Here is a 115,343-nt window from a genome sequence, read left to right as displayed (position 1 = left end):
CAACAGGAATAAATCCTTCAGTGTCTTTGAATTGCTTATTGTATAGATCAACTATTTCAGCAAAAGCTCACATTAATGGATAGAACTTATTTTGAGCTGTTTGAATAACAATTTTGTTATCAAACTGACCAGGAGGCGTGACAGGTTTATTAGTGCTAGGCGTGCCAGACATTTTACCGCAAGACGATAAAACAAATCCAAGCGAACCTAAAATTGCCATCGAACTGACAAAAATTTTGGTTTTACTTTTCATTTTTATATTTTTAATTTTAACTTTTCTCTTATTGGTTGAATTTTAGGATTAAAATCCTACCATTTTAATTTTCTATAAAAAAATAAAAAAATGGATATTCATAACAAAGAAAATTATAATTTTTTTGTTTAGATTTAATCATAATGCAAAATTATCAAAAATTAAAAAAGTTAGCCACAATTAGACTCGTTGTATCATTACTTGTTTATATTAGTTTTTTTACTGGAATATTAATGACAGTATTTGGCGTTATTTATTTCTTGGAATGAAAAGAAAAACAAGAACAAGCCATAAAAATATTAGCACACAACTTATTAGATCCAGGTGTTATGATCTTGTTTTTGTTTATAGGTTTATTGGTGTATTACATTTATTTAGTTAAATGCAAAATTAAAAAACTAATTGAAGAGGATAATAAATTATCGAATGAACAAAAAAATAACCTGTATTTTACAAGTGGTTTTATTCATTTGCCTTATCTAATTAATGATATTAATTTCTTTAATGTGGTTAGTTCATACAAATAAAATTGATATAAGTTTTTCTAATTATTTTTAGTCAAAAAGAAATTAAATAATTTTTATAAATATTCATAAATATTAAATAAATAGTGTATAATATTTATGTATAGCTCGTTGAAGGGTTGTATTATATAAATTCATTAATAACAAATAAATCAATCTATCTTAAGTCATTAGAACTCATGTCTAATGACTTTTTTTATTTTTCTAACTAATTTTTAGTATTTCTATTAAATAATTAATATATTAAGTTATTTAGTATAACTTTTTAAAAATCAAATTTTTATAAATTTATTTGACTTTTTAAAAAGTTGTTGTATAATATTTATGTATAGCTCGTTGAAGGGTTGTATTATATAAATTCATTAATAACAAATAAATCAATCTATCTTAAGTCATTAGAACTCATATCTAATGACTTTTTTATTATCTATTTTAAAAAACAACACATAGGAAGATTTACCTATGTGTTGTTTTTAGTTAGTTAAAGAATTTAATTCTCTTTAATTGTAATTAAATCCTAAATGTTTTATGATAATAAAAAAACGTAATATTAGATAAAACTAATATTACGTTAAATGAATTTATGTATATAAATTATTGAATACTTTTAATCGAGAAGTATAGTTTAAAACTATTCAATAATGGAGCGGGTGATGGGAATCGAACCCACATTAACAGCTTGGAAGGCTGCAGTTCTACCATTGAACTACACCCGCTTAATGGTGCCCAAAGCCGGACTTGAACCGGCACGGTATCGCTACCCCAGGATTTTAAGTCCTGTACGTCTACCATTCCGTCACTTGGGCAAAACTGGTGACCCACCCGGGGATCGAACCCGGGACCCTTTGATTAAAAGTCAAATGCTCTACCGCTGAGCTAGTGAGTCATAAATTGGCTGGAATGGATGGGATCGAACCATCGCATGATAGAGTCAAAGTCTATTGCCTTTCCGCTTGGCTACATTCCAATTATGGTGGGCAGGGACGGATTCGAACCGCCGAAACCAAAAGGTGTCTGATTTACAGTCAGAAGCGTTTAGCCACTTCGCTACCTACCCATTAATACCCATAAAATTATAACATAATAATATAAAAATTTAAAGTTATATTTTATAGATTTTTATTTTTCTATTTCTTTTTAAGAAACTTAAAGAACTATCTTTTTAATAGTAATTTTATAAGGATGTTCAATACCTCTAACTTCAGCAGATTCACCTTCTTTTTTATCCATGATCGCTTTAGCTACAGGAGATTCATGTGAAATTTTATTGTTAGCAGGATCACTTTCAATAGGTCCTACAATTTCATAAGTATATTCACATTCATCAGAACTATCATAAATCGTAACTTTAGCCCCTACAATTACTTTCTTTTCTTTAGTATCTGATTCCTTAATTATTTCGTGATAATTTAAGATATCTTGAATTTCTTTAATTCTTGTTTCAATCTCGCTTTGACTAGCCTTAGCAGCATCATAGTCAGCATTTTCTGATAAGTCACCTTGTTCGCGAGCTTCTTGAATTAAACGAATAATTTCAGGACGTTTAACATCTACTAGATGTCTTAATTCTGCTTGAATTTTAGCTAAACCTTCTAGAGTTAATAGGTGTTTTGGAGTTTTTGACATAATTTATTTTAAGTTATTAAATTTATTATTTTGTATTAGTTGTTAGTTTAATTAGCCGAAGTTTTTTTCATATGCTCATAGAATTGCTTTTCACGTTCAGCCATATTAGCGCCCGTAGATAAAGCTTTTCAATCTTTAGAGGCGTCATATTTTATTTCTGGTTTTACCGAATCATAAAATTCAGTTGCTGCTTTTTCAATATTACTAGTGTTAGAGTTATTAAAAGGTACTGTTGATTGTGAACTTGCTTGAAAAGTTGTTTTAGCTTCTTCGTTTGTTTTATAACTCTTTTTTTTTAAAGCTTTGTTTTTGTTGTCGTTTGATTTAACAATAAGCTTAATAATAATTTTAAGAATTACATAAACAATCGATGTAATAATTAAAGAAGAACCAAAAGCCATTGTAAATGGAATTACATAACCTAATAAAGAAACCTTAAAAGTTTGGTTTGCAATCCCAAATATATCTTTGTTAGTATATAAGAAAGGAATAAAATTACCAATTTTTCCTAAGATACTATCTGAATCAGGGAGCATAGTCGCATATTGTTTATACGATTCTGCTCCTCATTCGTAGCCTTTATCAACATTAAATCAATTTAAAGCATCTTCTGAAAAAAAATTATTGTAAATAGTTACGGGATTGTATTTGTCTTTAAATCAAAAAAAAGCAAAAAACGCTCATAAAGAAACTAATAGCAGAACCATGAATAGGAAGAAAAAACCTAAAACTGCTAACGCTTTTTTCGTTCCTGATGATTTTTTATAGCTCATAACTTAATATCTCGATAATTAGATTATATAATTATTTATCTAAAGATAAAACCTTTTAAGGCTTATTTTTTGTATTCTTATGATCTGAAATAGGCGAATAATCTCAAGATATCAATAAATAATGAGAACAATCTAATAAATAGCATGTACGCATTATAAATGATAAAGTTTTGAATTAATCCTTCATTTCCAGATAACTGAATCATTTCCGCGGTATTCTTAGTAATGAATGATGACACAACCAGACTTATAACTGATATTACTAAGCTAACAATCGAAATTATTAAAAAGATTCAATCAAATTTAAAAGCATTAAATCCAAATATGTATACAATGTTGATACCAAGAATAAATATAATGTTGATAATTAACATTGCAAACAACAATTTAGCTAAACTAAAACCAACTTTATTGCTCATATAGTACCCTAAAATAGATGTACTAATATAAACAACGCTAACTATTAATAAAGGAACTATGAATGTACTTAATTTTATATTCTCATCAATCCCTAAACTATTAGCAGCATCTACTGAAGATAATAGACCACCTAATCCATAGCTTAAAAATAATCAAACTAATACAAAAAAGGTGATAATTCTAGTTTTTGAACGATTAATATCAACAAAAAAAGATGAAAAAATTACGATCAAAAATCCAACAGATAAACTAATACTAGAACTTATAAATAATGCATTAGTGCTTTGAATAGATTTAGATCATACATTTTTATAGATAATTGTTATTACTAAAGCAAAGATAAATGATGCTAAAAAAACTATTCCAGCATATATGTGTGATTTTAAAAAAGCTTTTTTTGCTAATTTATTTTGAGTTTGTAAAATTGTTTTTACATAATTTTGAGCAGCGATCATATCAAATATATCAATTTATTCCAATTTATTAAATTTTAATATTTCACTTAACTACTAGTATTCTAAAATGTAGTTAATTGGTTTGGTTTTATCTAGTTTATCGATCCCACCAAGATTTTTTAATCTAATTAAAAAACTATAACCAACCACTTCTGATTGTGATAGTTTAACTAATTTAGAGATTGCTTCAACCGTTCCAGCTGTTGCTAATAAATCATCAACAATCATTACGCGAGAATTCGGTTTAATTGCATCTTGATGAATTTCTACAACGTTATTCTTTCCATATTCAAGATCATAAGAAGCGCTAAAACGTTGTCTTGGTAATTTGTTTTCTTTACGAACTAGAACAAAAGGTAGTTTTAATTTATTAGCTAATGGAACACCAAATAAAAATCCTCTAGACTCTGGTGAAGCTATTATATCTGCTTTAGCTTCTTTAACAACTTCAGCCATAGCTTCAATAACTTGATCAAATAAGATTGGATCTAATAAAACTGGAGTTATATCATAAAACAAAACACCTTTTTTAGGAAAGTCTTGAACTGTAAGAATAGTTTTTTTTAGTTGAGTTATTAATTTATCGTTCATAATTAAATTAAAAGATTAGTTTTCTTTATTTTCGTGATAAACAACTTTGTTAGAGCGTTTAAAGAAATTGATATCTTCCACTAGTTGTTCATCTATTTGATCCAAGTTTTTATCTTCCTTCTTAGTTTTTAATGAAATCTTAGATCAGTAAATAGAATTTGTATTTGATTTTTTGATCATCAATAAACCAATTAATGGATTTAGTAAGAATACTGCGTTGATGTTAATCAATAAAATATTAATTAAACTGAATAAACCTAAATTTAAAAGATTATTGTTGTATTTTTCAGTTATACCAGAACCTTCACCGCCGTAATTAAATGCATAGAAGATAAAGTAAGCAGCTGTAGCAACGATTGTTGAGTAAATATATAAATCCATTGTTGCTACTGTTGTATTGTTAACAATTTTTTTAACTGATTTAGGTTTGTAAATTTCTTTAAGATTGAAATAAGTGTATAAGTTCGTTGTTACAAAAACGAAATTTGATAAAGAATAGATATAACTAAATAAGCTTATCAATAAAAATAAATAACCAAAGTCATTGCTTATTAAACTCTTAGATAAGAATAACATTCCCAGGATTACTGAAAAATTAACAAGACTATTGAAAAGATAACCAATTAAAACAATTCATTGATATCTTAATAAGAAATATACTAAACCAATAAGACTAGTAGCACCTAAGCTTATTAAAATTGTATTTAATGAACCGTATAAGTTATCGCTATTAATAAAGAATGTTCTGTTATTAAAGTTATATAAAGCAACGATTCCAAGAATTATTACATTAATAAATAAGATTAAAGCAAATAATGATTTAACATTCATTATTTGATATTTGTAATCCTTACTAAAGGTTTTATCAATTTGTTCATCAATAGAAACTACAAGATCGTTTAGTTTCATTGCGTCTTTTGATAAGTTACCTGAAATTGAATTTAGGTTTTGATAAGTCTTTTTGTATAAGTAAATCTTAGGATTAAAGTTATTAATCGAGTTAAAGATCTTAACTAATAAAACAGTTAAACCGTAATTAAAGAAAAAGCCAATTAAACTAGAAACAATTAATAAAATTCCGATCGATTGCGATTCATAATTTGATATGAATGTCATAAACAATCCAATCACTAATAAGATTAGATGTAAATCGACCGCTTTTAAGAAGGTTTTGTTGTGAGTGGATTTTCACGATTCAAGCAATGAAAACTTATTACTTACATTGCGTTTAAAATTCAGATTGATAAACGCTTGTAATAAGAAATTAAAGATAATTACTCCAATTAAACCAGTAATACTAAACAGATCTACAAAACCATTGAATTTTGAATAGATAAAGAATGTTAGAATGCTTGATAATGCCAAACCAAAAATTCCAAAGAAACCTTGAACTTTGAAAAGAATAATCATCATTAAACCGATAATTAACAAGATAATTCCAACACCTAAGAATCCTGATTGATATTGACTAAAGTTCTCAAATGTTTTGTTGATTAATGGTTCGTTAATTGTCGAATCATTAGTTACAACGATAAAATCAGTATTTGGTGATGTTTGTTTAATTAGAGTTTCTAAACTATTTGCTTGGTTAAAATCGATATCAGAATAACTACTACCAATATTTAAACGTTGATTTAATCTTAAAACAGCGTCACCATTATTATTTAAAGTAATGTTAGTAGGGAAAAGATCAGTTAATAATTTTGATTGCGAACCATCAACATTAGTAGTTCTTAGTTCGTATAAGATAAATTGAGAAAACAACCCACTAAAATCAGTTGCTGTTGAACTTCTTGGATTTCTTGACCCTTGAGGTGTAGTGATTTCTTCTGGTTTTTTCTCTGCATTTTCAGTTGCAGCTTGATAAGCTTTGGGTTCTGCGTAAATATAATACAGATCATTTAACTTAATATCATTAGCATTTCTAAACGGCGCAACTAAATTCTTTGTACTAGCAGAAGGTTCATAACCACCAGTTGAATGCAAGAAATTTCATAATGCTTGTTCAGAGTCATTTAATGAGAATCATTTATTAGAGTTTTGAACAACATCAAAGATGCTTCTAACATAGTTCAAAGCGCCAACTTTATCATTTCATAAAACTAGGTTACGATTACCTAAAACATCTTTAGTATCATTTGATACGAATAAACGATGTCTTAAGGTTTCAACACTACCTTGACCATTAGATTCAAAATAGTCAGAGTTTTTAGGTATTAAATTATTAAAGTATTCTAAAACTTGTTTATTATCATCAGAATTTGAAGTAAATTTAGTGTTATTTTTTAATTTAACTTCAAAAGTTATACCCGAATTAGCACTAGCTGCGCTTGGGCGAATAACTTTAAGCGAATCCCTGATAAGATCGTCATTATCCAATAATACATAACCATCAGTAGTTTCAAGCGTTAGATTGTATTGATTATCTAATGTGGTTTGAATATTTCTTTTTAATCTTTCATTAAAAATACGATCACGTTCGCTTGGTTTTTTATCAAATATTTTATTAACAGAAACAACTAAAGCTGGTAATGTTTGGTTTGAGTTTAATCAAGAACTATTGATATTAGTTCCTTCTGGCAACTTAATATTATTACTAAAATTAACGTTAATTTCAGAAAAACCCAAGGCATGTAGTCTTTGGCTGTAATCATTAGCCAAATCAATTCAAGATTGATCACTAATTAATTTAGTGTTATCTTGATTGCGATCCTTAGAAAAATCGAAGGTTTCGTTTGCAGAAACGATATTGTTTTGACTCTCACTAACCTTTTTCTCATAAGGAGAAAAGAAAATGGTTGTTTTTATATCACCGTTATAAAAACGACCCTTAGGCGTAATCTTAGAAGCCTCAATACTTCCAAAAGTAATACCAATTACAGATAAAGCTAATAAAATAAAAATTATAAAGCTTTTTAATAGATAGTCAAAACTTAGTTTCATAACTCGTAAATTATAACATTTTCATTTTTTTAACTAGGCAATCAAACAATGCCTCAGCGTGAGTAATTTTAGAAGAAAATTCTGGATGATATTGACAACCAATAAAGAAAGGGTGATCCTTAATTTCAATCGTTTCCACAAGATTTTTCTCTTGATAAACCCCCGAAATAACAAAGTTATTATCATTAAATTTATCTAGATAATCATTGTTAAATTCATATCGATGACGATGCCGTCTTTTCAATTTATCCGATTGATAAATTGATTTAATTAGAGTATTATCTTGAAAACTTACTTCATAATCACCTAATCTTAAGCTACCTCCGATATTATCGTTGTTTTGTTCCATTAATTTAAATATTGGATATTGAGTATTTGAATCAAATTCTCTAGAATTAGCATTTTCAAGACCAAGAACATTTCTTGCGTATTCAACACATGCTAATTGCATGCCTAGACAGATTCCTAAAAAAGGAATTTTATTAATTCTTGCAGCCTGAATAAATTTAATTTTCCCTTCAACACCGCGATTACCAAACCCACCAGCAACAACTACTCCATCATATTGTTTAATCTTAGCTGTAACCTCATCAAGGTTGGAATCATCAAATTTAGAAGATTCAATTCATTCGATATCAAGTTTTACATTATTGTGATAGCCAGCTAAATTAATCGACTCAATTAATGAAGCATAAGCATCTTGAAACTTAGTGTATTTACCAATGATAGCTAACTTCTTAGTAAGATTATTTTTATTATTAATCTTATCAACTAGATCATTTCATGCATCTAGTTGTTGGTTTAAATTGATTTGGATTTGCAATTTGCTAGCAATCTTTTCGTGGATTTTTTGATTATATAAGTAATGAGGTAAGAAATAGACATTATCAAGATCGATTGAACTAAAGATATGATCAACATCTAAATAAGTGGAATTAGCGATCTTATTTTTAATAGTTTGATCAAAAGCAGTTTTAGATCGAACAACTAAAAAATCTGGGTTAATACCAAGATTGTTTAATTCTTTTAGTGAATGTTGTAATGGTTTTGTTTTAGATTCGCTATTAGATAAACTGATAATCGGCACAACATGGATAAAAGCAGTTGTTTGTTTATCATTTTCACGGATAATTTGTTTAATCGCCTCAATAAAAGGTAATGACTCAAGATCACCAACTGTACCACCGATTTCACAGAAAACTAAATCATATTCTCCGTTATTAGAAGCATCATAAATGCGTTTTTTAATTTCATTGGTTACATGTGGAATTAATTGAACTGTTTTGCCTAAATATTCACCTTTACGTTCTTTGTTAATTACGCTAAAATAAACTTTACCAGATGTCACTGAAGATTTTTCACTTAAATTTTGTACTAAAAATCTTTCATAATAACCTAGATCTAAATCAGTTTCAGCTCCATCAGATGTAACAAACACTTCACCATGTTCATATGGAGACATTGTGCCTGAATCAACATTTAAATAAGGGTCAAGTTTCAAAACATTAATCTTGTAATTTTGATGTTTAAAAATACTAGCAATCGATGCTATGATTAATCCTTTACCAACAGAAGAATAAACTCCTCCAGAAACAAATATATATTTAGTTTTTCTCATAATCTAATAGTTTTTATAATAACTTCCAATTGAATGACATATCTTTTAATGTAATTTCATCCATAATGAAATTTAAATGTTTCATATTCTGGACATATATCCCAAGATCAGCAAAGAAAGTATTGTTTTTCTTATCTTTGGTGATACTTAATGAAAAAATCTTAGCGTTGTTATTAATAATTACCATTAAAATGTCATTAATAACATTACCACTTCAAGCGCCATGAACTTTAACATAACTTCTAAACAACCTTGGTTTGGACTCTAATTTTTCATCATTCCAATTTAGCGCTATGATTTTTTCATTATTAAGCTTTTTAATATTCTTACAATTTGGAGAGTGAACATTAAGAATATTTTTTTGAATCAAACCAGCCGAAGGAATATAAGGCAAGATCGAACAACACTTACTAATTTTAATACTAGCAAAATCAATCCCAGGAATCTCTTTAAAATAAGAGTTTTGGAATAATCATTTAGGTCGGTTGATTTTTAGTTGCTTTAAAGTCTTTTTTCAATTATAGTTTTTAGAAAAAAACTCATACTGTTCGTTATTCTTGAAATTAATCTTACTTACATATTTAATATATTCACTAAGATCATTAAATCCAAGAATTTGTACTCTCTTAACAATATCAGACGATGAAATTACATTCTTTTTCAAAATTTTTCTTAGCTTAGCCAAGAACTGTGCTTCAGTCTCTTCATAACTATTAATTTGTTCGATAATTGCTATGATTTCTTTTTTAATTGCAGGGTTCTTGATAGATTTTAATCAGCTTTCACTAATCTTAACTTCGCTGCTATATTCAAAACTAACAACATCCCCATCATCAAGTTTCTTATCAAATGAAATAATGTCGTTTGAACAAGTGATTTTATCTAAAAAAATAAATTCTTCAGGATTAACACGATAAGCTAACTCAAGCGCGGTAATTGATGATGGCAACGAATAACTTTTATTATTGTTAGATACCAAAACATCAATTAAAGATCCTTTAGTTAAATCTTTTATTAAACTCAAGTCTTGTGCTTTTTTCTCATTAAAAATATCCACTTGAAAACGATTTAAAACTTCTGTTTTGTATTCATCAGTTTGACTGATATCTTGATTAAGTTTATAAGCTCAATGTGATGCTAACCCTAAGTGCGAGTTGCGATCCATGCTTTTAGTTCTTATCTGAACTTCGATTTGAGCACCATCAACTAATACAGTTGTATGAATCGATTGGTATAAATTATTTTTAGGAGCACATATGTAGTCCTTAAATAATCCTGGAACATATTTATAGTTAAGATGAACTAATCCTAGTACATGGTAAGCTTCAAATTCATTTTCAACAATAACTCTTAACGCATAAATGTCATGAATATTCTTAATATTATGCCGATAATTAAGTTTTTGATAAGTTGAATAAACACTTTTGATTCTTGAAGTAAGCTCATAAGATAGATGGCTACCATCTAATATTTTTCTGATTTGTTGTTCAAAGTTTTTTCATTTAGTTTCATTAATTAATTTATGAACATTGATTAATGATAAAGTGTTATCAAAAGCTGTTGGGTTAATTATCTGAAATGTTAGATCTAGTAATTGGGTTTTAATTCAATACATACCCAATCTTCCAGCAATCTGAGCGTAAGTATCAAATGTTTCTTGAGCAATAATTTTTTGGCGATCAGGTCGTAAAAAATTAATCGTTGATAAGTTATGAAACCGATCAGCTATCTTAATAATAATTGGACGGATATCTTTTGAAATTGAACTAAATACACGGATTGTGTAATCTAATTCATTTTTATGAGGATTAAAACTTCCTGCGCTTTCACGGTTTCTTTTAGCTTCAGAGGAAATTTTAGTAACAACCCTAACTAGTTCTAAAACATCATTATTAAACGTTGATGAAATCAACCGTTTATCTACAGGTGTATCTTCTAATAAGTCATGCAGCAAACCAGCGATAATTGTATTATCATCCATTTTTCATTCTGCTAACTTAATGGCAGTTTCAAGCGGATGGATAATATATGGTTCACCACTTTTGCGCTTCTGTTCGCCGTGTCAAAATTTCGCGAATTCAAAAGCAGCAATAAATTTTTTAATACTGCTTTCAGAATAGTTATTCTTTACTAAGATTTCTTTAAAATCTTCAAGACGAACGTTGACTGATTGAAAATCCATTACAATATAATATTTTACTTATTTTTGATTGATAAATAAAGTTCATTTAAGAATTGTTCATTAATCGCTTCTGATGGTGAATTGTTCATCAAATCAAACCCCTGGTTGTTCTTAGGGAAAGCAATAATATCACGAATTGATTTCGACTTAGTTAAGATCATAAGAATACGATCAGAACCTAAACCAATTCCACAGTGTTGGGGAGCGCCATATTGATAAGCATCTAATAAGAAACCAAATTTATCATAAGCTTCATCTTTAGATAATCCTAATGATTCCATAACTTCTTCTTGAAGTTTTGGATTGGTAATACGAATCGCACCACTACCTAGTTCAAAACCATTTAGTACTAAGTCATAAGAAGAAGCTCTTGCATTCTTCTTATCTTCATTGAAAGTATCAATACAAGAAGGATCTGGTGATGTAAATAGGTTATGAGCTGAAACGTATTTGTTTTCTTTTTCATCTCATTCATATAATGGTCAATCAACAATTCATAAGAACTTGTATTCATCTTCATTTGCTAATTGATAGATCTCATTTAATTGCGTTCTAACAGCACCAAGGGATTTGTTGATCACTTCAAGACTATCATCCCCGACAAAGAAGATCGTTCCTTTTTTGTTGTTTAATCCTAGGTTAGTTAGATCTTGTTGGTCAATAAAGCGTTTAATTGAACCATCGATGATTTCGTTATTTTCATAACTAAATCAACTTAATGCTTTAGCATGGTTGTCCTTAGCGTATTTTTCTAGAACTTTGTGTTCTTTAGATGATACTAAGATATCATCTAGAACAATTGCTTTTAATAAGTTTTTATTCGCAAAGTTCTTGAAAACTTCAAACCTGTGTTCTTTAAATGTTTTAGATACATCAGTCAATTCACACCCAAATCTTAGGTCTGGTTTATCAGTCCCATAAAGATTCATTGCGTCATCAAACTTCATACGTATAAAGTTTGGTTCAATCTTAATGTTCATTAACTTATCAAAAACATGAACAAACATCTTTTCAATTAAAGCAAAGAATTCTTCTTTGCTCATAAATGAAACTTCCATATCGATTTGAACATGTTCAGGTTGACGATCTTTTCTTAAGTCTTCATCTCTAAAACATCTTGAGATTTGAAAATAACGTTCAAACCCACTGATCATTAATAGTTGTTTATAGATCTGTGCTGATTGTGGTAGAGCATAGAACATATTAGGACCACATCTAGAAGGCACAACATAGTCTCTAGCACCTTCAGGGGTTGTTTTAGATAAGATTGGCGTTTCAATCTCAGTAAAGTTCATTGAAGCTAAGAAGTTACGTACGATTAAAAAGAAATCTGAACGTAGTTTCATATTTCTTTGTAACACTGGTCTTCTTAGATCTAGATAACGATATTTTAATCTAACTTCTTCTAAAGCATCAGTTTCATCTTCAATAATAAACGGAGGTGTTTTAGATTTAGAAATAATTGTTAATTTATCAATTAACACTTCACGATCACCTAGTTCTAGATTCTTGTTAGGATCTTTTTTTAGTTGAAGTAGTCCTTCAACTAAAACTAGATCTTCACGTGATAAACTAGCGTACTCATTTTTCTTATCTAATAACTGGATTAATCCTGATTTATCAGCAATTTCAATAAAATTGAAATTCCCTAGCTTACGGATATTTTTAACTCAACCAACAATCATTGTTGGTTGGTTAAGTAAATCATTGTTTTTTAATTCAATAATCGGTTTACGGTTAGTAAAATCTAATGGTTGCATACTACTTAATAAAGTCCTCTAGTTTAATTGTTTGTTGTTCTTGGTTATCTAGGTTTTTAATCGTAACGGTATTTTTTTGCCATTCATTATAACCCAATATAATCAGATGAGAGTACTTAGCTCTTAGGGCGTATTTAATTGCTTTGTCTAACTTTTTTAATCTCGGATTAAAAAAGACATTTAATTGTTTATCTCTTAGTTGTTCGGTTAATTTTATTGTATCTATTAATTTATCCTCTTCAAGGTTGATTACTAAATATATGTCTTTTTTTGCTTGAAGGAATAAATTATTTTTAATTTCTTCATCTAAGTAACAGATAAACCGTTCAATACTTAAAGCAAATCCGATTGCTTGATGATCTTTATTGGTTAGTTCTTTAACTAGGGTTTGATAACACCCACCAGCTAATAAAGTACTTTGGGATTTATCTTGGTTATCAAGAATAAATTCGAACACCACTTCAGAATAATAATCCAACCCTCTTACTAGTTGTTTATTAACAACATATTTGATATTTAATTGATCTAATTGATTTAAGAAGTTCTTAAAGTATTGTTGTTCTTCTTGCGAGATGAATTGTTCTATACCTGGTGCGTTCTTAACAAAGTCTTTGGTGGATTCTAACTTATCATCTAGAATTCTTAACACACCATATGATCCCAATCTTGATTGGGATAATTCTGTTAGTTGATCGTAATATTGTTTAAAGTATTCATTTAAATGATCAACTCATTTTTGTCTTGAATCAAAGTTTCCGATTCAATTAATGTTTAAAACACATTTAAGATTAAAAGTATTAAGGATTTTATTTGCAAACAGAATTGTTTGCAAATAATCACTAGAATCTAAATCACCTACTAGTTCAATACCAAACTGATGGAATTCGCGCATTCGTCCTTTTTGAGGGCGTTCATAACGAAACATTGGTTCTAGATAAAAAAGCTTTAGTGGTAACGCTTTTTTATCTAGCAACTTGTGTTCATTAATTGCTCTCATAACACTTGCAGTACCTTCAGGACGTAAGGCTAGTAAGCGTTGAGATAAATCATTGAATTGGTAAAGTTCTTTTTTAACGATATCAGAATGTTCTAGGTTGCGATTAAATAACTCCGCATGTTCAAACACAGGAGTTTTAATTCTTTCATAAGCATATTGGTTAGCTATTTCTATGATTTTATTAGTGATAGCACTAAATAAAATCATATCTTCATCAAACCAATCAATAGTACCTCTAACAGCTTTTGTTTCCTTAGTGTTCATTTATTAATATTAATACTTATTATCTTATCTAGATATGGTTAGTAAACTAACCAGACCTTGGTTTGTAATATTATAAAAAAAAGAAGTAAATATAAATTTACTTCTCTTATTTTTGTTGGGTTGTGGTAGTTGGTATAAGAATGAGATGAATTTAGTTAGGGGTTATGTTTGTTTGGTTTGATTGTTTAGTGGATTAGAAATTGTTTTGATTTGGTTGGATTAATTTAGGTTAGGTATGGTTAGTAATTAAGGTGTTTTTTGTTAGTCAATTTTATGTTGATTATTTTAGGTTGTGTTTTTAAGGAATTTTTTATTAAAAAAAGTTAAATTTACCGCTTATTTTTGATATTTTGTTAGTTATAGATTGATTAAATTTTATTGCTTTTTTACCACTTAAATCGACTAGTTTATTTTATTTAAAAACAACATTAATTTAGTAATAAAAAAAGAATAACTGAATCATATTTTTAAGATCAATTATCCCTTTAATAAAAGTGTAGTTTTTGTTATATACTAATCTTTTATTTAATCTAAAAAACTATTAACAAAACATTTTATTAAGTAAATTCTCTTTCACAAGATTTAGTTTGCTTTCTTTTTGTTTTAATAAGTTTATTAAATTATCAATCTTCGAGAAAATGTCAGATATTTTTTCTCTTTCTTTTTCCTCTGTTGGTAATTTTACTTCAATCTCAGCCATTACATAATTCGATAATTGCGGACGGGTACCTTGTATTACATGATTAGGTGTAACTTTGTTTAAGACTTCAGAAATCATTCAATCTGGTTTCATAGTTTTCTTTAATAAAACTCCACAAACGTCAGTGCAATAAAATTTCCCTTGTCTGTATCTTACTGTTCCGGCGTAACCAACAGTGGTTCAAGTAATAGCATCTTGATATAAGAATTCTTTATAAAAACCAAATAAACCATTATTTAGAGTTTTTGATGAGTAAACAGGGTAAGGATTCAAACCACTGCAAACTTGAGATACTTGCTTTTCGTTAAGGACATAACCCTGAGTTATCTTGAATATATTGTTAATAACAAATATTTTTCAATCTTTATCAAACCCATTAAATCTTATATCAGGTTTGTTTTGATTAGTTTTAGGAAACATATTACTTAATAATGCTTCCTTGCAATTCTCTAATTTAGATATTTTAGACTTAGTTGATTCAAGGAGATTTTCAAATGAAAAGAAAAGATTACCAATCTTTTTCATTTCATCATCAGATGTTAGTGAAACAGTTACACCCTTAACTATATCTAGATTTATGTACGGCTGAACTCCAACTAAAACAAGTTTGTTTCAATAATTTGATTGATGAATTCATTTAAGTTCTCAAAAAATAAAATCTCTTAATGTATTCGATTTAAATCCTATATTATAAAACGCTTCCGAAGTTGCGCAATCCATGTTCATAATCACCACTTCCCCATACGAAAAAGTTGTGACCAAACTAATAGTTCCTTTAGGGTAAAATTTAGCAACATTACAGTCTAATGCTAGTTGCGTTATTTTCTTTTCAGTTTTATTAATAAAGCAACCATTGTTATTGATATCAGAAATTTTTAAAAACGGAATTCTACCACCGTAATACGATTTATTGCTAATTAATGGCGTTCTACCTAATCCTAAGTAGCTTACCAACTCTTTTAATTGACTACTTTTTCACCCCTCATCAAATCCTTTAAATCTTATCTCTGGAATGTTTTTATTCTTATTCATCTTCATCGATTTAAATAATTACGATAAGTATATTAAAGACAAAAAAATATAGCTAGTCTTGACCATGAAAAAATACCTCCAAAAAGTTTGTTATTCGGGGTACCTTCATACTCTCTTTTTTTTAACACATAATTGTATTTAGATATAAAAACTGACATCCAAAAACTTTCGTTTTTTAGAGGTCAGACACAATTAACAATACATTTTATTAATTAATGATTCTTTTATAAAACCTAGTTTGGCGTGTTTTTGTTTCAATAATTCGATTAACTTATCTAATTTAAGAAATAATTCACCAATTTTTACTTGTTCTTTTACATCAGGAACTTGTATATCTATTTCTCCATATTCATTAAAATAAATATGTCGAATAACTCCACCTGATATTAATGAACTAAAGTTTAATATAGATAAACGAGCAAATAGAAAGCTTGCATCAAATTTATTTTTAGGAATTAACCCACCTAATGTACTTGTAAAATAAGTATAAGGTTGCATTAATCTAACACGACCAGGATCGCCGTCTTTTACTATTGAAATATAACTCTTATTTATAAAAGAATCATTTGTATAACCTATTTTTTTACTAGAATCAAATAATTCATATTTACCAAATGATTTTGCATCCGAAATGATTAATTTTGATACTTTATAATCAACGATATTTTTTATCTTGCTAATGATCCATCCTTCACTAAACCCTTTAAATCTTATCGCTGGCTTATCATGACGAGATTTAGGAAACATATTATTTAATAATGTCTCCTTTATAAGATTTAGTTTGTTTTCTTTTTGTTTCAATAATTCGAATAACTTATCTAATTTAACGAATAACTCACCAATTTTAACTTGTTCTTTTACATCAGGAACTTGTATATCTATTTCTCCGTATTCATTAAAATAAAGATGATGAATAACTCCACCTGACATGAATGAGCTAAAGTTTAATATAGATAAACGAGCAAATAGAAAGCTTGCATCAAATTTATTTTTAGGAATTAACCCACCTAATGTACTTGTAAAATAAGTATAAGGTTGCATTAATCTAACACGACCACATTCACTACCGTCTTTTACTATTGAAATATAACTATTTTTTATAAAAGAATAATTTGTATAACCTATTTTTTTAGTAGTATCAAATAATTCATATTTACCAAATAATTTTGCATTCGAAATGAGTAATTTTGATACTCTATAATCAACGAGCTTTTTTATCTTGCTGATGTTCCACCCCTCACTAAATCCCTTAAATCTTATCTGTGGAATATTTTTGTTTTTATTCATCTTTATTATTCTAAATAATTACGATAAGTATATTAAAGACAAAAAAATATTGCTAGTCCTAACGATATAAAATAACCCCTATTTTTAATAGGGGTTATAGTTAAGTATTGTTTATAGTTAGGCATTAGTTATTAACTCAAGAATATCACTAATTAATCTTTCTGGTCTTATCAGCTTGATAAAAAGAAGTATTGTTTACTTGTCTTGTTTGGTTATTAAACCCTTGGTTAGACCTTGGAGGATTGTTTCTAAAACCATGAGCTGTTGTGTGATTCATTCTACTTGCTTGACTAAAAGCTTGTTGGTTGTTAGGTGGGTAGTATCCTCTAGTTGGATTTTGTCTTTGGTTAAAGAATTGAGGATTATTAAAATGATTGTAATTACTAGGTCTTTGGAATGGTTGATTAATAATTCTTTGATTATTATTAATCATTCTTGTTTGGTTATTACCAATATTTAAATGATCGTTAGGTTTATTAAATTTACCTGTCAATCTATTACGATCTGTTTGTGGGTTGTATAACTTAGTTTCAATCTTTTGGTAAATGATATTAACCGAATCATTTAATTTGTCGATCTTGTTGTTTGCGTTAGTAAATAATTGCAATGATACCTTCTTGGTTTTCAAGATTTGCATAATAATCAAGAAGATAAATGCTAATAACAAGATCACGCTTACAATTATTGATAAAACAATTGTAGGCACTAAATAAACTGGACTAGCTTTTAAATTATTGTATTCAAAACTAGGGAACTCTAGATTTTTTAAGATCTGATCAGTTTTATAATAATTACCATCAAAATAAGGGAATTCAAAACTGATAACAAATTTATTATCATTAATTACATTAGTTACAACTCTTGGTGCCCAATTAATTTTTCCTGGTTGGTAATCGTACAATTTGTTAATAATAAAATCATTATTAACAATATCATAAGCATTCATCGTGTTTAGTTTTTGTTCAACTAAATATGATGCAGGTTTAAAATTAACTGTTCCTCATAGACTAGAACCTTTAGAATCAGGCTTATTGTCAAATACTGGAACCCCATTGTTAAAGAAGTCTGCCTTAATGTATTTTTGATTAGCTTGATCTAGATAAATTAAATCTGATTCAATTAAATTATCAAGATCTCTAAAAAGATAAAAAGCATTATCGTTTAATACAAGAATCAAAAAAGCTAAACCACTTTTAGTGGTTCTGTAGATTTCAGAATAGTTAATTAACAATACTTCATCGTTGGTTATACTTATATTCGTATTAATTTGATTAACTCAGGTTGTAGATGTGGTTGGATTATAAAAACTAATTCATCATATAGCTTTGTATAATATGATATTAGTAATGTAATCAAATCCTGACATAGACGTTTCATCGTCTAATAGGTTATATATGCTATCTGTATGTAAAGTATATGTATCTCCAGAAAAGATAAAACCAATAATTTGCGATCTTAAGATTAAGATCCCAATAAGATTAGGATAACCATTAATTTTATTATCAGATTGATCTTCTTGAACTGAATAGTGATAAGCGTATTGACTTAATGTGTTAGCTTGATCAGGTTTATTTAAAACATTAGTATATAGTTTGATGCTATAACTAGCTGAAAAAAATTCGTTAACTGTACTAAAGTTGTTGGTTATTTCAACTACTTTAGATTGCGAAATAGCACCACTAATAAAGATATTAGAGTAATTGGTATTAGTACTACTATAGTATGTAGAACTAATAATGTGACTAAACTTATGGTTAGTCTCATTGATCTTAATAATTGGAGCAGGGATTAAACCTAAATGTAAAGAATAGATTGAAGTTTGGTTTTGATTTTCTGGATTATTCTGATCAATTAATTTTTGTTTAATAACATTGATTCCCGTAATAAAATAAGCAGGGGTATATAACTTAATATTGTTAACTACAAACTGAGTAGTTTTGGTATGTTCAGAATTATTATAATTACCTAAACTTCAGTTTAGATTGGTAGTAGCAAATAATCGTGGATATATATTAATTAAGTTTTTATTATTATCTAGAACATTATCATCTGTTTTATTTACATCAAATAAATAGAACCACAAACTAACAATATCATTGCTACCAAATACTGCTAAACGATTATTGATAAATGCTAATCTACTAATTGAGTTGTAGTAATAATAAGAGATATTATTAAGAATTGAACTATTCGTAGGTCTATCTAATAAACCTAACGCATAGTTTTTATTGTTAATAATTTCATCATTGGTCGGATTTTTAGATAATTTTGGTTCAAAACCTACTTTAATAAATAAACTAGCTAAATCCCTTGAAAAACGATAAGGGTTTAGTTGAAACTTCTTGATGATCTTTAAAGAGTTATTTTCATCTTTTAGTTCTAAAACATAAGCAGGCGAACTAATACTTATTGTTGATAAGTTATTACCTGTGATATTAACTATTGGATTTTTAATTAACAAATAGTAATAATCTGGTTTGAGATTATTAGCTACAAAATCCACTGTTTGATAATTAATAAAATCTTTTCCGTAGTTATAGCTATAATAAACATTCCCAAAAACATCCAGTTTTTTAACACCTGTTTGAGTTAATGCAAAATAATCATTCTTACTATTTTGCACATAAGTATTATTAGTTGTTTTTAGATCGTCATATGAATTATTCTGTTCAACTAAAGCGGTTTTGTTGTTTAAATTAGTTGCTTGTATTTGATTATTATTTTGGTTATTACTAATAAAGATTTTAGTTAAACCTAAGCTAATGAAGATAACAAAAAAGATACTAACTAAAATCTTAATTAGGTTACTTTTATTTAGTTTAGTAAATCTTTTTGATAACTGCTTCATTAATAATTTATATTATTCATTTATGACCATTTTAGTATTTTGTTTATATTCACGCATTTTAGCAAAATTAACACGTGAATTAGTGCTATTATCTTGTTTTATTTTATCTTTTTGCTTATTAATTATATTATTGTCTATTTTTTTAGTTTTACCATTTAACATTTTAAATTGTTGCTTATGTTCATCATCGGCTTTTTCTTTAGCTGATAAGCGTTTAAAATGTCTAGAAGAATGAATCAACGACTTAAATACAGAACCAATCGATAAAACTAAACCATCCATTTTTAAAGTATTAGTTTTAAATGATTTTAGCAATGATCTACGTTCTTTAATTAAAGATAAACCAACTATAGTCATTGAAACCATTCCAATAATCAATATTAATAGTGGAATAAATATTCCCATATATAAATAAACCTGATCAATTCCCAGGAATCCGTTAAAATTACCAAAGCTATTATCACTATTTAAGTAATCTGATTTATTAGGAATAATTTCGTATTGTTTAGTTATATCACTATAAACATAAGGAACTAATTTAAATTTAGATTGTTCATAATCTAAATCCACCACCTTTAATTTAAGTTTGTATTCTTTATCTTTATTTGACGGAAAGTATTCATAAACATTTTTAATCAAATCATTTTTTAAGATTACTTCATCGTTTTTTATATCAAACAAATCTGCTAGATTTGTTTGACTTAAATTAATACTTCTAGTCGAAATAAACTCACCACTACCTAAGAATTTAACTCTTTGGGCTATTGGATTAATTATTCCGTTATTTTGAATATTGTTAGCACTTAAAGAGTAGATATTATAAGAATAATCTTCGTTTTGTAAATATAATGCATCTGAACTATTAAATTGCAATAAGCCATTAGATTTTTTTATTGATCTTGAATTGAAGTTAACGTTCTTATTTTTTTGATCACTAAAACTAGAATAATAAAATTTCGGATTAGTAGCGGTTGTTGAATCAGGAGCAAATAAGCTAAATAAATAATTTTCGTTAGAATTAACTACTTTAATTCCTCTAAAATCCTTGAAGTTAAAGATAGGTGTAAAATTTAACGGTCCATTTATGTCGTAATCAATAAAATCTTGATTTGATAAACGATATAAAAAATTAAATTTACTTGGTTTAATTGATATTGCAGAAGGTCCATCAATTTCTAAAATATATGGACCAACTTGAACTGCATAACTATTATCATCAAGGATAATTAATCCTCCAACATCATTTTCATTAAACCCATGACGAACAGTTAAATTATGCAATGTTCCTTCAACTGATTTATTATCTGATGCAATATTTAAAGCGTCTATATTGGGTTGAGCTGTTTCAGTTGTTCAAGGGGCTATTAATCTAAAACCATATGAGTTTTGATTAAGATAATAAGTTCTATCAACATTCGATTCATCAATCTTATTATCAAGTTTAGCTAGATCAGATAAATTAAAAAAGAATCCAGCTAATACTTTAGGTCCAACAGAATTTTTTTGAGCATTATTAGCACTTAACGGAATAGAACTTAATGAATTTAATGTTGCTAATTTATTAGGTTCATAGTTTTGTTTGTTTAAAACTACTTCATTAGAATTATCATCAGCGCTTAATCCTGTGGTAACACTTCCGAATAAGAAGATATAATTCTTATTATTGTTTAAACCAGGTTTAACTCCTGCTACTGCTATTCTAGGCACTAATGTATAGTTTTTATTTTGACCTAATAAAACTCTTTGTGTATCTGGATTAACAGCAGTTAATGAACTTAGTAAATAAGCATAAGGATAACCTGTAACAATAGGTCTTTCAGAGTAATTATTATAAAATCTTGCTCTAAAAACTCCTATTGATAAATATTTAGAAGCCTCTTTACGATCTTTTTGATCATCATTAATTCAGTTACCATTCCCTCCAAATATGAATACATCATTTTTGTATTCATATAAGTTAGCTAAATTGGTAATATATTGTAATCAAGGTAATGATATAAAGTTAGAATTAGCACTAAATCAAGAAGGATGATCTTCTTTTTTGAATGATCCATTAACTCCATAGATGGTTGGTGTATTAGATTTTCAACTAGATGGATAATTATCGATTAAAGCGCTAGGTGGAATATTCACATAATCAATAATACCGATTGGATTACTAATATGATTTAAATCTTCTTTTATTTTTAAAATTGTTCCTTGAAGTGTTACATCTGTTGATAATTCTTGAAAGCTAAATAACTGACTTTTAACATCATTATTTAGTATTTGTTCACTTACAAGCAAAACATAATAAATTGATTGATCTTCTTTTGATTGAATAGCTTCTGCCACAATCTTTCTATAAATACTATTAATAAAAAGATTATCTTGACGTCTTAGTACTAATTTATCACCACTATATACTAAATTGTTTTTGCTATCTGTTAGTGCTATTCTATTAAAATCATTTAAATTGAATTTTCATTTTAAGTAACCAAAACTATCAATTCGTTCTAATCCACCATCAAAACTAAGTGCTAATAAACCACCATCACTAGTAGGTGATGATGAAAAATTAGCATTAGCATTTCATCTAATTTTACTTAAAGAGTTATTTTTAATTATCTGATTAGTTTGGTTATCTTCTACTAGACTAGCTGATTGTTTTACTAGGTTAGTGTTTCTTGGATTGCAATTAAACAACTCAAGAAACACTAAACTAATAGCAGTTATTAGTAAGATAATAAAAAGGATAAAATATTTTTTAAATCGTTTTTTAAACATTATCTTTAAATTACTAATAATCTATTATTATTGTTTAGTTTTAAGCTTTATTAATATTTAATAAAGCTTATATGCGGTTTTATATCAAAATAATAGGTATTCTTATTTTATCAATTTAAATGTTGTTTTGATATTGAACTATCTATATTTTAATAAAACAACCCCTCTTATAATAGGTAAGATTACCTTATTTGGAGGGGGTTTTATTTAATAAATAATTAACTTATTTATTTTTTAGGAGCAGCAGGTTTAGGAGCAGAAGGTTTAGCTGGTCCTGATGGTTTAGCTGGTCCTGCTGGCTTAGCTGGAGCAGCGCCCGCTGGTTTTGGAGCAGCAGGTTTTTCACCTGGTTTAGCTGGAGTTTTAGCGGCACCTAAAGCAGCAGGTTTTTTCTTAACATTAGCAGTTTGTGAAATAATCTTCTTGTAAACTGAACCAACAGCTGAAGTCAATGTATCAACTTTTTTGAATGTTGTTTTGAACCCTTTGTCTTGTAATTTTCTTTGAGCTCTCATCGGAATACCGATTGATAAACCTAAGATAATCATAATAGCAAGGATACCTAATGTACTACCAATAGCAGTAGGTAATACTCAAGAAGGTAAAGATGCAAAGTTGTTATAAGAGAAAGATACGTAACCCTTGTTCTTTAATTTAGCATCGTAATATTTACCATCTAGGTATTGAATTTGAACTTTGATAGGTAATTTTTGGTTAGTTAAATCACCATCTGGATCAACTATTACTCTGTAGTTGGTACCAGCATTAGCTGGAGTAAAGTTCACTAAACTGTTTAAGAAACTTTCGTTAGTAACAAAGTCTTTAGCAACACTATTCGTAAATCCGTTTTCAATTAGATATTGAGCAGGTTTAAATTCGATTGTCCCTCAGAAATCAGAAGTATATGTAGAACCAGATCCAGAGAAAGCAATTTCTTCTAGGTTAGAGTTGAAGCTTTGACTCTTAACAAAATCACTTGGAGACCCTTGGCTACTTGAATATAAAGAAACATTACCTGAACTATCAACTGTATATAATGAATCTTTTAATAAAGGTAAAACTAAATTAATTTGTTTTTGAGCAACTAAACTTGTAGGACTAAATGAACTTGATAAATCAGGATTGCTAGATTCAGGAAGTTTTAATGTATAGATACTCGATTTTTTACCTTCATCAGTAAATAGGAAGTATCATAATTCTTCTCCAGGAATAATACTTTTAATATTCTTTATTGAAGAGAATGCATCAATTGGGTTTGTAGATATAATTTGGTGATTATTTCCAAAAGGGATACTTGCACTAGAAGTCTTAGCTAACCCAATTTGAGCTCTTAAATATGTAACAGCAGCAACAGATTCTAAACCATTAGCATCTGGTCTATTTAAGTTTACAAAACTTGTAGCTTTAAGACCAGCATCTAAATTATTTCTAATACCATCATATCCTAAAATTGATTGATCATACTCGTAGTTATTGTCTGAATAACCATTTTTGAAAATTGTTCTATCACTAGAAGAACTATCTTTTATATAAGGTATCTTAGAAAGGCTTCTTGCATCATCTTCATTTAAGAAGCCACCTAGCATTCTAAACTTCAGAGTTTTATCTCTAAGTCCATTAGTTTCTGTTCCAACTTTAGCAGCACTTATAAAATCGTAATCGCCAACATTTACTAATTTATAAGTTCCATTTCAGTGACTTGTATCACCTCTTGTCTGTTGATAGTTTTGGTAACCAAAAACATATAGGTATGGTTGAAAGTTACCATCAGGCTTTTTCTCATTATTATATGAAGCTCTTAAAATAACACTAGAACCTGTTGATGTGAATGATACACCACCCGTCGATCCACTTATAAATGCGCTAGCATTACTTTTAGCAATTTCATCACTAATACCTAATCTATAATCAGAATATATTCTTCCTTCAATAACATTAGGATTAGATCAGTTAGTTTCATCAATTTTATTATCAGAAATTGGTTTTTCATCTATACCAAAACTTCTATATGTTTTTAAAGTATTAGTATTTTCAAACATTCCATTATCTGTAGATGATGCTTCAGAATCACTAATTTTTACAAGATTTAAATCATTTAGATCTGTAAGTTTCGTAGGGAATGAATAATATCAAAGCGATGGTAATTTACTTGAACCAAAAATGTAAATACTGTCACCTATAAAAGATAATGAATTAACGGAATTTAAATAAAGTCTCGAAAAAACATTAACAGTATCTTCTTTTAATGCAACATTAGGAGCCTCAGGGAAATTAAAATTCCAATAGTTATCAGCAGAAAAATTACTGGCTCTAGTAATTTGTTTATTTTCTTCATCACCAGTTCATTGAGGATAAACAAATTTCTCATCTAATTGAAATGAAGTTTTAATATTCTTTTTGACATTATCTTCAGAATCTTTTTTTCCAGTTGCAGAACTAGGGGTAGTAGGTTTTGTTGAACTAGCAACTCCATTACCAAAATCAAACATTCCGTCAGATTGACTAGAACCACTAACTCTACCTACAGGAGTAGGTAGTGTAACTACATTTACATCATTAGGAAGAATATCTCTTTGGATGTATAAGTTATATCAATCAGAAGATAGATTTTTAGGTAATAACGGAGCATCTAAAATGAAATCATTAACAATTTCACCTTCTGTATCTTTTTTGAAAGTAAATTTAGTTCCGTCATCAACAATTCTTATTACATGAGCAGGGTTATCAACGCCACCAATAGCTAATTTTGACATATCAGATTTAGAACCTAATCTAGTATTATTTCTTGTATCTGAACCTGTTCCAACTCTTTTTACATGAATATTAACATTTTCATTCACTAAAAGAGCATAATAAACTCTATTTTGTTTTCCGTCAAATCTATTTTTGCTGGTTGTATAATCAGCTACAATTTGTTTTACTTCATATCCAGAAAAGTCATCAGATAAATCTAAACCATACATAGGCTTAGTAAAGCTATCTAATTTAACAATAGATATTTTAGATGATGTTATAAAATTGTCATTATCATCTTTTAGAACAGAATTAAATAAAGAGTCGTTATTACCTATTTGATTAAGATTGATGCTGTTAGCATCAACAGTTCTAGCTTGATTAACTAATTGTGTGTTATTTTGATTACTAACTTCTTTATTAATTGCAAAGCTAACTGATCCAAGAATACCAATTCCAACCAATCCGCTTATTAAAGAATAACTTTTAAGTTTTTTCGATATATTCATATTTTTATTTCACCTATTTTATATTATTTAGCTGGAGCTTTTGGTTTTGGAGCAGCAGGTTTAGCAGGACCAGTTGGTTTAGCAGGACCTGCAGGTTTAGCTGCAGGAGCAGCAGGTTTAGCGCCTGAAGCAGCAGGTTTAGCAGCAGGTTTTTTAGCAGATTGTAACATTTGAGGTGATTTCTTAATGTTACTAACTGAAGTTCTGTTAATAATTTGTTTAAATACACTACCAACAGCAGTTGTAAGGATATCAACTTTCTTATTAGAAATAGCAAATCCTTGTTTAAGCATCTTACGGTTTTGAGACATCGGAATACCAACACCTAAACCTAAAGCTAAAGCTAAAGCAATAATTATAATAGGAATAGAAATCGCAACAGGTAAGATGTAACCAGGTAAAGCATTGAACCCTGTAAATTCTCGATCAGAAACAAACACTGAGTTAGCTTGAGGCACAGGAACATATTCACCATCAACTAAAACTTGAGGTAATAATTTAATGAAATCGTTAGTAGCTTTTGATCTATCAACAACTAATAATCTTAATTTGATATCTTTATTATCGGCAGGAGGAGTATAAGAGTAAATTGAATTGATATATTTACTATTAAGTACTTCACTTCCATCAGAATCTTTTACGATAATATCGTTAATTTTATTTTCAAAGAATGATGAAGGAATATTGTCTTTAGAGATAAAATTACCTTGACCAATTACTTCATTTCTGTTGTTTAAAGGATTTTTTATAGTATCAGCACTTAGAGATAAAGCATTAGTAGTAGAACTCTTACGAGATACAGAGTTTAGCGACTTACTTCCTTCTAATTGAACGTAATAACTATCTAAGGCACTAACTTCAACAGCAGCTGTAATACTTCTATCAAAAGAAATTTTAGAAACATTAAAACTTGTATCACCTTCAGGTCTTATACTATATCCAGCTTTAGTTCAGTTTGAAATAACAGCTTTAGAAGAAGTTGTTGTTAAACCTTTAAAGTCTTTTCATGTATATCCTTGACTACTAGGAGTGAATTTAGATTTTTTAACATAAATCGATCCATTATATCAAGTGTCTGCAGCAGATGTATTATAAGCGCTATTTAATTTTGATTGATCTCCATTTTGATCATTTGTTGTACTACCAAAGTCAGATTTATTTAAGTGATAGAAATTAATGTTAGCGTTATTTTTGTAATTAGCTTTAATTTCTGGTCATGTTGTAATTGTTGCGCCAACTTGGTAATAATAAGTTAAACTTTGATCAGTACTAGAATATGTATAAACCACATTACCAATACTTCTACGATCAAAACCTCTTGCAGTCGTTAATGCATTTAATATATTTCTTGGGTTTCTATTTTCTCCGCCATTTGCTAATTGGTTTTGAGTATTGTAATTGAAGCTATTAATGTTGTCAGAAACAAATCATGTACTATCTTTTCATGAACCTAAACTTCATTGACGACCATCAAGCATAGCATAAGTAAATACAACTTTATTTTGTTCGTCGAATTGATCAGGTAATGCATTTAATGCATCCAATTTTAAAGCTGTAGAAAATAACGATTCAACTTGTTTTGTATTACCGCCAGCAGGCTTACTTAATAATGATGCCGAACTTGTCGAATTATAATCATAAAGATTTGATCATCTTTTAGGAATGGTTTCGTTAGAAACCGTTGTTGTTTTATCTGTTCTTGTCGCATCTTCAATAACTGAAGGAGTGTGTCATTTAGTATCTAATATTGTTCCACCATTGGTACCTCAAGTAATAGTAGAACCTATGAATATATTTCCGCCCGCAGATTTAGGAGAACTTACACCGCCAACAGCTAATCTAGGAACATAATGGTAACCTAAATCTTGACCTAATCCAGCAACACCAGGAACAAATTGAGCTAAATTAGCTTTTTGAATTGAAATCGAAGAAAGTAAAATTGCGTAAGGATAACCTACCGTTTTTGATGTACCTGGAGCTTCTGTGGAACTTGATCCAAATTTCGTTCTAAAAACACCAATACTCAAAGCTGATTCATTATTAACTCAAGTACCATTACCACCAAACAAATAAACCGTGTTATTTTTAGCGTAAAGACCACCTAAATTTGTTATATATTGCATCCATGGCATAACAAAGTTTTTTTGTTCGTCAAATCATTCTGGATGTTCGTTTGGAGAGAACGAACTATCAACTAATGGTGTATCTTTTTGAGTTTCAAGGCGTTTAGGATAGTATTTAGCGTTGAAATATCCTCTATCAGCTTCATAAGAAGGATTTGCTTGATTGTAAAATTTAACAACATTAGTATATTTATTGTTTTCTGTAGTTTTTTTTCAATTAGAAGGATAGTTATCAACCATGTCTTTAGGTTTAATGAAAGACATGTTTTCTACTAGAAACGGAGTGCTTTTGTTAAATAAATTTTCGTTAACTTTTACGATTACACCTTGAAGTTTTTTGTCGCTATTAATACTAGAATAACTTTTACCTTCATTAATAGATTCGATACTTTCAGAAGATTCCTTTAACTGTTTAGGTTTAGGTATACTATTACCTGTTTCATAATCTATAACCGTCTCAGCCATTCCGTTTGAACCAGTAGCTGTTCCTTCACCATCAACCAATTTAACTGATGATCTAGCACCCGGAACTCCTCCGCCAGTTGAAGCTACTGCGGCTGGAGCCGGCGCTGCACCACCTCCTGCACCTTCTGCAGTTTCAGAATCTTCTTCACCACCAGCACTAACAGGAGTATCTGGAACATAGTAATTCTCAAAAGTGTGATCTTTAGTTTCTTGTTGTTGAGCAACTGCTACATCTGGAATTAATAATAAATAGAAAGCATTAGGATCTTGTTGATCTTGAATAGCTTCTACTACAGTTTTAGAACTTAAATCAGATACTTGGAAAGGTACAGTTCCTGTAAACTGTTTAAACTCGTTATTAGCATCGTAATAACCAACTTTTTCACCTAAATCGCTGCTTGCTGGATCAAATGTTCAAACAACGTTACCGTATAAATCGATACGGCTAATAGATTTTTTGCCAGTTAAAACTAAAGCACCAGGGTTGGTACCTTCAATAGAAGCAGATGTAAAGTTAGAGTTTCTTCATCTGCGAGCTGTGTCTAAAAGATTAGACTGGTTTTCTTGAGCCGATTCACCTTCGTGCTTAACTAGTTTAGCATCACTTGGTTTAGCGCTATTAATAGCCGCTAAACCAAAGCTACCTAAACCGATTAAAGCAAAGGGAGTAAGTGTGGCCGATAATTTTAAAATAGATTTTTTCACGATTTCAATTTCTATTATTTATTAACAAATAGTTTTTTTTAATATTGACTATTCTTATACTATTTTATAAGAAAATAAAAATATTAATAAATTTTTTAACTGTTTCTTATTTAAATTAAATCTAAATAAGAAACTAAAAGATTAAATATTTAAACTTTATCTTGGTCCGTTTTGAGGATTAAAACCAGGTCTTGGACCCATTTGGTTTGGTATTTGACCAGGGAAGCCAGGTCTTGGACCCATTTGATTAGGCATTTGACCAGGGAAACCAGGTCTTGGACCCATTTGGTTAGGCATTTGTCCTGGTTGTCCAGGGAAACCAGGTCTTGGACCCATTTGATTAGGCATTTGTCCTGGTTGTCCAGGGAAGCCAGGTCTTGGACCCATTTGGTTAGGCATTTGTCCTGGTTGTCCAGGGAAACCAGGTCTTGGACCCATTTGATTTGGCATTTGTCCTGGTTGTCCAGGGAAGCCAGGTCTTGGACCCATTTGATTATTAGCAAAGCCCATATTTGGATTATTACCTTGAGCTTGCATATTAGGATTCATCATACCTGGATTAGGTTGACCCATTCCCATATTAGGTTGATTAATTACTCCAGGTTGAGCACTTGCTTGTAAAGCTAAATTCTCTTGATTTGGTTGAGCTTGATCAGTTTCTTGAACTTCTTCAGTAGTCTGTGCTTGATTTTGTTGTTCAATCATACCTAGTGATTCCACCATTTTTTGGTGTTCTTCACGTTCTTGAAGCATCATTCTTTCTTTTTTCTTAGCAATCGGAATTCCAATTCCAAGACCTAAGATTAAAGAAACTGCAATTAATCCAGCCCCTGAACCAACTACTGGGTAAAATCAAGCTTCTGAAGTAATATTTTTAGGACCAACAGAATTATCTTCACCATCGTGAAGCACTAATTTATGTGAATGCTGTTGTTTGTTTTGATTACTTGCACCAAAACCACTACCAAGAGCAATTGCTCCTGGTAATACAAAGCTAAGTCCGATTAATTTGGATTTTAACTTTTTAAGTTTAAACATAATAGTTAATTTATGATTTCTAAATTTCTTTTATATTAAATAAATTTATTAATTTTTTATATATTATAACGCTTTTTTATAATCACAAGCTTCTATAATTTAGATATTACCTATAAATAGCTTTAGATAAAGATCTAAACGCTTTTGAACTTCTTTGCGATAAGCAATAATCTTATCAGTTTGAGCCATATTATAAGTTCATATCAAAGCAAAGATACAAGTGATAATTAAAAAATCATTAAAGATTGTTTTATCTAATCCTTGATAACTTTCAACAAGATAATAAGCTTGTTGTAAGTTTAAGGATTCTCTTGCCATATTAGCTAGATCAAAATAAGGGGTGTTAATCCTTGACCATTCAAAGTCAATCAAATGAATTTGATTATTTTGATCTACCAACATGTTGTGAGCATTCAGATCTGAATGCGTTAGTGTTTGAGGCAAGTTCTTGTATTTATTGATTAAGTGATAATACAGTTTCTTGTGTCTGGTTGATAATTTAGCGTTATCTATTCCTGCCAAGTAATTAATCTTTAATATTGAACTATTCGAGATATCTACTTGGTGGATCTGTTTAATAGCTTTAGCTAAATTATCAAGTCTTAGTTTATCAAAGTAATCAACTTCTTTACCAGGGATTCATTTTTTAATACAATCTCCTGTTTGTTTATCAAAGAAGATAAACAAATCATTATTTAATAGTTTGATTACTTCGTACTCATTAATTCGCGAGACTAATTCGTTATTCTGAGCAAACCTGACTTGATATTGTTTATTATCTTTTGTTTTTAAAAGATAAGAAATATTAGTAAAGCCATTATGAATCTCTTGGATACTGACTACATCATTAATTAAGTAGTCAGTATGTGTTATAAAGAATTCTAATGCGACATCTTGATTTGGTTTCATTATCAGTATCCTCTAGTTAATGGTGATCTTCTCATTGAAGGTTGTTGATTGTATGATCTAACAACTCTAGGAGGTGACATTCTGCCTGAGTAGCTTACTCTTCTTACTGAAGGAGGTAAAGGAACCATTCTTCTAGATGCAGGCATTCTACGATAAGGAGCTAGCACTGGTTGGTACATACTTACAGGTCTAGGTACTAATGCGTTAATAGAAGTTGATTGAGCGCTTGGTCTTCTAACTTCTTTTACATAAGTATCATAATTAGATCTATAGTATTGAGTTGATGGACGATCATAATCATATCCATAACCTTCTTTGTATCTTAAGTAGTTAGTATCTCTTATTGATAAATGTCTGTTGTTAGAAGGAACTGTTAATTGTCTAGATTCAACACTATTATTTGGTCTAATAGGTAATTGTTGGTATCTTCTAGAAGGTTTATCTAGATCATAAGCAACCGGTTTTCTAATTTCATAACTACTTCTTCTAGGTTCGTATGGTTGATACGGTTTTCTATTGTTGTAGTAATTCGGTTCGTATGATGACTCACTAGATGAAGTAATGATTCTTCTTGGATCTTCTTGATATCTAACTTCTTCAACAAGTCTTGGTTCTTCTTGATATATAGGTTGTTGAACAAATCTTGGATCTTCTTGATATCTAGGTTCTTGAGTAAATCTTGGATCTTGAGGATATCTTTGTTCTTGACTAAATCTATTATCTCGAGGATATCTAGATTCAGATTGTTGATATCTAGTTTGAGCTTGTTGATATTTAGTTGGTTGTTCTTGATATCTTAAATCTTGATATTCATTAGCTTGATTAATTCTATCAACCGGTTTTTCATAAAACTCTTCAACTTGTTGTTGTTCTGGTTGATCGTATTGAACTTGTTCGTATCCTTGTGGTTCTGATTCTTGAGGATATCTAGAATCATATTCATTGTATCGATCATCAAATTCTTTAGTTGAATGATATGCAACTTTAGAATCTGGCTGACTAGGAGCATCAAATCTAACCGTAGGTTGAACTCTAGATTCAGAATAAACTGGTTGTTGGTTAATAGTTGGTTCTGGTTTAGGATCTCTAGAAGCTGTGTATAAAGCCTGTGGTTGAACTTGAATTTCAGGTTCTAAGAATAGTTTTTGTTCAAATATATCTTGTTGAGGAGTTATAGGAGTTTGAACAACTTGACTAGGTTGAGGTTGATTAAATGTATTAGGTTGAACTTGAGCCTGAATTGGAACAATTGGTTCTACAATTTGTTGTGTCGGATTAATTTGTCCTGCAACAGAGTTCATTGTTTGATTTTGCATTACTGATCTATTTAAGATCTGTTGCTGATTTAACATCGGTTGCATCATAGGTTGTTGATATTGCAACGCTTGTTGAACCGGAACATTGTTAATACCAGGCATAACTTGAAGTTGCATTGCAGGTTGTGCTTGTTCTTGAGTAATTACAGGAACTTGAACAACTGGTTGTGTTTGTTCTTCAGATAGCTCTTGTAGTTTTTGTTGAATTGTTTTTTCTGTTCTCTTAGTTGCTATCGGAGTAATTGGTGCGTCATCTTCTTCTGCATCAACTACTTGTTGAACTAAAAAGTCTAATTGTTCAGCTGTTGGTTGTTTGTGTTTAGTAGCAACAACACGGTTAAGCAGATCGTCAGATTCTTCCACGTATTGTTTTAATACTCTTACAGGTTCACCTTGTTCTAATTCTCTTCTTGAAGTATCATGAAGCGATTTTTGTCTAGTAGGTTCGATGTAAGTTGGTTCTTGTCTAACAATTTCTTTAACAACTTCAGTTTTTACAACCGGAGTTGGTACTTCTTTAATCTTGTTAGTTAAGTATTCAACTAGTTCTTTGGCTACTTCTTCAAAATCAGGTTTAGTATCAACTTTTTTGTTTTGTTCATTAAGTTGTTTAACTTGATCAACTAACTTACGGTTTTCTTCAACTAAACTTTCAAGTTTTCTAATTGATTCTTGATCTTGTCTGATTTCAACTAATTCTTCTAATCTAGTGATCTCAGGTTGAACTTTAGGTTGAGTTGGTTGTTGAATTAACTCTTGAACTGGTTCAGGTTTAATTGATTCAACTTTAACCTCTTCTGGTTTAGAAGGTTTTTCTTCAATTGGTTCAAAGTCTCTTAACTTCGTAGGTTGTTTTTTAATTGAGAAGTCAGATAATTTGATTTCGTTGATATCAATTGGTTCTTGTTTTGGTTTAGTCTTAGTATTAACAAGGTTGAATTTATCATCTAATTTAGATAATAAATTGCTGTTATCATGTTGAGTTTGAGTCTTAATTATTTGTGGAATTGGTGTTATGTTTTGACTAACATAAGCAACTCTTTCAATTAACGGACTAGGTTTTTCAATAACAAATGGTTGTTTTTGAATATTACTAGAATGAATTGATGGTTTATTAGAAACTTGCGCAACTTCAGGTTTGAACTGAATGAATTCTTTCTTGTTTAGATCAACCTTGTTATTGTTTGGTACAACTTGAACTTTTGGAGTTTCAAATTTAGGTAAGTTAATAACTACAGGAATTTGTTCTAAGTCAGCTAAACTTACTTTCTTCTTAGCTTTTTGTTCAGCAGGTTGTTCTATTTGTTGGATAGTAATTGAATCATCTTTAGATTCAATTGGTTTAGCTTCTTGGATAACTTCATCATCTTCTTCTAGATAAAGAATGTTATCAAAATCAGAATTATCTTCATCTGATTCTTCTTTTGTTTGTTCGTTAGCTAATTCAATTAAATCTTCTTTAACTTTAGTTTCAGGTTGTTCTTCAACTTGTTCAATTTCATCTGATTCAATTTCTGCTTCAGATTTTTCTTTAGCTTGAGTTTCAACAACTTGTTCTTGTTGTTCTTCTTGAATTTCTTCTTCTATTTCAGAATCAGCTTCGGATACTTCTTCAGCTTGAGCTTGTTCTTTTTGAGCTTGAACTTGAACTTGAACTTCTTCAATTACTTCTTCAGATTGATCTTGATCAACTTGAGCGTCTGGTTGAGTTTGAACTTGTTCTTGTTGTTCTTCTTCTGGTTGATCTTGTTCAACTTCAGTTTTAACTTGAGCTTCAACTTCTTCTTGAACTGGTTGAGCAACTATAGCTTCTTCAACCTTAGTTTCAACTACAGATTGTTCTTGTTCTGGTTGTTTAATAACTACATCTTCTACAACTGGTTGTTCAGATACAGCTTGTTCAGCTTGAACTACTTCTGGTTGATTGTCACTTACTGGTTGAGCAACAACTTGTTCATTAACTGAAGGATTTTGTGTTTCTAAAACTTCTGGTTGTGTTGAAACAATGTCTTCAACAACTTCTTCTTGCAACTTAGCTTCAGGTTTAGGTAACGGCTTCTTAATAGCATATCTAATCTTCTTAGCCGGCTGTTTCTTAGGAGTTGGTTTAGCAACAGTTTGTTTTTGAACACTAACAGGTTCATGAATTTCTTCTTCTGGTTCTTGTGGTTGAACTACTGGTTGTTCAACTACTGGTTCATTAACAGTTTGTTGATCTTGAACTTCTTCAACTGGTTGCTGTTCTAAAGGTTGTTGTTCATATTGATCTTGTTGTTGATCAATTACTTGCTGTCCAGGATCAGTGTATTCTTGGTTGTATTGTTGTTGATCAAATTGTGCTTGATCATAAGTTTGTGCTTGTTGGTTGTAACCATTATCAACATTAACATCAGCATAAGCTTGGTCAAATTGAGGTTGTTGGTTATATTGCGCTTGTTGATCGAATTGAGGTTGATTGTATTGTTGATCGAATCCTTGTGTTTGATCGAATTGTGCTTGTTGATCAAATCCTTGTGTTTGATCAAATTGAGGCTGATTATATTGTTGTTGATCGAATCCTTGTGTTTGATCGAATTGTGCTTGTTGGTCAAATCCTTGGGCTTGTTGTTCGAATTGTGCTTGTTGGTTGTATTGTGTTTGTTGATCAAATCCTTGGACTTGATCGAATGCTTGGGTTTGTTGATCAAAGTTTTGTGCTTGAGTTGGATCGATATAACCTGCTGCTTTATCATATTGAGCATTAATATCACCATAACCTTGAGTTGGTTGGTTATATTGTGCTTGATCATAAGCTTGGGTTTGATCATAAGCTTGGGTGTTCATATCCCCATAAGCTTGAGTTGGATCGTATTGTGCTTGGTTGTATTCTTGTTGATCATATCCAACTTGAGCGTTTGGATCAACATATTCTAATGAAGCTTGGTCTTGTTGAGCTTGATCATAATCTTGAGTAGGTTCTACTGCTTGAGTTGGATCATAAGCTTCTGTAGTTTCTGCTGCTTCAGTAAGTTCTTGAGATTCTTCGCCTTCTTCTTGTTGGATATTATCATAACTACCATCATCTAAAGTTACTTCATCTTCAGTTGGCATTTCTGCTAGATCAATAGCAGAACCATAATAACTAGAAAAATCTAGTTCATATCCATCAAGATCTGTATAAAAAGCAGGATCTACAACGTCATTAGTATCAGTATTAATCAATGATTGATCAATAACGTTGTATCTTAATAATGCTTGTTCACCAGTTTCACTGCTGATAGCATCTATATAATAATGGTTATTTACAAAGCTAAACGGTTGGTGATCAAGACCAAATAATTCACTAGGTAAAGCTTTTTTAGGCTTCATTAAGTTAAAAGTTTCACCAGTTTCATTATTAATACCAACTAAATAAAACTTAGCTTTGATATCATAAGCAAAATTAAAATCATAAGCACCATATTTCTTAAATGCTTTCTTTTTTAATTTTGTTAAATTCTTAATTAATTTCTTATAAAACTTCGGGTTCATTGTTATTTATCGCCCATTCAATTTGATGGTTTAGCACAATTTTTAAATTCTATATATCTTTATATTAACTTATTATAAGCTCTAGTTGTTAAAGAGTTTTACTTATTATTAAATAATAAAAAAGTTTTCTAAATTATCGATTGGAGATTTTTTAATAAGGAATCTAAGTCATTTGGTTCGTAAATGAAATGAGCATTATTTTTATATTCTTCATTCATATTAGTCGGGATTACACAATAATCAAAACGCTCATATAAACTTAGATCAATTTTATTGTTTAAGGATAGGTAGATTAAAAACCGATCTTCAAAATGTTTTTTAATCGTTTTGTATTTATTAATATTTTTATTAATAAACAATCCGTCATCGTCATTTAGTTTAATGAAATCAAACCGTTCGTTATCTAATATAGTTTGATTAAAATCTTCTGAGTTAATTCATTCTTTAATGTTGTATAAATAAATCTGACTTACCAACATTTTATTAAGAGCTTCATTAAAAGTTGCATAATCATTATTCCAATCCATCCGGTATTTTCATCTTAAACTAGCTTTTTTAATTGCATTGTAATTTAAGAAGTAGGTTGTCATCAGATTGTCATAACTATCTACACTAGAAGCTCCTTCGATTACGATTCCTGATTGTTTGATTAAAGCAAAATGGTTAATTAAATCATAATCATTTTTCTTAAAAAATCCTTCGTAATAAAATTTCTTATCAGATTTTTTTCATAAGCAAGCTCCATCTGAAGCTACTAAATTGACATCATTTACATCTAGATTAACTAAGTTGATAAAGTTAATGATGTTTTTGTGCCAACTTGTTGAACTAACAAGGATTTCAAAACGATTTTGTAATTCTTTAATAAATTCTGTTAATTTTTGAATATCATAACCTGAATCATAAATCGTCCTGAGATCCACATCGATAATTAATAACTTATTTTTATTCATCTATCAGTTTTATTAATAAGGTTTCTTAAATAAATCGATAAACTTATCTATACCTAATTGGTTTGAATCCTCTTGACCGTATAAACGATAAGTTATTTGATTAAGATCATTTAATTCATTATCCCCAACAATAATCTGTACAGGAATCTTGTTGATTTGCGCATCACGGATCTTCTTATTTAATCTTTCATCACGACTATCAACACTTATTCTTAAATCATAACCTTCTAGGATTTTAGCTAGTTTGTTACAACCTTCTAAATGAACAGAATTATTAACTGGAATAATTGTTGCTTGTTTAGGCGCCAATCAAAGATCAAGCGCTCCTTTAGTTTGTTCTAATAAAGTGGCTACAAATCGTTCATAAGTACCAATTATCCCTAAATGAATAATTACCCCTTGCTCATATTCATTATTCTTGTTTTTATATTTGATATCAAACTTCTCAGGACTAGGTAAAGAGAAGTCTAATTGAATAGTTGATACTGTAATAATCTTATTAAGAGCAGTTTTTACTTGGAAATCAATCTTAGGACCATAAAAAGCTGCTTCGCCTACTTGCTTAGTATATTCTAGACCTAGATCAATTAAAGCGTCTTCTAATTGTTTTTCAGAACGTTTTCACATTTCTGGGTTATCAATAAAACCTTCTTTATCATTAGGATCATGTAAAGATAAATCTATTCTATGGAATTTTAGATTAAAGGTATTGATAACTTCTTTAATCACATTGTATGAGTTTAAGATCTCTGATTTAATTTGATCTAAACGACAAAAAATGTGATTATCTAATAACATCATTGCTCTAACGCGTTCAAGCCCTGTAAGCCCACCAGAAGCTTCGTAGCGGTGTAATAAAGCATCTTCTGATAAACGCATAGGTAGTTCATCATAATGTCTAGGTTTATTTAGATATACCAAACAGTGATGAGGACAAGTCATAGGTCTTAACATCATGCTATCACCATCTAATAACTTCATTTCTGGGAACATATCTTTAGAATAGTGAGCATAGTGACCTGATTTCTTATAAAGATCAACACTACCTAAAACTGGGGTGTTTACGAATGAGAAACCGAATTTTTTCTGAACGCTGTGTACGTAATCACCAATTAGTTGTCTTACAATCTGACCATTAGGTAGTCATATCGGCATCCCTGGACCAGCTAATGGGTTAAAGGTAAATAGTTCAAGAATCTTGTTAATTCTTCTATGATCTCTTTGGCGTTGTTCTTCGATTACAGCTAAATAGTCTTGCATCACTTTGTCATTTTCAAAACCAAAACCATTTAGTCTTACCATCACAACATTATCTTTATCACCTTTAAAATAAGCACCACCCACTGATTGGAAATTAAATGCTTTTACTAGTTTGGTGTTATCTAATAACCCTTTGATTGGTAAATAATAATATTCTTCATCAACGATTGCTAAATTAACTAATTCTTCGTTAGATTCATTAATTAGTTCTAATAAGTGTGGTTGATTAATTAATAGTTCATTAGCTTTTTGTTTATCAACTTCTAATGTTTTAATCGTTTTAGCTGATGAGGTTAGTTTAGTTAATGACTTAATTAATTTGTTAAAGTCTTCTGGGTTAATCTTGATTGTTTCAGATAAATAATCTAGATAAAATCCTTGATCATTTACTTGAAGTTGCCCAAACTTGATTGCTTCGTCTTGTTTTTTTAGAACGATTTGAAGCATTAATAAAGCTGTATTAAAGTAGTTAAGCATATAAAATTCTATTCTTTGTAATTAAGTAAGATTTTTTCGGCTAAAATCTGAGTTTTTCAGATTTTAGTCTTCTTATCTTGATAGGTGGTCAGTGATCCTTTGATTGCTAAATATTCGTGGTTTAATACGTATTTTTCTAATTCCTTACCCAATTGATCATTAGCATATATCACATAGTAATCCGTAAAGGTGTTGTTGCCAAATCTTCGTTTTTGAGTAATTGTTACATAAAACCCTGTTTTATTCTTGGATCATTTGTAGCTTTCAATTAAACCTTGTAATAAAACAGTGTTTAACATTAATTAACGCTCTTGTCAGAATCACTTGATTCTTCTTGGTAATTAGGGTTTTGTAAATTGAATCTAAGAGCAAATTTGCTAATTGTTTTCATCACCATTTTTTCTTCAAGGATTGAAACTCTTACAGATTCAAATTTGTTTTTGTCATTCAAAACATCGTGGATTGATTGATTAGTTTTTTCGTAATAAGCATCCAGCATGTTTTTAACTTCTTCATCAGTTACTTTAACATTTCATTCTTTAGCAAAATGATCGAACATTAAGCCTTTTTTGATGATCTTATCTGCCATATTCTTCAGAATATTTTCATCAGCATTAACACCTGATAATTTTAGTTGTTCGATAACTGATTTCATTTGTTCTTCTGACATTTCGAATTCGAAATGATCCGCTAAATAGTTCATGATTGCTGAGAACAGATTATCTTTAATTGTTAATTGTAACAATTCATATTGCATGATTGATTCATCGCTCATTTCTTTAGGTAATGCTGCTTTAATTCTTTCTCTTTGTTGTTGCAACATCGCAGGATCAATAAAGAATTGCGAAACTGTAATCTCAGTTGAGTAATCGATATCTTTTTTTAATTTTAATTTTGATGACATATTATTTACCTTTTGTTTATCTTTAATTTTAATATTTTTTAAATTCTTTATTTGTTTTCTAGCTTAAGTAACTTAGCTTTCAATTCATTATCTACAATTGATTGATAAAGCTCAATTCTTTGTTTTGATAATTGGTTTAACAATAAAAGTTTTTCATATTCTTTTAATTGTTCAATTCCTTTTTGAATCTGATCATATACAGCATACTTGGAAACATTGTATGTTGTCGCAATTTCATTGTATGAAAGATTGTTGACTAAAAACTCTTCTAAGTATATTGTGATCTTTTCAGATAAAAGTTTTTGATAACAACTAAATAACTCATTTAATAAGTTTCATTCTTCAAAATTAATTGGCTGTTTTTTCATAATCTAACTTAAGATTAGCAGTTAATGAAATTAAATACTTTTGTAAATCAAAACTTACTAAATCATCGAGTTTTTCGCCTAATCCAATTAATTTAACAGGTATATTAAATAGATCTTTTATCCCTAAAATGATTCCACCCTTAGAAGATGAATCCATCTTGGTAAGAATAATTCCTGTAATGTTACTTACTTCATGAAAAACTTTAGCTTGCATCAAGCCTGATTGACCAGTTGTCGCATCTAATACTAGCAGTGATTCATCAACTTTGCGTTGGATGAATTTTTCAATCACACCGTTAATCTTTTTCAATTCATTCATAAGATTAACTTTATTTTGTAATCTACCAGAGGTATCACAGATTACTAAATCATAGTTTTTATCTTTAGCATAGCTTAAACCTTCATAGATAACAGCTGCTGGATCTTTCTTGGTTTCATCTTTATAGATATCAACTCCTAATCGATTAGCTCAGATATTAAGTTGTTCTACAGCACCTGCTCTGAATGTATCAGCAGCGATCAATAAAACATTCTTATTTAACTTCTTATAATAGTTAGCAAGCTTAGCAATTGAAGTGGTTTTACCAACACCATTTACACCTACTACTAAAAAGACATTTTGCCGGTCATTTTGATAATTTAGGTCGATATTTACTTCACTATCTTGAATGTAGTATACAAACAATTTATCAACAATAATTTGTTTTATTAATGTTGGATCAATTACCTTTTGGTATTTAATCTCTTCAGTGATTGCATCCACAATCTTTTTAGTAGCATTATAACCAATATCTAATTGCACAAATGAATCAAATAGATCTTCGTAAAACTCTTCATTAAGAGTTACGTATTTGGTTGATAGTTGGTTGATGATGTCTGAAAATGAACTAGAACTTTTCTTTAAGCCATCATCAAACTTTTCTTGATTAGATTCAAATAATGAATTTTCTTGATTCTTTTTAGTTAGTTCTTCAACCGTGTCTGGTTTTTTCTTGAATTTGCTAAATAATTTTTTAATAAAACTCATTAATCACCCTCAACTTCTTCAGCAAGATCTTTAGCTTGATGTAAAGATACTGATAACATTTTGGTAACACCTTTAGTTTGCATCGTAGCACCAATTAATTTATCACATTTAACCATCGTCCCTTCACGGTGAGTAATGATTAAGAATTGTGTTTGATCAGATGAATTCTTAATGATGTTAGCAAAACGTTCAACGTTAGCTAAATCTAACGCACTTTCAGCTTCATCTAGAACTACTAATGGGAAAGAAGAAACTTTAAGAATACTAAATAGAACTGATAACGCAACTAATGCTTTTTCACCACCAGATAGTAAATTTAGGTTACCAATATTTTTTCCAGGAGGCGAAGCAAATACTTCAATACCACTAGTTAATTTATCTTCAATATTTGAATAACGAATTTCACAGTTACCACCACCAAATAAGTAATAGAAAGTCTTAGGTAATTCTTTATTCAAATCATTAATTAATTGATCAAATTCTTGAATTGCTTTTTCATCAAGTTTGATGATCGCTTCATTAATTCTTTCTCGAGCATTAATTAATTCTTGTTGTTGGCTATAAAGTTTTTCATATCGTTCTTTCTTGATATCTAATTCTTCAATAGCTTCCATATTAATAGCACCTAGATTATTTAAGGTGCTTTGAAGCTTAACTACTTCGTTTTTTGCTTGAGACAATGAAATAGGTAATGGTTTGTTATAGTTTTCAATTGCAAACTCAATTGCCATTCCATATGATTCATTAATCTTTGATTTAGATAAATAAATGATATTTTCGTGTTTAGTTAATAATTCACGGTGTTTTAGTTTATCATTCTTATCATCATCAATTTCTCTATGGAATGAATTAACTTCTTTTTCAAGTTGAGCAACTTGTTTTTGATACATTTCTTTAGCTTCTTGATTAACTTTTAAATCTTGAACTAAAGTTGTCTTCTTAGTTTCTAAACTAAATAACTCGGTCTTGATTTTTTTATCATCCCATTTAACTTCTTCACCGTCAAAAGTTTTATCAGTTAATTGTTCGTATTGAATCTTGTAATCATCGATCTTTTTTTGTTCAATAACAACAAGGTCTTGATAACGTTGAATTCCGTTCTTTTTCTCGGTAAATTCGTTTTCTTTCTTTTGGTAATCAGCAGTTAAAAACTCAATCTTTTTACCTAATTCATTAATGTTTTTTTCAGATACAGAAACTTCGTTTTTAAAGAAGTCAATTTTCTCATCAACATTAAATAATGTATGAGCTTGTTTAGACTCAGCACCACCAGTAATCGCACCACCTGCGTTAACGATATCACCACCTAATGAGATAACACGATAAAGTTGGTAAGTATATTTAGAAATTTTAGTAGCCGTTTCTAAATCTGATGCAATAATTATTTGTCCTAATAATGCTCTGATTGCTGGGTCGTATTTGTCGTGATAACTAACTAGATCACAAGCAACACCTAAATAACCACTAACTTGATTTAATACTTCAAGGTGTTCTTGCTTAACTTCGCGATCTTTTAAGTTAGCTAATGGTAAGAATGTAGCTTTACCAGCTCTGTTCGCTTTTAAGAAATTAACAGCATTAATAGCGTCTTGGTTACTATCAACAATAATATTTTTAGCCGCTCTATTAAGCGCAGTAGCTATCGCCACTTCGTATTGTTCATCAACTTTAATAAAATCTTGAACAATCCCATGCACACCACCAATAGCGTCTTTGTTGTTTAATACTGTACTTACCCCGATGTCTTGAGCAAATTGTTGTTGTTTTTGATTTTGTAAAAACTGTAATTGTAAATTCGCTTGGTAACGTTTAACTTGATGAGCAGATAATTCTTTTTTAAGTTCTTCTAATTGAATTGATAAATCGTTTTTTTCGATTTGTTGCGTTTTTAATTCTTCTTCTCAGGTAGTTATTAAATTAAAGTATTTCTTTAATTGTTCTTCTGCTGATTTTAATAGTTGTTCTAATGCCTTAATTTTCTTATTTTTATCGTTAGAATCTAGATCTGATCTTAGTTGTAAATCATTAAATACATTACGTTTTTCTAATGATGCGATTTCATCATAGATCTTTTGTAATTCATCTTGAATCTTTTGAACATTGTTATCAGCAGTAGCATAACGCTTTTTAAACGTTTCTAACTTTTCTTGATTGATTTGTAATTGTGGATCGTTTTTAGCTAAACGCTCGTCAATCTTAGAAATTTCTTCAGATAATGTTTCAATTTCTTTTTGAGATATTAAATATTCATTAACTGATAAGGTTACTTCTAATTCTTTAAGCTTTTCTTTGGTTTCGCTATAAAGTTTAGCTTTTTCAGCTTGTTGACCTAATTTTTTAAGATCTCTATTAAGTTCATTAACAATAGTCGTTATTTCTTTTAGGTTATCGTTAGTTCTAGCAATCTGTTTAATAGCATCTTGTTTCTTCTTAGCATATCTACCAATACCAGCAGCATCTTCAAAGATCTGTCTACGGTCTTCTGGCTTAGCTTCAATAAAGTTTGATACCGTGTTTTGCGAAATAATACATAATGAACCTTTAGTAAGTCCTGAATCCAAGAATATATCATTAATTTCTTTTAATGAAGATGGTTCATCATTAATTAAGTATTCAGATACACCGCTACCACGATAAACACGTCTAGTAACAGTTATCTCTTTTCTTTTATCATGTAAATAACCTTGAGAGTTATCAAATGTTAAACTTACTTCTGCAAACTTAGATGCTGGTTTTTCTTGAGAACCAAAGAAAATAACGTCATCACTAGTTTTCCCTCTTAAGTTTTTCATAGAACGTTCCCCTAAAACTCATTTTAAGGCGTCTACAACGTTCGATTTACCTGAACCATTAGGTCCTACTATACCTGTTACGTGTTCGTCGAACGAGAAGTTTATATTATCCGCATAGGACTTGAATCCTTGGGCATGGAATTTTTTTAGAAATAACATATGGAAATAACCTTGATCTTACTTATTAGCAAGATTAAATAAAATTATATAGAAAAATAAACACCCATGCCAGGACTATCTTTTTATTAGTATTATTACTAATATATTAATTAAAAATATCGATGATTGACACATTCAATAAATCGATGTTGTCAGCTTTAAGATAATTGTTTTTTATTGAAACATACTTAAGTTTATCTTTGTATTTTTCATAAGCAGTCTTAAATGGTTCTTTAGTTATATCTATGCCATCTTTGAGTCTTAAACCCATCATTAAAACCCTTTGATAAAATTGATCATCAGTTAATAAATTTGATTTAATTTCTCAGTTATCAATCTTGCCATCATAATAGTAAGTTGTGCGGTTTTCAAATCCATGAGCCCCTCATCCAATAGCGGCGTAATCTTTAGTTAATCAATAAGCTAAATTATGTACAGATCTATATTTTTTTAGACGTGATCAATTAGCCACTTCATAACGTTTGTATTTCAGTTTATTAAGCTCTGCTTTCATTAATCTTAATTGCATTGCTTCTTCATCTAAATCTATTTCATATGGAGTCTTAGTTAGATATGCACCTGGTTTTAAATCTAATCCATAAAACGAAACATGATTAGGTTTAGTTTTTTTTATGAATTCAATATTTTCTAAAACATCTTCTTTTTTCATGTGCGGTAAAGCATACATTAAATCGATATTAATATTATCAATGCCTACATCATATAAATTTTTGATAGCGTCATAACATTGATTAATATCATGTGTTCTGTTTAAGTATTTAAGGATTTTGTTGTTAATTATTTGCACACCAACAGACACTCGATTTACTAAATTATTTTTGAATATTTTTGCTTGCGATTTTGTAATTAAATCTGGATTACATTCTATAGTAAATTCACACGTTTTTGCCGCATATTTTGAAATTTTTGATAAAAAATAATCTAAAAGTTCATCGCTAAATATATTAGGAGTTCCTCCACCTAAATATATACTTAAAAACTGTTCTTTATTAAACTGTTTTCTTTCTATCTCATCAATTAAATCTTGAACTACTTTTTGTGGGTTATAACGATCAATTAATTCTCTTTTAAAGTCACAAAAAGTACATATTTTTTGACATAATGGGAGATGAATATATAAGTGTCTAGTCATTATTTTTTATATACGAAATTATCTCATTACAAAGCTTATCAGGATCATCCTTAAAGAAATTGAAACTAAATTCTTTTAAACCTTCATTAAATTTATTTCTTGTTCAGGTTAGTTGATGCTTAACTAACTTTTTAAGTTTCTTATTTATTTCTTCTTTGTTTATGGGTAAATTATTTTTTCAAGAATGATAGATTTCTGGATAGCCTAGAGCCTTCATGGCTATTGGTTGTTTATCTAGTTTTTTAGCTTCAATTATTTTATCTAAATATTCAATTTCTTTAATTCAATTTAGATCATTTATCATTTCATCTAATCGATCGCTTAGATAAGCAAAAAGTTGATCTTTATCTGACATACATTTAACAACTATATAATCATATTTTTTAGTGTCATTTTTCGACTTTTTACCGCGTTTTTTAAATAAATATAAAGCGCGTAATAATCGTTTTCTGTTGTTAATTCCAATCTTATTAGCTTCTTCTTTATCGTAATTAATTAACTGATTAAATAGCTCGGTATTTTCTAGTTTTTCTAGATTGTTAAATAGTTCGATATCAAGTTCTTCATTATCTAACTGGTAATCGTTAATTAAACTATTTATATAGAGATGACTTCCTCCACATACAATAGTTCAATCAGGTGATTGTTCTAAAATCGCTTTAGCTTTTTTATTGAAATGAGCTATTGATCAGTCATCAAAAATTGAGATTTCAGAAACAAGGTGATAGTTAATTTCTGATAATATTTTTTCTGATGGTTTATTAACACCAGCATTTAGCTCTTTATACACTTGAAAAGCGTCTGCTGAGATGATCGGTAGGTTTAATTTAATAGCTAATTTATTCGCTAAATATGATTTCTTAGTTCCAGTTGGACCAATGACTAAAATTAATCTTTTTGAATGAATCATATGCCAACTATTATTATTATCTTTTTATATAATATTATCTGTTAATAAATAAAAATATATGAATAAAAACAAAATTGTTTCAAAACTTACAGGGCTAGCTTCTCTAGCTTTTGGTTTGAGTTTTGCTTTAACAAGTTGTACAGTAGCTACTAGTCCAGGGTTTTTTAAAGTTGTTTCAGCTGAAGATGTTAATAATAAAGTATCTTTACAAAGTATAACTAACGAATTAAAATCTCCAGTTCAAACAGCTGTTTATGGTACTAACCTAATTAATAACGGTGATTACGTATTAACAATTTTAACTAACACCGATCCAGCTCAAAACTACTTCATTGATGGTGGTGATTTAAGTAGTGGTTTAAAATGAGAAGGTCCTTATGCTAGAGCTATTAAAAAATGACAACCACCTCAAGATAACCCTAGTTACAAAGATGGGATTCTTTTCTTATTATATAGAGATGAACTTTCTGATCAAAGAGCTCCATCTAACCAATTAAATCCGTTTTCTAAATACCCTGATAAGAAAAACGATGATAAAGCTACTAAAGAAGAAAAAGATCGTTCTAATCAATATGTAAGAAACGATCAATCAGCTAAAACATATAGAGAAATTGTTGAGTTCTTAGTTAAAACATATCCAGAACAAACAAGTGGCTGATTAAATCGTGTTGATGGAACAACAAAAATAATGAACATCGCATTCACTAATGATGGTAGCGGTAAAATTACGCCTCACTTTTATATGGGTTCATCAGCTCCAGCTAACAAATCATTTGTTTTACAATCATCAACTATTCAAAACCATAAATTAGTTAATCAAGATTTAACTATTGATGATAGCTTCTCAAGCTTCCTAACTGGTGTTTATACAAGATCTTAATTAAGATATAATTGTTTTATTTAATTATTCATAAACATTACCTTGATATAAGGTAATGTTTTTTTATGCTTATAATAAAAACTAACCAATAAATCTTTATTTAATACATGAAAAAAACCTCATAACAGGTATATTGTTGTTATGAGGTTATGTAATATGAAATCTATTATTAATGGCGTCGACAACAGGACTTGAACCTGTAACCTTCAGTTCCGCAAACTGATGCTCTATCCGGTTGAGCTATGCCGACATTTTCCTTATAGGATTATAATATATCGTAATAAAAATTACGCATTTTCATGCGTAATTTAAACTATTTATATGAAGGAGATAACTATTAATGCATGTAATTAATAGTTATTAATTATGAATAACGATAATAATGGTGGTCTCGGGCAGAATCGAACTGCCGACACATGGTTCTTCAGACCATTGCTCTACCGACTGAGCTACAAGACCATGGCGGTTCCTACGGGAATCAAACCCGCAACCCCTCCGTGACAGGGAGGTATGTTATCACTACACCAAGGAACCATAATGGTTGCGGGAGCTGGATTTGAACCAACGACCTTCAGATTATGAGCCTGACGAGCTACCGGCTGCTCTATCCCGCGATATATACACATTATTATAACATATAATAATGTGTAAAAATATTAATTATTTCTATTAATGGCGGATGCTGAGGGATTCGAACCCCCGCTGACCGTTAAGCCACTCTCGGTTTTCAAGACCGAACCCTTCAGCCACTTGGGTAAGCATCCATATAAGATAGTACTTATTTAGCAATAATACCTGCTATTTATTTTATAAGAAAATTAAAAAACTAAGTACTATACTAAATTTTTTTAATATTACTGGTGGATCTAACAGGACTTGAACCTGTAACCAACCGATTATGAGTCGGGGGCTCTAACCATTGAGCTATAGATCCAACATGGTGGCTGGAGTGAGATTCGAACTCACGACAACTCGGGTATGAACCGAGCCCTCTAACCAACTGAGGTATCCAGCCATAAACTGGTCGGGAAGACAGGATTTGAACCTGCGACCCCTTGGTCCCAAACCAAGTGCTCTACCAAGCTAAGCTACTTCCCGTTGATAATTATTTGGCGTATGTTTTTGGAGTCGAACCAAAATATAATTCCGCCCCGGACATACATGGAGGTGCCTGTCAGAATCGAACTGACGATGTGGAGGTTGCAGCTCCAAGCCTTACCACTTGACTAAGGCACCATTATTTAACCTAATAGATTATAACAAAATATTAAATATTTGATGAATAAATTTAATAATAACTAATATTTAACCTTAATTTAATTAATAACAACATAAGAAAAATAACTAATCATAAGTTAATTTATATAAATTAACTATGAATAACTAATAATTACAAGAACTAAAACAATTTATTGTACTTTATAAAATATCTACTAAATATAGTCTATATCGTTAGATTATCTATTTATCGAAACATCATATAATCAATAAATAAAATAAAGACGCATAAGCGTCTTTATTCATAATAAACATCATATAAGTATAACCCACTAGCTGGAGCTTTAGTAATTGCTTTACCTTTTTTAGGATTATCTAATAACCACTTAAGGTGGTTAAGATCATATTTTTTAATTCCAATATTATATAAAGCCCCCACAATCATTCTCACCATAGATCTTAAGAATCCATTGCCTGTTACATAAATATAGATCTTATCGTTTTCAATCTTTAGATCAATCTTGTGAACTGTTCGATTACCTTTATCTTTATCAGCTGTTGAAAACGATCAATAGTTATGCGTTCCTTCCAGGATCGGTATTGCTTTTTTAATCAGATCAAAATCCAATTTAAAATTAACAATCCAAGCATGGTCATAAAATAAGGGATTGTTAGAACAATAATCAATTAAATAAAGATAGGTCTTAGATTTAGCGCTAAATCTAGCATGAAACTTACTATCAACATCTTTGATCCATCTGATGTATCATTGGTTAAGACCATAACGATTTAAAATTTCGCGAAGTTTTTCTAAACTAATCCGATCATCGATATAAAAACTAATATATTGATTGATCGCATGTACTCCTTTATCTGTTCTTCCGCTTGCATTAACATTAATCTTTTGTTCATAGATTCATTCTAATGCGTCTTGTAGTTTGGATTGAACACTCACATAATCTTTTTGAATTGCATAACCATGAAACTTAGTTCCGTGGTATGTAATATTCATTAGTACATTACGATTTAAATTGCCCAACGTTTGCTCCCAAACCAATTACCATTCATTCAGGTGATCCAAATACTCCAAAGAAGATTCTAGAAGAAGCTACAAAAATAAAGAATCCCAAGATAATCATTAAGATCGTATAAACAAATAGATCTAAAGCATGAACTTTAAAGATTCGGTATCTTGTTCTAGCAAATCTAGGGTTGTAGCTTCTTGCGTCCATAGCGTTAGCTAACTCACCTGCGTTTCTAAACGCGATCGATACCATCGGGATAATTAATGATATTAAAGAACGCAATCGTTCAATAAAATTACCATTCTTGAAATCAATTCCTCTAGATGCTTGTGCATTTAGAATTCTTTGAGATTCTAATAACAATGAAGGCACGAATCTAATCGAGATACTAATCGTCATTGCTAAAGAATTCACTGGCACTTTTAATAACTTTAAAGGTGACAGTAATTGTTCAATCCCGAATGTTAATTCAATTGATGTACTTGATGATGTTAATATTGTAGCCAATAAAACCATCATAAAGATCTTTAATACGATCGATAAAGTAATAAATAAAGTTTTAAAACTTAAAGCGTATCAATTAAAGAAATATTCTGGTTTTAATACCAAACTATCGGGATTAAAACTGAATTGCACTAAGTCTGCACCCGCTACTTTAGGTACTGATATTTTAAAAAATTGTTGTACTTGTTCAAATGTTAAATCTGATCTTTTTTGTTGAACGATATTTAATACATCTCCAAAACTAATCATCATCTTAGTTTTGGAGTTAAAAATTGGGAATTGATTCTTGCTAAAGAAATCATAATCATAAAGATTAGCCACAATCTTATCTTCATAATTACCTATTAATAGGTAATTATGTTGATTTGAAACACTTGAGATATTTAAAAACCCTGGGTTACGATAAGTAAACCAGTTGATTAAAAACAAGAATAAAAACATTATTATTATTGTTTTTAATGTTGATCAGTAAATTTTAAAAGGTAATTTCGAAATCATAAAGATTGTCGAAATTATTGAAATTGTGATCAGTTGAAAAACTAATCCCGTTGGTAAGAAAACGATTATCACAAAAGCAATAAAAATCATCAATTTAATTGATGGGTTAGTTTTATGAACAATCGAGTTACTTAAGATATAACCATTAATTGCGTTCTTCATGTTTTTTTATTACTTCGTTTATTGCTTGAGCTAATTGTTTTATATTCCTTGGTTGGTAATCATACAGTTTTTTAAACAAAGGATTTTTTAATGACAAATCGTTAATTACCTGGATTACATTTGGTAGGGTTATTGAAGTTTTTAAGACTACTTCTGGGTCGGTAAAGATCTCATAAGGTTTACCTGATGTTAAGATCTTACCTTCATTTAATAAGATGATTTCGTCTGCTATCTCAAGAACTTTTTCCATTTGGTGGGTAATCACGATCACGGTTTTGTTTTCTCTTTTGGATTCAAGAATCAAATCAACCATCTCGCTTTCACCCTTTGGATCTAGTCCTGCAGTTGGTTCGTCAAAGATAATGATCTCAGATTGAATAGCAAGAATTCCAGCAATTGCCACCCGTCTTTTTTGTCCTCCGGATAGTTCAAACGGACTAACATCTAAATAAGAAGAATCCAATCCCATTCGGTTAAGATAAAACTTAGCAAGTTTAGCAGCTTCTTCTTTACTAACCCCTAATGCGATCGGACCAAACATAATATCTTTTTGGATCGTATCTTTAAATAATTGGTATTCTGGAAACTGGAATACCATTGAGATAATCTTTCTTAAGCGTTTAAAATTTTTAATCTTTTTAGTAGCTGGGGAAATAACAATGTCATTGTTATTCTTAAAATCACGAATTGATAAAGATCCGTATTTAGATACCAACAACCCATTAAAGTGCGTCACTAAAGTTGATTTACCACTTCCAGAGTTACCAATAATACAGTAAATTTTGTTTTTTTCAAAAGTAAAATCAATCCCGTTTAACGCTCAGAATTCTTCGGGAGTACCTTCATCAAAAACACACTTTAGTCCTTGAGCTTTTAAAACTTCATTATCTACTAAAGGAGTAATTTCTTGTCTTAATCTTTTTGATCTACTCTTGAACATATATTATCGATTAACTCGTTATATTTTAATGTAGTTTGTATTTTATTATCAAGTTCGTTTAATTGCATTGCTAAATCTAAACTAAAGGGAATATCTAGATTGATCTCTTTTAAGAATTGTTTATCCTTAAAGATTTCATGCGGATTACCTTGTTTGATCAGGTTACCATGATCCATAACCAAAACACGATCACAATTAACCACTTCTTCCATATCATGAGTAATTGAAATAACAGTCTTTCCTTGGTTACGTAGTTGTAACATGAAATTCTTAATATCTTTCTTACCTTTAGGATCTAACATTGATGTCGATTCATCAAATAAGATAATACTAGGATTAATTGCTAATACTGAAGCGATTGCTACTCTTTGTTTTTGTCCACCAGATAATTTATGTGGTTCAAACTTTAAGATTTCTTTAATACCTACTTGATCAGCTACAGAATCAATAATTCTTTTAATCTCACTTCTAGGAATCTTACGATTTTCAAGACCAAAAGCAATATCATCTTCTGCTGTAATCCCGATAAATTGGTTATCGGGATTTTGAAATATAATCCCAACATTATCACGTAAGAACTTAATGTTATCTCGTGAAATTGCATAACCAAATAAATAGATAGTTCCTGATTGTGGTTTTAAGATCCCAGTAAGTAGTTTTGACATTGTCGATTTACCAGAACCATTATGACCAACTATACAAACGTATTCTTTTTCATAGATCTCATAAGATACGTTTTTTAGAACTTGTTTTTTGGTATTGTATGAAAACGATACGTTTTCAAATTTAATTACGCAATTTTTCTTATCCATTTATCTATATTATATAAGTTAATCTAAATTAATGGTTCTTGATCCATTTCTTTAGGAATCTCTACACCGATATATTTAAGGATTGTTGGAGCCACATTAGCTAAAATCCCTGGTTTGATAAACTTAACTGATTTATCAGTAACACTAAACGGAACAACGTTAGTTGTGTGTTTAGTAACTTTTTGATTGTTTTCATCAATCATCTCTTCAGCATTACCATGATCAGCAGTAAAGAATATGGTTACATTATTCTTTTTAGCATCTTCTAGTAATCTACCGATCTGTTCATCTAATGCTTCTAGACCCTTAACGGTTGCTTCGTAATTACCAGTGTGACCAACCATATCAGGGTTAGCAAAATTAAGGATTGTTACATCGTAATTTAGATAAACTTTAAGCAGTTCATCAACAATAGCTTTAGCTGACATCTCAGGTGCTAAATCATAAGTTTTAACATCTTTTCTAGATGGCACTAAAACTTTATCTTCGTTTTTATAATCAATTTCAACACCACCATCAAAAAAGAAGGTAACGTGAGCATATTTTTCAGTTTCAGCAATTCTTAATTGCTTCTTATTAGCATTAGCTAATACTTCACCTAAGGTGTTCTTTTCGATCTTTGGAGGATAACAGATAGCTGAAGGATTAATACCTTCGTATTGCATCATTGTTACAAAGTAAAGATTTTTTCTTCTTAGTTTTGGATTTTGATCATAATAATCAGAACCATAAATATAGTGACTTAATTGTCTAGCACGATCAGGTCTGAAGTTTGCAAAACAAACTGCATCATTATCTTGAATCGTAATATCTTCTTTTTTGTAGTTTTGATTATATCCAGGAACAATGAATTCATCAGTAATATTCTCATCGTATGATTGTTTAACATACTCACGAATACAATCATAAGCTTTACCAGAATTAGATAATAAGTTATCGTATGCTAATTCAATACGATCCCATCTTTGATCACGATCCATTGCATAGAATCTACCAGCAACTGTCCCGATCTTAGTGTTAGTAGCGCGAGTTTTTTGAATCAATTCATCTAAGTAAGATTCTAAACTTGTAGGCGGAACATCTCTTCCGTCACCAAATACATGTAAAACAGCTGACACATTATTCTTGTGAGCTAATTCCATAATTGCATAGATGTGATTAATATGAGCATGTACTCCACCTGGAGATACTAATCCTAGGATGTGTAGTTTAGAATTATTTTTCTTAGCGTGATCAATCGCGTTTAATAACGCAGAGTTTTCATAAAACTTCTTAGTTTTAATCTCGTTGTTAATTAAAGATAAACCGGTGTAGATAATTCTTCCAGCACCAATATTTAAATGACCAACTTCTGAGTTACCAATCTGATTAGCAGGTAATCCAACATCTTCACCACTAGCTCCTAGCATAACTGTGGGATTATCATTAATTAAACTATCTAAATGTGGGGTTTTAGCGTTTTTAACAGCATTACCATGGGTATTTGAACTAATTCCATACCCATCTAGAATCATTAACAGAGCTTTTTTCATAGTAATTATTTTGCCTCGATTAATTTAAGGAATTTATTAGGATCTAATGAAGCTCCACCCACTAGCGCTCCATTGATATCTTTTTGAGATAAAAGTTCTGAAATATTATCAGGATTTACTGATCCACCATAAAGAATTGGTACTCTTGATGCTATTTCAGTTGATGAGATTTCTGCTAAAACTTTTCTTACGTATAAGATTGCTTCTTGGGCAGTTTGACTTGAAGCGGTCTTACCAGTTCCAATCGCTCATACTGGTTCGTAAGCAATAATTAAATTATCAAAAAGTTCATTTGGAATATCTTTAAGATCTTTTTGTAATTGTTCTTTTAAAACATCATTAGTTTTATTAGCTTCGTATTGTTCTAATGTTTCGCCAATACATAGGATTGGTGTCATTTTGTTTTCTAATAAAACCTTAACTTTTTGGTTAATTAATTCGTCTGTTTCACCAAATAAAGTTCTTCTTTCAGAATGACCAATGATTACATGAGTAATTTGCATGTCTTTTAGTTGATCATAGCTAACAGTTCCTGTATTAGCTTTATCTTTAATATAATTAGCATCTTGAGCTAAGATTAAACATTCAGGCTTTTTAATGCGATTAGCTAAATCTAAATGAACAAAAACAGGAGCCACACCGAAAGTTGTGTTGCTATATTTTGTTAAATCATTCACATTTAAAACATCAAAGAATTCATTAACTTCTTTTGTGTTTTTAAATGTCTTTCAGTTACCAAATATGTATTTTTTCATCTCGTTTTATTTCTATTATTAAATTCCTAATTATTGATCTTTTTATAAAAGACCTATGAAGCGTTTAAGTGTTTTAGTAATTGCTTCAGCTTCTAACTTAAGATTCTTAAGCGAACTTCCATAAAAATTATAATAAAATTTAAATTTTGGTTCAGTGCCAGAAAGTCTGAATCTGATTCAAGAATCATTTTCCAAGATTCAATCTAAACAATCACCATTTTCATTTCATTTGATTTCAATAATCTTTCTGTTGTTAATTGTTTGATCTTTGTAATTACCAAGCAGTTTCATATAGTTGACTGCTTTTTGTTTTCAATCCAAACCTGAAATTTTATTGGTTATTGTTTCATTATGAATAAATCCAAATTGTGGATAGATTTCTCTTTCTAAGAAATCAACCATAGTAATTTTACGTTTTAGACATTCATTATGAATTTCAAGCGCTAAAGCAGCCGCTTGAAAACTATCTTTATCTAAGGTGATCGTTGATGTTAATGAACCGATTGCTTCCTCAAAACCAACGATGAAATCTTCTTGATCTTTATGGTCGTTAATTTTATTACCGATTCATTTAAAACCAGTTCCAACACGATAAACAACGCCGTTATATTTCTTAATAATACGATCAATTAAGTTAGTTGATACATATGATGATACAACATAAGGAGTTTTATTAAGTTTTTTGTGTTTTAAGATGTAGTAACAAAAGATGATTCCCATCTCATTACCATTAAGATATCTAAACTCGTTGTTATGTCTAACAGCCACTGCTAAGCGATCAGCATCAGGGTCAGTAGCCAGCATAATATCAGCATTATAATGATCTGCGTATTGTAATGCTAGATCTCAAGATTCTCTAGCTTCAGGGTTAGGCGATTTAGTAAAGCTAAAGTTTTCATCATACTTACATTGTTCTTTAACAGGAATAACATTGTAATTAAATCTTCTTAACATCTCAGGCAATCAATAAGAAGATGCCCCGTGTTGTGCGCTAAAGATTACTTTAAAGTCCTTAACTTCTTTTTGATCTGTCTTGTATAAATTTTGATAAACATCAGCAAAGTAAGCATCATAAACTTCATCAGATATAAACTTAACTAAGCGGTCATTAGGCTCATATTCCAAGTTTAGGATTTCGTAGCTTTGTGGCATGAAATCAATAACTTTTTGCCCATCTTCTTTTAATAACTGAGCACCTTTTTCATTATATGCTTTAAACCCATTATCAGTCTTAGGGTTATGTGATGCTGTAACATTAATCCCACCATCAGCATTACATCTAGGAATTGCGTAAGACAATAATGGTGTTGAAGTAATTTTATTGTTATCAAATAAATATACTTGAATCCCCATTGATGTTAATACATCTGTAATTATCTTAGTAAAATGTACGCCGTTTTTACGGTTATCATGTGCAATCACACATCTTGGTGAGTAACCGAATTTATCAATTAAAAAACGACCATAACCAAACGCCATTTGTGCGTAAGTAAAGTCGTTTAAATATTGGAATCCTGGACCCATTTTTTGTCTTATTCCAGCAGTTCCGAATGCTAGTGGTTTATCATCAAAAGCGTATGCTAATTCTTCATTAGACATCGCTTTAATTTGTTCTTTTAATTCATCGCTCACTTTTGGATGATGTAATCAATATTTAACACTGTTCATAATATTTATCTTATCTTTAATCTTATTATTAATTATTTAGCATTTAGTGCTTTGTAATTAAATCCTAATGGAATTAATTGTTTGAATTGGTATGTCTTACTGGTTTGATCTTTGAAATAAATTGTTACTAAAGTATCGTCATCACTGAATTCTCATAATGCCTGGCGACACATTCCACAAGGTGAAGAATTCTTATCCATCGAATCTGTCATCAAATGAATATGTTTAATTAATGGAATATTATTTGAATTAGTCACCATGCAACCGATTGCGTTTCTTTCTGCGCATAAACTTACTGGGTAAGAAGCTGACTCAACATTAACACCTTTGTATTCTTGATCATTACTATCAACCAATATACAAGCTACGCGAAAATTAGAATAAACACAATAAGCTTTATCTAATAGCTCTAATAGTTCTTTATGTTTCATATTTTATTGTACTTAACGCTTTATCAATAATCACTTGATCGATTGGTTTAGACGAATACAATGTCATGATTGTTTCATCTTTTTTAAGATGATCATTAGATTTTTTATGTAAATAAATACCTGCTTGAAAATCAATTGGTTGATTTTTAAGTTTTCTTCCTGCTCCTAGTTCTAATGAAACTAATGCTAGATCAACTGGTGATGTATAAACTATTTTAGCTTCTTGTTTGGCTTTAATCTCGTATTGGTATTTCGGATTAAAATAACGATCTTCACTAACAGCTAACCAATCCCCTTTTTGAGATTTGATTCAAGCAATAAATTTATCAAATGGTTTAGTAGTATTTAATAATTCATTAAGCGCTTGTAGAGCTTGATTTTTGTTATCAAACTTTTTGGTTTCAACAAGGATTTCAGATAACAAATTATCCATTAAGATCTTAAAAGAATTCTTGTTATCTAATTCATTCTTAAGATAAGCAACTGCTTCTTTGATCTCGATCGCATTACCAATACTATTACCTAAAACTTCATTCATATCATTCAATTCACAAACTAAATGACGGTTAAAGCGTTTAGCTAATACAAGCATTCTTCGCTTAAGTTCATTAGCCTGTTCAATTGTTTGACAAAACGCACCAGCACCATATTTGATATCAATGAAGATGTAATCTGAATTGATAGCAAATTTCTTAGAAATAATTGATGAAGCAATAAGATCCAAACAATCAGTTGTTGAAGTAACATCCCTAATTGCATATAAGATCTTATCTGCTAAAACTAAATCATCAGTTTGGGAAATGATAAACATATCATTTTCATCAAGGATCTTTTTAGCTTCATCAATGCTAATCGAACAATCAACACCAATTGATTCTAGTTTATCAATCGTGCCACCAGTATGAGCTAAACCACGACCTGACATCTTAGAGATCTTAAAACCAAATGAAGCTAATACAGGCGCTAGAGCAATTGATACTTTATCCCCGACACCACCTGTCGAGTGTTTATCAATTGATTTTTTTTCTTTGGTATCAAAACTTAATGTTTTACCTGATTTGATCATGAAATCAGTTAAATAATAAAGTTCATCTTCATTTAGACCATTGAATCAGATTGCCATTAACAATGCGCTAATCTGATAATCAGGAATTGTTTTATCAACAGTTTTGTTGATAAAAAAACCTATTTCTTCTTTGGTTAAAACTTTTTTATTTTTTTTCTTATCAATTATTTCAACAATATTCATAGCTTTATTTATTAGATAAATCAAGCGTTTCTAATTCTTGCATTAATTTAACTGAACGTGAAGTACCAATTCGATCAGCACCTTCTTTCACGAATTCAATAAGATCCTTAGCACTTGAAATCCCACCACTTGCTTTAATCAAGATTTTATCTTGACCTGTTTGTTTCATGATTTTAATGTCATTTAAACTAGCTCCACGAGTTGAAAACCCTGTAGATGTTTTAATAAAATCAGCACCGGCATCAATACAAGCTAAAGTAGCTTTTTTAATCTGATCTTCAGTTAGCAACGCGGTTTCGACAATCACTTTTAAGATCTTATCACCACAAGCTTTCTTAACTTTTCTGATCTCATCAATAACACAAGCACAGTTATTAATCAATTCTGGGATATTAATCACCATATCAATCTCATCAGCACCCGCTTTAATTGATGTTTTAGTTTCATAAACTTTTTGTTCAGTAAAAGTTTGACCTAATGGAAAACCAACAACTGTACATACTTTTACAGAAGATTTTTCTAGGATTTTTTTAGCAGTTTTAATATAAGCTGGATTAACACAAACACTAAAAAAATTATATTGCATAGCTTCATGACAAAGATTTTGAATCTCTTCATAATTAGCGTTAGCTTTTAATAATGTATGGTCAATTAACTGATTAAATTTAAATATACTCATAGTTTTTTAATTTATAGATCTAACCGATCTTAAGTTGGTAATAATATGATTAAGTATTGATATAACCTTATAGTTTAATAGCCACATTTAGCGCTAATTCAATCATGTCATTGAATGATGTTTGACGTTTTTCTGGACTCATTTCTTCATGTGTTATTAATGAATCTGAAACTGTTAATATTGTCATTGAATGTTTCTTTGCTTTAATTGCGTTCGCATTTAAAGCAAATCCTTCCATTTCAACAGCTATTGCATTTCATTGTTCATTTGCTTGTTTAGGAGTGTAGATTGATTGATAAAAAGCATCTTCACAGATTACTAAACCTTCGTGGTATTTAATATTTAATTCTTTAGCAGTTTGTCTTGATACATCTAATAATTTTTGTGAAGGGTAATTAGTTTTATTCTTAACATCAACACCAATAAGCATAGAATAAGGTGATTCACTAAATGCTTCAGATTCAAGAATCACATCACCTAAATTGATGTTATCAACTAAAGCACCGCAAGAACCAACCCGAATAATGTTCTCAACATCATAAACATTATAAAGTTCATGCGAATAAATCCCAATTGAAGGATTACCCATTCCGTGACCCATTACAGTAATTTCTTTGCCTTTGTATTTACCAGTAAAAGCAAACATGTTTCTTACTTCATTAACTAATTTAGGATTTTCTAGAAATGTTTCAGCAATCCATTTAGCACGCAACGGATCTCCTGGCATTAAAACTGTTTTAGCAATTTCTTCTTTTTTTGCTTTGATGTGTGGAGTCATTTTATTCTTACCTTTCTTGAAATATCTATATCTTTATATCTTAAAACTAATAAAACATAATAACTAAAAAATTTTTATTATCGTAATCCTTTATCGAAATGATTACCCACGTTTTTAGGTCCTATTGAGAACTTACCAAATACCAACATAGTAGCCAATGTTAAAGCATAAGGAATAATTCTTAATAAATATTTATTTGCATCATTTACATCACTTGTTGATGTTGAATAAATTAATAAAGCGCTAAATATTAAACCAATTGCTGTAATCGGGAAAAGTTTTCAACCACTAACAATCAGGATTGCTAAAGCAATAAATCCTACACCATCAACATCCCCAGCAAACGCTCTACCAGATTGGTAATAACCATATAAAGCACCACCAGAACCAGCAACAATACTAGCAAAAATAATTCCCATTCATTGGTATTTAGTAACATTGATTCCTTGTGAATCAACTGCGTTAGGATTCTCACCCACAGCTCGATATCTTAAACCAATTTTAGAAAAATTCATTACCACATATAAGATAATGAAAAACGCAATAAATAGAACAAAAACGATAATTGCTTGATCACTAACGCTATTAGCTCTTAATGTTCTACTATAAGCATTATCTAGACTTGGTTTAGCAAATAATGCTGATGATCGGTCTGATAAGATCTGACCGATCCCTGTAGCTAATAAGTTAATTCCTGTACCCGCTATTACATGGTCTGCTTTAAGTTTTATTGTGGCAAAACCAAATAAGATTCCCACAGGAATTGATAATAGTGCTGATAATAATATTGACGCTATAAATGTTCAGTTATATCCATCACTAGTTATAGAATTATTAGCTTTTAAAAAGATGTTTGAAAAAATAACAAAGAACGTTGCACCAAATGTCATCGTACCGTTAATAGCAATATTAACAATACCAACGCGTTCAGATAAATACCCACCAAAAACACCAAGGATTAAAGCAGGAGCTAGAATTAGTCATTGATCTAATTGTGTTGTTGAAAACATTATCTAACCTCCTTATTCGTATTTATCGTACTGATTTTTTCATTAATCAATTTAACATGTTTATCAACTTGTGATTTTAATCCGTCATCTAATCCGATAACTAGTTTTTGAATTCGTTTTTCATAACTTTTCCAACTGTCAATCTTTTTCAAAAACTTATCATTTTTAGATTCTTCGTAATCTTTAATCGCTCTTTCTGTATCTAGAATCGTATTAAAAACACAAGCGTGATAAAACTCATTAATATTACCAATACGATCATTAATATATTTTTCTTTGTATTTAATGATCTCGTCTTTGTATTGCTTTAAGAATAAGATCTTAATACCAACAATTGAAGACATTAAGAAAATCTGTAACTTGTTCTTATATTTCTTGTTAAGTTCATTTCTTAATTCTTTTTTTAATTTCTTGACTTTAAAACGATAGTTCTCAGATAAAGCCGCCATATTATTCTCAAGATTTTGGTAATAGGTGATATTATCTCCGCCATAAATCTTCATAATAATCCATCTTCATGGTTTTAAGTAATTAATCAACCCGAAGATTGATATCATATACATTAAAACTCCAAGTGATAATGGCAGCGTTTGAGGGTCTGGTAGGTTAGCTGGACCTTGACCTACTGAGATTAATGAAAATAGAGCTGAAACAATAACAATTCCCCAAGGGTTGTTAAGTGCGATTAGTGAAATCGCAATCCCGTTGAATCCTTCTGGAGGAACTGAAGTTAAACCAAATTTACCAACTGAACTAAAATCAATAGCTTGAGAAGCTTGGCCAGTATATACAGCTACTCCTAGTATTCCTGCAATTGCTCCAGATATAGCAAATGAAGATAGTTGTAATAAGTTTTTATTATAACCAAAATACTCAGCCGAAGTACTTGATAAACCCGTAGTTTTAATCTTGTGACCGAATACAGTAAATCTTAATAAGATTCAAATAACAACAACAGCTACAGCAGTTACTGAAATCGTTCAAATTCATCCAGTGTTACTTGTAAATGGACTAGATCCATTAACAACATAGAATGAATATTCATCCGGAAATTTTATTGAAGTAAAACTACCATTTATTTTTTGGCTATTATCAATAAAATGGTTGTTAATAATCGAACCAACTATTAATAAGATAATTCAATTAAGTAGGATTGCAGATACTACTTCATTGATCTTTAGGTATATTTTAAATATACCTGTAAGAACAGAAACAAATGCTGCCACAAACATTGATAAAACAATCGTAATTAATTGTCCACCATATGCTGGAGCAAACCCTGCTTTGTTTAGGTAATGAGTAATTATAAAAGCAAAAGAAGCGCCTGCTAACATCTGCCCTGAAATCCCAATGTTAAAGATCTTTACTTGCATAGCAAATCCAAAAGATAGTCCAGCTAATGTAAAGATCCCGATATTAGTTATAAAATCCTGTTGTTCTTTTTGTCCTCTTAGTCCGTTGTTAAACAACGCTCAGAAAGCATTAGAATTAACCCCTGTTGATATCAAGATTACAAAGATTAACATTAAAGCGGTAATAATTAAGATAATAACGCTTAATATTCTTCTTCTAGTTAGTTTGTTTTCTTTTCGATAAAAAAGACGATCAAAACCAATCAAAAATCCCGGGTATTTTTTAAATAGATTCATTGATAGCTTCTCCTGCTAATAATTGACCGATTTTAGATCTAGTCATTTCTTCTTTCGATCCAACACCTATAAAGCTATTACGGTTGATAACTGCAATCGTATCAGCTAACGCCATGATTTCATCAAGTTCGTATGATACTAATAAGATTGCTTTACCTCGTTTTTTAGCTTCAATAATTTGCCCATGAATATATTCAATAGCACCAACATCAAGACCTCTTGTAGGTTGAGCTAGAATTAACAATTCATGCTTCTTAGTCATTTCACGACCAATAATTAATTTTTGTTGGTTACCACCAGATAATGCTCTTGTGTTAGCTGTACCATTAGCAGTACCTCTTACATCGAATTTATCAATAATATCTTGCGCGTAAGTGGCTATTTCAAATGGAACAATTAGACCATTAGCTGAAAACGGTTTTTTATCAATTAAGTTGTTTACTGAATTGATTCGAACACTTTGATCTAAGGTTAATCCGTGTTTATGTCGATCTTCAGGAACAAATGAGATTCCTAAATTAACCCTTTTTTTAAGCGACATTTTAGAGATATCTACTAATTTATCATTGTCTCTAAAAAAGATCTTTTTAGCTTCAGTTTTCTTAAGTCCTGAGATGATTTCAATCAACTTAGATTGACCATTACCCTCAACACCAGCAATCGCAAAGATTTCACCTTTTTTAATCTCGAAGCTAATATTACTTTTTAGATTTGATGACTGAGATAATTTCTTAACAACTTCTTTAGCTTTAGTTAATCCTTTGGTAACAGTTGTCTTAACAAAATTAGAAGACTTATTAAGTAATTCATCATATTTTTCTTCAGCTGTTTTACTATTAAGATTTAGATCTTTAACACTTAAAACAACTTCATCATTAGTTACTGGTAAATTGTTAATTGAAGGAGTAATTGTTCTACCTACCATCAATTCAGCCATCTCTTCAATTGATGTTGTTTTAACATCTACTGAACCGATATACTGACCTTTTCTTATTACAGTAGCTGAATCAGCTACCGCTTTAATTTCATGTAGTTTATGAGTAATAATAAGGATTGTTTTATTTTTAGATTTAAATTCCCTTAAGATATCTAGAAAACTTTCAATCTCGTTATCTGATAATACAGCAGTAGGTTCGTCAAAAATTAAAAGATCTGCATCCCGATAAAGAACTTTTAGGATTTCAACTTTTTGTTGTTCACCAACAGTTAAAGAAGAAACCTTTGCATTTAAGTCGATCTTAAAGTTATATTCTTTAATTAGGCTTTCTAATTTTTTAACGCATTGTTTGTAACGAATGATTCCAAATTTAGTTGTTTCAGTTCCTAGAATAATATTATCGATAACTTTAAAGTTATCGATCAACTTAAAGTGTTGATGAACCATTCCGATTCTTGATTTAGAAGCATCTTTTGAGGATTTAAAATTAACCTCTCGATCTCATATAAATATCTGTCCTTTATCTTGTTTGTATAAACCAAACAAGATTGACATCAATGTTGATTTACCTGCTCCGTTTTCGCCTATGATAGCGTGTATCTCATTCTTCTTAACGTTTAGATTAATACCAACATTAGCTTTAATCTGCCCGTTATTGAAGGATTTATGGATATCGACCATTCTTAGAGCGTATCCTTGTGTATCCAAACAATTATCCTCCTTTTCTGTGCTTATTTTACTAATAAAAAGAAAAAATAACTATGTAGATAGCTATCTAGGTTGAAATATTGAAAAGAAAAAATAGTTATTTTTTATAATCATTCATTCTTATTGAGAAATATAATGAAGTCTTTCTTAAGAAATAACTAATTATTTAATCAAAGAATCCTTATTTCTTTTCTTTTATTAGTTTTTTATTCTCAAAAGCACTCTTTAAGCTAAATGTATCTGCATAATCAATAGACGAATTATAAGGTAATCCCATTCCTAAACGATAAATTGATAGATCATAGTTAGCTAACAATAATTGAATATAGTTAGCTGTTGTTTGTCCGTCTTGAGTAAAGTTAGTAGCAATTACCACTTTTTTAATATTTTCTTTTTCAATTCTTTCTAGTAATAAGTCAAAGTTAATTTCTTGAATTATCTTTTTGTTCTTACTAGATATTTCATGATTAAGAATAAAGTATTTACCGTTATATGCTTGCGCTTCTTCGATAATGTTCAAATCATCAAAAAAACTTATGATACATAATTCATCTTGATTTCTTAAATCATCAGAACAAATGCTACATATAGAATCATTTGATCAAGCTTGACATAATCGACATATTTTTATTGACAATTTAGCACGCTTCATCGCATCGATTAAATCATATACATAACGATCTGATTTCATCATTAGGTGTTGAACAATTTTTTTTGCGTGCTTGGAACTAATCTTAGGTAAATCGCTGATTTGTTCTATTAGATTATTAAACTCATTCAGATTTAAATCTGACGCCATATTATTTATTAGTATTTAATTATTAAATTATCTAAAACCAGGGAAGTTGATTGGAGGAGTAATTGTATTAGTTAATTCGTCTTTTTTCTTTTCCAAATCAGTTATCGCTTCATTTATTGCTTCAGCAACCATTTCTTGTAAAGTGGCTGGATCTTCTGGATCAATTAAGTCTTTATTAATTTCAATCTTAACGATTTTAAGATTACCTTTGATTACTGACTTTATTAGTTTTTTGTATTCGTATTCGTATTCTTTTTCCTCAAATTCTGCAATCTTCTTTTCCATTTCGCGTTGCATTTTTTTCATTTGGTTAGCTAAATTTTGAAAATTCATAATTTTTACCTTTAATTAATATTTAATTGAAATTATTCTGGTTTTCTCAATTTGTCATAGATGTTTTCTACGATATTTCTTTGTTTTTTAATTCTTCTTAAAATATCAACATCTAATGATTCATACAAATTATTATAATAATTTATTTTATCGGAATCTTTTATTGTTTGTATTTCAGCGAAAATTTTATTTAATTTTTCCTTCGTAATAGCAAAGATATAAATCTCTTTTTTGAAGATGTGATTAATTGTTAAAACTCTGTTATTATCATAATCTTGTGAATTCAATATTTCAGCAACATTATCATCTTCAATAAGTAAGATGGCAGCTTTATCAGTAACCATAAATAAAGCGCTTTGATCAAGATATAGATCGATATTATCGTATAAATCGTTTTCTGAATTATCACCTTTTTTAAATTTATTTTGAGTTTCAATGAAATTAGTTTTTAATTCGCTATTTGACAGTTTTTTATTTTTAAATACTGACATCGCAACAGCTCGTAAATATTCATTAATTCGATTTTCATTAAACGCTTTAACTACTTCATCTTTTTGAGTATCTTTATTAAATTCAACTTCATCAGGATTAGTTTTTTTAGTTTTTATTAAAGTTGTTTTATCTAGATTTTCTTTAAGTAAATTATCATCAAATTTTTTCTCTTCAATTAAATTATTTGAATCATTATTTTCTTCTTTATTTTTAGTTTGTTTTTGTTCTACTTTTCTTAGTTGTTTTTCTTCAAATTTGCCGCTTTTTTCTTCTGTTTTTATAGTTTCATTACTATCATTTTTATCAAATAATTTAACATCTGTTTTATTGTTATTCTTTTTGGTTATATTTTGAGTTTCATAACCGTATTTTTCAAAATAACTCAAAGCCATTAACAATAAACTTTCTTTGATATTATTATGAGTTATTCTTGATGATAATAATTGGTTGATAGACTCAGATAACGATAAAACATTTAAATTACTTAAATTTAATTTATTAACTTGTTTTTCGTCTAAAGTTTTTAATAAAATTGGATTACTAGTTTTTTCATATACTAAAACATCAATTAGAATAGCTAATATATCTTGGATAAATAAAACAAAATTGATCCCTTTTGTTTCAGCATCATTTAATAAATCGATAATTCCTTGAACATTTTTTTCATTAAATAACTCTAAGAAAATTAACTTCATTTCAAGATTAATCAATCCAAAAGTTTCATCAATTTTATCAATAGTTATTTTATTGTTTTTATCAAACGATAATTGTTGCAAAATACTAAGCGAATCTCTAGCAGAACCTGAAGCTAAATCAGCAATTTTATTAATTGCTGAATCATCTATCTTAATATCTTCGTTTTTTACGACATTTTTTAATACATCAACAATATCTTTTTTATCAAGTTTTTTGAAATTGAAGCTCTGACAACGAGAAACTACTGTTAATGGTATTTTATGGAATTCAGTAGTAGCGAATATGAATGCTACATGCTTTGGAGGTTCTTCTAAAGTTTTTAACAAAGCGTTTCATGCACCATTACTTAGCATATGCGCTTCATCTAAAATATATACTTTCTTAGCAAGATTCATTGGTGCATAATTAATCGCATCAATAATTCTTCTAATTTCATCTACACCATTATTAGTAGCAGCATCTAATTCATAAACATCCTGAGCTTTATTTTCATTAATCAATGTACAAGCAGTACATTGATTACAAACATCACCATTTTTCTTATTTAAACAATTATAAGCTTTAGCTAATATCTTAGATATCGATGTTTTACCTATACCTCTTGTACCTTGAAAGATATAAGCAGTAGCTAATTGATCATTAGCACTAGCTTTTAATAATATATTTGTGACATGTGATTGCCCTATAATATTAGATAAATTATTTGGTCGATATTTTTGATAAAAATTAATCATATTAGTCTTGTTTTTCCTTCAGGTGTTTTTGAACTAATCAATAAGCGTTAAATAAACTAGATAAGTATGCTTCTTTTTTATTAAATAAGATTTCTTCAATTTCTTTTTGGGTTAATCATTTGTTTTTTGCTACTGCTTCAAAAATTGAACCATCAGTTAAAGGATCTTCTTGTTTTAATCCAGTTACATCAAAAACAAAACAGTGAACAATTTCATTCATTTGTGTTGAAGCTACAAATTCAATGTGATCATAGAAATTATTAGGATTTATATCAATACCACCCTCTTCTTTAGTTTCTCTAATAGCTGCTTCTAATGGCGTTTCGCCATGATCTATAGCTCCCGTTATTGGGCAAGGGTATAAATCATCTCATTTTGTTTTTACTTCAATTTCTGGCATAGGTTGATAATGAACTAAATACATTACTTCATTATCAACATATTTAAAACAAAGCGAAGCTATACTATTTATTGATTGTCTTTGTGCGTATACAAAACCCTTTTCAGTTTCATATAAACTTAAATACGTAGTGTGATAAAGTAATTTACTTTTCATTGTTTAACCCTAAAAACTTATTAAGCAAAAATTCTAGATAGCTATTAATTTACTTGATTTATGTTTTTATAAAAATCATAATCAATAAATCATTAAGTGAATCTATTCTAATAATAAGATAATCTTATTATTAATAATTATATTACAGTACATAATCCCATTAAATCTTTATTTAAGTTCTAGCGTTTTTATATATCAAGGGAATGTATATTTTTAAATATACATAATGATAAGACATATCAATTTATCTAGTTTATTTAGATGTTTAACAAACGCTAAATAATGCGTAACAATTTAATAATATAATAACGACATATGACTTATAATTTCAACGAAATAAACAAGTTTTTTATTGAGTGTTACTTTAGGATGTTAGAGGTATTTTTAAAGAAACATAATCAAGAAGATTTTAAGCCTTATAAAGATTTAAAACCAATATTAAAATCATTAAAAAACTTTAAACCTAAGAAATATAAAAATAGTTGATTTTATCAACGACATCATGTCGATGAAATATATTGTTCTGGAGCAATATTAAAGGAAGATCAAAATTTATATGATAATGGTTTGTGTTTAATAGTAAATATTGAAGAACATGCATTCTTACATTATTTAATTGTTATGAGTCAGACTACTATACCTAATTATGGAATGTTGCTTCAGATATCGCTTCAACAATGAGATTCCATAAATAAAAAATATTGTGAAAAATATAATATTCCTTATATTAAAAATTGACCTGAATATTTAAGGGGTCTTGAGTTTGAAGAATAGTAATTTGTTATAAACGATAATTACCTTATACTTCTTTTACCCGTATCATGATAATTGATTTTACCAAGAGTGAAATGATACTCCATCTCATACATTTTTTCATCTCTTTTTTTGATAGCAGGAGTTATTTATAACTGCTTTGCATCTGCTTCACTTAAATCATCATCAATTTTAATTAATGAATTATTCTTATTATTCATGTTCGTGATTTCAAACCTGTTTTACATAACTTAATGTTTAAAAAATATCAATGATATTCTTCTTTTTTTTAATTATTTACATATCTTTTATAAAAGATAGATTTAAGTATGTTTTTGAATATGTTTTTTTTAAATAATATTTAAGGTTTAATAAAACTCGAAAATAATCGCTTTATTAGTAAATTTAATAAGAAAAGATATTTATATTTTTGTGCTGACTCCAAAACATAAAACTTTTTTGAAGATCAGTACATGATCGTGTTGATAAATGATTAAAAATTACTGACACACAGAACGATCGCATTTTACAATAGACTATTGTAAAATTAACAAATGAAAAATTAATTCATAAAATTACGGATTTAAGAAACTTATGAAATTAAAAGATGTAGTTACCAATAATGGCCAAGACGGAATACAAGCAATCCCATCAGATGAAATGGTTGATGGATATAGATATATAAAAATTTCAGATTTAGGTAATGATGGTGAAATTTTGCAACATAAAAAGAAAGGTATTAAAGAAAAAAATTTCGAAAAATACATACTAAAAAATAATGATATTGTTTTCTCTATCATTGGTACTATAGGAAAAAGTTATTTATATAACCCTGATGACGGTAAATTAGTTTTTGCTGGAACTTTAACTAGATTCAATTTGGATGAATCTAAAATATACCCATTATTTATGAAGTATTATTGTTTATTAGATGAATGTAAAAGGTGAATGTTAGATCAAAGTACTGGTAGTATTAAAAAAGGTCTTCATGCGAACGCATTACTAGAAATGTCTATACCAAATATTGATTATTATGAACAGGTTAAAATAGGTAATTTACTAGATAAAATAACTTCTAAGATTCTTTTGAATAATAAGATAAACGATAACTTAAAACAGCAAATGACGGAAATGTTCGAATATATAATTAGTTCAAATCAACTTAAGAAAATCAAATTAAATGAAATTGCTATTATGTATCAACCAAAAACTATAAGATTAAAACAAATAATAAAAAACGGAAAATATAAAGTTTATGGTACTAACAGCGTATTAGGTTATTATAATGATTACAATCACAAGGATCAAGAATTAGTTTTATCAAGCGTAGGAACTTGCGGAATCCCGAAAATTACAGATGCTTTTTCATGAATAAATGGTACTCTAATGGTTATAAAATTGAAACCAAATTTTCAATATAAAGAATATTTATTTCAGCATTTGAAAAAAATTAATGCTTCATACTTACAAACAGGGACAATTCAAAAACAACTTGTTCGAAGAAACTTAAATGCTTATAATGTTTATGTTCCAGATTTAAAAAAATTAAATATTTTCGAAGAATTTGCTACAAAAAATAGAAAGCTGATAACACGAAATGATAATGAAAACGAAAAATTAATCAAACTTCGTGATTTGCTATTACCGCTATTAATGAGCGGTCAAGCAACGATTGATTAAGAAATTAATAAATAAATTATTATCGTTCATCTTATTATTGATATCTATTTTTTCAATCAATCTTAAATATAATATTTGAAATTAAATTTTATTTTTTTAAGTTAGGTAATAACAAAGAAAAGTTTGCTATATCACCCTTTCTTAACGATGCAACTGTTGAACCGCTAGCTTTTTATTTAACGCAGAATTGTTAGCTAAAATGTAGTAATAAAGGTATTTAGGATCAATATTCCTAAATTTGTATAATTCATGACATTTTTGATGTAAATCGAATTCCTCTTTATAGTATTTTGGAATAAATTCTCTACCATCACTCGGAATTATAATAATCTCTTCATCTAACAAATATTTATTGCTATATTTAATATTTTTTGATTTATCAAAAAAAGGATATTCGTCATCGATTACGCTATTACAAACGTAATTTTTCCATTCTTAATACTCGCAAAATCAGAAATCTTTGAATATTTATTCTTCTTCATCATTAAACTTAACCTTAGATAATTGGGTTATTATTTCTTTTTGCAAGTTATCACTTTCTTTAAACAATTTCTCTAATTCTTTTTTGTATTCTGACATCTTTTCATCAAATTCTTCTTGAGAAATTTCTACGTATTCAATCTTGATGTCAAAATAATGACCTGCTGATAATGAATAATTCTTTTCTTTAATTTCATCATAAGAAACTAAAACAGAAAAATCTTCAACCGTTTTTCTTTCTCTGAATGTTGTAATAATTTTCTCAATTTCATCAGGTCTTAATCGTTTTTTTTGATTATTATCTTCTTTATAATCTTCACCAAGCTTAGATGCATCGATTAAAATAACATCATTGTGTTTTTTTGATTTATCAAAAAAGATTACAGAAACATTAGTACCTGTGTTAGCAAAAACGTTTGAAGGCATACTAATAACACCAGATACATATTTGTTATCAACTATATAACGTAATACATTACCTTCGATACCTGATTTAGAAGTAATAAATCCTGTTGGAACAACAATTGCTCCTTTACCATTGTCTTTTATCGAATTGATAACATGCTGTATGAATAAAGTGTATATAGCCATGCTTCCCTTCTTTTTAGTAGGAAGTTTAGGAACACCAGCTCAGAATCTTTCTTGCATATTAGCAATTTTATCTCTAGTATCAGAGAAATCCATTTTAAATGGAGGGTTTGATACTACATAATCAAATTGTCTTAACGACTGGTTATTATCACTTTTATGATAAGGACTTGTTAAAGTATCACCTTGTATTGCATGTTCAAGAGAAGAAACTAAACCATTTAAAATTAAGTTTAGTTTAAGCATCTTATTACTTCTTTGTGATATATCTTGAGCAAAGATAGTACATTTGTCTTGACCTATTCTATGACTTAGCGCCATTAATAATGTACCTGTACCTGAACTAGGGTCATAGATTTCAATATTACGTAAATCTTCATTATCATCTACTAATAATTTAGCCATTATCGTAGCAATTCCATGAGGAGTGTAATATTCAGCATATTTACCACCACCTGCAGTGTTGTAATCTTTAAGTAAATATTCGAATATTGTTGCAAAAAAATCGTAATGTTCTTGGAATGTTTCTTCAAATGAAAAGTTAACTAATTTATCTACTAGTGCTCTTGCAAAAGAATCTCTTTTAGCTTCATCAGTTACATAAACAGTCAATTTTTCAAATATAGGTATTCTTGTTTTTTCTGTAGTTTCCGTTGAGAAAATATCGATATTTTCATTTGCAATCTTAATCATTGTTTCATCAAAAAGATTGGCAAAATTTCCTTTTGTTTGATTGTTCCATAAAAAGGTAATTAAATGTTCAGGTCTTAATCTTGGAATGTCAGGAGATAATTCGTCAAATATATCCAAGACTTCGTCTTCACTTAATTTAGCGTATGAATCTTCTCATTTTTCTAATTCCTTAAAATCATTTCTAATTTTCTTGATTTCAGAACTGAATTTGTCATTTAAAAACTTGTACAAGAAAACTTGGGTAATAATTTTGTATTCATTACCGTCATTTCCAAGTCCATATGTTTGACAAGTGCTTTTTAATTCATCAATTAAATTTATTGTTTTTTGTCTAATATTCTCGTTCATAATATTTTCCTAATTAAACATATTATTATACTGTGATAAATATTCTTCCTTAATTATAGATAGTATAAAGTCTCTGTCTTTTCTTTCATTTCTTACATTTAATTCTTTAAGCGCAATTGTAATATTTTTCTTAATTTCTTGTTTAAAGTAAGCTTCTTTTTTTAGAATATCGTATCTATCATAAACTTTATTATCTACATTTGTTTTTATTACGTTTAATGTATTTACAATTTCCTCATCTTGATTAGAAATAATTGGATTAGATTTTTCCTTTTCTTTATTAATATTTTCTTCTTTTATTCTCTTATGAATTCTCATATATTTTTCATCGCCATTATATTTCTTTAATAGAACATCATCTTTTCGTTTAAGTTCCTTAAGAGAATTTATTATTTCATCTATAAATTCTTTTTTATCATTGAATTCATCAAAAGAACTAATAGCAAAACCATCATCCTTCATTTTTTGAAAAAACATATTTTTTAATTTTAAGTATTCAGGATCTTCTGGATCGATATACTCACCAAACTTTTTAATCATTTCTTCTCATTTAGTTTTTAATTCATTATCACCAGAAATTAAAGATAATTCTTCCTCACCAATCTTTTCAAAACTAAAATCTATTTCTGCCATAGCAGCATTAATAGTTTGTTGATTATAATCATCTGATAAAATCATGTCTTTTTGATTAATTATATTAATGCGTTTTTGAGTGACAGAGAGCATTTGAGGCAACTTATCAATTTGTAAATTTTGAATACGATTTTTTAATTCATCATCACCAAATGTTGTAATTATATTAAATGAATCCTTAGCAGATTCTAGAGCGTATTTAAGTCTTAAGAGATTTTTCTTATCTTTTATTTCGGAAATTTCTTTGTTAAAAACTTCAAGATTGTCAATTGTAAATTCAAATAACGCTTGCTTAGCTTCTTTTAAGTTTTCAATCAGAACTTCAGGATCTTCTATTATATTAGATAAGGTGTTATTGGCATCTATACCTATTTGATTACCAACATTAAATCGGTTTAACTCTTTAAGATATGCCTCATTTGTTTGGTTAAAATTCTTTTTAATATCAGCAAAGTCAATTAAATATCCATATCTATTATTTTTATATGGTCTATTTACTCTAGTTATAGCTTGCAATAAATTATGATCTTGTAACTTTCGACCAAAATATAACCGTTTTAATCTAGGAGCATCAAACCCTGTTAATAACATATTGAAAACAACAAGAATATCAATAGACATATTTTTCTTATAGTCTAGTATCATTCTTTTTCTTGCTTCTTTATCATCAACATCATGAAGAATTAACCCTATCTTAAAATAGCTTTTATCTTTTTCATTTGATAATGAATTATTAACTTCATTCTGAACTTCATTGAACAAGCTAGCAAATTTTTTAGCTTGTTCACTTGAACGACATATAACCATACCACCTAAGGTATTGTCATTTCTAATAGTTCTAAATTCTTTAAGATCAGATATTATGTATTTAATTAATTCTTTTACATAATTCTCATGTTCTACTATGCTATCTTTACCTAATTTGTTATTTTTAAGAATACACTTTAATTCATCGTATATCTTATTAAGTTTTTCCTTATATGAAGTTTTTATATCTTCTCTTATTATTTTAACGGTGTATCCATCTTGAATCGATTTATCGTAATAATAAGTATGTATGTAGTTACCAAATATTTTTCAAGAAGAACGTTCTTCAGCTAGTAATGGCGTACCTGTTAAAGCAATTTTAATGGAGTTTTTATCAGAATTAAAAAGATTTGCTAAGAAACAACCTTTAGGATTATACCCTCTGTGTGCTTCATCAATTATAAAAATTCTTTGAAGATTAGTTCCATAATCATTTAATTCAATTTTATCTTTATCTTCTGCAAATTTTTGTATGTTTACTACACTTATTTCATTTTGACCAGAACTACCTTCGAGGGATTGGTTATTTCTAAATTGTTTCATTAACTCATATTTTGAGTTAATCTTTTTCACATAACAACCTCTCGCCTCGAATTCTTGAGTCGCTTGTTCTAGTAAATCTATTCGATCTACTATGAAATAAAATTTGGCAACTATATTTTTCTTAGCATAGTAATCTTTTAGTATTGAATTTAAATAATAAGAAAGAGCTGTTTTTCCGCTTCCTTGAGTATGTCAAATAATGCCTGATCTTACCCCTTCATTAAGTTTCTCAATTATTGATAACGCAGCAAATAATTGTTGATATCGCATTATATGTTTTTGCTCAATAAAGTTTATTTTTCCATCAACCTCTTTTTGATCATTTACATAAGCTATTCCATACTTAATAATAAATAATAAACGTTCTTTAGAACACATAGAAGTTAATGTTCTATTGGTTGGTGTGTTTATATTTATATTAGTTTGATACTCAGGGGTTGTATGTATAACTTGACAATTAAAATCTGATAATATTTTTCTTTCTATATCTCTATCTAAAACTTTGTATTGATAGTTTTTTATATAAGGAGCTATATCTTCATTTTTAGGATTTTCTTCCCTGAAACAGTTAAACAAGGCTTCTTTTTTAGAAGCTGTACAATAAAACACACCTTCAATAGGAATAATTCCGCCTTTTTTGTCATATTCCATGTTGTTAGAAAATATCATCAATTGAGTTATGTTTATGAATCTTCTAAATTTATTATTAGGAAATCTACTTTTAGCCATCCTCTTACTTTCTTCTAACATACCACCATTGTTATTAGGTTGTTTAACTTCTATAAAAACTAATGGCAATCCATTTATAAAAAGTGTGATGTCTGGTCTGAATTCATCATCACCATTTTTGCAAGAAAATTCCCCTGTAACATGAAAGGTGTTGTTATCTATATTTTCAAAATCTATAAATTTGTAAGGTGATACCGAAATAAGTTTTTTATAAAAACTTTTACCTAAATCATCATTGTTTAAATCAACTTTTATATCTCTTATAATTTCTTCAAATTTATCTACATGATTTGGATTTAGTTTAGTAAATTGTTCTTTAAAAATCTTTATTAATATATTAGTTTCAGGATCATAAAAATCACCCTTCATTTCTTCGGTAATTTTTCCAATATATTGATATCCTAACCTAGTTAAATGTACAATTGCAGGCAATTGCACTCTAGTCTTTTCGTTAAATAAACTTTTCTTATTAGTCATCATTTACTCCCTAATATTTAATTAAGATTTTTTTGTATTATTATTAACTACCTTACATAAAAATTTCATAGATAAATTCATATTAATTCTTGTTTAATTCAAAAGGATCATACGCAGAAATATAAGATTGTTTAAATTGAAATTTTATTTAACAGGATTTACACTACTTTCCTTAGTAATTTTCTATATTTTTATTTTTAATTAAAAATAAGTATCATACTAATTTTAATAAATTTAACTATATCTAGTTATTCAAAATTCAAGATATTTTGGTAACAAAAATTTTTAGCAAACTTTCAATTTGTCAAATACACATTTACAATTATCGGCTTCTAAAATAATTTTTATTATTAATCGATCCTCACCTAGTTTTGAATTTATTCAATCTTATAAGAGAAATTTCAATCTATATTGAATTATTTATTATTTGATAATAGCAACGTTTCAATGAATAAACTTTCATTTTCTATTTGAAGTTGTCTTTGGTTGCATCAAAAATATTTCTAAAAACTGATGCTTTTAATTAAAAATTTCTACGAAAATAAAAATTTTTTGTTTTTTTTGAAAAAAATGTGTTATTTTTTAAAAATATATAGATAATAATATTATATTGCATATATTTTTAATTAAAATTTTTCAAATTTTCACCTCCTTTTTCACTATTAAAATCCGAATAAAATAGCTATAATCAACTAACAGATAGATTGAATTTGTTAGCTGAATTAATAAATAGCAATTAAATGATTCAAGCGTAAAAGAACGGTAAATTTATGAGAAATTACCCCTTAATAATATTTGATAAACACATTTTATTTTCAAACAATAATTATCAAATCGAAATAAGCAAACGCGACTTAAAATCGTTTGAAACGATCAAAAATCATTTACTTCCAACACTAAATAAAAAACTAACAACAACACAAAAAACAAAAATATCAAATCAAGAAAACAAAGATCCAAAAACTTACATTACTAACAATAGTCCAACTTTAAACAAAACAAATTACACAGACACTAGCAACCAACAAATAGAAAATAAAACATCAAACAATTTAGACCAAACAGATACACAATTACAAAATCATGAACAAGATCTTTACTTGCTAGTATTTGCTTCAAAAAACTGCAATGATTCTTTTCAAAAAGAACAAGCAAACAATAATGATATTTATGATGTCGGAACACTATGTAGCGTTAAAGATATTAAAGAAAATATTATCGATAACAATATTGAAAGTTACACCATAAATCTTGAAGCTATCGACATAGTTAAATTATTAGATAAGAATCAAATACTCGACAAATCTAAAGATTATTCTTCTGTAGATTGCCAAAAATTTAAATTTGATTATACACCTAGATTTGTTTATTCACTTTTAACAAAACAATTTGAAGAATCCAAAGATCTTGATTTTTGTGAATTATTTTCAAAAAAAGAAATATTAGATTTCAAAAAATGTGATCACAAAAATAACAGATTGCGTAAAATGATTTACAAAAAATTTTCAGATCTTATTTTATCTTGTTTATCTACAGATTCATTTGTGATCAGTAAAGAAGATCAAATAAAGGTCTTGTTCGCAAATAATAATTACGACTTACTTAATCAGTTTGTTTTCATATGAAAAAAATGGAAATATAAATCTCTTTTTCTCGATAAAGTAAAAGATGATAATGAACTGAATAATTTGTTATCAAAACAAAAATATAAAAAAAATTCAAAAGAAAAAATTATTGATTTATTAGTTACAAAATGTGATGTGTTCAAAAACATCGAACCAGAAAAATTTGAAACAAAAAAGGAAATATATATGATTAAAGAAAAACAAGAATTAAGTTCAGAAAATAATGCAATCCCATTTCCAATTTATTTAAGAAAATGAGAAAACGACACTATAAAATTAAAATCTTTAATTCGAAACAACCCTTATCCCGAAAATATTAAAGATCTTATCTTAAATGATATTGATCGTATTAGTAGACGATGATCCGACAAAGAAAAAGACGAAGTTTATGTTGAATGATTAATAAATCTGCCTTGATGACAAAAAACAGAAGAAACAATTGATATTAAAACTGTAAAAAAACATTTAAACGATAGTCACTATGGGTTAGAAAAAATTAAAGAAGAAATTCTTGAATATTTAGTCGTTGCTCAAAATTCAAAAATAAATAATAACCCTATCATTTGTTTAGTAGGACCTCCAGGTGTTGGTAAAACTACAATAGCTAAATCGATAGCCAAAGCACTTAACAGAAAATTCGCAAAATTTTCTTTAGGCGGTGTATCTGATGAATTGACTATTCGCGGTTCATCTAAAAACTATAATGACGCACGTCCTGGTAGAATCCTTAAAATAATGAAGGATGTAGGAGTTATTAATCCTGTAATTTTATTAGATGAAATTGATAAAATGACTAGCGGTGGCTCTAATGGCGACCCAAACGCAGTTATGTTAGAAGTTCTTGATACAACGCTTAATAAATCATTTAATGATCATTATTTAGATGCAAACTACGATCTTTCTAATGTAATGTTTATAGCTACAGCTAATTATTTTAATGATATTCCTGAACCATTAAGAGATAGAATGCTTGTTATCAATTTAGAACCATATACTGAAAAAGAAAAATTTTATATTTGTAAGAATCATATAATTAAACAAAAGATTGAAGAGTACGATCTTGATAGTAAAGAAATTTCATTTGATGATAAAACAATAGAGTATATCATCAATCATTACACTAGAGAAGCTGGTGTAAGAGAACTAACTAGATGTATTGATAAAATAATTCGTAGTTACATCGTAGATAAGGCTTGTGATAAGAATATTAAATCATCTAAAGTAAATATAGATGTTGTAAAACGTATTTTTAATAAAGAACGTTATAACGTCAAAAAGAGAATTAAAAGAAAACCTAATCCTGGAGTAGTTAATGGATTGTATTATTCGAAATATGGAGGAGGAGTTTTATCGATTGAAGTAGGTCTATCGGATGGTGATGGAAGCATTCAAATTACAGGTAATGTCAAGGATGTGATGTTTGAATCAGTTAACGTTGCTATAAGTTTTATAAAAATTCATGCTGAAAAACTTGGTATTGATATCGATATATTTAAGAAGAAAAATATTTACATTCATATTCCAAATGGAGCAATGCCTAAAGAAGGACCAAGTGCTGGTATAGCGATAACAACCGCTATTTTATCGGCATTAAAAAACAAAACTATTGATAGTTCTATAGCAATGACTGGTGAAATAACATTAACAGGAAAAGTATTAGAAGTAGGCGGGCTTAAGGCGAAACTGTTAGGTGGTGTAAATTCTGATATAAATACTTTTTATATACCCGAAGAAAACAGCTCTGATTTAAATGAATTAATTGATGATGATAAACATTTCAATTCGATTAACTTTATCAAAGTTAATAATTATTTAGACATTTATAATGATTTATTTAATGAAACAAAGAAAAAGAAAACTACTAGTAAACATAGAAGTCGTTCATCAAATTTAGAACAAACATTATAATTAGTATTTAATAACTTAAATTATTTAAATAACTAAAAAAACAGCGCAAAAGTGCTGTTTTTTTATTACTTTAATTGCTATTTGATTAAATTAGGTAAATTAAGGTTTAATAAATATTCAACTTCTTAATAATAATTGTAAGCAGAATTATATACAAAACCTAGTTGTTCATTATTAAGTGAATCTTATAAAAGTAATAGTGATTTTTGCTTATTTATTAATCTTGATATTTAGATAAAAATTCTTTTAAAGCTAGAGTTAATTCACCATTACGTAATATTTCATTTGTATCTAAGTTATATATAGTTGATCCTTGTTCTGATTCAGTTTTACCCTTAATCAAAATTAAATCATTAATTTGATTAAAGTATTTATCGTTTAAATAATCTTCTCAATTTTGATAAGGATTTAAATTACTAATATTAGCGCTAGATGAGTAAAATTTACCGGTCTTTTTTAAAATTTTCAAGATTTTTGAACAATTTGGTATCCGATAACTTTCTTTATTAAAAACAATTGTTAATTTACCAGGTCAAAATTGTTTTGCTAAGTCAACAAACATTTTGTTTTTAATATCTATTTGTTCTATATCTGAACAAAAATAAATTAATTTCTTATTTAGGTCACGTTGTTTTAAATGGTAAATTTTTTCTTTAGATTTACAAACAACACCAAATACTGTATCAGTAGGTAGAATTACCAATTTATTATTATTTATACTCTGAACTATTTCGTCAAAGTCTTTATCAAATTCTAATACTTTCATTGAATAATAAATCCTCTCAATTTGTTGTTATCATCCCTGAAAAAAGAAGTTTTTTCATATAAATTATATTTTTTTAATAAATCTGATGTTTTATCAAAAATTAATTCGGAAAATTCCATACATAATACTTTAATATTGTTTTTGTTGGTTGTGATATATTTAAATATTTCTTCGTAAAAAAATGTTCCGTTATTTTTAGCAAATAATGCATTAAAAGGTTCATAACTTATTTCTTTTATGTAGTTAGTTTTTAATTCTTCATCTAAGTAAGGAGGGTTAATAATTATTGCATCTATTTCCTCTGGTAATTTATTTAAAATTTCAAGATAATCCGCTACATAAAATTTCACGTTTAATAAGTTTTTTACAGCATTAAAATTAGCTATTTTTACCGCTGATTTTGAAATATCTGATCCATAAACTTCATATTTATCGTTTCGATTTTTTATCGTTAATGCAATTAATCCAGAACCTGCACAAATATCCAATACATTTTTTATGTCATTTCGAGAATTGATGACTTCTAAAAAATTATTTATCACTGTGTTGGTGTCATGTCTAGGAATTAAAACATTTTCATCAACAAACAAATTAAGATCATTAATTTCTATTTCTTGAGTTATATATTCTACTGGATATTTATCTTTATATACCTTATTACAATCATTAATAAAAAGATCAAAATCAAAATCTATTAATTGATCTCTGTTAGTTATTAGATCTGTCTTATCTTTTATTTTTTTTGAGTGATGTTTTATAAGTAAAAAAAATAATCAAGAATAGTTTTCTTGATATTTTTCATAGTGGTTAGATAAATAGTTAATCAATTCATGGAATGTCATATTCTATTCATTCATAATTAATTTCATTTTTTCTTCTTGTTCTTTAGAACGTAAAGCATCGATCATTTCATCGATATCGCCCATCATAAATCGATCAAGGCTATTTATAGACATATTAATTCTATGATCAGTTACACGGTTTTGTGGGTAGTTATAAGTTCTAATTTTTTCAGCACGATCTCCAGAACCTACTTGATTCTTTCTTAATTCAGATAAAGCGTCGTTCTTTTCTTTTTCAGCAGCTTCTCATAATTTAGAACGAAGCATTTTCATAGCTGTTTCACGGTTAGCTATTTGTGATTTACCTTCTTGACAAGCAGCAACAATTCCAGTTGGTATATGCGTAATTCTTACGGCACTTTCTGTTCTGTTTACGTGTTGACCACCGGCACCTGAAGCGCGATAAGTGTCAATTCTTAAATCAGATGGGTTAATTTCAATTTCAACATCATCTTGTTGAGGTAAAACTGCTACAGTTATCGTTGACGTATGTACTCTACCTTTAGCTTCAGTAGCAGGAACTCTTTGCACGCGGTGAACACCTGATTCAAATTTCATCTTTGAATAAACATCTTCACCATTAATTTCAAATGAAATAAAGCTATAACCTACTGAAGTAGGTAACATTTCAATTACATTAATCTTTCAATTTTGTTTAGAACAATATTCTTTGTATAAATCAAACATATTACCTACAAAGATTGAAGATTCATCACCACCAGCTGCAGGACGCATTTCTACGATAACTTCTTTATCATCATTAGGGTCAGCTGGCAATAATAAAATTTTTAGTTTTTCTTCTAAACCAGGGATTTCTTTTTTAGCATCATCTAAATCAATAATCGCTAATTCATGAAATTCCTTCATTGTATTATCATTAATGATCTTTTCAGCTTCTAAACCACTTATTACAAACTTATCGTATATTTCAAAAGTTTCTAACAATTGTTTCTTCTGTTTTAATTCTTTATTAATCGCATGAATTCGCTTAAAATCATTAGTTAAATTTTCTAGTTCTTTATTTAATTTTTCAGCGTTAGCTCTAATTGATAATAAGGTTTCATACATCTGTTTGTTGTATTCCATTTTCTAACCTCTTTTTTATTTTCTGCGTGTATAAATAAAAAAACAAACAATCCAAATCTGTTAAATTTGGCATTGTTTGTTGTCTAAATTATTAAGGTTCTATAAATCTTTAAGAGATTTAGATTTGTCGTTAGATTTTTTAGAAGCTTTGCTTTCTTTAGTTTTAGCTTCAGATTTTTTATTAATGTTCGCTTTACCTTGGCTGAACTTGCTAGATAATTTTTCAGCACGTCCTTTAACTGCTTGTTGAGTAGTTTCACCAATGTAGAAGCTGTGGCAGCCACTGCATACATCCATAGGAACTTCTTTAGCTTTAATTACTGATAATAATTCATACTTATTATTACAAGAAGAACATATGAAAGCCACTTTATTTAAAGTTGGATGAATATCTTTTTTCATTATTAATTATTTTTATTGACCTTAATATTAACTTAGCTTTATAAAAAGCTTCTTTATTAATTATATATTAATTTTAACGATTATAAACAAAACCTTTATAACGAGTTACTGATAGTATCGTATCTTTAATTCCTTGAACACCAACACCAGAATCCTTAACCCCTAAAAAAGGAAAAAAATCAGGTCCCCTAGATGACGAACGATTTCAATTGATTGTACCAGCTTCTAGTTGGTTAGCTATAGTATCAAACTTATCTTGAGAAGAAGTAAATATACTAGCTTGCAAACCATATTCTGAGTCATTATGAAGTTTGATCATTTCAGCTTCATTCTTAACTCTTATGATTGGTAAGATCGGTCCAAAAGGTTCTTCTCAAGCTATACGCATATCTTTAGTTACATGATCCAATAAGATTGCATCAATTCAGTTTTTTTCAAAATCTCCACCGTTTAATACAATAGCATTCTTGCTTATTGCATCATCGTATAGTTCTTTAATATAATCAGCCGAAGGTTTATCAATTACTGGTACTAATGATGGATTATCGAAAGGATTACCTAGATGCAATTCCTTAACTTGTTCTTTTAATAAATTAACGAATTCATCAGCATCTTGATCTTTAATTAAAACTCTTTTAATTGCAGTACATCTTTGCCCTGAGTAACCATAAGCTCCTTTTATGATTTCTTTGATTGTTAATTCTTTGTCATAATCACTTAAAATTAAAGCTGCATCTTTTCCACCTAGTTCTAATGAAATATTACCAACTGCTGCTTGTTTTAAGAGTTTTAAACCAACTGGCGTGCTACCTGTAAATGAGATGCTTTTAATATGTTTATTAGTATTTAATTTATCACCTATTTCTCGACCAAGACCTACAACACATTGAACAACCCCGGGATCAAATCCTGCTTGTTTAAATAAATGCGCTAATTTAATTCCAATGATAGCAGCCTGAGTAGCAACTTTATAAACAACTGTATTACCAGCTATCAAAGTTGGTATCATCTTTGATAGTGGTGTGTTTAAAGGATAGTTTCATGGTGAGATATTTAAAACTACACCTAGTGGTTCGCGAATAAATTTACCTGTTTTATTCTTAACTTTATGAATTGTTTCATCAATAACTAATGGATTATTGATCATCTCTTCATAAACTGATATTGTGTCATAAATATATTTAACTGAACGAGTAATTTCAGTTAAGGATTCATTATAAGCTTTGGCAATATTATCTGTTAATAAGTTAGCTAACTCTTCTTTTTGTTGATCTAATAATTCTGCAAACTTAATAATCTTATCCTTACGATAATTATAAGTTTGCTTAGATCAGATCTTAAATGCTTCATTAGCTTTTTCATATGCATCATCAATTTCATCTGATGTCATTCCATAAAATGAACCACTTACTTCATTATCGATTGGCGATTTAATTTCAATTAATGAACTAGAACCTACTTCCTGATTATTAATCAAACCTTTTAACTTATGATATTTATCTTTAAAATCATAAGAACTAGCATTGCACGCTTTATTTTTTAAACAGCTATTGTTACTCATAATTTGTGAAAATTTGAATTATTATTATTAAAAAATAAAAAAAATAAAGTGCAATTAAAAGCACTTTATTTTATATAGAATTTGGTTTATTTATTCTTTTTAATTAATTTGAATAATACATCACCAACATTTACTTGATCACCTGACTTAGCAACTAGTTTTAGATCATATTCTTCTAAAGTAGCTTTTAAAGCTAAGATTGGTGTAACTGTTGATAATTCTTGTTTTTTAATAATTTCAAGGTTAGCTTTAACTACTGGAGTGTTTTTGTATAAAACATTATCACCTGATTTAGAGAATAATGTAAAGCCGATTAAATTTTCAGTGTCAGTATTATTTGAGTTTAATGATACTGTATCAATACCAACGTGAATTAAGATCTTAGCGCCTTTAGCATCAAAGAAGTAGGCATGACCTGTGTTGAATGCTAATTCTAATTTACCATCAACTGGTGAATAGAACATTTCATCAGTTGGTTCAACTGCTAAACCATCACCAGTAATCTTAGCAGCAAATGAAGGGTCTGGAACTTCAGTTAGATCTTTAACAATACCTTTAACTGGGCTGTATACTTCAATGATATCTGATTCTTTGATATCAGCCTCAGGAGTAGCTTTAGGCATTGATGGATCAATTTCTTTAGTCTTATCATCAACTATTGGAGTTGGTTGTTTAATTTCTTCATTAGCTGGTTTAGTTTCAGCTTTTGGTTGTTCAGTTGGTTTATCTTCTAAAACGCCAGCAGCTTTTTTAATTTCAGTAGCATCATAATTCTTATCTAACATCTTTTGCATATTAGATTTGATTACGTCAGCATCACCACCATAAACAGCGTGCACTAATGTATCACTTATAGCATAAGTACCTAGTGAACCTAATGAATTAACTTCATCAAAATTAACATTTGATTTAGCTTTAACTGATACTCTTAATTTAGTAGCGCAAGCATTTACAGCTGTAATGTTTTCAACACCACCAAACGCATTGATTAGTTTATAAGAAGTAATTTCAATTGGTTTGAAATTAGTTACACTAGATTGAGTTGATTCAGATTGACTAGTTTTAGCTTTGTAATCAGCTTTAGTGTAAAGTTTTGTAGCACCACGACCTGGTGTTTTTAAATCACGTTTTGTAATGATGAAGTAGAACACGAAGTAGTATAAAGGAATATAGAATAAACCTAATACTAATGGGATTCAGCTACCAGTTTGAGCGCCTAACGCATCAGGAATAAATCCGTAGATTGTTAAATCGATAATACCACCAGAGAATGTTTGACTTATGTTAGCTCCAATTAAAGTTGTTAATCAGAATGAAATCGCACAAGCAATAGCGTGGAATCCTCAGAATAAGTAAGGAGCTAAGAATAAGAACGTAAATTCAATTGGTTCAGTAATACCAGTTAAGAATGAAGTGAATGATGCAGAGATTACAATTGAAGATGCATATTTTCTTTGATCTTTAGGAGCTGCCATAATCATCGCAGCACCAGCAGCTGGTAAACCAAAGATCATAAACGCAAATTTACCTTGAGAATATTGACCAGGGTTTACGCCGGGGAATGCATAGAAAACAGAATCATTAGCACCTAATTTAACACTACCAGTAGAACTGCTAGCTATTTGTTTAAGAAGCTCAGAACCTATTACTATTTTCCCATCAATTACAGCTGAAGCAATTAAACTTGGATGGTTTAGAGTTGAGTCAGCAAATGATTTGAATGTAAATGTATAAGGAGCAGATTGACCAGATAAATAAACTGATTTACCTACAAAGATAGAGTTAATAGCAAATCAGATTTTTTGGTCACCTTGTAATTCTTCGGTACTAGGAAGTTTATTGTTATTTAACGCTAATACTACTTGCTTTCAGTTTGCTCAGTCTTGAGATGTGAAGCCAACTGGCTTATCAACTGCTTGAGTTGCTACACCTACAATTTTACGAATAACTTGTGATCCGTCAGCATCAGTAGTTAAAATTAACGGAGCAATCGCATGTTCATTATCAGAAATAATATTTACAATGCTACCACCAGCACTTGAATATCATAAAGGAGTATAGAACGCGTGGTGTAACCCAAACGGAACTAATGCTCTTTCAATATATCCGAAGAATAATGAGTTAGTATTACCATTTCTAGCTAAATTACCTAAGTTTTCACCTATGTAATTAAGCGCGATACTAACACCTGGTCAAATCATAAGCATGATTAGAGCAGTTGGTAACATAGCTAAGAAAGTAATAATCGGAACAAAGCGGTTACCATTAAAGAATCCAATAAATTTAGGTAATTGGATTGTGTGGAATTTATTAAATAAGTAAGCCGTAATAGACCCTACGATAATCCCACCGAATACTGATGTACTTAAAGATTTTATACCAACATTTTCACTTAACGCGCTTTTAGGTACATTTTCTCAGAATAAAATTGTGAATGTGTCATCTTTAACAGCATCTGGGAAAATTAAAGCGTTTTGAGTAGCATTGAATACAATTCAACCTACTAAAGCAGCAAACGCAGCTATCCCTGATTGGTTGGTAAATGCGACAGCTATCGCAACTGCAAACAGCGCTGGTAAGTTTCCGAAAATTTTATCAGCACCATTTTTAAAAAAAGAAGCTATTGAATAAAGAACTTTATAATTCGTTGGATCTATATTATTTTGAACAGCAGCAAAAATCCCTAGCAATAATCCCGCAATTGGTAATACTGCGATCGGAATCATTAAACCACTTGATAACTTACCAACAACTTCTTTAAATTTACCAGAGAATCTCTTCCAACCACTTGGATGATTCTGCTGAACATTAATTTGATTTGTAGTTGAAGCCATTATTAATTATTTCAGTTTGTCCATTTATAAAATCATTTTAAACACTAAAATTAACGACATAATAAGTAAATCCAGCAATCGCAAACATTAAAGCAAAAAAACCTAAAACGAATAATAAATATCCCCCGTTTTTTTGTCATCAGGTGAGTTTTATCTGTTCATCCTTAATAGTTCTACCGAATGCGCTATCACTAGCTACTTTTCTTTTTTTATATCGATTTCAATATAAATAAAATGATATACCTCAAAAAACTAAACAAATGATAAGCATTAGAGAGCTTAAAATAATGTAAACATTTTTTAATATTTCTAAAGTCATTTCTTTTTGTTTTCTTCAGTCATTCTTATTTATTATAAATTACTTTTTAATCCTATTTATTTAGCTAAGTTTAAATTAAATGGTTTTAAAGCAACCATTTTTTGATCCGTCAAGCTAAATAACTATTTAAATTTATAAAATATGTGATATAAGCAAAAAAGACTTTGAATTATATTCAAAGTCTTTATATTTAAATAGAATTTTATTAGTTGCTTAAGCAGCTTTTTATAAAGTTTAATAAATCTCGCCAAGATAATTTATTAAACAAAATACTATTTGAGATAAATGTATTTTAATGGTGCACCCGAAGGGACTTGAACCCCCACATCGTAATGATACTAGATCCTAAGTCTAGCGCGTCTGCCAGTTCCGCCACGAGTGCAACATGGTGCTCCTTGAGGGGATCGAACCCACGACCCAGTGATTAAGAGTCACTTGCTCTACCGTCTGAGCTAAAGAAGCATTATGGTGCCGACTATAGGAATTGAACCTACAACCTACTGATTACAAGTCAGTTGCTCTGCCGATTGAGCTAAGTCGGCATGGTGGAGTGTGAGGGGATCGAACCCCCGACCCTATGCTTGTAAGGCATATGCTCTCCCGCCTGAGCTAACACTCCATTTACTAAGGTTTTATCCTTAGTAAAAAAATTTTATGTTATCGGAGGAGTTAGACTCCGACAACAGAGGAAATTTTGAACCTCGTTAGTTTTTGTTAGTTAGTTAGTTTATTTTTAATGGTGACGCGTACGGGATTCAAACCCGTGAATGCACGCGTGAAAGGCGTGTGTGTTAAGTCACTTCACCAACGCGCCAATAATGGCGGCCACAACAGGATTTGAACCTGTGACCAACCGGTTAACAGCCGGTTGCTCTACCGCTGAGCTATGTGGCCTTTTTATTATTGCCTTTAAAATTATATCACAAATTATTCGTTATTAGCAACCATTCATTGAATATCGTCATCATTTTCACAAGAAGCGACAAATCTTTCGAATAATTCTGTCTGTTCTGGATTAAGTGAGACGTATGAAAGAGGTACTAATTTTAATTCAGAATGGTGGATATTAAATTTAGCAGATTCTAACTTCTCCTTAACTTGATAATAAGAATTAGGGGTAGTTATAATCTCATATCCTTCATCATCTGAATTTATATCAATTAATTCATAATCAATTAAAAGACCTAATAATGTTTCCTCATGGAAATTATTTAAGTCGGTTAAGATAATTCCTTGTTGTTGAAAATTAATCTTAACACTATTAGGCTTAGCTAATGATCCTTTTAATTTAGATATATAACCATTCAAAGAAGAGATAACACGGTTAGGATTATCAGATAATGTTCTAACAATGATTCCTAAACCATTAGGTCCATAGATTTCGTATTCTGCTTCAATCAAATTATCTTCATCTTTATTAGAACCACCAAAGATGTTTCTATTAATAGATTCTTTTGATAAGTTATAAGATAAAGCTTTATCAATAGCCGCTTTAAGACGATAGTTAGTCTCAGGGTCAGTTCCCCCAACTTTAACAGCAGCTTTAATTTCTTTAGCTAATTTTTGTCATAACTTAGCATTAGATTGTTGTTTTTTATTAATTTGATTAGCAATTAAGTGTTTTCTAGGCATTGTTATCTTCTTTTTCTTTTCATTTAGCTATATACTTTGATCAGCGTTTTTTAGCTTGATTAAGCCTTTTATAATTATAAATGATAAAAATCATTGTAGAAATAACCAGAGCAATTAATACCGTTGCTATAACAATTAACGAAATAGAAACAGTGGCTTCTTTTTTACCTCCATCATTTAATTCATTGATTATTAAATTGTATCTTACAATTGGATCGTATTCATTAAAGCCATTTTTATCAAAAAATCTTTTTGATCCTAATAAATTAGAAGCTATTTTTAAACCTTCATTATCATTAATCAAACCTTGAGATAAAGTTATATAAGATTTATTTAAGACAAAATACTCTGAAGGTTCGTTTCTTTTTGTTAGATCAAAATCATTAATCAAAAATGTTAATGGGATAGGAAAATTATCAATATTTCTAATCACATTTTTGATATCTTCATCGTTTCAAGTTGTGTTGTTTTTCAAATAATTAAGAATGTCTAAGACATTGTCATCATTAAAATCAATTCCGCCAACTATAATCGAACTAGCTATATTGCTAGTTACACTTTTTTGGTATTGATTTAGCAATTCATAGAATAATAAAAATGCTGAACTTGGCTTGGTATAGATAATATCTAAATCATTTATATTTAATAGTTCTTGAAAAGCATTAAAACGACTTTTAAAACCATCAAACATAGGATTGGTTATGTATAAAAAATTGTACTTGTTGCTTGGATAAATTTTTCTAAATGTTTTTAGAATTGATTTATATTCATCAAATTTTCAACGATTTATAGAACTACTTAGATTAATATCATTTAAACCTAATTTAGTAGGAGCAGCTGGTTCTAAAAAAATGAATGTTTTTTTATTAATATTAAAAAGGTTTTGATTTTTATAAAAGAAATTTGCTACATTAAATTGATCAGTTAATAAAAATATATTTAAATATTGATGAATCAATAAATTAATTTTCGATTTATCAATCATTAACTGATTCGATTTAAAGAAAAGATCATAAATCTTCTCATAAAAATAAATCTTAAGTTTTAATTTATCATTAATTTTATCGTTATTAATCGTATATGATAAACCATCATAAAAAACGAATTTTGATTCATCAAATATTAATTCATATAATGAGGTCTCTTTGAAAACATCTAAGTTTTCATCATTTCTTGAATCGTCACTAAAAACATTTAAAAAATTTTTAGAGCTTTCTAACTTTGTTGCATTAACAAAAATCTTATCGAATTTTTCTTGATAAATATTTAAAACTTCATCAGAACTTTTATTAATGAGTTTATCATTTAAGCGGTCAACATAATTTTTAAGAAAAATAGTTTTTAGGTAGTTATCATTTGAAATCAAATGAAAACGATTAACATATGCTAAAAAATTATATAAAGCTATTGAATGGTTATCTCAGATATTCGCCAGTAATTGTGGCGTTAGAAAAATATCAAATAATAATGGCTTGTATTCTAATTCTGGATTACTTGTGTATTTATCATGGAAATACACTCTAATATAATCTAGAAAGGTTAAAACATTAGCAGCAGTATAACTTAGGTTGGATTTATCGTTAAAAATAGAGCTATTATTCGTTTGAATAATTGCTTTATTTTTCGGATAATTATTGTCAAATCAATTTGGAATATTACTAGTGATATTAATACTAAAATCTTGATCGTTAACTAGTTGTTGTTGGTATAAAAATACGATAGGGCTGTAACCATCATCAACAACCTTATCGTTTAAAAAATATTGCGATAACATCAATGATGTTACAACTGATTGATAATTATCACTTGTCAAAAAAAGTTTAATTGTTTTTTGTTCGGCTACATTTTTTAAATCGCTATAAAATGGTTCAAGATTTTCTTTAGTTTCTGTAGCTTGCAAACTTTGTTCATAACTGTTAATTTTATAGCTATTAGATATAGTAATATTTAGGCTTAATAAGCCTAAAAAAGCAATAAAAAACAGCGATAAAAATTTAATTATTTTTTTTATGAACATCTAAATTTAAAAATATATTTAATGATATTATTTGAAGGATTTTCAGATACTCTAGGTGCGTGTAAATCTCCTGGTAAGAATACTACAAAAGAATTTTTAGAAGGCACTAAACGATTATTAGAAACTTTGTCATTTGTCGTATCTGAGACATAAAAAGTTACATCTTTTTGTTCGTTATAAGGAATTTCTACTTGCATATCTTTTGCATCTTCTGCGTGTTGGCTAAAGTAAATTTCACCTGGTTCAAAAACTATATGAACATCACCATAGTGTTTATGAAGTTCATATCTGGCTTCTGTTTTTTGATAAACAACAGAGTCTAATACATTTAAGTATAAATCCTTACCATCAATTTCATGAATACCAACTGATAATTTAGATAAATCATAGTTATGATCTTCTAAAAACTGTTTGATCTTAGGAAAATATTTATTAATTGTTAAATATTTACTAAAATTTTCTAATTTGTCGTAAATCATTTTGTATCATCCTTAAGTTTAATATTATTATTCTACAAATAAATTATGAATGGTTAATTAGTTATTATGATTCTATAGATTTATTCTATCTTTTTAATAAATCTCTTATGAAGTACTCAACAGCGATCATTGATCTAACATCGTTTTCGCAATATGTAGCTAAATCAGTTGCTATTTCTTCTCATTCCTTATCATCAACTAATCCTAAGAAACGTTTAGCTGTTAGTTTTTGCGCAATATCACCTCTTTTCACATTAAGTGTCGCGTAATCAACGGCTTTAGCTTCTTTTCGTTGTTCTTGAGATGTTAATAATAAAACTTTTTTAATTGAGTAATATCCATTTAATGAATTAATGACTATTAAGTCTTTATTCAAGTTAAAGAAATCAGCTAAATCAAATAGGTTAGCATCAATTTCTTTAACTTTTTGCAAGAAATCAATTTCTAAATCAGATGGATCGCTAAATTTCTCTGGATATAGTTTTTTACATCTTTCAATATAAGCGCCTATTTCATACAATCTAGATCGTTCAAAGGTAGCATTGTATACAACATAACTATAATCTGGACCTTGATGTAGATCTTTAATTATCTTTATAAATCAATTAATATCCAATTTCAATGGATCAATTACATCATTAACACATACAAGTTCTGAGCCGTCATTATGATCAATAATGAAAGAATTTTGCGTTATTATTTGCATATTTGGCAAAATATCATCCATTGGCGCAAATAAATGACAAATTGACTCAAAGTCAAAATAAACCTTTTTATTTTTTAATTTAGCAAATGCTTGGTGAGTATTTGGGTTGACATAACTTTCAACAATACTAGGGATGTATGCTTTACTAAAAACAGATAAATATTTTATTGGCTTAGGAGGCGGGTTAGCATTTATGTATTTGATGAAATCGCTTATTTTAAATTTTTCGCCATCTTTATTTACTAATGGAAATACTAAATTTCCATTTTTATCGAAAAATTTATTAATTGAATAAACGTTTCCGCTTAGTAAAAAAGGTTCAAACACTTTTTTACCTAATGTGTATCTGATCATAGAGTCGTTCGGATTTTTATAAAAATCTCCAAAATAAGCATTTGATAACTCAATTTTGCCTACATTAGTATCTTTGATATCAATCATTTCATCAAAAATGTTATCAAATGCATTTCTTACTTCTAAGAAATAATTTGTCTGAAATTTATATGCTTCTTTTTCTTCTGATTCTAAAATTTGAAATGACATCATTTTTAAAGCATTACAAAAAGAACCTGTCTTTAAATTATGTTGCGGGTAATCAGCGATTAATTCTTGATTACCACTTATTCTTATGTCTTGTTTAGCTTTAATAAAACTTGGATGGAAAAATTGTTCTTTACTAAATTCTTTTTTTATTTTATCAGGTAAATTAGATCCACCTTTATTGCAATTAACTATTTCTGTTGAAACAAAATCAACTTCATTCTTTTTGTTTAAACAGTATTTAACTAAAACAACATTTCATTTCAAAACATCATAACCAAGCTCAGTTAAAATTCGGTAATCATAATAAAAATTAACTAGATCTTTTCTTTTTGTGCTTGTAGAGTTTTTTGATGTATATACATCTAGTTTTATTCGATCATCATTATGTTTGTAAAATAAACATCCAGACACAGATGATTGTAGATAGTATCTTTGTTTTTCATTAAAGTAAATTCCATCTAAAACCAGTAATTTTGATGACGAAAAATCATGTTTTTTAATAATTTCATGAAGGCTTTCTGCTGTTGTAATAGGTAATTTTTGATAATCTGATAAATCGATTATTCTAACTAATTTTTCTTTTTCTTTATTATCAATAACATCGATATAATCTATATCATATTCTTGGTATACACCTTTAGAAAATTCTAGTTCAGCATTTTTCCATTCATCATCATATAAATCAGATAGAACTTCGTGTTTAATAAATTCTTTAGATTTTTCTTTTAATTTAATTATTTCTGCTAAATAAGCGTCATTTATTTGTTGGGATTCAATGTCGTCATTAACAAAATCGATTTCATCAAAATCTAAAATAGCGGACTCTTCCCCATTTAATTCTTCATTTATATCTTCATAAGAATCTTTTGATAGTCCCAACTCATTTTGAATGATAGCGGTTATTTCTTTATCAGTAAATTTTCATAAAGATTTAGGTCTACTAAATGTATTTAAAAAATCATTTCTTTTAAATATCTTTTTATTTTCCATATTTATTCAAATTTTGTATTTATTTTAAATGGAATGTTTCCATTAATTGATTGCTTTATATCTGCAACTTTTTTAGAAGGTAATAGGTATTTAGTAATGGCAATTGACCCTCTTTTTAGATATACATAAATACCTGTTTTATCAATTTTGTATATTGATCCTATCAGATCTATTTGGTTGTCTTGTTCATTCTCAACAACTTTTGCTTGAGCTATTTTAACTCTATATCCATCATAAATCAAATAACCACCAGGGGTTGATCATAATCCTTTTTGTCAATTAACAAAACTGTTGGCATCTAAATTTAAATTCAAATGCTCTTGTTCTTTTTTGATATTTAAGCCAAGTGTATATTGATCATGATCTTGTTCTTTAGCTGTTAGGTTTTTCTCATAAATATTTTTTATAGTTTTTATTAAAAACTCTGGTGATTTAGCAATAATTTCAGAATTTAAATCATCATGATTTCATTCTTCTTTAATAGCTACTTCTAATTGATCATACACAGGACCATGATCCATTTTTTCATCTAACTTCATGATTGAAATAGCTGTAGATTTAAATCCATTTATAATCGCATAATGAATAGGAGCACCTCCTCTTAATAACGGTAATTTAGAAGGATGAACATTGATTATTCCATCTTTAAATAGATTCAAAACCTTTTTAGGAATAAATTGTCCGTAAGCTATACATACGCCCAAATCTAAATTCATATTTATTAATTCTTCATAGAAATCCGATAATTTTTCAGGTTGATAAATTTGTAGATTATTATCTATGCAAAATTGTTTAACTGAATTTAATTTATTCTTTTTATTTCGTAAATCTACTCTGTCGGGAGGAGATATAATTGCTACTACATCAAAAGAATTATCATTTAGCATAGCCTTAAGGCATACTAAAGATAATTCTGTTGTACCAAAAAAAGCAACTCTTTTTTTAATCATTTTTATTAAATCTTCTTTTTAGTTTTAGCTTCTTTTTTAGCCAACTTAGCTAATCTGCGTTGTTCTTTTCTTTCAAGCTTTCTAATTCTTTCGTCTTCAGCTTTCTTTAATCGAGCATCTTCTTTATTTTTTAAAGGTTCAATTCAAGCAAACTCTTTTTTAAAATCTTGTAATCCGTTAATTTGAATTTTTCTTTCAGGAGCATCACCTCTTTTTTTAGGAGGTAATGTTAATACTTCAGCCTCAATAATTTCTGGATCAAAAACAGATTGAGTCTTAGCATCCTTTGTTTGAAAATAGATGCAATATCTTTCACGAGCCATTTCCTTAGACCGACTTTTTAGATAAGCTTTCTTATCTTTTTTAGATAATTTATGCTCTAATAAATATTTTTTTGTTTCTTCTTTAAACTGTTTGTGAAGCTTCTTATCATCATTAGCTGACGGTCTTTTTGCGACAAAAGTATACATGATCTCACGACCATACATGTCGTTATCTTGCAGATATTTTTTAACAGTTTTTCAAACTTCGTTTCTGCGTTCATCCTTAGTTCTTCCAACAAATTCACCTGAACCTGTAGTTTTTTTTCTTTTATAAATAAAATAACTTATGAATCCAATTGGAACAACTACTAATAAGACGATTAAAATAAAATTACTATTCATTAAACTATATTGTATATAATATTATACGTGTAGTATTTACTTATATATTATAATTAATAAGTTATATAATTAAAAACGTACGTAAACGATATGGCCAATATTAAAGCAAACGAAAAGAGCTATCGTCAGAATTTAAAGGCTAATCAATTAACTAAAGGTTTTAAAACAGCATTAAAAAATCAAATTAAGAAAACTAAAGTTTCTAAAGATAAAAAAGATGCTGATAAAGTTTATTCTTTAGCAGATAGATTAGCTAAAAATAATAGAATTTCTAAAAACAAAGCTCGTCGTCTTAAATCAAGAGCAGCTAGATGAACAAATGCACAAGCTGCAACTAACTAAAAACCTTGGAATTATTAATCCAAGGTTTTTTTAATGTGTCCAATACTATTTTTCATTAGTTGATAATTTTTATCAAATTTCAAGTAATATATTCCCATCGGGTCGTTTGCAACATCGACTTCTTTCTTTTCTTTATTTAATAAAGATACGATTTTGATCTCATCAAATTTAAAGTTTGGGCCATAAATCATATATTCTTGAGCTTTTTTAAAGTTATTTTTACATGTTACTTTTACATAACCATCATCTTGAATTTCATCAACAATAAAAGCGAATGTTTGAGCTATTTTGCGTTCTTCTTCATGGTATAACATAGCATCAATACCAGGTTGACCGTGAGCAAAACCCTTTTTGGTTAAACGATTTTCAGCTGATTTTAATTCTGCTCTAGCTTTAGTTAGCATTTCTTGTTCGCTATCCTTATTAACATTAAATCCATTGGTTAGATAGTAGTTCATAGCATAGCGATATGATTTGATTACCGTAGCCACATAATTAATCGACTTCATACGACCTTCTACTTTAAATGAAGCAACACCTAATTCCATCAGTTTCTTAATCTCATCGATTAAAGCCATATCTTTCGGTGACATTGTAAAAGAATCTGAATAATGATTCATCTCTTCATCTTTTAAATCATATCTTCAACGACAAGATTGCGCGCAACCACCAACGTTAGCATCACGAAGAGATCAGTTATTAGACATCATACATCGTCCACTAAACGAAATACATACAGCACCGTGAATGAAGTATTCGATTTCTACTTTATCCTTAACATTAGGCATTAATAGCTCTAATTCTTCTATTGTTACTTCACGAGCTAATACCACTCTTGATAATCCATTACTTTTTCAAAATAAGGCTGACTTAGAATTTGTAACACTTTGTTGAGTTGATAAATGTAATTCTAGTTCTGGATGATTATTTTTTGTGTGATGAATTATAAACGGATCAGCAACAATTAATCCATCAACACCTGTTAGAGCTAACTCATCAATAAATTTAGCATAACCTTTAACTAAGGGGTTGTGACACACAACATTAACCGTAATATAAATTTTCTTATTACGTTCATGAGCGTAATCTACAATTTCTTTTATATCTTTAAAAAAGAAATTGCTAGCACTAGATCTCAATGAATAAGCTTTGGCACCGATAAAAACTGCGTCTGCACCATAGTCAATAGCAAACATCGCTTTTTGAACATCTCCAGCAGGAGCTAATAATTCGTACTTCATTATTGTTTCGTTTCTGCCTTTTCTTCTTTAATTAAATGTTTGATTTCTTTTATACCGCCAAAGAATCCCGAAGCAATTTCAATTGGCAAGCATAATTGTTCAATTTTGCCGTAGTTTTTGTTAATTTTGTCTTCAGAAACTGTTTTATTTTCTCTCAGATCATTGATGATATTTTGATATATTAAAGTAATAGATTCATGAGCTTTTTCATCAATCATAATTGAATCGATTCGAACATAATCTAAACCATATTCATAAAGTTCTTTTATATGTTTAATGGCACATAATATGTAACCTGTAAACATATGAGTACCAAATTCGTCTTCATAAATAGCATTAGGGTATTTTCTTAATGCTTCACGAATTCATAATTGTTTTTTAGAAGATAATTTATCTGAAATTCTAGCATACGCTTCAAAGTTAGAAATCATCTTTCATCTAGAATGCATAAAAAAAGCATATCCTTGTATTTGCATTTCTAATGATAAAGATTTCTTATTATCATGCATTTGTTTAATTTCATTCATAAAAAGTTCTCTTGCAAGAACTAAATGGTTAATCTTATTTTCGATGAAAAAATCAAATTGACCATAAGATGTAACCATCGTTTCTGAATGATATGCAACTTCTAAATTTAGTTGTTTTTCCCGTATAATTTGCACAATTGCATAATCTTGGAAATAAACTTTATCAACTTTTAATTCGTTTAATTCGCATAGTTTATTTTCTAAATCTGATATCTGATTTTCAAAAATAAAACTGTTCATTAAGACAAATATTTTTGTATTTGACTTTTTATCGTTTCTATATTGAATTAAATTTTTTAGTTCAGAATTATTTAATGTTTTAGTACAACGTAAAGCAAAATTTTCATACCCTACTAAGATACAATCTACTTTATTGTCAATAAATTTTTTAGCTTGATTAAGCGATTGGACTTGGCTTACTAAAAACATAAACGACTCCGTCTCCTGATTCATCTATTTCAACATTAAATTTATTCTTATCTAAATTACGAACAAAATTTTGTCATTCTAGGTTTTTATTATAAAGCTTATTATTAGGTTTTATGTTTTTTAGATAGAAATTATCAATAATCATAACCCCATTAGGCAATAAATAATTAATATATTTATTAAATAGATCGATTTGCTTACCTTTTGGTCCGTCTAGTATGATTGCTTCATATTTTTTATTAGGAATAAATTCATAACAATCACCATTGATACAATTAACATTTTCGAAATCAACTAATCATTCTTTAGCAATTGAATATCTTTCTAGATTTTTTTCTAATGTATCAATTTTTAGTTCTTTTAAATGATAACTAAGATACATTGAACTAAATCCAATACCTGTACCTATTTCAAGTAATTCCTTGACTTTAATATTAGTTAACTTATTAACTAAGTTAACTAAATTATCACCCCTCATAATCGGGATTTTCATTTCTATATTTAATTGTTTAAATTTATTTAGGATATCGATCATCATCAAAAAAAGATTGCAATAAAACATAAGCTGCAATCTTATCTATTTTTTCTTTTCTTTTTTTAGCTTTTATTTCGTTATCCATCATAATTTGATCTGCAATTATTGAAGTATAACGTTCATCATATAAAATGATTTCATTTTTGTAATTCGCTTTAAGCAATTCAATAAAATTTTCAACCATAATTGTTGTTGAAGATTTTGTATTATTGATATTTAAAGGTATACCGATAACAAACTTAAAATCATAGAAAAAACTGTTAGTTTTTTCTTTAAGTTTATTCAAACATTGATTAAAATCACCTTCATTGTAGGTAATAACACAGTATGGTGAAGCAATCTTAAAATCACCGTCACCTGTAGCTATTCCCAGTTTTTTAGAACCGACATCTAAAGCAACGTAGTACATAAATTAATGAAATCCGTTTTTAGTTTATCGATATCTTTATCAGTGCTAAATCCACCTTGAGCGAAGTTAGGTTTTCCGCCACCTTTAGCTTCAAATGTTTTGTTAATTTTTTCGATTAGAATTTTGGCATTAAGTTTATCTGTCGGATTCTTAATACCAATTAGATAACTAATCTTGTTATCAATCTTGTTAATAAAGAAGAATAAATGATCTTGTTTTTCATTTACTAATTCTGTATGAGCGATTGATAAAGCTTTGGATTCTTCTTTGTCAAAGAATAATAAAACAATTTTGTGTTCTAAATTATTTAAAGCTATTTGTTTGATCTTGTTAGCTTGATCTTTAGTTTTTTTCTTATCTAACTCTAATTTGTTTTTCTTGAATTCTTCTTTTAATTCTTCGAATTCTCTTAATGATTTTCTTAAATCCTTGATTGAATTGGGTAACGAGAAGTTATTTATCTTACTTCCAATCTCTTTTATTGAAGCAAATTCATTAGATGAAAAACTAGGATAATTACCTAATTCATCGATCATTTTAGCTTTTTCTTTAATAATTTCTTCTTGTTTGCTAATTAAGTAATCTTGAATTGTTTCGTTAGAACTAATAATCTCGATTCTTCATCTACCAGCACCTAGTGAATAAAGATCGGTGATGAAACAATCCTCGATTTCTTTAGTGTTATTTACGTGTGTTCCACCACATAATTCAACACTGTAATCTTCCATTTTAATTACACGAAGTAATTCATGCTTCTTATATTCTTCTTCAAAGTAAGCAATCGCGTTCATCTTTTGACTAGTTTCATAATCAACATAATGAACACCAACAGGTAAAGCATCAGCTATTACTTTTCTTATTTTACTTTCAACTTTTTCAATTTCTTCATCAGTTAATTTAGAAGGATAGTTGAAATCAAGTGTAGCTTTAGCTGCTGATTTAAACGCGCCTGATTGCTTAATGGTTTCACTAATAGTATTTTTAAGAGTAGCGTGTAAAATATGTTCTAATGAGTGATTTTTTCTTACTAATCTTCTTCAATTTTCGTCATGTATTAATTCAACTTTTTCATCAAGTCAAAAACTAGCTTTATTGAAGTGGTGTAAGTGTTGTTTGTTCGGTGCTTTAATTACATTATCAAAATGAACAACTAAATCACCTTTTTTAATACAATAACCTTCGTCATATCTTTGACCACCAGAAGTTGCGTAAATAGGTGTATCTTTAAACACAACATAACCTGAACCAACTTCAATTTTATCTACAGGATTAAAGTTATCATCAAAAATTGCGATAACATTGGTTTTAATGTTGTTTTTATCGTAATGAAACTTAGATTCTTTATCAAACTTAAGAAGATTTTCATTTTGTTTTTTCATTCCAGTTTCATTGCTATTAGCTTTAGAAACTTCTTGATGTTTTTTAAATAGTTTTTCAAAACCTTCGATATCGATTTTAATATTAGATTCTTGCGATAATTCTTTAATTAAATCTAAAGGAAATCCGTATGTTTCAACTAATTTAAAAATTATTTCAGCTGTTAAACCATTAGTTGTTTTAGCTTGATTAAAAATATCAAAACCATAATCTAATGTTTTACTAAAGTTATTAGATTCATTAGTTATAGCTTCTAGAATAATCTTCTTGTTGTCTAATAAATGTTTAAAGAAATCGCCGTATATTTCAATAATTTTGTTAATTGCACCTTGTAGGTATTCAGGTTTAGCATCTAATTTTCTTGCATAAACAAACGCTCTACGAAGTAACTTTCTAATAATATAATCACGATCTTTAGGTCCTGGTAATACACCATCTGCGATTGCAAAAACTCCACATTTTAAGTGATCAGCTATTACCCTAAATGCTTTAAGAGTTTCTTGTCTTTTTTTATCGTTACTAAAGTAATCTTCGACAACATATTTGCTATCAGTGTATTTTTCAATCTCTCGAATAATCGGCAAGAATAAATCAGTGTCGTAATTAGTCGGAACATCTTGTAATACTGAAGCAAATCTTTCTAAACTAGCACCGGTATCAATATTCTTTCTTAATAATTCAGAATAGTTATTTTTCCCATCATTATTGAATTGCGAAAACACAATGTTTCATACTTCGATATAACGATCGTTTTCAATATCTTCAAAGAATAATTTTTCACCTAATTTTTTAGGATCATATTTTTCTCCACGATCATAATAAATCTCTGTACAAGGTCCACAAGGACCAGAACCTAAATCTCAAAAATTTCTTTCCTTGTTACATTTAATAATATGCTTAGGATCTATTCCTTGTTGTACTCAATTATCATAAGCATCATTATCATCATGATAAACAGTAATATATAGTTTATCTTTATCTAAACCATATTCTTTTGTTAATAGTTCAAAACCAAATTGGATAGCTTCTTTTTTGAAGTAGTCACCAATTGAGAAATTACCTAACATTTCAAAAATCGTATGGTGTCTTGAAGTTACACCAACGTTTTCGATATCATTAGCTCTAATACATCTTTGTGAGTTAGCTAATCTAGGATTTATCGGGTTCTCTTCTCCCGAAAAGAATTTTTTAAGTGTTGCTACTCCAGCATTAATTCATAATAAACTTGGATCATTAATCGGAACTAAAGATTTAGATTCAACAATCTCATGTTTTTTACTTTTAAAAAAGTCTAATCAAATTTGTCTTATTTGCGAACCACTTAAGCGTTTATTCATATGTTTAAATATTTAGTTTTTATAAAACTAGTCGGATTAATTTTATATTATTCAAATATTGATAATAACAACAACGATATAAATACGATTAATATTAAAATTTTTCCTTGAAAATAAAAGTTCATCAATTTTGATAGATTAATTTTGCGATAAATCGAAATACATCTAATATTTAAATGATTTATGTGCTTTATAAGCTAAAGGATGATTAATAATGTTTTAAGGTTGTTTTATAGATAAATTATTTTATTAATTCCATAAATAGATCTATAACAAAGAATTAGTTAATTTAAATTTATTTTTAATTTAATTGAATGTTTTTATGGATATTTTGTATATTTAATATAAATAAACTTATAGTTTATTACTTAATAAAATAGATAGAACTAATATTTTATAGGTTGGGTAGTTATAAAAATATGAATAACGAAAAAACTAAACTTTTAAGAGCGTGATTTTGTAATGAAATTATGAGTTTACCATGTTTTGATAAAAATGATAAACAAACAATACCTTTCGAACTTAAAAATGGTTATTCCACAATAAAAAAATATCAAAATGAATTATTCATTTTCTTTGGTGAATTAAATTATAAAACCGATGTTTTAAGTAAATTTGATTTAAAGAAAAAATGCGAGTGCGAGCTTGATAAACCAGATAACGAAGAAAACGAATATTGCGAAATATGTAAAATTTCAAAATTATTCGATAATAATAGCGATTCGAAACATTATTATTTAGGATACATTTTCTTAAATAAGTATAAGGAAGGCGATAAAATTAAGGACCCTTTTTTAAAAATAAAAATTAATGAAAAGGATAACTCAGATAATTCTATATATGTTTTAAATTTTTCTACTTATAAAAATGATTTTTTTATTTCTTTCGCATCTTATATAGCCACTAAAATTAAAGAAGATAGAGAAAATATTGATATATTAGAAGAATACGATAAATATAAGAAAGAATTAAAAGAGATTCAATCCGAATTACTCGATAAATACGAAAATAAAGAACCTGTTTTATTAAACGAATTATTAGAACACTTATTAAATAATAAATTTCATTTAGAATCCAATATTGATAAGAAAAAATATTGATATATTGAACCTAAAGAGGGTGAAGAATCTCCTTATTTTAGATATAGACAGCAAAGTTATTATTTAGATATTATTTTAGATGCAATCAATTTAATTAACAATAAAGAAAATAGATGAAATATACCGAAAAACCTAGAAAGATATCTAGGTATTAATGAATCAGATAAAGAGGAAAAATATAACTTTTTTGAAGATGAAAATAACGATAAATCTAATGAAGAGTTTCAAAAAAATTTAGAAAAATTTATTAATCCTGAATTTTATCCTAAAGCTAAATTTATCGGTAATCCTAAATATAATTTAACTTTGATGCAACAAGTAGCAATCAATATTAGCGTTCAACAAAAATCGGAAAACATCGTTAATGATATTTGAAGTGTTAATGGACCTCCAGGAACAGGAAAGACTACCCTGCTTAAGGATATTTTTGCTGAAATAATTTGCGAACAAGCCGAATTATTAAGTAAAGAGAGTCTTAATTTAGAAAATATAAAAGATAAAGAAAATAAGATTAGAGAATTGATTAGAAACAATAATAATCAAATTCTAGTATTAAGCTCTAATAATGGCGCTGTTCAAAATATTGTTAATGAATTACCTTTAATCCCTGATGATTTACCAGATTTTTTAAAAGATGAACTTGATTATTTTAAGGATGTTAATAAAAATCAAACAAGTCATGGTTCTTGCAATAAATCTAATAAAATAACCTTTGGTCAAATTTCGTTAGAAGGAGGAAGTGGTAAAAAGGAAAAAAGGCTTGAAGAATTATATAACTCAATCATTCAATGGTGCAAGAAAAATGAAAATGAGAAAAAATTTGAAAATAGTAGAACAGCGTTTAATGAGTTGCTATCATCCGTAAAAGAAATTAATGAATTGCATCGCGAAGTGATAGGTTCATTTAAGATTGTAAAAAATGGTTTTTCTAAAAAAGAAACTTATAACGATTTTATAAAATACGAATATCTAAAATATCAAAAAAACAAGCAAATAAACGATTTTTTTACGGAAATAACTGAAAATATAACTGAAGAATTAAATAATTTATCTAGATTAAAAAAAGTAAAAGATGGTTATCAATTCAAACCAAAAATTGAGCATTTAAATCAAGATTATTCAAGTAGTTTTTTCTCAAGATTATTTAAAACAAAGAAATATAAGATTCTTTCTATCAAGAAAGAAAATGCTGATCGTTTATTTAATTTTTTAGAAAAATTAAATAAGAAAATAAATAATTTATTCCAGTTGTATAAAAACGCATTCAATAAATATTTAAATAATGATTCCATTAAACTGATTGATATTAACAATTTAGAACTTTTAATAACTGAATATAACTATAATGATAAAAGTATAAACAGAGAAGAAAAACAAAAAGACAATCCTTATTCAAACGAAATTATAAATTCTTTGAGAATGCTTTTATTTGTTAGAGCGCTAAAATTCAAAAAAGAATTTATTTGTAAATATGTAGATTATTTCGACGCTAAAAATTGCAGAAAAGATGGATTTTATCATTTATCTCGTTTCATTTTCCCGATAACGAGCTCTACTTTTGCTAGTTTTAAAAATATTTACGCAAAAATAAACCATAATAACATTACTAATAATAAAGAAGGTGGCATTAACGATGATCTTAAGACTAAGATTAGGTACGCATTCGTTGATGAGGCCGGTCAAGCAGTTCCTTGATCTTTAGTAGGAGCGTTAATGTGCGCTAACAAAGTGATAGTTGTTGGTGACCCTGATCAGATAAAGCCTGTTCTAACAACAGATAGCTATATTCAAAAATGAATTAAACAAAACGAATCTTTAGATGATGAATATTTTAACCCTGATTTATCAGTACAAACATTTGTTGATAGAATATCTAATTACTACAATAAAAACGAAAATAGAAAAAACTCTATAAAAGGTCTACCTCTATGAGTTCATAGAAGATGTGACAATCCCATGTTTTCTATATCAAATGAAATATCTTACAACGGAAAGATGGTTAAAGTTACAAAGGATTCAACTTTCAACCCTAGTTGTATTATAAATATACCTGGTGAAGATATTAAGGGTCATAATGTTGAAAGACAAATAAATAATTTACCTAAAATTATCGATAAAATTAAAGAAATTTGCTCTTTAGCAGATAGCAAAAATTTCCCTGATAATAAAGATTCAACGATAAGCAACAAAGATATTTTCATAATATCACCATTTAAAGAGGTCAGCTCTAAAATAAAATATAACAAATACTTAAAAGATATTAGCTGTGGTACTGTTCATACTTTTCAAGGTAAGGAAGCTAAAGTCGTAATTTTAATGTTGGGTGTTAATAAAAAAAGTTCTGGCGCTGCTAAATGAGTAGTAAAAGAACCTAACCTAATAAATGTGGCCGTAACAAGAGCAAAACAATATTTCTTTGTTGTTTGTGATTTTAATGTCTATAAAAGTATTCATAATGACACATTTAATACTTTATGTAAATTGATTAGCAAAAAGAATTCGGCTAACGACGATACAGAAAAAATTTATAGTCTGGATGAATTTTTAGACATTAAGATTTAGTTGTCTTTATAAAAACAAATGAGCAGTAAATGAAATACATTAAGCAATATAATGAAAAATTGATGAACGCAAATGAAGCAGTATCTTTAATAAAAGATAAATCAACAATTTGATTTGATTACATTCAACCTAGAAATATATTAGAAGCTATAAAACAATCATTAGAAAACAACAAATATTCTCATCTAGATTTTTATTATTATGCATCTAGTTATTATTGCGAAGATACGATTTTTCTTGATAAATTTAGTAATTTCATAACGAGACATTGTTTTTTCTTTAGAGCTCCTGAAAGAGATTTATCAAGCAGATATCAACAAGGTTTAATAAAGAATAATATTGAATATTATCCATTTCATTTTTCTAAATCTACAGAGCTATTAAGCGACTTCAAAATTGATACTGTTATTTTATTAACGACTGATATAGATGAAGAAGGTTATTTTAATCTAGGTTTATCAACTTGCTATGATATCAATCTAATTAAAAAAGCAAAAAATATCATTATTGAAGTTAATAAAAATATGCCTTATGTTATAGGTGATAATCATAAGCTACATATAGATGAAATCAACGCAATAGTTATGTCTGATTATCTTTTAGCAGAAGCATTATCAATAGAACCTACCCAAGAACAATTAACTATCGCTAAATATGTTGCTTCATTAATTGACGATCGTTCAACCATTCAATTAGGAATAGGCACTATTCCTAATATGGTATGTAAGGAATTAATTAATAAAAAAGATCTAGGAATTCATACAGAAATCCTAGGTACTGGAATGGTTGAACTAATTAAAAAAGGTGTTGTTACTAACAAATATAAAAATATTGATTCCGGATTTTCTACTTTTGTTTTTGGTATCGGTAACAATGAGATGTATTCTTATTTAAATCGCAATGAAAAATTTAAAATTGCTAGATTTGATTATGTAAATAATCCGGTAAATATCGCAAAAATTGATAATTTTATTTCAGTCAATTCAGCTATTGAAATCGATTTATTTGGAAGCATTAACGCCGAACAAATTGATCATAAACAATATTCAGCTTCAGGAGGTCAGGCTGATTTTATTAGAGGGGCTAGCTATTCTAAAAATGGTAAGAGCATTATCGCAATTAGATCAACAACAAGTGACTATAAAAAATCTAAAATTGTTGTTGATCTAAAAGGTATCACAACAACTTTAAGAAATGATATCGATTATGTGATAACAGAATATGGTATAGCTAAACTTAAGGCTAAATCATTAAAAGAAAGAGCTAAACTATTAATTAGTTTAGCTCACCCTAAATTTAGAGAAGAATTAACAAAGCAAGCTAAGGCAAGATTTATTATTGATTAATTTTGCTTTGTTTTGAATTAATTAATTTTGGTAATCTTACCACCACCTACAACTCATAGGTTTTGATCATATATAACACCGTATTGCCCTAAGGTTACAGCAATTTGTTTTTCATATTTAACGACAACTTTATCGTTATCATACGAAACAATTTCGCATTCTTGAAGTTTTTGACGATGTCTAAAACGAATATAAAGTTTTTTATTTAATAAACCTTCTTTATCATTAATTAATCAATTAAAGTTTGATATCTCACAAGATTCAGAAGCTAAATACCGATCCTTAGTTGATTCATAACAAACATATAAAGTGTTTGTGGATAAATCTTTGTTACAAACAAAGATTTTTTCTTTAGTTCCACCAACATTTAAACGTTTAGATTGACCGATTGTATAAAAATACAATCCGTCATGTTCTCCCACTATTTTGTTTTCATTAATTAAAACAACAGGACCTTTGTTGATCTTTAAATAATTAGACAAGAAGTTCTTAAAATTACGCTCACCAATGAAGCAGATACCAGTAGAATCTTTTTTAGTAGCTACATAAAGGTTAGCTTCTTGAGCAATCTTTCTTACAGTCGGTTTATCTAAATCACTTAAAGGAAATATAATATTTCTTAATTGTTCTTTATTAAGCATTGTTAAGAAATATGTTTGATCTTTATTATGATCATTAGTATGAACTAAAAACGGTTCTCCGTTTTTAGTTTCTAGTTTTGCATAATGCCCAAAGGCAATTTTGACATCATTACCAAATTTGTTTTTAAGGGCATTAATAAATCAACCAAATTTACCAAATTGATTACATAAAACATCTGGATTAGGAGTAAGTCCTTTTTTGTAATCTTCTAGCATTTTTAAGAAAACATCATTTCAATATTGTTCGACAAAATTGAAATAATGAAGTTCAATGTTTAGTTGCTCGCAGATTTTTTTAGCATCTTCATAATCTTGTTTAGCATCACATCCTTGAATCTTATCATCTTGGTTATTGCGCAGCAATTCAAGATTAATATCGCTGTCCCAGTTTTGCATAAAAGCCGCTGAGACATCATAACCTTGTTGTTTCAATAAATAAGCACAAACAGCTGAATCAACCCCGCCTGATAATGCGATGATAACTTTTTGTTTTGGTTGGTTATTAAAATAATCTAATGCATTTTTTTTATCTTGTTCGATTGCTTGTTTTAATTCATCTATTGAATTAAATTTAGTAGTAGGACGAATAAATTTAAGGATCTCAACTTTGATGTTTTTACCATAAATATCTTGATTAAAATCAAAGATATGCGCTTCGCATTGTCTTGATTCTTCGTTGAAAGTTTTAGGTTTTCCAATAAAAGCTATCCCTTGATATTTTTGTTCATCAAGAATAATATTACAAATATATGAACCTTCAATCAAATCAATTAGATGTTCATCAATTTTAATATTAGCAGTTCTAAACCCAATTGTTCTACCGCGTTTGTTATTCTGAATTACTTCACCTTTTAGATAGAAAGGTAAAACTAATAATTGATTAGCATTTTGAATCTTTTGATTCAAAATCAATTGTTTAATCTTGGTAGTACTACAATCGTTTTTTGGGATAACTACTAATTCAAAACCATTTTTAATTAATAAATTGTAATCAGCTTGATCACTACCTAATTTAAAATCAGAACCTACAATAATCCGTTTAGGATTAATTATCTTTAAATAAGTATCAATAAACTCTTGGGCGGTTAAATTGTTTTTTAATACATCATAAACTAATAATTGCTTAACATTAGTTAAGTTAGCAATTTGTTCTATGCTATCTTTTCGACAATATAATAGTTTTTGTTTTTTAGGGACATTATCAAACGTTAAAACATTAAAATTATCTGATGAATTAAATAACTTTAAATGTCCCTTATGTATTCCATCAAAATAACCAATTACTAAATCAACATTTTTGTTAATTTGATTTAGGTTCTTATCTATTAAATCGATAATCGATCACATCTTTTAAAGTATATTTACCTGATTTGGTTCGGATTAATTCAACCATCATTGCTGTAGTATCAAAATAAGTAGCTAAATCAACAACAAATGATCGAACATAAAAGCCTTTTTTAACATCTAATAAGATCTCTGCATAATCATCATAATAAGATATTAATCGCGCTTTATATAAAGTTGTTAACCGTTCTTTAACTTCGAATTCAATATCACTTCTAGCTAGTTTATACGCTCTTACACCGTTTATTTTTAACGCCGAAAACTTCGGTGGTGTTTGGTAAAATGTCTTATTAGTAAACAACTCAAGATAACTGTTAATTTTATCTTGAGTTGGTACATAATTAGAAGTTCTGATTACTTTGCCTAGTGAATCATAACTATCGGTATGAGTATTAAACTTTAATTTTACCAAATATTGTTTATCGTCTTTATTAAGATCATTTAGCACTTTAGTTTTATTGCCAGTCCCGACAACTAGAACTCCTGAAGCTAATGGATCTAAAGTTCCATTATGACCTGCTTTTTTGATCTTGAATTTTTTCTTGAAGATATTTAAACAAAAAGCACTAGAGATATTTTTAGGTTTATCAATAATAACTATTTGGTTATTAAAATCCATTTTTATTGAAAGTTTCTGATCAAGTTATATGTATCTAAATAAGAATAACCAACAGCTAACATTATTGAAGTGATAACCGCTAAAATTATTCCAATAAATATCGTAGCTCAGATCACCATGTGTAAACTAAACGAACGATATACTTGGTTAATTCCAGAAAAGAATGCCGCAATAAAATATAGGTATGGCAAGAAAAAGATTGCAAAATAGACAATCGCCATAATTCGCATCGCTTCATTTAATGTTTTAGCATTATGAACAGCTGGATATTGCGTTGATGGTAAACTAATGAATCTTTGCATAATACCTAAAACGATCGCAAAGAAAATTACCAAGACAACAGTTATAGAAGTGATCAATACTCACTTCTTCTTCATTAACTTATCGTTGTTAAGAGCAATTTTATACTGTTTGAATATATTTTGTTTTTGCATAATAGTTAGATATATTTTAAAAAAAATTATTTAAATAAGATAAATCTTTAAACGATCTTTTAAATTTAACCAAAATTAAGTTTTTAATTAATATCAGATTAGTTTTATAAAGTTATTCAGTAACGCTGAATAACTTTATTATCTTGTAATATTTCATTTTCTAGAATACCATGATTATTCTTGATTGTTTTTACTGATCCAATATTATTCTTATCACACACTAAAAGAATTTTATCTAAGTTTAATTTTTTGCATTTTATTAAGCCTAGTTGCAAAATTTTAGTGGCATATCCTTTTTGTCGTTCTGATGGTCTGATTCCATAACCAATATGACCACCATAGTTTAATAAGTAATCATTAAGATAATGGCGAATGTTGATAGCTCCTAGAGCTTTGTTATTTATTTCGTCATATAAGAAGAATGTTGAATCAGCAACCATCCCATTTGAGTCATCTTTATTATCTAGATTATCTAGATAATAATCAAAATCTTTGTAAGAATTTTTAAAGATCGCATAAGGCGAATTATTAACATCGTTTTGTTTATTAAACTCAATTCATTCTTCAAGCATATCAACAATAACTTGTTTATGAGTTTTATCTGGTTTGATTAATTGTAAATTCATTGATTGATAAATATAATTATGAAATAATCAGCTTTATGTAATAAAGCTGATTATTTTTATTTTTGTTCTTCTTCTTTAATTTCAGCAAGAATACGATCTATTTTCATACCATTTGTAATACTTTCATCTTGGTAGAAAACTAATTGCGGAACTTTTCTTATAGTTAATTTTTTACTTAAGATAAATTTAAAAACACCAGCAACGTCTTTGTATGCTTGCAATGTTTTGGCAATGTTTTTTTGGATGAAACAATCGATGTAAATTTTAGCTATACTTTTGTCTGGTGATAGTTTAACTGAGGTAATTGAACTTTCTCTTACCAAGCGATTTTCAATCTCTGAACTAATTGCGTTATTAAGAATTCGATGAATTGTTGATTCTAATCTTAAAGTTTTAATATTACTCATTATTGCACTCGTTTTTTAACAATTTCATAAACTTCAATAATATCGTTTTCTTTAATATCATTGTAGTTTTCAACAACAATTCCACACTCTTTATTGTTTTCAACTTTATCAGCAAAATTTTCTTTAACTTTTAGTGAACCGATCTTAGATTTATAGATAATAACACCATCACGAATAATTCGACATAGTCCATTTTTAACTACTTTACCAGATTGAACATAACTTCCGGCTATCGTACCAATTTTTGAGTGTTTTCAAATTGCTCTAACGATTGCTTGACCTAAGTCTTGTTCTTCAAACACTGGGTCTAATTCACCCTTCATGATCTTTTCAAGATCTTCAACCATCTTATAAATGATTTCATAAGATAAGATTTCGATGTTTGATGAACTAGCTAAATCTTTAATTTGTTTAGAAACTGCTAAATTAAATGAAATAACAGTTGAATTTGAAGCTTGAGCTAATTTAATATCAGTTTCAGATATCGCTCCAGTTGAAGCCCGAATAATATTCGTAGTAACACCTTCAATGTTGATGTTAGAAATCGCGTATTTAATTGCTTCTAAACTTCCTTGAACATCTGACTTAATAATTAAATCAATACATTTAAGACCATCAGTGTTAACACGCGTTCTTTTTTCGTGGCTTTCTTGTAAACTTAGGTGTTTTTGTTTTTGTTGTTTAATTTTATATGATTCTGATAATTCTTTAGCTTCTTTTTCAGTAGCTAAACCTAAGAATTTTTCACCAGCAACTGGCACATTATCTAAACCTGAAATTTTAACAGGTGTTGATGGGGTGGCTTCAGTTATATTATTACCTTTTTCATCTTGCATTAATCTAACTTTACCAAAAGCAGCACCTATACAGATATAGTCACCAACTTTTAAAGTTCCACGCTTGATAATAACAGTAGCTTGTGGACCTAGCCCTGAAACTAATTTAGATTCAACAACAATACCATATGGATCTGCGTTAGGATTAGCTTTATATTCATTAATTTCTGCTAATGTAAGGATTGAATCTAATAACTCGTTAATACCTTCATTTTTTAATGCTGAACCTTGTACAAAGATTGTATCTCCACCATAATCTTCTGGTGATAAATCATATTTAGAGATCTGTTGAACAACACGTTCATAATTAGCAGATGGTTTATCCATTTTGTTAACAAAAACGATTATTGGAACACCTGCGTTTTTAGCATGGTCAATAGCTTCTTCTGTTTGAGGTTTAATACCGTCATCACCAGCTACAACCAAAACAACGATATCAGTAATATTAGCACCACGAGCACGCATTTCGGTAAATGCTTCGTGACCAGGAGTGTCAATAAATGTAATTAATTCATTATTTTTCTTAACTTGGTATGCACCAATATGTTGAGTGATACCACCAGCTTCACCAGATGTTACATTAGTAGATCTAATGGCATCTAATAAAGAGGTTTTACCGTGGTCTACGTGACCCATTACAGTAACAATTGCAGGGCGTTTAACTAGATCTTCTTTTTTATCTTTGAATTCGATATTATCTAAGATATTTTCATTTGTTACTTCTTTTTCGATCTTAAAATCAAGACCAAACTCTAAACACAATTCACCAATTTGTTCTAAAGAAAGAATCGTATTTAAGTTAATTGTATTGATCCCTTTAGCAAAAAAATATTTAATAATTTTAGCAACAGGTTGGTTAATTTTTTTAGCAAACTGATCGATACTTAAAGGGTCTGTATAAATAAAAACTCCATCTTGAACACCAACCTTAACTTCTTTTAAGTAAGATTTGATATTGATCTTAGATCTCTTATCAAATGGTTTTTTATTTTTTGCCGGTTTCTTATTCATATTGACCTCGTTTCTCTAATGCGGTACTAAGATTTTCAAATTGTTCTTCTGATACCTTAGTTTTAAAGCTTCTTTGTATTAAAGCTTTGATCTTTTTATCGATTTTGAATTCATTGTCTTTTTTAAAATACACGCCACGAGCTTTAATTTTGTTTTCTTGATCAATGATTAATTGATTGTTATAAAAAACGATTCGAAACAATTGATTTTTTGGAAATTGTTTTTTACTTATCAAATCAAGTCGTAGGCTAATGTTTTTCATTTCGTGCTAAATATTATAGATCATCGAAGCTGTCCAAGCTTTGACGTTGGCTCTTCTTCTTTTTCTTATCCTTGTCTTTTTCTTTTTTATCATCTACAAGGAGAACTTTTTTGATTTCTTTTTTTGGTGTTGCTGTTACATCGATTTCGCGAATTAATTCGGTAATTGATGTATTGTCATTTTTCACGTTATCATATGCTGATTCATCAACAGCAACAAACTCAACAGATTCTTGAATCTCTTCTTTTTGTTTTTTAGACTTCTTAGAAGCTTTAGTTTCTTTTTGTTCTTGTTGAGTATTATTAGGTTCTTCTAATAATTGATCTAAATCTATATTTGCAAGTTGTTCTGAAATATCATCAGATTGTTTTTTAATAGGTTGTTCTTGAACAACATCAACTTGATTCTCTTCTTCGTTGATTAATTCTTCGTTATTTTCTTGTTCAATAACTGAAGGATCAAATTCTTCGAATTGTTTAATTTCATCGAAGCTTTCAATAGGCAAGTTCTCATCTAATACTTCGTCTGAAATTGGTTTTGGTTGATATTTACTAACGTCAATCATTTCATAACGTTGTTCTTGTGGTTCAGTGTAAATACTATCAATATCAACTTTAATATCGGCATCTGATTCAACTGCTGTTGAGTAAGCAACCAATGGAGTTTGAATTTTTTCAACTTTCTTGAATGGTTGTTTTGATGCAATTCTTGATCTTCTGTTGTTGAATTTAAATTGGTCAGCTAATACTGAATTATTAATTGGCGAATAGTTTAATGGAACGATGTTAATACCATCTTCGATAGCAACTGAGTGAGCTTTAAAATCAATTGATCAACCAGTTATGTAAGATAATAATCTAACATTGATACCAGCTCTACCAATTAAGTAAGGTAAATATTGATCTTCTACAATAATATCAACACTTTTATCTCTTTCAGAATCTTCTAAAACATCGATCCCGATGATATCAACTGGATAACAAGCATTAGCAATTAATTTAAATACATCATCATTTCAGTGGAAGATATCAATAACTTCATTACTAAACTTAACTCCAGCTGAGTGTTCAATTAGGTTTGCTGCAATTGTTTTAATTCGCATCCCGCCATCACCTAAAATTAATGTAACAGGATCAATATCAGGATTATTTGATGAAACTGCAACTTTAGTTTTTTGTCCAGCTACTCTTTGAATCGCTTTAATTTCAACAATTCCTTCTTTAATCTCAGGAATGTTTTCAGTTAGTATATGTTGTACATATTTAGCGTCTGAACGTGATACTACAAGTGGTCAACTCTTAGATTGTTCTTTGATTTGAGTTAATACAAAATCATATTCAACATCTGGTTTTAACTCTTCGTTAGGAACTCAATCTTTTTTGTAATAATAAGCATAAATACCACCTAAATTAACTAATAAAATGTTTTGGTTGTTTTCATCTCTTTCAACAGTTCCACGAACAATTTTATTAAGTTTAGGAGTTCATTCAGATACAGCTTGTTTGTTAACTAATTCTGATAACTTTTGACGGAAATATTGCGAAATATTAGTAGCTACTACTCTTGATAAATCACTAATGCTAAGCGATCTTAAAAAATCATCGCCAACCTGAATTGTTGGGTTAGTTTTTAAAGCGTCACTTAAATGAATTTCGTTAATTTCATCAAATTCTTCTTCGCTAATAGAATTTTCAACTACTTTATATAGTTTAAAAATCTTTAATAAACCAGAATCAAAATCAATCATTACATCAATTCTTTGATCTGGATCTTCTTTAGCGCAAGCTCTAATAATTGCATCTTTTAAAATTGAACTTATTTCTTGTTTAGAAATATTTTTAGATAGAGCAACCGTCTCGATTGCTTCTAAGAAACTTTTATTATCAACACTCATGAATTAATTTAAAAAAGAAGCGACAACCTCGGGTTGTCGCTATTCATAATTCTTATTTTAATTATACAAGAAAATAATTTTATCTTAAAAGATAATTATTAATTTTCATTTTCTTTTCGAATTGATCTAGTTCCTTTATCGAGAATATCTTTAATCTCTAATAAGATTTTTTTCATATTAAGTTTTCATTCGGTAGATCAGATTGTGTAGTGTTCTCATCCACGATTTTTTAAGAAGATTTTGCGATAAACAAAGTTTTCGCTAAAATCAGCCATTCCTTTGAATTCTTTGATATCTAAATCAATTACTAGTATCGGAATATCATCATAATAAATAACGAAATCAAAGTTGTATGATCCGTTATCAACATTTCTCTTAACTGTGAAATATTGACCAAACATTTTTTCAAGAGTTTGTTTAACTTCTTCAAAAATATCAGGCTTTTGTTTTAGTTTATCTTCAATCTCGATTGTTTGTCGATCAAATGTTGGCAAGTTATCGTTTTTAGCGGTCTTTTCGCAATAATCTAGATATTCTACGAATAATCTAGAACCTGGTGAAGACGAACCTCAACCATTATATTCGCTAGCTTTAGATGACTTGAATATTTCAATGCGATCTTTGGCTCTGGTGATTGCTACATTTAATCGATTAATTCCATTTGTGGTGCTACTAATCGGTCCATAACTAACTACTGATTTGTCATAAGCAATTGAGAAGATGATAATATCACGTTCATCCCCTTGAACGTTTTCAACCGACTTAACAAATAATCCGGTGTATTCACCATTATCATTCGTACGTTCTCTTCATTCATTGATTAATGGATCATTCAATTTATCAAGCATTAACTCAATAAGGGTTGCTTGATTTTTATTAAAAGCAACGATACCTAAAGTTTTTTTGTAATCTTCAGTTTTAGTTAAACGTTGAACGCGTGATACGATTTCTTGAGCCTCAGCAACGTTCTTACGATCTTTTCATTTACCATTAATAACATCATGAACGATAAAAGAATTCTTTTGTTTGATCGCTTTGTTCATAAAGATCAATTCACTATCATAGATATGATCATTAGTAAAAGCGATTAAATCACCAAAATTCGAACGGTAGTGATACTTTAACATCACATTAATTCTGCTTCTTTCTTTCAAGAAATGAATTAAACTGATTGCATTAACTGATTCTTCAACTTCAATTAACTCTTCATCAGGAATATGATCAAGTGCTACTTCATCATATTCTGAACGAGATGAGAAGAAACTACTTGGTTGTAATTGCTTGGTATCACCTGCAATAATATAATTCTTAGCACGATAAAGCGATGGTAATGCTCTTTCTAAAAACACTTGGCTAGCTTCATCAACTATTACATAATCATACAAGTCCTTGCGGTTTTCAAGTAAAATTGATGCTGTTTCAAATGACATTATGTGAATTTTAAACATCCGCATAATGTTTTCACGGTTAAGATTGAATCATCAATTTATATTCTTAAAAATCTTATTACGTCCTTGACGACAAATTTCTAACAATGTCTTCTTATCTTCTTTGTAAAGATCATAAAAGTTTTTAATAATCTTAGCTTTAAGATTACGTTTACACGATTGAAT

Annotated in this window: 84 protein-coding genes and 20 tRNA genes (2 of these 104 running past the window's edge); 8 read left to right on the top strand and 96 right to left on the bottom strand. The window is 28.7% G+C overall.

Annotation, left to right across the window (positions count from 1 at the left end):
• Positions 1-253, bottom strand: partial view of a P68 family surface lipoprotein gene (locus NMG68_RS00990; protein ID WP_255034840.1) — the 5' end (the start) only. Its footprint begins 1,640 nt before the window's first position; only the first 253 of its 1,893 coding nucleotides appear in the window; the start codon lies at positions 251-253; its stop codon lies beyond the left edge, outside the window.
• Between the two features lie 143 nt (positions 254-396).
• Between NMG68_RS00990 and NMG68_RS00985 the strand changes: the two genes are divergently transcribed.
• Positions 397-780 (top strand): hypothetical protein, encoded by a 384-nt coding sequence (locus tag NMG68_RS00985; RefSeq protein ID WP_255034839.1) that lies wholly within the window; start codon positions 397-399, stop codon positions 778-780.
• Between the two features lie 639 nt (positions 781-1,419).
• Here the strand turns inward: NMG68_RS00985 and NMG68_RS00980 are convergent.
• The 32 genes from NMG68_RS00980 to NMG68_RS00825 form a co-directional block, all read right to left on the bottom strand.
• Positions 1,420-1,493, bottom strand: a tRNA-Gly gene (locus NMG68_RS00980).
• Positions 1,494-1,497: 4 nt separating this feature from the next.
• Positions 1,498-1,583 (bottom strand) — tRNA-Leu (locus NMG68_RS00975).
• 5 nt (positions 1,584-1,588) lie between these two features.
• Positions 1,589-1,663 (bottom strand) — tRNA-Lys (locus tag NMG68_RS00970).
• Positions 1,664-1,669: 6 nt separating this feature from the next.
• A tRNA-Gln gene (locus NMG68_RS00965) sits at positions 1,670-1,744 on the bottom strand.
• Positions 1,745-1,748: 4 nt separating this feature from the next.
• Positions 1,749-1,834 (bottom strand) — tRNA-Tyr (locus NMG68_RS00960).
• 89 nt (positions 1,835-1,923) lie between these two features.
• On the bottom strand, positions 1,924-2,403 hold the full coding sequence (greA, locus tag NMG68_RS00955; protein ID WP_255034838.1) for a transcription elongation factor GreA: 480 nt from the start codon (positions 2,401-2,403) through the stop codon (positions 1,924-1,926).
• Positions 2,404-2,450: 47 nt separating this feature from the next.
• Positions 2,451-3,176, bottom strand: coding sequence for an MG319/MPN454 family protein (locus NMG68_RS00950; RefSeq protein ID WP_255034837.1), 726 nt, complete (start codon positions 3,174-3,176; stop codon positions 2,451-2,453).
• Positions 3,177-3,253: 77 nt separating this feature from the next.
• Complete coding sequence (locus NMG68_RS00945; RefSeq protein WP_255034836.1) at positions 3,254-4,051, bottom strand: hypothetical protein; 798 nt, start codon at positions 4,049-4,051, stop codon at positions 3,254-3,256.
• Between the two features lie 54 nt (positions 4,052-4,105).
• Entirely contained in the window at positions 4,106-4,642 is a 537-nt protein-coding gene (apt, locus tag NMG68_RS00940; RefSeq protein WP_255034835.1) for an adenine phosphoribosyltransferase, read from the bottom strand.
• A gap of 15 nt (positions 4,643-4,657) precedes the next feature.
• Entirely contained in the window at positions 4,658-7,585 is a 2,928-nt protein-coding gene (locus tag NMG68_RS00935) for an MPN396 family protein (RefSeq protein WP_255034834.1), read from the bottom strand.
• 10 nt (positions 7,586-7,595) lie between these two features.
• On the bottom strand, positions 7,596-9,203 hold the full coding sequence (locus tag NMG68_RS00930; RefSeq protein ID WP_255034833.1) for a CTP synthase: 1,608 nt from the start codon (positions 9,201-9,203) through the stop codon (positions 7,596-7,598).
• Between the two features lie 13 nt (positions 9,204-9,216).
• Entirely contained in the window at positions 9,217-11,385 is a 2,169-nt protein-coding gene (locus NMG68_RS00925) for a RelA/SpoT family protein (RefSeq protein WP_255034832.1), read from the bottom strand.
• Between the two features lie 14 nt (positions 11,386-11,399).
• Entirely contained in the window at positions 11,400-13,145 is a 1,746-nt protein-coding gene (gene aspS, locus NMG68_RS00920) for an aspartate--tRNA ligase (protein ID WP_255034831.1), read from the bottom strand.
• A gap of 1 nt (position 13,146) precedes the next feature.
• Positions 13,147-14,406: a histidine--tRNA ligase gene (gene hisS, locus NMG68_RS00915; protein ID WP_255034830.1), complete on the bottom strand. Its 1,260-nt coding sequence runs from the start codon at positions 14,404-14,406 to the stop codon at positions 13,147-13,149.
• A 541-nt stretch (positions 14,407-14,947) separates the two neighbouring features.
• Complete coding sequence (locus tag NMG68_RS00910) at positions 14,948-16,138, bottom strand: restriction endonuclease subunit S (RefSeq protein ID WP_255034829.1); 1,191 nt, start codon at positions 16,136-16,138, stop codon at positions 14,948-14,950.
• A 192-nt stretch (positions 16,139-16,330) separates the two neighbouring features.
• The gene (locus NMG68_RS00905; RefSeq protein WP_255034828.1) at positions 16,331-17,425 is read right to left on the bottom strand and encodes a restriction endonuclease subunit S; all 1,095 of its coding nucleotides are present in this window, start codon (positions 17,423-17,425) and stop codon (positions 16,331-16,333) included.
• A gap of 148 nt (positions 17,426-17,573) precedes the next feature.
• Complete coding sequence (locus NMG68_RS00900; RefSeq protein ID WP_255034827.1) at positions 17,574-20,273, bottom strand: cytadherence protein C; 2,700 nt, start codon at positions 20,271-20,273, stop codon at positions 17,574-17,576.
• A 12-nt stretch (positions 20,274-20,285) separates the two neighbouring features.
• Complete coding sequence (locus NMG68_RS00895; protein ID WP_255034826.1) at positions 20,286-23,039, bottom strand: cytadherence protein B; 2,754 nt, start codon at positions 23,037-23,039, stop codon at positions 20,286-20,288.
• Positions 23,040-23,266: 227 nt separating this feature from the next.
• The gene (locus NMG68_RS00890) at positions 23,267-26,281 is read right to left on the bottom strand and encodes a cytadherence protein A (protein WP_255034825.1); all 3,015 of its coding nucleotides are present in this window, start codon (positions 26,279-26,281) and stop codon (positions 23,267-23,269) included.
• A gap of 23 nt (positions 26,282-26,304) precedes the next feature.
• Positions 26,305-29,574 (bottom strand): adhesin P1, encoded by a 3,270-nt coding sequence (locus NMG68_RS00885; protein ID WP_255034824.1) that lies wholly within the window; start codon positions 29,572-29,574, stop codon positions 26,305-26,307.
• Positions 29,575-29,730: 156 nt separating this feature from the next.
• On the bottom strand, positions 29,731-30,612 hold the full coding sequence (locus NMG68_RS00880) for a P30/P32 family tip organella adhesin (protein ID WP_255034823.1): 882 nt from the start codon (positions 30,610-30,612) through the stop codon (positions 29,731-29,733).
• A gap of 99 nt (positions 30,613-30,711) precedes the next feature.
• Positions 30,712-31,521, bottom strand: a complete 810-nt coding sequence (locus NMG68_RS00875) for a phosphotransferase (protein ID WP_255034822.1) — start codon at positions 31,519-31,521, stop codon at positions 30,712-30,714.
• The gene (locus NMG68_RS00870) at positions 31,521-36,347 is read right to left on the bottom strand and encodes a hypothetical protein (protein WP_255034821.1); all 4,827 of its coding nucleotides are present in this window, start codon (positions 36,345-36,347) and stop codon (positions 31,521-31,523) included. The genes NMG68_RS00875 and NMG68_RS00870 overlap by 1 nt, the downstream gene beginning before the upstream one ends.
• 128 nt (positions 36,348-36,475) lie before the next feature.
• Positions 36,476-37,300, bottom strand: a complete 825-nt coding sequence (locus NMG68_RS00865; RefSeq protein WP_255034820.1) for a hypothetical protein — start codon at positions 37,298-37,300, stop codon at positions 36,476-36,478.
• Between the two features lie 12 nt (positions 37,301-37,312).
• The gene (gene thrS, locus NMG68_RS00860; protein ID WP_255034819.1) at positions 37,313-39,037 is read right to left on the bottom strand and encodes a threonine--tRNA ligase; all 1,725 of its coding nucleotides are present in this window, start codon (positions 39,035-39,037) and stop codon (positions 37,313-37,315) included.
• An 8-nt stretch (positions 39,038-39,045) separates the two neighbouring features.
• Positions 39,046-39,336 carry a DUF3217 domain-containing protein gene (locus NMG68_RS00855; RefSeq protein WP_255034818.1) on the bottom strand — a complete coding sequence of 97 codons (291 nt, stop codon included), beginning with the start codon at positions 39,334-39,336 and terminating at the stop codon, positions 39,046-39,048.
• Complete coding sequence (locus tag NMG68_RS00850; protein WP_255034817.1) at positions 39,336-39,941, bottom strand: MPN555 family protein chaperone; 606 nt, start codon at positions 39,939-39,941, stop codon at positions 39,336-39,338. Before NMG68_RS00850 ends, NMG68_RS00855 begins: the two co-directional genes overlap by 1 nt.
• 47 nt (positions 39,942-39,988) lie before the next feature.
• Positions 39,989-40,309, bottom strand: coding sequence for a DNA-binding protein (locus NMG68_RS00845; protein ID WP_255034816.1), 321 nt, complete (start codon positions 40,307-40,309; stop codon positions 39,989-39,991).
• The gene (gene ftsY, locus NMG68_RS00840) at positions 40,290-41,336 is read right to left on the bottom strand and encodes a signal recognition particle-docking protein FtsY (RefSeq protein ID WP_255034815.1); all 1,047 of its coding nucleotides are present in this window, start codon (positions 41,334-41,336) and stop codon (positions 40,290-40,292) included. Before ftsY ends, NMG68_RS00845 begins: the two co-directional genes overlap by 20 nt.
• Entirely contained in the window at positions 41,336-44,287 is a 2,952-nt protein-coding gene (locus NMG68_RS00835) for an AAA family ATPase (protein WP_255034814.1), read from the bottom strand. The genes ftsY and NMG68_RS00835 overlap by 1 nt, the downstream gene beginning before the upstream one ends.
• A gap of 106 nt (positions 44,288-44,393) precedes the next feature.
• Complete coding sequence (gene hemW, locus NMG68_RS00830; protein ID WP_255034813.1) at positions 44,394-45,440, bottom strand: radical SAM family heme chaperone HemW; 1,047 nt, start codon at positions 45,438-45,440, stop codon at positions 44,394-44,396.
• Entirely contained in the window at positions 45,433-46,350 is a 918-nt protein-coding gene (locus tag NMG68_RS00825; RefSeq protein ID WP_255034812.1) for a tRNA (adenosine(37)-N6)-dimethylallyltransferase, read from the bottom strand. Before NMG68_RS00825 ends, hemW begins: the two co-directional genes overlap by 8 nt.
• A gap of 58 nt (positions 46,351-46,408) precedes the next feature.
• Here NMG68_RS00825 and NMG68_RS00820 point away from each other — a divergent pair, with 58 nt between their 5' ends.
• The gene (locus NMG68_RS00820) at positions 46,409-47,230 is read left to right on the top strand and encodes a DUF6856 family protein (protein ID WP_255034811.1); all 822 of its coding nucleotides are present in this window, start codon (positions 46,409-46,411) and stop codon (positions 47,228-47,230) included.
• A gap of 173 nt (positions 47,231-47,403) precedes the next feature.
• Here the strand turns inward: NMG68_RS00820 and NMG68_RS00815 are convergent.
• The 27 genes from NMG68_RS00815 to NMG68_RS00685 all read right to left on the bottom strand — a co-directional run bounded on the left by NMG68_RS00815 (position 47,404) and on the right by NMG68_RS00685 (position 67,395).
• Positions 47,404-47,480: transfer RNA gene (locus NMG68_RS00815), tRNA-Arg, on the bottom strand.
• Between the two features lie 133 nt (positions 47,481-47,613).
• A tRNA-Phe gene (locus tag NMG68_RS00810) sits at positions 47,614-47,689 on the bottom strand.
• A 1-nt stretch (position 47,690) separates the two neighbouring features.
• Positions 47,691-47,764, bottom strand: a tRNA-Asp gene (locus NMG68_RS00805).
• A 4-nt stretch (positions 47,765-47,768) separates the two neighbouring features.
• A tRNA-Met gene (locus NMG68_RS00800) sits at positions 47,769-47,844 on the bottom strand.
• A gap of 59 nt (positions 47,845-47,903) precedes the next feature.
• Positions 47,904-47,994, bottom strand: a tRNA-Ser gene (locus NMG68_RS00795).
• Between the two features lie 94 nt (positions 47,995-48,088).
• A tRNA-Ile gene (locus NMG68_RS00790) sits at positions 48,089-48,164 on the bottom strand.
• 4 nt (positions 48,165-48,168) lie between these two features.
• Positions 48,169-48,245 (bottom strand) — tRNA-Met (locus tag NMG68_RS00785).
• Positions 48,246-48,251: 6 nt separating this feature from the next.
• Positions 48,252-48,328 (bottom strand) — tRNA-Pro (locus NMG68_RS00780).
• Positions 48,329-48,392: 64 nt separating this feature from the next.
• A tRNA-Cys gene (locus tag NMG68_RS00775) sits at positions 48,393-48,466 on the bottom strand.
• A 280-nt stretch (positions 48,467-48,746) separates the two neighbouring features.
• Positions 48,747-49,460 (bottom strand): tRNA pseudouridine(38-40) synthase TruA, encoded by a 714-nt coding sequence (truA, locus tag NMG68_RS00770; RefSeq protein ID WP_255034810.1) that lies wholly within the window; start codon positions 49,458-49,460, stop codon positions 48,747-48,749.
• A 7-nt stretch (positions 49,461-49,467) separates the two neighbouring features.
• Positions 49,468-50,637, bottom strand: a complete 1,170-nt coding sequence (locus NMG68_RS00765; RefSeq protein WP_255034809.1) for an energy-coupling factor transporter transmembrane component T — start codon at positions 50,635-50,637, stop codon at positions 49,468-49,470.
• Positions 50,621-51,577: an ATP-binding cassette domain-containing protein gene (locus tag NMG68_RS00760; RefSeq protein WP_255034808.1), complete on the bottom strand. Its 957-nt coding sequence runs from the start codon at positions 51,575-51,577 to the stop codon at positions 50,621-50,623. The genes NMG68_RS00765 and NMG68_RS00760 overlap by 17 nt, the downstream gene beginning before the upstream one ends.
• Entirely contained in the window at positions 51,550-52,389 is an 840-nt protein-coding gene (locus tag NMG68_RS00755; protein ID WP_255034807.1) for an energy-coupling factor transporter ATPase, read from the bottom strand. Before NMG68_RS00755 ends, NMG68_RS00760 begins: the two co-directional genes overlap by 28 nt.
• A 23-nt stretch (positions 52,390-52,412) precedes the next feature.
• On the bottom strand, positions 52,413-53,921 hold the full coding sequence (gene gpmI / locus NMG68_RS00750; RefSeq protein WP_255034806.1) for a 2,3-bisphosphoglycerate-independent phosphoglycerate mutase: 1,509 nt from the start codon (positions 53,919-53,921) through the stop codon (positions 52,413-52,415).
• A 5-nt stretch (positions 53,922-53,926) separates the two neighbouring features.
• Positions 53,927-54,676 carry a triose-phosphate isomerase gene (gene tpiA / locus NMG68_RS00745; protein WP_255034805.1) on the bottom strand — a complete coding sequence of 250 codons (750 nt, stop codon included), beginning with the start codon at positions 54,674-54,676 and terminating at the stop codon, positions 53,927-53,929.
• A gap of 42 nt (positions 54,677-54,718) precedes the next feature.
• A complete protein-coding gene (locus NMG68_RS00740; protein ID WP_255034804.1) occupies positions 54,719-56,344 on the bottom strand; it encodes a phospho-sugar mutase in 1,626 nt (541 codons plus the stop codon).
• A 32-nt stretch (positions 56,345-56,376) separates the two neighbouring features.
• Positions 56,377-56,775, bottom strand: coding sequence for a cytidine deaminase (gene cdd / locus NMG68_RS00735; RefSeq protein ID WP_255034803.1), 399 nt, complete (start codon positions 56,773-56,775; stop codon positions 56,377-56,379).
• The gene (locus tag NMG68_RS00730; RefSeq protein WP_255034802.1) at positions 56,765-58,024 is read right to left on the bottom strand and encodes a thymidine phosphorylase; all 1,260 of its coding nucleotides are present in this window, start codon (positions 58,022-58,024) and stop codon (positions 56,765-56,767) included. The genes cdd and NMG68_RS00730 overlap by 11 nt, the downstream gene beginning before the upstream one ends.
• A gap of 4 nt (positions 58,025-58,028) precedes the next feature.
• Entirely contained in the window at positions 58,029-58,703 is a 675-nt protein-coding gene (gene deoC, locus NMG68_RS00725; RefSeq protein WP_255034801.1) for a deoxyribose-phosphate aldolase, read from the bottom strand.
• Between the two features lie 67 nt (positions 58,704-58,770).
• Positions 58,771-59,481: a purine-nucleoside phosphorylase gene (gene deoD, locus NMG68_RS00720; protein ID WP_255034800.1), complete on the bottom strand. Its 711-nt coding sequence runs from the start codon at positions 59,479-59,481 to the stop codon at positions 58,771-58,773.
• Between the two features lie 77 nt (positions 59,482-59,558).
• A complete protein-coding gene (locus NMG68_RS00715; RefSeq protein ID WP_255034799.1) occupies positions 59,559-60,491 on the bottom strand; it encodes an ABC transporter permease in 933 nt (310 codons plus the stop codon).
• A complete protein-coding gene (locus NMG68_RS00710; protein WP_255034798.1) occupies positions 60,491-62,140 on the bottom strand; it encodes an ABC transporter permease in 1,650 nt (549 codons plus the stop codon). Before NMG68_RS00710 ends, NMG68_RS00715 begins: the two co-directional genes overlap by 1 nt.
• Positions 62,127-63,758 carry an ABC transporter ATP-binding protein gene (locus NMG68_RS00705; RefSeq protein WP_303623044.1) on the bottom strand — a complete coding sequence of 544 codons (1,632 nt, stop codon included), beginning with the start codon at positions 63,756-63,758 and terminating at the stop codon, positions 62,127-62,129. Before NMG68_RS00705 ends, NMG68_RS00710 begins: the two co-directional genes overlap by 14 nt.
• A gap of 208 nt (positions 63,759-63,966) precedes the next feature.
• Positions 63,967-64,584 (bottom strand): toprim domain-containing protein, encoded by a 618-nt coding sequence (locus tag NMG68_RS00700; protein ID WP_255034796.1) that lies wholly within the window; start codon positions 64,582-64,584, stop codon positions 63,967-63,969.
• Positions 64,585-64,611: 27 nt separating this feature from the next.
• Positions 64,612-64,917 (bottom strand): YbaB/EbfC family nucleoid-associated protein, encoded by a 306-nt coding sequence (locus NMG68_RS00695; RefSeq protein ID WP_255034795.1) that lies wholly within the window; start codon positions 64,915-64,917, stop codon positions 64,612-64,614.
• Positions 64,918-64,949: 32 nt separating this feature from the next.
• A complete protein-coding gene (dnaX, locus tag NMG68_RS00690; RefSeq protein ID WP_255034794.1) occupies positions 64,950-66,839 on the bottom strand; it encodes a DNA polymerase III subunit gamma/tau in 1,890 nt (629 codons plus the stop codon).
• Between the two features lies 1 nt (position 66,840).
• Positions 66,841-67,395: an NUDIX hydrolase gene (locus tag NMG68_RS00685; RefSeq protein ID WP_255034793.1), complete on the bottom strand. Its 555-nt coding sequence runs from the start codon at positions 67,393-67,395 to the stop codon at positions 66,841-66,843.
• Between the two features lie 369 nt (positions 67,396-67,764).
• Here NMG68_RS00685 and NMG68_RS00680 point away from each other — a divergent pair, with 369 nt between their 5' ends.
• Positions 67,765-68,169 carry a hypothetical protein gene (locus tag NMG68_RS00680; RefSeq protein ID WP_255034792.1) on the top strand — a complete coding sequence of 135 codons (405 nt, stop codon included), beginning with the start codon at positions 67,765-67,767 and terminating at the stop codon, positions 68,167-68,169.
• A gap of 573 nt (positions 68,170-68,742) precedes the next feature.
• Positions 68,743-69,828: a restriction endonuclease subunit S gene (locus NMG68_RS00675; protein WP_255034791.1), complete on the top strand. Its 1,086-nt coding sequence runs from the start codon at positions 68,743-68,745 to the stop codon at positions 69,826-69,828.
• Positions 69,829-69,969: 141 nt separating this feature from the next.
• Here the strand turns inward: NMG68_RS00675 and NMG68_RS00670 are convergent, their stop codons facing one another.
• The 3 genes from NMG68_RS00670 to NMG68_RS00660 form a co-directional block, all read right to left on the bottom strand.
• Positions 69,970-70,173 (bottom strand): restriction endonuclease subunit S domain-containing protein, encoded by a 204-nt coding sequence (locus NMG68_RS00670; protein ID WP_316242949.1) that lies wholly within the window; start codon positions 70,171-70,173, stop codon positions 69,970-69,972.
• A 123-nt stretch (positions 70,174-70,296) separates the two neighbouring features.
• Positions 70,297-71,937 (bottom strand): HsdM family class I SAM-dependent methyltransferase, encoded by a 1,641-nt coding sequence (locus NMG68_RS00665; RefSeq protein ID WP_255034790.1) that lies wholly within the window; start codon positions 71,935-71,937, stop codon positions 70,297-70,299.
• A 9-nt stretch (positions 71,938-71,946) separates the two neighbouring features.
• A complete protein-coding gene (locus NMG68_RS00660) occupies positions 71,947-75,126 on the bottom strand; it encodes an HsdR family type I site-specific deoxyribonuclease (protein WP_255034789.1) in 3,180 nt (1,059 codons plus the stop codon).
• A 770-nt stretch (positions 75,127-75,896) separates the two neighbouring features.
• Between NMG68_RS00660 and NMG68_RS00655 the strand changes: the two genes are divergently transcribed.
• Positions 75,897-78,659 carry a S16 family serine protease gene (locus tag NMG68_RS00655; protein ID WP_255034788.1) on the top strand — a complete coding sequence of 921 codons (2,763 nt, stop codon included), beginning with the start codon at positions 75,897-75,899 and terminating at the stop codon, positions 78,657-78,659.
• 217 nt (positions 78,660-78,876) lie between these two features.
• Here NMG68_RS00655 and NMG68_RS00650 read toward each other — a convergent pair whose 3' ends face one another.
• The 19 genes from NMG68_RS00650 to NMG68_RS00560 form a co-directional block, all read right to left on the bottom strand.
• Positions 78,877-79,425, bottom strand: a complete 549-nt coding sequence (locus NMG68_RS00650; RefSeq protein ID WP_255034787.1) for an L-threonylcarbamoyladenylate synthase — start codon at positions 79,423-79,425, stop codon at positions 78,877-78,879.
• Positions 79,413-80,267 carry a peptide chain release factor N(5)-glutamine methyltransferase gene (locus NMG68_RS00645; protein ID WP_255034786.1) on the bottom strand — a complete coding sequence of 285 codons (855 nt, stop codon included), beginning with the start codon at positions 80,265-80,267 and terminating at the stop codon, positions 79,413-79,415. Before NMG68_RS00645 ends, NMG68_RS00650 begins: the two co-directional genes overlap by 13 nt.
• A gap of 3 nt (positions 80,268-80,270) precedes the next feature.
• Positions 80,271-81,353, bottom strand: coding sequence for a peptide chain release factor 1 (prfA, locus tag NMG68_RS00640; protein WP_255034785.1), 1,083 nt, complete (start codon positions 81,351-81,353; stop codon positions 80,271-80,273).
• Positions 81,354-81,452: 99 nt separating this feature from the next.
• The gene (rpmE, locus tag NMG68_RS00635; RefSeq protein WP_255034784.1) at positions 81,453-81,755 is read right to left on the bottom strand and encodes a 50S ribosomal protein L31; all 303 of its coding nucleotides are present in this window, start codon (positions 81,753-81,755) and stop codon (positions 81,453-81,455) included.
• 73 nt (positions 81,756-81,828) lie between these two features.
• Entirely contained in the window at positions 81,829-83,316 is a 1,488-nt protein-coding gene (locus NMG68_RS00630; RefSeq protein ID WP_255034783.1) for an NADP-dependent glyceraldehyde-3-phosphate dehydrogenase, read from the bottom strand.
• 86 nt (positions 83,317-83,402) lie between these two features.
• Positions 83,403-86,150 (bottom strand): PTS transporter subunit IIABC, encoded by a 2,748-nt coding sequence (locus tag NMG68_RS00625; RefSeq protein WP_255034781.1) that lies wholly within the window; start codon positions 86,148-86,150, stop codon positions 83,403-83,405.
• A 37-nt stretch (positions 86,151-86,187) separates the two neighbouring features.
• Complete coding sequence (locus NMG68_RS00620; RefSeq protein WP_255034780.1) at positions 86,188-86,421, bottom strand: MPN207a family PTS transporter accessory protein; 234 nt, start codon at positions 86,419-86,421, stop codon at positions 86,188-86,190.
• Positions 86,422-86,765: 344 nt separating this feature from the next.
• Positions 86,766-86,851, bottom strand: a tRNA-Leu gene (locus NMG68_RS00615).
• Between the two features lie 4 nt (positions 86,852-86,855).
• Positions 86,856-86,931, bottom strand: a tRNA-Lys gene (locus NMG68_RS00610).
• A gap of 4 nt (positions 86,932-86,935) precedes the next feature.
• Positions 86,936-87,011, bottom strand: a tRNA-Thr gene (locus NMG68_RS00605).
• 1 nt (position 87,012) lies between these two features.
• Positions 87,013-87,088, bottom strand: a tRNA-Val gene (locus NMG68_RS00600).
• Between the two features lie 118 nt (positions 87,089-87,206).
• A tRNA-Glu gene (locus tag NMG68_RS00595) sits at positions 87,207-87,283 on the bottom strand.
• A 5-nt stretch (positions 87,284-87,288) separates the two neighbouring features.
• A tRNA-Asn gene (locus NMG68_RS00590) sits at positions 87,289-87,363 on the bottom strand.
• A gap of 33 nt (positions 87,364-87,396) precedes the next feature.
• On the bottom strand, positions 87,397-88,101 hold the full coding sequence (locus NMG68_RS00585; RefSeq protein ID WP_255034779.1) for a YebC/PmpR family DNA-binding transcriptional regulator: 705 nt from the start codon (positions 88,099-88,101) through the stop codon (positions 87,397-87,399).
• A complete protein-coding gene (locus NMG68_RS00580) occupies positions 88,094-90,001 on the bottom strand; it encodes a hypothetical protein (RefSeq protein ID WP_255034777.1) in 1,908 nt (635 codons plus the stop codon). Before NMG68_RS00580 ends, NMG68_RS00585 begins: the two co-directional genes overlap by 8 nt.
• Before the next feature lie 107 nt (positions 90,002-90,108).
• A complete protein-coding gene (locus NMG68_RS00575; protein ID WP_255034776.1) occupies positions 90,109-90,597 on the bottom strand; it encodes a YhcH/YjgK/YiaL family protein in 489 nt (162 codons plus the stop codon).
• A gap of 85 nt (positions 90,598-90,682) precedes the next feature.
• Positions 90,683-92,836: a DUF2779 domain-containing protein gene (locus tag NMG68_RS00570; protein WP_255034775.1), complete on the bottom strand. Its 2,154-nt coding sequence runs from the start codon at positions 92,834-92,836 to the stop codon at positions 90,683-90,685.
• A gap of 2 nt (positions 92,837-92,838) precedes the next feature.
• Positions 92,839-93,786: a methionyl-tRNA formyltransferase gene (fmt, locus tag NMG68_RS00565; RefSeq protein ID WP_255034773.1), complete on the bottom strand. Its 948-nt coding sequence runs from the start codon at positions 93,784-93,786 to the stop codon at positions 92,839-92,841.
• A gap of 5 nt (positions 93,787-93,791) precedes the next feature.
• On the bottom strand, positions 93,792-94,451 hold the full coding sequence (locus tag NMG68_RS00560; protein ID WP_255034772.1) for a DUF5385 domain-containing protein: 660 nt from the start codon (positions 94,449-94,451) through the stop codon (positions 93,792-93,794).
• 90 nt (positions 94,452-94,541) lie between these two features.
• Here NMG68_RS00560 and rpsT point away from each other — a divergent pair, with 90 nt between their 5' ends.
• Positions 94,542-94,793, top strand: coding sequence for a 30S ribosomal protein S20 (gene rpsT / locus NMG68_RS00555; RefSeq protein WP_255034771.1), 252 nt, complete (start codon positions 94,542-94,544; stop codon positions 94,791-94,793).
• A 14-nt stretch (positions 94,794-94,807) separates the two neighbouring features.
• Here rpsT and NMG68_RS00550 read toward each other — a convergent pair whose 3' ends face one another.
• Genes NMG68_RS00550 through alaS form a run of 5 tightly spaced genes read right to left on the bottom strand, consistent with a single transcriptional unit; the run spans position 94,808 to position 100,648 of the window.
• Positions 94,808-96,034, bottom strand: coding sequence for a peptidase U32 family protein (locus NMG68_RS00550; protein WP_255034770.1), 1,227 nt, complete (start codon positions 96,032-96,034; stop codon positions 94,808-94,810).
• Positions 96,034-96,990, bottom strand: coding sequence for a U32 family peptidase (locus tag NMG68_RS00545; RefSeq protein WP_255034769.1), 957 nt, complete (start codon positions 96,988-96,990; stop codon positions 96,034-96,036). The genes NMG68_RS00550 and NMG68_RS00545 overlap by 1 nt, the downstream gene beginning before the upstream one ends.
• A complete protein-coding gene (locus tag NMG68_RS00540; RefSeq protein ID WP_255034768.1) occupies positions 96,959-97,483 on the bottom strand; it encodes an O-methyltransferase in 525 nt (174 codons plus the stop codon). The genes NMG68_RS00545 and NMG68_RS00540 overlap by 32 nt, the downstream gene beginning before the upstream one ends.
• A gap of 22 nt (positions 97,484-97,505) precedes the next feature.
• Positions 97,506-97,934 carry a Holliday junction resolvase RuvX gene (ruvX, locus tag NMG68_RS00535; protein ID WP_255034767.1) on the bottom strand — a complete coding sequence of 143 codons (429 nt, stop codon included), beginning with the start codon at positions 97,932-97,934 and terminating at the stop codon, positions 97,506-97,508.
• Positions 97,916-100,648: an alanine--tRNA ligase gene (gene alaS, locus NMG68_RS00530; protein ID WP_255034766.1), complete on the bottom strand. Its 2,733-nt coding sequence runs from the start codon at positions 100,646-100,648 to the stop codon at positions 97,916-97,918. Before alaS ends, ruvX begins: the two co-directional genes overlap by 19 nt.
• 419 nt (positions 100,649-101,067) lie before the next feature.
• Here alaS and NMG68_RS00525 point away from each other — a divergent pair, with 419 nt between their 5' ends.
• Both NMG68_RS00525 and NMG68_RS00520 read left to right on the top strand, forming a co-directional pair.
• Complete coding sequence (locus tag NMG68_RS00525; RefSeq protein WP_255034765.1) at positions 101,068-104,310, top strand: DEAD/DEAH box helicase; 3,243 nt, start codon at positions 101,068-101,070, stop codon at positions 104,308-104,310.
• Between the two features lie 29 nt (positions 104,311-104,339).
• Positions 104,340-105,656 carry an acetyl-CoA hydrolase/transferase family protein gene (locus tag NMG68_RS00520; protein ID WP_255034764.1) on the top strand — a complete coding sequence of 439 codons (1,317 nt, stop codon included), beginning with the start codon at positions 104,340-104,342 and terminating at the stop codon, positions 105,654-105,656.
• Positions 105,657-105,673: 17 nt separating this feature from the next.
• Here the strand turns inward: NMG68_RS00520 and mnmA are convergent, their stop codons facing one another.
• The 9 genes from mnmA to NMG68_RS00475 form a co-directional block, all read right to left on the bottom strand.
• Positions 105,674-107,644 (bottom strand): tRNA 2-thiouridine(34) synthase MnmA, encoded by a 1,971-nt coding sequence (mnmA, locus tag NMG68_RS00515; protein ID WP_255034763.1) that lies wholly within the window; start codon positions 107,642-107,644, stop codon positions 105,674-105,676.
• Positions 107,616-108,260, bottom strand: a complete 645-nt coding sequence (gene truB, locus NMG68_RS00510; protein WP_255034762.1) for a tRNA pseudouridine(55) synthase TruB — start codon at positions 108,258-108,260, stop codon at positions 107,616-107,618. Before truB ends, mnmA begins: the two co-directional genes overlap by 29 nt.
• 2 nt (positions 108,261-108,262) lie before the next feature.
• On the bottom strand, positions 108,263-108,694 hold the full coding sequence (locus NMG68_RS00505) for an MPN157 family protein (RefSeq protein WP_255034761.1): 432 nt from the start codon (positions 108,692-108,694) through the stop codon (positions 108,263-108,265).
• A 104-nt stretch (positions 108,695-108,798) separates the two neighbouring features.
• Positions 108,799-109,320, bottom strand: a complete 522-nt coding sequence (locus NMG68_RS00500) for a GNAT family N-acetyltransferase (protein ID WP_255034760.1) — start codon at positions 109,318-109,320, stop codon at positions 108,799-108,801.
• 56 nt (positions 109,321-109,376) lie between these two features.
• Positions 109,377-109,727: a 30S ribosome-binding factor RbfA gene (rbfA, locus tag NMG68_RS00495; RefSeq protein WP_255034759.1), complete on the bottom strand. Its 351-nt coding sequence runs from the start codon at positions 109,725-109,727 to the stop codon at positions 109,377-109,379.
• On the bottom strand, positions 109,727-111,574 hold the full coding sequence (gene infB / locus NMG68_RS00490; RefSeq protein ID WP_255034758.1) for a translation initiation factor IF-2: 1,848 nt from the start codon (positions 111,572-111,574) through the stop codon (positions 109,727-109,729). Before infB ends, rbfA begins: the two co-directional genes overlap by 1 nt.
• On the bottom strand, positions 111,567-111,836 hold the full coding sequence (locus NMG68_RS00485) for a YlxR family protein (protein WP_255034757.1): 270 nt from the start codon (positions 111,834-111,836) through the stop codon (positions 111,567-111,569). The genes infB and NMG68_RS00485 overlap by 8 nt, the downstream gene beginning before the upstream one ends.
• Positions 111,837-111,849: 13 nt before the next feature.
• Positions 111,850-113,730 (bottom strand): transcription termination factor NusA, encoded by a 1,881-nt coding sequence (gene nusA, locus NMG68_RS00480; RefSeq protein ID WP_255034756.1) that lies wholly within the window; start codon positions 113,728-113,730, stop codon positions 111,850-111,852.
• A gap of 98 nt (positions 113,731-113,828) precedes the next feature.
• Positions 113,829-115,343: the 3' end of an AAA domain-containing protein gene (locus tag NMG68_RS00475; RefSeq protein ID WP_255034755.1), read on the bottom strand. It continues 1,878 nt past the right edge of the window; the window shows 1,515 of its 3,393 coding nt (coding positions 1,879-3,393); its start codon lies beyond the right edge, outside the window; the stop codon is at positions 113,829-113,831.

This window comes from Mycoplasma bradburyae, assembly GCF_024338845.1.
Classification (GTDB): domain Bacteria; phylum Bacillota_I; class Bacilli_A; order Mycoplasmatales; family Mycoplasmoidaceae; genus Mycoplasmoides; species Mycoplasmoides bradburyae.
Note: the sequence above shows the minus strand (reverse complement) of the source record. Positions and strands in the feature narration are given on the sequence as shown.